Origin of the sequence: Streptomyces sp. HNM0645, assembly GCF_030056615.1 — a bacterium.
GTDB lineage: Bacteria > Actinomycetota > Actinomycetes > Streptomycetales > Streptomycetaceae > Streptomyces > Streptomyces marianii.
In genome coordinates, this window is record NZ_JASHLT010000008.1 from 1 (window position 1) to 115,343 (window position 115,343).

The following is a 115,343-nucleotide window of genomic DNA, read 5'->3' on the forward strand; positions in this document are numbered from 1 at the left end:
GTCAGCGAGCGCATCAGGTGCGTGGGCAGCGTCTTGACCGTTGTCACGAGGGCGTTGCGGACGTGCTCGGCGGTGCGGCCGTCGGGCAGGTGGACAAGCATCACGTAGCGGGTGGCGCGCTCGACCAGGGTTCCGATGGCGGAGCCGTTGTCCTTGCCGATGATCAGGTCGCCTTCCCAGTGGCCGGGGACGGCCCGGTCCTCGGCCTCGGCGGGGCGTTCGCTGATCATGACCATCGGGGTGGAGAAGCGGGGCCGGCGTTGCTGGGCCTGGCGGCGGGGCCGCCGGGTTGCCCGTCCCGAGCGCAGGGCGCGGGCCAGCTCCCGACGCAGTTCACCGCGTCCTTGGACGTAGAGGGCCTGGTAGACGGTCTCGTGGGCCACGTGCATCTCCGGCCGCTCGGGGAACTGTGCCCGTAGAGCCTGGCAGATCTGCTCGGGGCTCCACCGTATGTCCAGGTGATCCTGGATGAAGCTGCGCAGTCGCGGGTTCTGGCTGATCTTCCCCAGCTTCGGGCGGGGCCGGCGGGCGTCGGCTCGGGCCTGGGCGGCGTGTGGCCGGTACCGGCCGTTCTCCGGGTGCCGGTTGCGGCGGATCTCCCGGCTGATCGTGGNGCCCGTAGAGCCTGGCAGATCTGCTCGGGGCTCCACCGTATGTCCAGGTGATCCTGGATGAAGCTGCGCAGTCGCGGGTTCTGGCTGATCTTCCCCAGCTTCGGGCGGGGCCGGCGGGCGTCGGCTCGGGCCTGGGCGGCGTGTGGCCGGTACCGGCCGTTCTCCGGGTGCCGGTTGCGGCGGATCTCCCGGCTGATCGTGGAGGGGCTGCGGCCCAGCTCGGCCGCAATCGCCCGGACCGTGGCCTTCTCTCGCAGCCGGTCAGCGATGTGAATGCGGTCGGACTCACGCAGGTAGCGGGAAGGGCCGGGCGGGGGCGCCACCGTGGTGATCGGTGGCGCCCCGACATGCCCACCGGACGGGGCACGGCCGTTGCGCCACCGCCTGCCGGTCTTCGGGTTGATGCCGACGACCCGGCATGCCTCCGCGTTGCTCACACCATGCTGCATGAGCTGAAGGTAGAGGCGCCGTTCCTCGGACAAGGGACGGCGCCCCTGGATGACGGACCGGTCCCGGATCTTGAAGCCCATTGCATCCCCTGAACTGGGGTGTTGCAACGACGCCTAGAACCCAAGGGGGCCCCGTGCGGGCCCTTCGCCGTGAGGCCGTTGCGTGCGGCTTCCCGGAGGCCGTTGCGTGCGGCTTCCCGCTCGTTCCGCTTGCCGTGGGGCCGTACGGCCGCGTTCGTGCGGCCGTGTGTGTCCTCGTGCGGTGTGGGCTGGCTACGACTTGTCGAGTTCCTTCTCGATGCGGGCGAGTTCCTCGTTCGGGACGGCGCCGCCGAAGCGGCGGTCGCGCTGGGCGTACTCCAGGCAGGCCCGCCACAGGTCGCGGCGGTCGAAGTCGGGCCACAGCACGTCCTGGAAGACCATCTCGGCGTAACTGCTCTGCCAGATCAGGTAGTTGGAGGTGCGCTGCTCGCCGCTGGGGCGCAGGAAGAGGTCGACGTCCGGCATGTCCGGGTAGTACAGGTACTTCTGGAAGGTCTTCTCGTTGACCTTGGCGGGGTCGAGCCGGCCGGCGGCGACGTCCTCGGCGATCTTCTTGGCGGCGTCGGCGATCTCGGCGCGCCCGCCGTAGTTGACGCAGAAGTACAGCGTCATGGCGTCGTTGCCCTTGGTCTGCTCCTGGGCGATCTGGAGTTCCTGGACGACGGACTTCCACATCTTGGGCATCCGGCCGACCCAGCGGATGCGGATGCCGAGTTCGTCCATCTCGTCGCGGCGCCGGCGGATCACGTCCCGGTTGAAGTTCATCAGGAAGCGCACCTCCTCCGGGGAGCGCTTCCAGTTCTCGGTGGAGAAGGCGTAGAGGGAGAGGTTCTTGACGCCCATCTCCAGGCAGCCCTTGAGTACGTCGAGGACCACGCCCTCGCCGACCTTGTGCCCCTCGGTGCGCGGCAGTCCGCGTTCCTTGGCCCAGCGCCCGTTGCCGTCCATGACGACGGCGACGTGGTCCGGCACGAGTTCGCCGGGGATCCTCGGCGGTTGCGCTCCGGACGGGTGCGGCTCGGGGGCCTTGTACTCGCGGCGGGAACGTCCCAGGATTCCGCGTCGTGCCATGGGGGTCACACTCACTTCTTCTCGACGTGCTTCTCTACGTACCGCAGCGAGCGCAGGCCGCGCTCCAGGTGCCAGTGCAGATAGGCGGACACCAGTCCGCTGCCCTCCCTGACGTGGCGTTCCTCGCACGCCTCCGCCGTGGCCCAGTCCCCGGTCAGCAGCGCGCCGAGCAGGCCGATCGCCTCAGCAGAGGGTACGACGCTGCCGGGGACACGGCAGTCGGCGCAGATGACCCCGCCGGCGGCGACGGAGAAGAACCGGTTCGGCCCGGGCATGCCGCATTTCGCGCAGTCGGAGAACGACGGCGCGTAGCCGTTGACGGCGAGGGAGCGCAGCAGGAACGCGTCGAGGACGAGGTGCGGCGGGTGCTCGCCGCGGGCGAGGGTGCGGAGCCCGCCGACGAGCAGCAGGTACTGCTGGACGGACGGTTCGCCCTCGTGGTCGGTGAACCGTTCCGCGGTCTCCAGCATGGCGGTGCCCGAGGTGTAGCGGGCGTAGTCGGTGACGATGCCGCTGCCGTACGGGGCGATCGTCTCGCTCTGGGTGCACAGCGGGAGGCCGCGGCCGACGAGGTCGCCGCCGCGGGCGAAGAACTGCACGTCGACGTGCGAGAACGGTTCGAGGCGGGCGCCGAACTTCGATTTGGTGCGGCGTACTCCGCGGGCGACGGCCCGGACCCGCCCGTGTCCGCGGGTGAGGATCGTGATGATGCGGTCCGCTTCGCCCAGCTTCTGGGTGCGCAGCACGATGCCGTCGTCGCGGAACAAGGTCATGGGGCCATTCTCTCGCACCGGCCGGGCGGCTCCGGGGCGGGTTCGGCTGGTCCGTCCCGTGGGTTGATGCCGGGGGCGGTCCCGGGCCGCCCCGGGGCCGCCTCACACGTCGGCCTGGCGGAGCTCCTCGAGGAGTTCGTTCTGTCCGACGAGGAGTTCGGTGAGGATGCGGCGGGCGGCGCGGAGCAGTTCCGCGACGTCGCCGCCGGCGAGGGCGTAGCTGACGGTGGAGCCGTCGCGTATCGACACGACGATGCCGGAGCGGCGCAGCACGGCCAGTTGCTGGGAGAGGTTGGACGGTTCGATCTCGATCGCGGTGAGCAGGTCGCGCACCGGTACCGGACCGTTCTGCAGGAGCTCCAGCACCCGGATGCGGACGGGGTGCCCGAGCATGCGGAAGAACTCCGCCTTGGCCTGGTACAGCGGTACCTGCATGTGATCGCTCCCGGTGACTCGACGACTACGGTCCGATCCTCCCGTCTCCGGCTGCCCGCCTCCCAGGGGGTTGATCCCATCGGGATCTGGCGAATTGAAGAAATTTTCAATTCGTGGGCAGCCGGAGACGTGGGGACCGTCACGGCTCTACAGCTCGAGATCCGCCTCGATGCGCCGCAGTTGGTGGCGGGCCATGGCCAGGTTGGCATTGCCCTTGTCGAGGACGAGGTAGAGGAAGAGGCCGTTGCCTCCGCGGCCCTTGAGCAGCCGGATCAGGTGGTACTGGGTACCGAGCGTGATCAGGATGTCGTCGATGTCGTCGGTGAGCCCGAGGTGCTCCATGGTGCGGGCCTTGGCGCGGATCACGTCCGTGTTGCCGGCCGCCGCCACCGCCAGGTCGAGGTCCTTGCCGCCGCCCAGGGTGCCCAGAGCCATCCCGCTGGTGTAGTCCACGAGCGCCACCCCCAGCGCCCCCTCTATCGACGTCATGGACTCTTTCAGGGAGGTCTCCACATTGGCCATCGCTGCGCTCACTCCTCATCAGTGCGTGCTGTCGGATGCCGGTCCGGCGCGAACGGACTGATCGCACGGCCGACATGTGACGAGGAGGCTACCCACCGTGAGGGGGTCGTGGAGGAGTAACGACGGAATATGCCAACAGCAGGCCGGAAACGGACCCTTGTCCGTAAGATACGCGCCGCCCGCGGGCGTCCGGGCGCGGCGGAGGGTGATGCCGGAGCCGGGAAGGGCGGTGCCGGACGGGCCGCGACGGGCCTGCGCGGGGGCCGGTACGGGCAGGCGCGGGGCCGTGGGGGCTTTCCCTGCGGGGGTGAGGAACGCCGTTGCGCCCGGGCGCCGTCGGGCGCGCGCGGGCTACGGCACCTCGCCGCGGCTGCGGGCGTTCGCGTAGGCGGTCGCGGCGCTGAGGCGTTCCGCGGGGGTGGCGATGCGCAGGTCGTCGGGGGCGCAGGCCCATTCGCGTCCACAGCCGACCGGTGCGAGGCGGACGTGCGGTCCGGTGGTGTCGAGGATTCGCCCTACGCGGCCGGTGCTGGTGTCGACGGCGTACGCCCCCACGGGCGGCGGTGACGTCATCGGCCCGCCTCCTCCGCCGGCAGCGCGGTCCCGGCACTGCGGTGCCCGGGCCCGACGAGGACACCGCGCTCTTCTCCGGTGCGGGACGGGGGGTCGACGCCGGGCGACGGCCGTGGCACTCCGACGCGGGCGAGCGCGCCCCGCGGTTCCACCGCTGCCGCTTCGGTGTCGCGGGGGCGTTCCCTTTCCGCCATGGTTTCCGCCACGGTGCTCCTTTCCTCCTGCATCCCGGTGCCTTTCCTCTTCCCCGAGTGTCCTCTTTCCCATCCCGAGTGTGAGGACACGGAGCCGGAATCGGCAGACGAACGCGCGCCGTAACTGCACGGAACCACAAAGGAGTTAATCCATGGCCGACGCAGGTATGGGTGGAGGGCCGGAGAACGGCAGGCCGCAAGGGGTTTCTCCGGCCCGGAATCGGGGCTGCGGAATAAAGCTGGCGGGTCGGCTCAGGGGCAGGTACGGGGCGTCGGGAATGTGCGCCCGCGGGCCGGCGAAGGCCAGGCGAACGGGCTGATCGCAGGTCCCGGAAGGACGGCCCGGGCGCGGACCGGCGGAACTCCGCGGACGCCGGTTTTCCCCAGCGGATTCGGCGCGGCCCGAAAAGCGGACCGCTGCACCGGAAAGGTCGGGCGGAGGGCGGTTCGGTCCCGGGCCGGGCGGCCCGGGACCGTGGATCCGGTGCGGGTCAGGCCGCGAGGGCGCCCTTGCCGCTCGCGAGCGGCCATTCGCGGTGGAGGCTGCCCAGCGGGATCCGGTGCTGGAGGATCGGCGTGCCGAAGACCGCCAGCTGGAGCTGGAGGTGTCCGCTCAGGCCGAAGCCGCCGTGGAGCGCCCATGTGCCGGTGACCGACGCGGTGCCGTCCGTGGCGGCGTCGGCGCGGGCCTGGGCCTCGGCGCGCAGGTAGGGGGCGAAGTCGGCGGTGAGGCCGACCATGCCGTACAGGCCGACGGACGCCTCGGCGCCGAGGGTCGCCCTGGCCTGGCCCGCGGCGGTGACGGTAGTGCGGACGGGTGTGCTCCTGACGTCGGAGGCGCTGACCGGGGTCCAGCCGTCGCCGGGGGCGTAGCTGCCTCCGACGCGGAAGTCACCGCGTACGTCCTGCTGCACGTCGAGGGTGATGCGGCCGTCGGCCTCGACCTGGAGGTAGCAGGTGAGGTCGAGGTTGACGACGACGGGAACGGGGCCGACCTGGATCACCGGGTCGGCATGGAGCTTGGCGAACGGGATGCGCTGGGTGGCCTTGGCGGAGGCGCGGCCCTTGACGGCCCACTGGGCGGTCCAGTCGCCGGTCATGCCGAGGAACGCGGAGCCGGGCGCGGGACGTCCGGCCTGGCCGTTGGCGCTGCCGTCGTAGGAGAACTCGACCTGCGGTGAGAGCTGCACGAAGCCGGAGAGGGAGGCGGCGGCGGAGACGGGGGCGTCGTCGGCGGTGGCCAGGGCTGCGCCGACGTCGAGGCGGAGGCTGCCGAGGGGCAGCTTGCTGCCGCTGGGGCCGAAGGTGGCGCCTCCGGTGCGGGCCCAGGAGACCTTGACCCCCTCGACGAGGGGTTCGACGTCGACGGTGGAGGGGTCGACGGGGACCTGTCCGTCCGCCTTGTCGTCGGCGAGGAGGGTGCTGAGGGTGGTGGGCGCGGTGCGGACCTCGGTGCCCTGGTCGGTGGTGCCGAGGACCTCGGTGACCTCGGCGAGGAGGCCGTCGGGGGCGCCGGGGGCCGGGGCGCTGGCGATGACGTCGCCGGTCTTGACGGGGGCGTCCGCGGTGGGGCCGGTGGTGGGGGCCGTCGGACTGCCGGAGCCGGGCGGGTTCGGTTCGGCGGGCGGGGCGGCTATGACGGCGCGCCGGGTGCGCTTGTCGTAGGCGGCGACCTTCAGCGTGCTCTTGGCAGCGGCGGTGGTGCCCTCGGTGGTGCGGCGGGCGACAGCGGTCGGGGCGGCCTCGCCGCGGGGGGCGGCTTCGACGTCGAGCTGTTCGGTTCCGTCCGCCGCCGCGGCGGTCGCGGCGGGGGTGGGCCCGGTCCCGGGCCGGTCGGAGCTGTCGGGGGCGGCCGAGCATCCGCTCGCGGCAAGCGCGAGGGCGGTCAGCGTGGGGACCAGGAGTCTCCTGGCGGCATGGCGCACGGGGGTGTCCTCCGGCGGTGGAACGGTGAGGGGGGTGGTTGCCGCGACCCGCACTTACCAGCGAGTAACAGCGGGGGGAATCATGGCATGCGCACGCGCCGCCCGCACAATCCCGCTGCACCCAACACCTCTGCGGCAAAGGGATGTTGACCCTTGGACGATGCACACGGTGTGACGGGGAAGCAGGCCGGGCGGACCTCCCCTGCCCGGCCTGCTTCCCCGTCGCACCTGCGCGGTGTCCACACGGGCCCCAACCACCGTGCTCAGCCGCCGAGTTTGCGGCGGACCTCGGCCTCGCGAACGTGGTCACCCAGCAATCGGTGGACGGCCGCGGCCCTGCGGTACTGCTCGTCCGCGCCCAACTGGTCCCCCTGTACGAGCAGGTTGTCGCCCACAGCCTCCGCGGCCGCCGCCATCCCCGCGCCGAGGCCCGCGCGTTCGAAGGCGGCCAGCGCGGCGCGGTGCAGCTCCACGCCCTCGCCGTAGGAGCCGCGCCGCTCCTCCAGACGCCCCAGCTCGCACAGGGTCCAACCCTCCTCCGCCGGGAGGCCGTCGCGGCGGTAGAGGGCGAGGGCGGAGCGCAGATGGCGTTCGGCGGGGACGAAACCCCCGGCCTGGGCGTAGGCCGTGCCGAGATGGCGCCGGGCCTCGGCGGGGCCGGCCGGGTCGCCGGTGCGCCGGGCGAGCACGGGCAGCGCCCGCTCCAGGCAGTCGATCGCCTCGTCGGGGCGGCGCCGGTCCAGGTGGAGGACGCCGAGGCCGAGCAGGACCTCCGCCTCGCCCGCGGTGTCGTTCGCCGCCCGGCAGCCCTCCAGCGCGGCGTACAGCTCCCGCAGGGCCTCCTCGTACCGGCCGGCGCCGCGCAGGACGGTGCCCAGCAGCCGTCGGGTGGCGGTCTGTTCGGCGCGGGCGCCGGCATGCCGCTGGAGGGTTGCGGCCATGCCCAGATGGTCCACGGCCCGGTCGAACTGCCCTTGGTGCGCGTACGCGGAGCCGAGACCGCGCATGGCGTGCGCCGTCCAGCCCTGTTCGCCGGAGCGGCGGGCCGCGTCGAGGACGGCGGCCCACATGGCGACGCGCGGGGACTGCCCGGGCCGCCCCTCGAGCCAGGGGTCGGCGGCCAGGGCGAGGGCGTGGGCATGGCGGTGCAGTCCCTCACGTACGGCGGTGCGGACGAGGTGGGGGATGGCGTGCTGTTCCGGGGCGCCCCATGCCCCGCCGCCGTGGGCGGAGGCGTCCTCGGTGTAGGCGGTGAGGATCCGCTCGAGGACCGCCCGACGGTCGGCGGGGGCCGTCTCCTGGTCGAGGCGTTCGGCGGCGAGCAGACGGACCAGGTCGTGCAGCCCGTAGGCGTCGGGGCCCGCGGGCCGGGCGAGTTGGGCGTCGACGAGCCGGTCGAGGCCGCTTCGGGCACCTGCCGGGTCGTCGGCCGCCGCCGCGGCGGCGATCCGTACGGTCACCCGGGCCGCGGGGCAGGCGCCGAGGACGCGCAGCAGCGCACGATCGCCGGCGCCGAGTGCGGCGTAGGCGGCCTCGAAGGCCGCGCGGACCGCGAGGTCCTCCGTGCGCAGATGGTGGAGACGGTCGCGCTCGGCGGCGAGACGGCCCGCGAGAACCGGTATCTGCCCGGTGGGGCGGGAGCGCTGCCCGCCGGCCGCGAGACGGACGGCGAGCGGCAGCAGTCCGCAGGAGTGGACGGCGGACCGCGCGTGGTCGGGCTCGGCCGTGGCGCGGCCGGGCCCGGCGACGGCTGAGAGGAGGGCGAGTGCGTCGGGCTCGGTGAGCGGGCCGAGCGGAACGGGAGCGGCCTCGGGCAGGTCCCGGAGCGCGTCGCGGCTGGTGATCAGGGTCAGGCAGTGCTCGCCGGCCGGCAGCAGCGCGCGGGCCTGGGCGGCGTCCGCCGCGTCGTCGAGGAGCAGCAGGATCCGCCGGCCCGCGGTGCGGCTGCGGAAGCGGGCGGCCAGGGCGGCGCCCGTGCCCGACCGCTCCTCGGCCGGGGCGCCCAGGGCGGCGAGCAGCCCGGCCAGTACCGCGGAGGGGGCGGGAGGTTCGCCGCGGCCGCCGCCGAGGTCGGCGTACAGCCGTCCGTCGGGGAAGAGAGGCCGCAGTTCATGGGCGAGCCGGACGGCGAGCGCGGACTTGCCGGTGCCGGGCGCGCCGGTCACGGCGATGGCGCGGTGGCCGGCGCGGACCATGCGCAGCACCGCGTCCGTCTCGACGGTCCGACCGGTGAAGTGGTCGGCTGCGACGGGCAGTTCCGCCGGGTCCGGCGGCGGGACGGGGGCGGGGGGCGGCGGTACGGCGGGGCTTCGCCGGGTGCGCGCGCGGCGGACCGCGGTGTGCGCGGCGCCCGCCGCCACGGCGGCGGCGAGCGGCCAGAGGAGCGGGGCGAGTACCGGGGGGAGGACCGGGGGAAGGGTGCCGCAGGCCGCGGTGTGCAGGGCGAGGGCGAGCGGCACCGACAGCAGTGCCGATCCCGTGACCAGCACGGCAGTCGCATGAGTGCGCAGCACGGTCCCCCCGTCCCGGTTCCCGGCGCCCTGGTCCGTGCCCACGCCGTACGCGTTCGTCACATTCTGGCCCGCTCCCCTTCCCGATGTGCCCGATCGGGAAGGGGATTTCGAAGAACGGTTGCGAGGGTACGCCGCCCCGGGGAGCTCAGCCGAGCGCGTCGGCGAGCAGTTCGGCGGTCCGGGCGACGAGCCGGTTGTCCGCGGCGTCGTCGGGTTGCTGCCGGGTCGTCAGGACGGCAAGGACGACGGGGGTGCCGTCGGGGGTCCAGGCGACGCCTACGTCGTTGTTGGTGCCGTACTTGCCGCCGCCGGTCTTGTCCGCGAGGGTCCAGTCGTCGGGAAGTCCGGCGCGGAAGCGTTCCTTGCTGGTGGTGTTGTTCAGCAGCCAGCCGGTGAGCCGCTGCCGGTCCGGGCGGGAGAGCGCGTCGCCGAGGACGAGCCGGGTGTAGGTCCGTGCGATGTGGCGCGGGTCGGTGGTGTCCTCCACGCGCCAGGGCTCGGCCGAGTTCAGACGGGGCTCCCAGCGGTCGAGCCGGGTGACGCCGTCGCCGACGGAGCGGCAGAAGCGGGTGACGGCGGTGGGGCCGCCGAGTTCGCGCAGCAGGAGGTTGGCCGCGGCGTTGTCGCTGTAGCGGACGGCGGCGTCGCAGAGCTCGGCCACGGTCATGCCGCGGGCGAGGTTCTCCTCCCGGCCGGTGATGACGGCGTAGCCCGACTCCTCGGTGTCCTTCTCGGTGTAGCGGATGCGCTCGGCGAGGAACTCGCCCTTGCGGTCGAGGTCCCTGAGGACGGCCGCGACGGCGAGGGTCTTGAACACCGAGCACATGGGGAACAGTTCACCTGCGCGGTGGGCGACGGTCCGGCCCGTCCTCATGTTGCGGGCGAAGACGCCGAGCCGGGCGGTGTGCTTCCGCTCGAGCTCGCTCAGGCTGCGGGAGATCGCGTCCGGCCGGGGCGTGCCGCCCGGGCCGTTGCCGGCGGGCGGCTCGCCGCCGCGGCGCGGCGGGGTCGCCGCCGCGCTCGACGGCAGCCCCGCGGCCAGTGCGGCGCCGACGGCCAGCAGTGTGCGACGGGTCCGGTGTGCTCGTGACGATTCCAAGGCCGTGCTTCCCTCTCTCTGGGGCGCCCCGGCCCGGGTAAGGCCGCGGCGCCTTCGCGGTGCGTGTGCGGCGGAGACGCGGCCGCCGGTCCGCGGCGTCCGGGCGGGCCCGACGCCTCCGCCTGCTCCGGGGCCCGATCCGTCCGTCGCTGCGAGCGTGTGCCCGCGCTGTTCCGTGGCTGCGGGAGCGTGCGCGGTCGGTGGTCCCTGCCTGCCGGGCCCGTCCGCGTCCGCGGCGTCCTCTGCCGGGCTTGCCGGTACCCACGCCGCCGTCGCCGACGTGCCCTTCGGAGCCGAGTCCCCCTGACTGTCCCCGGGCGTCTCCGTCCGCCCTCGGTCCGCGGTGTCCCGCCTGCCGTGCCGGTGGTCCTCCCGCCACGGCGATCACTGTTCAGGATGGCGGAACGGCCCGATCGGTTCCGGGCCCGCGCCGGCGCGCGGGTGCCGCCGGGCACCACCGGGCCCGACTCGTGGGCGAGGATGACGAGTCGGGCCCGGCCCCCGGGCGCCGGGCCGCCCCGTGATCCGGCCGACGTGCGTCTTCGCCGCGAGCGGGCTGAGGCCCGGGGTCTCGGCGATCCCGGCGCCGTTGTGACCGCGTGCGACGAGGGCGAGAAACCCGCGGGACAGCGCGGACCGGGGCCCGGCGGCCGGGCGACGGCCGGTGCCGCGGCTTTCGTGGTGAACGGGACCCCGTCTCGGGCCCCTCCGGCGAGGTGGTCTGGACGGATCCGGACTCCCGGCGGGAGGCGGGCGAAACGTCCGGCTGGGGATCGAGCCGGGCGTCACCTCCCGGGTGGGCCCCGTCGGGCGCGGCCGCTCCCCGGGGAGTACGGGGGGAGCCTCGACACGGGGGCCGCCGGGGCGTCGAGGCCGCCCGGCGCGCGTCATGCCCGTCGTACGCGTGAGGCCTGTGATCAGGTGAGGCGCACGCGGGGCGCCGGCGCGGCGGGTGACGCGCACGCCGCCGCACCCGGCGCGCGGCGCGTGCCGTCCTGCCAGGGCGCGTCGTCGCGGGCCGGCCACCGCGTCGGCCGGCCCACCTCGGGGAGCGACGGGCCCCGGGCCGGCTGCGGCATCACGCCGTCCGCGCGGCGCCCGCCCTGCCGCTCCGCCTACGGGGACGGGGTGCGTGCCGCGGCGAGCAGGCGAGCCGTGTCGTCGGCGCACAGTTGCAGCGCGTTACCGACCGTGGTCAGCACGTCGTGTTCCGCGGGGATGTAGGGCCCGTCGGCGAGGGCGATCCCGGCGCCGTGCAGCAGGATCGATTCGCGCCCGGCCGGGGCGAGATGCGGGGTGAGCGGTTCCAGCGCCTCGTGGAGTTCGATGGCGAGGGCGGCTCCGCAGGGTCCGGCGTCGGTGATGAAGCGTCCGGTGTCGGCGGCGAGCGCCTCCACCATGGCCGTCAACTGGTCCTCGGTGCAGTCGCTGATACCGGCGGCGCGGACGGTGGCGACCGCGGTCCGGCGGACCGTGCGGGAGGAGGTGCCGCCGGCGGCGAGGACGGCGAGCGCGACCGTGTGCACGGCGTCGCGGAGCATCGCGGAGAAGCGGCCGGTGGTGGGGTGGTCCAGTGCCTCGGTGCCGAAGTGGCCGTGGCAGGCGGCGCATTCGACGACCGGTCCGGCCTGGCCGCGCGGGAGGACGGGGACGCCGAGGACGGTGAAGCGGCGGCGGCCGGTGCGGCGGCGGTAGTTGCGGTCGCCTCCGCATTCGGGGCAGAAGAACTCGCCGTCGCCGACGGTGCTCCACGACGTGCGCACCCCGAAGACACGAAGACCACGATGACCGTGGATGTGCGGTTTCCGGCCGCTCTGTCCGCGGGCTGGCAGCACGTCGCACCTCCGTGACCCTTCGGCAACATTGCCGCGTTGACGTGATGTTAGCCACATGGCGGATGCCGCGTCAGCACCCGGGCGTCACATCGCCCGGACATGGCCGAACCCCGCCCCTGTACCGGGGCGGGGTCCGTGGCCGCGGGTGACGGCGGGTGTCAGCGGGAGGCGCGGTTGACGGCCGACACGACCGCCTTCAGGGAGGCGCGGGTGGTGTTGGCGTCGATGCCGATGCCCCACAGGACCTTTCCGTCGATGGCGCATTCGATGTAGGAGGCGGCCTGCGCGGACGCGCCCTCGCTCATCGTGTGCTCCTGGTAGTCCAGGACGCGCGCGTCGACGCCGATCCCGTTCAGGGCGTCGACGAACGCGGAGATGGGGCCGTTGCCGCTGCCGGTCAGCACGGCGTCGGCGCCGTCCACGACCGCCTCCACCGTCAGGGTGTCGGTGCCGTCGGTGTCCGAGGTGGACTGGCCGGAACGCAGCTGGACGCGACCCCACGGGTCGACGGGGTTGGGCAGGTACTCGTCCTGGAAGACGGACCAGATCTCCTTCGGCGTGACCTCGCCGCCCTCGGCGTCGGTCTTGGCCTGAATGATGCGGGAGAACTCGATCTGCATCCGGCGCGGCAGGTCCAGCTTGTGGTCGTTCTTCAGGACGTAGGCGATTCCGCCCTTGCCGGACTGCGAGTTGACGCGGATGACCGCCTCGTAGGAGCGGCCCACGTCCTTCGGGTCGATCGGCAGGTACGGGACGGCCCACTCGATGTCGTCGGTCGTCACGCCGCGGGCGGCCGCGTCGGCCTCCATGGCGTCGAAGCCCTTCTTGATGGCGTCCTGGTGGGAGCCGGAGAAGGCGGTGTAGACGAGGTCGCCCGCGTAGGGGTGGCGCGGGTGGATCTGCATCTGGTTGCAGTACTCGCTGGTGCGACGGATCTCGTCGATCTGCGAGAAGTCGATCTGCGGGTCGACGCCCTGGGAGAAGAGGTTCATGCCCAGGGTCACCAGGTCGACGTTGCCGGTGCGCTCGCCCTGGCCGAACAGGCAGCCCTCGATGCGGTCGGCGCCCGCCATGATCGCCAGCTCGGCGGCGGCCACGGCGGTGCCGCGGTCGTTGTGCGGGTGTACCGACAGGCAGACGTGCTCGCGGCGGGTCAGGTGGCGGGACATCCACTCGAAGCGGTCCGCGTGGGTGGAGGGCGTCGAACGCTCCACGGTGGCGGGCAGGTTCAGGATGATCTCGCGGCCGGGGCCGGGCTGCCAGACGTCGCAGACCGCCTCGCAGACCTCCAGGGCGAAGTCCAGTTCGGTGTCGGTGAAGATCTCCGGGCTGTACTGGTAGCCGAAGACGGTCTCGTCGCCCAGCAGCTTCTCGGCGTACTCCATCACCAGCCGGGTGCCGTCGACGGCGATCTGCTTGATCTCGTCCTTGGAACCGCGGAAGACGACGCGGCGGAACGTCGGCGCCGTCGCGTTGTACAGGTGGACGGTGGCGCGCCTGGCGCCGACGATCGACTCGACGGTGCGTTCGATCAGGTCCTCGCGGGCCTGGGTCAGGACGGAGATCGTCACGTCGTCCGGGATCGCGCCCTCTTCGATGATCGAGCGCACGAAGGCGAAGTCGGTCTCGCCGGACGAGGGGAAGCCGACCTCGATCTCCTTGTAGCCGAGGCGGACCAGCAGGTCGAACATCTCGCGCTTGCGGGCCGGCGACATCGGGTCGATCAGCGCCTGGTTGCCGTCCCGCAGATCTGTGGACAGCCAGCGCGGGGCCTTGGTGATCCGCTTCTCGGGCCAGGTGCGGTCCGGGATGTCGACGGCCTCGTACCGGCCGTACTTGTGGATCGGCATGCCGGAGGGCTTCTGGGTGTGCGTGGTGTTGGTGATCGGCGTGGGGCGGCCGCTCCACTGCGACTGTGACATTGCGTCGGGCTCCTCGGGGTCCTGCGGGCTGGGTGTCCTCCCACGCCCTGGGGGCGGTGGGGGAGGCCGACTGTCAACGCAGCACCAGACTCCGCGGGGAGGGGGTCGGCCTACGACTACAGGCCCTCGCCGCGGCGGCTAAGAAGAAGCAGCCCGAAACGCATGATGCGGACGAGCCTAGCCGAGCTTCGGCGCGGGCGCCGGTCCCGTTTCAGTATGCGGGACGACCGATCAGTAACGGGCAAATGTGACAGATCACTCCATTTCACTAATCGTCGTCGCATCCAGTGACAGTCGGATGGCGCAGTGCCACATTGCCAGACATGGACTCCTTCACGCCTGTCTTCTGCGGCATCGTGCCGCCGCACCTCCTCGACAAGCTCGCGCGCGCCGGTGATCCGGCCGTCGCCGCCGCGGCCCGTCGCACCCTCGTCGCGGACGCCGCGCACCGCACGGGGCGCCGGCTGACCACCCTCACCGGCGCCCCGGCCCCGCCCCAGGAGGTCGTCCCCGGCCCGCAGCGCACCCTGTACGACGCCGGGAACGGGACCGCGCTGCCCGGCACGAAGGTGCGCTCCGAGGGCGACGAGCCCGTCCAGGACGCCACCGTCAACCGCGCCTACGCCGGCCTCGGCGCGACGTTCGACCTGCTTCTGACGGCCTACGGGCACGACTCGATCGACGGCGCGGGCCTGCCCCTCGACGCGACCGTCCACTACGACGAGAAGTACGGAAACGCCTTCTGGAACGGCGAGCGGATGGTGTTCGGCGACGGTGACGGCGAGATCTTCCTCGACTTCACCGGTCCGGTCGACGTCATCGCCCACGAACTGGCGCACGGCTTCACCCAGTACTCGGCGAACTTCACCTACTTCGGCCAGCCCGGCGCGCTGAACGAGTCGGTGTCGGACGTCTTCGGCTCCCTGGTGAAGCAGCGCACGCTCGACCAGAGCGCGGACCGGGCCGACTGGCTCATCGGTGCCGGGCTGCTCGCGCCGCAGGTCAGCGGGGTTGCGCTGCGGTCGATGAAGGCGCCGGGCACGGCGTACGACGACGATGTGCTCGGCAAGGACCCCCAGCCGGCGACGATGGCCGACTACGTCCGCACGGGCCGGGACAACGGCGGCGTCCACATCAACTCGGGCATCCCCAACCACGCCTTCTACCTGCTCGCGACCCAGCTGGGCGGCAAGGCGTGGGAGCGGGCGGGGCAGATCTGGTACGACACGATGACCTCGGGGAGGCTGCGGGTCGACGCGTCGTTCGCCGACTTCGCGAGCGAGACCGTCGAGGCCGCCACTGCGCGCTACGGCCGGGGCGAGGAGCGCGAGGCCGTGGTGAAGGCATGGTCCCGGGTCGGTGTGCCTGCCAACTGACCGTGATCCGTACTAGACAGGGACCATGCGCATCCACGTACGACGCACCGGCGGGTTCGCCGGCATCGAGCGGGTCTCCGAGGTCGACACCGCCGGGCGACCCGACGCCCAGGACTGGCACGCCCTGGCCGAGCAGGCGATGGGCGACGGCCGGGACACCCCGCCGGTGGGGGTGCCGGACGGCTTCCAGTACCAGCTCACGGTGGACGGGACCACGGTGTACTGCGCCGACCCCAGGCTGACCGAGGCTCAGCGGAAGCTGATCACCCGGGTGCTGAAGGAAGGTTCCTGAGGCCCCCGGGCCCGCCGGGGAAGGGGCTTCGCCGCGCCCCGGGGGCCGGTGCCGGGCAGGCGTGCTCCTGAGGGCCGGCGCGCGGGACGGTGCGACCGGAGGCGGGTCGGGGCCGGCCGGATCGGCCGGAGCCGTCAGAAGCCCAGCCTGCGCAGCTGCTTCGGGTCCCGCTGCCAGTCCTTCGCGACCTTCACGTGCAGATCGAGGAAGACGGGGGTACCGAGCAGCGCCTCGATGTGTTTGCGGGACTTGGTGCCGACCTCCTTCAGGCGGCTGCCCTTGGGGCCGATGATGATGCCCTTCTGGCTGGGGCGCTCGATGTAGACGTTGGCGTGGATGTCGAGGAGCGGCCGGTCCGCCGGGCGTCCCTCGCGCGGCAGCATCTCCTCGACCACGACCGCGATCGAGTGGGGCAACTCGTCGCGTACGCCTTCCAGCGCCGCCTCCCGGATCAGCTCGGCGACCATGACCTGCTCCGGCTCGTCCGTGAGGTCGCCCTCCGGGTAGAGCGGAGGGCTCTCCGGAAGCAGCGGGACGAGGAGGTCCCCGAGCAGGTTGACCTGCTTGTCGCCGACGGCCGACACCGGGACGATCTCCGCCCACTCGATGCCGAGCTCGCTGCCGAGGCGGTCGACGGCGAGGAGCTGCTCGGCCAGGGTCTTGGAGTCGACCAGGTCGGTCTTGGTCACGATCGCGACCTTGGGGGTCTTCTTGATCCCGGCCAGTTCCTTGGCGATGAAGCGGTCGCCGGGGCCGAGCTTCTGGTCGGCCGGGAGGCAGAAGCCGATCACGTCGACCTCGGCCCAGGTGGTGCGTACGACGTCGTTGAGCCGCTCGCCGAGCAGGGTGCGCGGCTTGTGCAGGCCGGGGGTGTCCACGAGCACGAGCTGGGCGTTCAGGTCGGGGCGGTGGACGATGCCGCGGACGGTGTGACGGGTGGTCTGCGGCCGGTTGGAGGTGATGGCCACCTTCTGGCCCACCAGAGCGTTCGTGAGGGTGGACTTGCCCGCGTTGGGGCGGCCGACGAAGCAGGCGAAGCCGGCGCGGTGCGGGGCCTCGGACCGGGGGGTGTGAACGCTCATGCGGGCCATTCTCCCCGATCCTCGGGGCGGTCACGTACCAGGTGCCGCCGCGGGCGGGCACGGACGCCCGGCGCCGCGTCGGGTCCGGGACCCGGTGTGACGGACCCGTGACCGACCCGCCCTGCGCCGGTCCGGACGTCCCGCGCGTGCGGGGCGTCGCCGTGCGGACGCGCGGCCTCGCCGAGCGGGCGCGCACGGCTCCCGGCACGACGAACAGGTCGGCGTGCCGGGGCCGGCGTCGACATGACGGGCCCGGCGGTTCGCGGCCGGGGCGCTCAGCCTGCGCGTGCCGCCCGGCGTCGTGCCCGGACCCACACCAGCGCCCCGGCACCGGCACCGGCCGCGAACGGTACGGCCACCACCAGCCAGGGGACGGCGAGGAAGGACGCCGCTCCGGATCCGCGGGCGTCGCGCGCGCTCGCCGTGAGGGTCACCTCGCCCCAGTCGAGCTGCGGGGCGCCGGCCCAGCTCGTGGTGAGCCGGATCCGCTGCCGGGGCAGCAGTTCGCCGGGGACGCCGCCCAGGTCCCGGGCCAGCAGGGTGCGGCCGAAGAGACCCTCGGCGCGGAGGGCGACCTTCGGGGCGAGGGTGACGTTGCCTCGGTTGTGCAGGGTGTACGAGACCAGGGCACTGCTGTCGCCGGTGCCCGGCACGAGGGGTTTGTCCGGCGCGTAGCGGACGTCCTCGACGGAGAGCGCGGGCATGGCCGGTCCGTTCACCCGCAGGTAGACGCGGGCGCCGACCGCCCGCTGGACACCGACGGCCACCGCTCCCCCCGACCCGGCGGCGACGCGTTCGTCGAGGGCGACCAGCGCGCCGGGGTGGTCGCCGGGCTCCGCGTCCTCGGGGACGGTGAGGGTGTACGGGACGGTGACGGCGGAGCGGGCGGGCACGGTCACCCGGGCCCGGTCCGGCTTCGCCCAGGCGCCGACGCCGCGCTGCCTCTCCTCGCGGGTGCGCACGGCGAAGCCGCCGTCCCGTTCGGTGTTGTAGGCGTCGGCCCCGTACAGCAGGAACGTCAGCGGGGCGGCGGTCTTGTTGGTCACGGTGACGCTGTCGGTGAGCGTCGTGCCGGGGTCGGCGGAGAGGTAGAAGTACGGTCGGCGGCCGGGGCCTGAGGCCGTGGGCTCCACGGACCACTCGCCGTTGTCGGCGGCGTGCGCGGACGGGACGGCGCACAGCAGTGCCGCCAGCGCGAGGAAGGGGACGAGGAGCGTCGCGAGCGGCGCGGGCAGCGGCGGGAGGGGTGCGGGCGGTCTTCGCACGGGCGCGGATCCCCCGGATCGGGGCGGGCCGACCGGGTGCGCGCCCGGCCCGCCGTGGGTGTCAGGTGAGGGTGAGGGTCAGCACGCCGGAGTAGGCGCCGGGTGCGGTGAACGCCGGCACGTCCAGCGTCACCTTCGCGCCCGCGGTGAACTCACCGCCGGTGAGCGCCCCGTCGGGGGTGGACGCCAGGGTGGCGCCGGCGGTGCCGACGGCGCCCGCGGAACCCGCCGCGCAGCTGCTGGGGCTGCCGGCCTTGGTGGTGCAGGCCGGGGTCCAGCTCAGCCGGCCGGCGTCGATCTTCCCGCCGGGACCGGTGAAGTCGGTGACCTTGCCGGTCAGGGACCAGCCCGCGGGGCCGCCGCGGAAGTCCTTGACGGTCACCGCGTGGAGGTCGCCGGTGGCGGCGCCGCCCTTGCCGAAGTCGACGGAGGTCAGCTGGACCGCGTCACCGGCCTGGGTCATGGACAGGGTGCCGGCCGCGACGGCCGTGGTGAGCTTCTGGCTGTTCGCGGGTACGGGGGTGTCGTCGACGACGGTGTACGCCGCGGGGCCCGCGCCCTTGTCGTCGCTCCACGCGGTGCCCTCGTAGGCGACGACTCCGGTGGTGGCCTTGTCGGCGACCGTGAGCCGGGCGGTGAAGGTGCCCGCCGCGCTCGCCTTCACGGTCACCTTGTCCGCGGTCTCGGCCGCGCCGGCGCGGCCGGCGACGGTGACGTCCGAGAGGGGGGTGAACTTCGCACCGGTGACGGTCACCTGGTCGCCCGGCTTGCCGGAGGCGGTGCCGAGCTGGACGGACCGTTCGTTGGCGCCGGGCTGTTCGGTGGCGACGATCGTCTGCGAGACGGGCGCGGGCGGGTTCGTCACCGTGCAGGGGGTGTCCAGCTCCATGATGTAGCTGGTGTGGATGTTGTAGTCGCCCGGCGAGAGGGTGATCGAGCCGGGCGCGGTGACCGTGAAGGTGCCGGTCATGGAGAACGCCGGGAACGGTGCCTTGCCGGGGACGGGCGGGTTCTTCTTCGGGCCGGCGACGGTGACGCTGCCGGGCTGCGCTCCCCCGAGGGTCACCTTGCCGGTCGGGGTCATGATGTCGGCGGGCAGGGCCAGGTCGACGGGGTTGCCGGCGGCGGGCTCGGTGACCGTGTAGGTGACGGTGACCGTGTCGCCCACCTTGGGTGCGGCGTTGTCGACGGTGATCTCGGCGCTGGTCGTGCCGTCGATGGGCGGGATGCCGGATATCGGCGGTGGTACGCAGTGGGTCGGGAAGTCGACCGCCTGGGCCGCCTTGACCTGCGCCCCGGCGGAGGGCGCGAGGAGCCCGCCGCCGGTGGCCACGAGCGCGCTCACCCCCAGTAGCGCCGCCCAGCGGCGTCTTCGTGGTGTGGATGGCAGGGACGCCATGCGCTTCCCCCTTCACTCGGCTTCACTCGGCTTCACTCGGTGGCCGTCATTGACGGGGTGGGGGAAAGAGAAGTCAATGGAATCGAAATGCACCGACTGATGACCCATCAGTTCGCGTCAAGATCGATGGCGCAGACTCAGGATCGGCTTTTTCGCGGGCAGGGCCACTTCACCGCGCGGGTCGGTCCCGGCCCACCCGGCGACCGGCCGGTACGGCATCCGGCCGGGCCGACGAGGGCGCGGCCGAAGGCGGTCGAACGGGACGGAGCGCGGACGGGCCCCGGCTCACGGGCGGGTCCCTCCGCGGACCGCCCGCGCCCGCCGTCAGGCCGGCGCCGAACCGTTCGCGCGGCGCCGGGCGAGCAGGGCGACCGCGCCGACCACGGCGTAGAGCACGGTGAGGACGCCGAGCGTCAGGTCCAGCCAGTCGACCGGGGCGCCCGACACCAGATCGGCCGCCGCGGGGACGCCGACGGCGAAGCCGACGGTCAGCAGGACGACCGCCGCGGCCAGGCGCAGGGCGCGGCGGCGCGGCCCGGTGCTCAGTTCGGCGCCCGCCGCCGCGGCGAGGAACAGCGGGAAAGCGTCGGACCAGGCCACTCGGCCCGACACGACCCAGTCGACACCGCTGATGACGACGCCGACGAGACCGACCGCCAGGACGACCCGGCCCCAGGTGCGGGACATGTCAGCCCGCCGTCAGGGTCGCTCGGACCACGCCGTCGGGACCGGCGAGCAGCACCGGCGTACCCGGGCCGCCCAGGTCCCGTACCGCGGCGCGGTCGGCGTCGTCGACCGTGTCGGTGTCGGCGACGACGGCCGCGGCCTCCAGGGAGGTGGCGCCGCTGGCCACGGCCATGGCGACGGCCGTCCGAAGGGCGCTCAGCCGCAGCGACTCGAGCGCCACCGTGCCCGCGACGTACGTCCGTCCGGTCTCGTCCCGCACCGCTGCGCCCTCGGGCACCCCGTTGCGCGCACGGGCGCTGCGCGCCAGCGTGATGATCTTGCGGTCTTCGGGATCGAGTCCGGAGCTGTCAGTCATGGGACGAGCATAGTTCGCGGCACGAACCCGCCCGGAGGGCACCGGCCGCGGACTGTCGGGCGGCGTACCCGGCGCGGGCGTACGGGCTCACGGCCGGTCCAGGCGCAGCCGCTCCGCCTTCGGCAGGCCGGCGACGACGAGGTCGTAGGAGTCCTCGACGAGCTCCCGGACCGTACGCGCCGGGAGCTCCGCCACCGTGACCGTGTTCCAGTGCCGCTTGTTGAGGTGGTAGCCGGGGACGATCGCCGGGTACTCGGCGCGCAGCCGGACGGCCTCGTCCGGGTCGCACTTCAACGACACCTTCAGCGGGGTGGCCGCCAGGTCGGAGAGGGCGAACATCTTCCCGGCGACCTTGAAGACCGAGACCTCGGGGCCGAAGGGGAAGTCCTCCACCGCGGCGTTCTGCGCCAGGCAGAACTCCTTCAGCCGGCTGGGCGTCAGCGGGCCGCTCACGTCGGCTCCACGAGCACGGTGACGATCTTGTTCCGTCGGCCTGCGGGGGACTCGGCGGTCAGTCGCAGGGCGCGGCCGTCCGGGAGCTCGACCTGGGCGCTGGCGCCGGCGATCGGGACCCGGCCGAGGGACTTGGCCAGCAGCCCGCCGACGGTCTCCACGTCCTCGTCGTCGTAGGCGTCGAGGCCGAACAACTCACCGAGGTCGCCGATGTCGAGCCGGGCGGTGACCCGGTAACGCGAGTCGCCGAGCTCCTGCACGGGCGGCAGCTCCCGGTCGTACTCGTCGGTGATCTCGCCGACGATCTCCTCCAGGATGTCCTCGATGGTGACGATCCCCGCCGTGCCGCCGTACTCGTCGATGACGACGGCGACGTGGTTGCGCTCCTGCTGCATCTCACGCAGCAGATCGCCCGCGTTCTTGGTGTCGGGCACGAAGGCAGCCGGCCGCATCGCGGTGGAGACCAGCTCGGCCTCCGCCTCCCGGTTGATGTGCGTCTTGCGGACCAGGTCCTTGAGGTACACGATCCCGACGATGTCGTCCTCGTTCTCCCCGGTGACGGGGATACGGGAGAACCCGGAGCGCAGCGCGAGGGTGAGCGCCTGGCGGATGGTCTTGTAGCGCTCGATGGCGACGAGGTCCGTCCGCGGGACCATCACCTCCCGCACCAGGGTGTCGCCGAGCTCGAAGACGGAGTGCACCATCCTGCGCTCCTCGGCCTCGATCAGCGACTCCTGCTCTGCGAGGTCGACCATCGCCCGAAGCTCGGCCTCGCTGGCGAACGGGCCCTTGCGGAAGCCCTTGCCCGGCGTCAGCGCGTTGCCGATGAGGATCAGCAGCTGCGGGATCGGGCCCATGATCCGGGCGAGCGGCAGCAGGACGTACGCGGCGGCGGTCGCCGTGTTGAGCGGGTGCTGGCGGCCGATGGTGCGCGGCGAGACGCCGACGGCGACGTACGAGACGAGGACCATCACGCCGATGGCGACGGCCAGCGCCTGCCAGGTCTCCGTGAACTCCTGCAGACACGCGTAGGTGACGAGCGCCCCGGCCGCCATCTCGCAGGCGACCCGCACGAGCAGGGCGACGTTGAGATAGCGCGTCGGGTCGGACGCGACCTGGACCAGCCGGTCGGCGCCGCGCCGCCCCGAGCGCAGCGCCTCGGCGGCGCGGAAGCCGGAGACCCGGGCGATGCCGGCCTCGGCGCAGGCGGCGAGCCAGGCGACGACGACGAGGGCGACGGCGCCGATGACGAGTTGGGCACTCATGAGACGGTCGGCGCCGGGGAAGGACCGGTCAGGCCCTTCTCCGCCCTCCAGCCGTCGACGATCGCCGCCTGCAGACCGAACATCTCCGCGCGCTCGTCGGCCTCCTCGTGGTCGTACCCGAGCAGGTGCAGCACCCCGTGGACGGTGAGCAGTTGGAGCTCCTCGTCCATGGAGTGCCGGGTCGGCGCTTCCTCGCCCTGCTTCTTCGCCACCTCGGGGCAGAGCACGATGTCGCCGAGGAGCCCCTGCGGGGGCTCCTCGGCGTCCTTGACGGGCGGACGCAGCTCGTCCATGGGAAAGGACATGACATCCGTGGGGCCGGGCAGGTCCATCCACTGGATGTGCAGCTGCTCCATGGCCTCGGCGTCCACAACGATCACCGAGAGCTCGGAGAGCGGGTGGATGCGCATCCGCGCGAGTGCGTAGCGGGCGACGTCGAGGATCGCCTGCTCGTCGACCTCGGTGCCGGACTCGTTGTTGACGTCGATCGACATGGTGCTGACCGGTTTCACTTCCCGTTGCTGCCGTTGCGGCTGTCGTACTTCTCGTAGGCGTCGACGATACGGCCCACGAGCTTGTGCCGGACGACATCCTGCGATGTCAGCATGGAGAAGTGCACGTCCGGGACGCCGTCCAGGATCTCCCGGACCTGGCGCAGACCGCTCTTGGTCCCGCCGGGCAGGTCGACCTGGGTGACGTCGCCGGTGATCACGATCTTCGAGTCGAAGCCGAGACGCGTCAGGAACATCTTCATCTGCTCCGGATTCGTGTTCTGCGCCTCGTCGAGGATGATGAACGCGTCGTTGAGCGTACGGCCGCGCATGTACGCCAGCGGCGCCACCTCGATCGTGCCCGCGGCCATCAGGCGCGGGATCGAGTCCGGGTCGATCATGTCGTGCAGGGCGTCGTACAGCGGCCGCAGATACGGGTCGATCTTCTCGTAGAGCGTGCCGGGCAGGAAGCCCAGACGCTCGCCCGCCTCGACCGCGGGCCGGGTGAGGATGATCCGGTTGACCTGCTTGGACTGCAGGGCCTGCACGGCCTTGGCCATCGCCAGGTACGTCTTGCCGGTACCGGCGGGGCCGATGCCGAAGACGACCGTGTGCTTGTCGATGGCGTCGACGTAGCGCTTCTGGTTGAGCGTCTTGGGGCGGATGGTGCGTCCGCGGCTGGACAGGATGTTCTGGGTGAGGACCTCGGAAGGGGTCTCGGCCGCCGCTCCCCCGCCTTCCTCGCGAAGCATGGCGATCGAGCGTTCCACGGCGTCCTCCGTCATCGGCTGTCCGGTGCGGAGCACCAGCATCATCTCGTCGAAAAGGCGCTGGACCAGTGCGACGTGCCGCTCTTCGCCGACGGCACTGATCACATTGCCGCGGACATGGATGTCCACGGTCGGGAACGCCTGCTCGATCACGCGCAGCAGGGAATCACCAGAACCGAGCACGGTCACCATCGGGTGCTTCGCGGGGACGGTGAAATGGGCTCGTGCCTGCCCCGGCGCGAGGGTCTGGTCTGTGGGTGTCTGAGTCATGGGCCGGCACTCTGGCCTGCGCATACCTCCCGTTGCGGGGTTCTCGCCGCTCGACAACCTCTGGGTTACCAGCGTACGACCCCGCGCGGACGGTCCCGAAGCGGTTTTCCGCACCGCGTGAGACCCCCTCCCGGCCCGCCGCGAGGCCCCGGGCGGGACCGGGGGGTGGCACGGGGCACGGCCACCCGGCACGGGTGACGGGAGGGGCCGGAGCCGGTGGGCGCGGGCCGACGGCAGGGGGTCGCGCGGGGCCGCCGCGCGGGAGGCATCGGGAGGGCTCCGGTCCCGGGGAGCGCGGCAGCGTGTCAGACCGGACGCCGGAAGCCGATCGTGGGCACCGCACGGCGCAGCGGCCAGGGGCGGTCGGGGGCGGGGAGGAGCCGGGCCAGGAAGGCGTAGCGCTCGAGCGCCTCGGGGTCCTGGTCCTCGCAGCCCTGGACGTACTGCCACCAGGCCGCCACCTCGGACCAGCCGGGCGCGGACAGCGAGCCGCCGAACTCCTGGACGGACAGCGCGGCCGTCAGTCCGGCGAAGGCGAGCCGGTCCGCGAGGGGCCAGCCGGCGAGGGTGCCGGTGACGAAGCCCGCCACGAAGACGTCACCGGCACCCGTGGGGTCCAGCGCCTCCACACCGATCGCCGGGACCTCGGCCGTCCCGCCCGTGGCACCGTCCACGGCGTACGCGCCGTCCGCGCCGAGCGTGACGACGGCGAGCGGCACCTCCTCGGCCAGTGCGCGGGCGGCCGCGCGCGGGCAGTCGGTGCGGGTGTAGCGCATCGCCTCCTCGGCGTTGGGCAGGAACGCCTCGCACAGTCCCAGGTCGTGCAGGGCGCGCAGGTCCCAGCGACCGGTCTCGTCCCAGCCGACGTCGGCGAAGATCCGGGCGCCCTGCCCGGCCGCCTCCGCGATCCAGGGCTCGACACGGCCGGGCACGAGGGAGGCCACCGCGGCCCGCGCCCGGGGGGCCGCCGTGGGCGCGGTCTCGGACAGCGGGGCCTCGTGACCGTGGGAGACCATCGTGCGCTCGCCCTCGTACGCCATGGAGACCGTCACCGGGGAGTGCCAGCCGGGCACGGTCCGCGACGGGGACAGATCGATGCCCTCTCCCTGCTCCAGGGCGTCCCAGCAGTAGTCGCCGTAGAAGTCGTCGCCGAACGCCGCGGCGAGGGAGGTGCGCAGACCGAGCCGCGCCAGCGCCGTGGCCATGTTGGCGACGCCGCCCGGGCTCTGGCCCATCCCGCGAGCCCAGGTCTCGGTGCCGCGCACCGGCGCGGCGTCCAGGCCGGTGAAGATGATGTCGAGGAAGACCGTGCCGGTGAGGAACACGTCGCACGCCGGGTCCCCTCCGGTGCGCAGGGCGCCCAACGGGTCGACGTGCGTGCCGTGTTGCTGCTCTCCGTCGGTCGTGATCACGGTGGCTCCCGGATTGCCGTGCAGTGCGGTGCAAAGAGCGGTGCGAATCTGGCCAGTGTGCCTGATCCGGACCCTGGCGCAGGGGCGGCGGACCGGGTCCGGGGCGGGCTCGGAGGGGGGACGGACCGCGGAAAAGACGTTCTGCTACCCGACCGATCACAGAGCAAACCAAATGTGTCCCGCATCACACATTCTCGGCTTCTCCGCCGCCGGGAGCGCTTGATACAAATTGGCGCGCGTTCCCGTGCAGAAGACGCCGGGCGCTCCTCCCTCCTCCTCGCCCCAGGGGCGCGTTGGATCCCCATGCCTTCACCCCATTGCTCCCGGGAACGCCCATGTCCTCGCGCCTGCGCGCCGCGTGGCCGCTCGTCGCCGTCTTCGCGGTCGGCTACCTCGCCTCCTACCTCCTCCCCACCGTCGTCGGCCGGCTCTCCGCCGGACTCGGCCTCGCCCCCACCCAGGCCGGACTCGTCGGCTCCGTCCTGCTGTTGGCGTCCTCCGCCGCCGGCTTCGCGCTCGCGTCGCGCGTCGAGCGGTTCGGGCCGCGCCGGCTCGCCCGCGCCGGACTGCTGCTCGCCTTCACCGGCTACGGCGCGGTCGCGCTGACGTCCGCGGTGCCCGTGGCCGTCACCGGCGTCGCGGTCGGCGGCCTGGGCTCCGGCACGGCGACCGCGGTCGCCGCGGCGGGCATCGCCGCCCAGCGCGACCCCCACCGGGTGACCGCGCTCGGCCTGCTCTCGGTGTCGGCGACCGCGGGCGCCCTGTACCTGACGATCCCGCGGCTCGGCGGCGGCCACGCCCTGCCGTTCGCGGCGCTCGCGCTGGCGGCGCTCGCGGCATGGCCCGCGACGCGTCGGCTGGACTGCCCCGGCGCCCGGGTGAGCGTGCCGGGCGTCCAGGGCCTGCCGGTCCCCCGCCCCTCCCGGAACCCGCTCCCCCACCGCCGCTCCGGGGCGGTCCTCGCGGCGGCCGTGTTCTGCTGGGCGATGGCGCAGAACGCGCTGTGGGGGGTGAGCGGCCGGATAGGCACCACCCAGGCCGGGCTGAGCGAGGTCACCGTCGGCGCGGTCTTCGCCGTGGCGCTGGGCGCGGGACTCACGGGGGTCGTCGTCGCCGGGACCGTGGGCGCGCGGTTCGGGCGGGCGGTTCCGATCGGTGCGGGCACGGCGCTCATCGCCTGCTGCGTCGTGGTCAGTTCGTCCGCGCGCGACCTGGTGGCCTTCGCCGTGGGCGAGATCCTGTGGAACACCGTCTACCCGGTGGTGCTCTCGTACCTGATCGGCCTCGCCGCCTCGCTCGACACCCGGGGGCGGTGGGCCGTCCTCGTCGGCTCCGCGTCGTCGCTGGGCGTGGCGTGCGGCCCGACGGCCGGCAGCCTGCTGTCGGCACACGCCGGCTACCCGGGCATGGGACTCGCCCTCTGCGCGGCCCTGCTGGTCGCGGCGGTACCGATGACCGCGGTCGCCCTGCACACCTCGGGCCGGCGCCTGGTACCCGTGCCGCTGCCGGTGCCCGCCGCGGTCCGGCGCCGCACCGCGGCGGCACCCGCGGTGCTGGCGGAGATCCCGGTCCCGGTGCCGGGGATCTCCCCCGCGGGCACGGCGAAGGTCCTGGCCTCCTGAGGCGGGGCGACGGCGCTTCCTCGGGGGAACGCGCCGTCGCCCGGTGCCCGTGCTTCGGCCGAGGGGCACCGCTCGGGCACGGCGCGCCGCGCGGGTGCGCCGGGATCGGCACCCGGCCCGGCAGCCTGGCGCCGACTCGGTCCGGCCGCCGTGGCGGGCCGGCGCCGGAGCCGGGTGGGACGACCGCCCGTGCCGCCCGGCCGGCCGCGGTCGCGCCTGCCCGGCCCCGCGACGGGTGAGCCCGCCCCGACGCCGGGAGGGGCTCAGGCGCCCGGCGTCCCCGCGTCACTCCCGGTCGAAGTCGTAGCCGGCGACCTCGGCGAGGCAGCGTTCGCGGCGTGCCTCGTCGTGGTCCAGGAAGGCCGCGCGGAAGGAGTTGCGGGCCAGTTCCCGCAGCTGCTCCTGGGTCAGCCCGAGCGCCTCGCGCACCGCGTGGAAGGTGTCGCCGACGTAGCCGCCGAAGTAGGAGGGGTCGTCGGAGTTCACGGTGACGAGCAGACCGGCGTCCATCATGGCCCGCAGCGGATGGTCCTCCAGGGTGTCGACGGCGCGCAGACGGACGTTCGACAGCGGGCAGAGCGTGAGCGGGACCTGCTCGCGGGCCAGCCGCTCGACCAGCTCGGGGTCCTCCACGGACCGCAGGCCGTGGTCGATGCGCTCGACGCCGAGCACGTCGAGCGCCTCGCGCACGTACGCGGGCGGCCCCTCCTCCCCGGCGTGGGCGACCTTCCGCAGGCCGAGTGACTCGGCCGCCGCGTACACCTCGCGGAACTTCGACGGCGGGTGCCCCACCTCGGCCGAGTCGAGACCGACACCGGTGATGTGGTGCAGATAGGGCTTCGCTGCGTCGAGCGTCTGCATCGCGGACTCCGCCGACCGGTCGCGCAGGAAGCACATGATCAGCCGGGTCGAGACGCCGTACCGCTCCTCGGCGTGGTCCAGCGCGTGCGCGAGGCCCTCGATGACCGTGCCGATGGGGATGCCGCGTTCCGTGTGGGCCTGGGGGTCGAAGAAGATCTCGGCGTGCCGCACCCCCTGTGCCGCCGCTCGCGCCAGATACGCGTCGGCGAGTTCCGTGAAGTCGTCCGCGGTGTGCAGGACCGCCATCAGCCCGTAGTACAGGTCCAGGAAGGACTGCAGGTCGCTGAAGAGATAGGCCCTGCGCAGCGCGTCGGTGCCGGCGTACGGCAGGTCGACGCCGTTGCGTTCGGCCAGCGCGAAGGCGAGCTCGGGTTCGAGGGTGCCCTCGATGTGCAGATGCAGTTCGGCCTTGGGGATGAGTGACATCGGTGCTCGCTCGGACGTCGGAGGGTGGATCAGGCCGCGCGTTTGGGGACCGGGACCCGTACGAGGTCCTGGGCCACGGACAGTTCGCCCTCGAAGCCGGCGGCACGGGCCTGCCGCTCGAACTCGTCGGGTTCGCTGTAGCGCTGCGAGAAGTGTGTCAGCACCAGGTGCCGTACGCCCGCATCGCGCGCCACGCGGGCCGCCTGTCCCGCCGTGAGATGACCGTGGTCGCCGGCCAGCGCGACGTCCTCGTCGAGGAACGTCGACTCGATCACCAGCATGTCGCAGCCCTCGGCCAGCTCGTGGGCGCCGTCGCAGAGCCGGGTGTCCATGACGAACGCGAACCGCTGGCCGCGGCGCACCTCGCTGACGTCCTCCAGCGCGACCCCGCCGAGGGCGCCCTCCCGCTGGATACGGCCCACGTCGGGCCCCTTGATGCCGTGCGCGGCAAGGCGCTCGGGCAGCATGCGGCGGCCGTCGGGCTCGGTCAGCCGGTAGCCGAAGGACTCGACGGGATGGTCGAGGCGGCGCGCCTCCAGCGTGTACGAGGGTGTCGCGGCCAGCACTCCGCCGTCGGCGACCGGGGCCTCCGCGAGCGGGACCGTCTCGCGGTAGGCCGTCGCGTGGCGGAGGCGTTCGAAGAAACGCTGCCCGCTCGCCGGGTAGTGGGCCGTGACCGGGTGCGGCACCTGGTCCAGGTTGATGCGCTGGATCACCCCCGCGAGGCCGAGGGAGTGGTCGCCGTGGAAGTGGGTGACGCAGATCCGGTCGATGTCGTGCGCGGCGACCCCGGCCCTCAGCATCTGCCGCTGGGTGCCCTCGCCCGGGTCGAAGAGGATGCCCTCGCCGTCCCAGCGCAGCAGATAGCCGTTGTGGTTGCGGTGCCGGGTGGGGACCTGGCTGGCCGTACCGAGCACGACCAGTTCGCGTACGGACAAGGTGGGCTCCGTGCCTGTCGGTGGCGCCCTACCCGGGCGGCCATTCGAGCCCGCGGCCGCCGAGGACGTGGGCGTGGGTGTGGAAAACGGTCTGGCCGGCACCGGCGCCGGTGTTGAAGACGATGCGGAAGCCGGAGGCGTCGACCTTGTCCATCGCGGCGACCTCGGCGGCCTCGCGCAGTATGTCGGCGGCGATGCCCGGCTCGGCCGCGGCGAGCGTGGCGGCGTCCGGGTAGTGGACCTTGGGGATCACCAGCACGTGCGTCGGCGCTTGCGGGTTGATGTCCCGAAAGGCGACGGTCGTCTCCGTCTCGCGGACGACGGTGGCCGGTACCTCCCCCGCCACGATCTTGCAGAACAGACAGTCGGCTTGCGGTTCTCCCGCCATGGTCCGGGCCCCTTCACGACTCCGACGATCAGTGGAACTGCATCGTATCGGTGCCGGGGTGCGCCTCCGGCGGGGTGCTGCCGTGCGGACCGGCCGCCACCGTGCCCGGCGCGCCGGGCACGGCCCGCGAACGGCAGGTGCGCGGGCCTGACGGGCGAAGCAGCGGCGGAGCCTCACCGGCGGGAGGTGCGGCCGGGCCCCGCACGTTCGAGGAGGTAAGGGCCCTATGGGAGGGGGGTGCGGGTCTCGGTGACGGTGACGGTCACGGTGACCGTGGGGCGCGGTGCACCGCCGTCACCCGGGGCTGGAGGCGGCGCCGGTGTCCTGGCGGGGGTGGGCACGGGGGCGTTGCAGTCGCCGAGGACGTAGGCGCGGAAGACCCGGCGGCCGTCGGACTTCGCCGTGAGGTCGCCGTGCACGCACCGGCCGCCGATCTCCTGGGTGACCGTGCCGCCGATGGTGATCTTCCCGCCGTCGTCGGTCTCGCCCTCGCAGTCGACACCGGCCGCCGCACGGGCCGAAGGGGAGGCGCTCGCACCGCTGTCGAGCCGCGCCGCGCAGCTGAGCCAGCGGACCCGAACGCCCTCGTTCTCCAGGGCCCGCGTTCCCGCGATGTCGGTGGTGTACGACACCGCCATGGCGCTGAGACCGCCGGACGTCCCGGGTTCGCACGCCACGAGGCCGGACGCGGTCCCGACCGCGCAGACGACGGTGGCGAGCACGCGCAGGGGGACGGGGACTCGGAAAGGGGCCGTCATGGGCGGCAGCGTGCCAGGGGCGGGAGGGGCGCGGTAGTCCGTTTGCGGCCAACGGCCCCGTATCGCAGACCGTACGGGTGACGCCCGCAGGGTCCGCGGGCCGGTCGTCGAGGGCACCGTCCGGTTCGGGTCGCTGCGGCATTCGCACCGGGACGGCACGTGCCTCGACGCGCCGTCCCTCAACCGCGAGGGCACCGGCACCCGGCGGCGGATCGTCCTCCGGGCGGACGAGGCCGCCCCCGCGAACCGCCCGTGGCGGGAACCCGGTCCGGGCCGGTGGTGACGGGAACCCGGCTGCGGGCCCGTGGATCCGGATCCCGGTCGGGGGCGTCGCGGCTCAGGACCAGCGGCCCGTACGGCCGAGCAGCAGGGCGGACGCCGCCGTGCCCGCGGTGGAGGTCCGCAGGACGCTCGGGCCCAGCCGGAAGGGCTTGGCGCCCGCCTCGGTGAACGTGGCCAACTCCTCCGGGGAGACTCCCCCTTCGGGCCCCACCACCAGCACGATGTCCCCGGCGGAAGGGAGTTGCGCGGTGGCGAGCGGTTCCGCGCCCTCCTCGTGCAGCACGACCGCGAGGTCCGCTTCGCCGAGCAGCCGTGCGACCTGCTGGGTCGTGGCGGCCCCGGCGACCTCGGGGAAGCGGAGCCGGCGCGACTGCTTGCCCGCCTCACGGGCCGTGGAGCGCCACTTGGCGAGCGACTTGGCGCCGCGCTCGCCCTTCCACTGGGTGATGCAGCGGGCGGCCGCCCACGGCACGATCGCGTCGACGCCGGTCTCGGTCATCGTCTCGACGGCGAGTTCACCGCGGTCACCCTTGGGCAGGGCCTGTACGACCGTGATCCGGGGCTCGGGCTCCGGCTCCTCGCGCACCGCGGTGACGGTGACGTCGAGGCGGTCCTTGCCCTCGACTGAGGCGACGGTGCCGTAACCGCCGGTGCCCCGGCCGTCGGTCAGGACGACCTCCTCGCCCACGCGCAGCCGGCGCACGGAGACGGCGTGCCGGCCTTCGGGCCCGTCCAGGGTGACGGTGCCGGTGCGGACGTCCTCGACCAGGAAGACGGGGGCGGTCATGAGGGGTTCCGGAGCGCGAGGGCGGAGCCCGCCGCGGCCGTCTCGGCGGCGAGGATCCCGACGAGCCGGCCGGCGGGGAGGTCGCGGGCCAGGCGGTGGCCCTGGCCGGCCCACAGGGCCATGGCCTGCGGATCACCGGCCTTGGCGGCGGCCTTGCGGAGGCCCGAGGTGAGGTGGTGCACCTCGGGGTACGCGGCGGGCGCGTACGGCCCGTGCTCGCTCATGAACCGGTTCACGAGGCCGCGGGCGGGGCGGCCCGAGAACGCCCTCGTCAGCTCGGTCCTGTTGAACAGCGGACTGGTCATGGCCTGCTTGTGCAACGCGTTCGCGCCGGACTCGGGGCAGACGAGGAAGGCGGTGCCGAGCTGTGCGGCGTCGGCCCCGGCGGCCAGGACCGCGGCGATCTGGCTGCCGCGCATGATGCCCCCGGCCGCGACGACCGGCAGCGGTACGGCTTCGCGGATCTGCCCGATGAGCGCGAGGAGTCCGATGCCGCCGCAGTCGTTGGCGGGGTCGTCGCGGTGCGTGCCCTGGTGGCCGCCGGCCTCGACGCCCTGGACGCAGATGGCGTCGGCGCCCGCGTCCTGGGCCGCCAGCGCCTCCTCGGGCGTGGTGACGGTGACGACCGTGAGCGTGCCGGCCCGCTTCAGCTGGGCGACGGCGGCGGGGGTGGGACAGCCGAAGGTGAACGACACCAGCGGTACGGGGTCGTCCCGCAGGATGGCCAGCTTGGCCTCGTAGCCGTCGTCCCGGCCCGAGTCGGGGTCCCCGAGCGGTGTGTCGTACCAGTCGGCCTCTCCGGCGAGCTGTTGCCGGTAGACGTCGACGGCCGCCGCGTCGGCGTGGGCGGGCTGCGGCATGAAGAGGTTCACACCGAACGGCCGCCCGGTGAGACCGCGGAGCTGTTTGATCTCCTGGTACATCCCGTCCGCGGTCTTGTACCCGGCGGCGAGGAACCCGAGCCCTCCGGCCTCGGACACGGCGGCGGCGAGTTCCGGACAGGAGGCGCCACCCGCCATGGGGGCCTGCACGATCGGGTAACGGCAGAGATCGGTCAGCGCGGAGGACATGCCCCGCATGGTGCCACGTCCGGCCGCCACGTCCGAATCCCGGCCTCCGCCTCTTCCGCGAGTGCTCCCACGAGCACCCGCGGCGGACCGCCGGGGCGGACGAGCGGGGCCGCGGCCCCGCCCCGGGTGCGGACGGCCCCGCACCAGCCGGACTCCCGGGCATGACGCTGCCCCGCCGGGGCGGGTGCGCGGGGCGCGCCCGGCTCACCTGCCGTTGAACGCGTCCTTGAGGCGGGAGAACAGCCCCTGCTGCCCCGGCTGGAACTGGCCCGTCGGCCGCTCCTCGCCGCGCAGCTTCGCCAGCTCCCGCAGCAGGTGCTCCTGCTCCGGGTCGAGCTTCGAGGGAGTCTGCACCTCGACGTGGACGATCAGGTCGCCGCGTCCGCCGCCGCGCAGATGGGTGACACCGCGGCCGTGCAGCGGGATCGACTGGCCGGACTGGGTGCCCGGGCGGATGTCGACCTCCTCCATGCCGTCGAGCGTCTCCAGCGGCACCTTCGTGCCGAGCGCGCCCGCGGTCATGGGAATGGTCACCGTGCAGTGCAGATCGTCGCCGCGGCGCTGGAAGACCGGGTGCGGCAGTTCGTGGATCTCGACGTACAGATCGCCGGCGGGGCCGCCGCCGGGGCCGACCTCGCCCTCCCCGGCGAGCTGGATGCGGGTGCCGTTGTCGACTCCGGCCGGGATCTTCACCGTCAGGGTGCGGCGCGACCGGACCCTGCCGTCGCCGGCGCACTCCGGGCACGGGGTCGGCACGACGGTCCCGAAGCCCTGGCACTGGGGGCACGGCCGCGAGGTCATGACCTGGCCCAGGAAGGACCGGGTGACCTGCGACACCTCGCCACGGCCGCGGCACATGTCGCACGTCTGCGCCGACGTACCGGGTGCGGCGCCCTCGCCCGAGCAGGTCGTGCAGACGACGGCGGTGTCGACCTGGATGTCCTTCGTGGTGCCGAACGCCGCCTCGTTGAGTTCGACCTCCAGCCGGATCATGGCGTCCTGGCCGCGCCGCGTCCGCGACCGCGGCCCGCGCTGGGAGGCGGTCCCGAAGAACGCGTCCATGATGTCGGAGAAGTTGCCGAAGCCACCGGCACCGAAGCCGCCCGCGCCGCCGCCGCCGGCGCCGGACAGCGGGTCGCCGCCGAGGTCGTAGACCTGCTTCTTCTGCGGGTCCGACAGCACCTCGTAGGCGGCGTTGATCTCCTTGAAGCGCTCCTGCGTCTTCGGGTCCGGGTTCACGTCCGGGTGGAGTTCCCGCGCGAGCCGCCGGAAGGCCTTCTTGATCTCGTCCTGCGATGCGTCGCGGCGTACGCCCAGTACGGCGTAGTAGTCCGTGGCCACTTACGACTCCGCCAGGATCTGTCCGACGTAACGTGCCACTGCGCGTACCGCTCCCATCGTTCCGGGGTAGTCCATGCGGGTCGGTCCGACCACGCCGAGTTTGGCGACTGCCTCGTCGCCCGAACCGTAGCCGACCGCGACGACGGATGTGGAAGTGAGTCCCTCATGGAGGTTCTCGTGCCCGATCCGTACGGTCATGCCCGAGTCCTTGGCCTCACCGAGCAGCTTCAGCAACACGACCTGCTCCTCCAGCGCCTCCAGCACGGGCCGGATGGTGAGGGGGAAGTCGTGCGCGAAGCGCGTCAGATTGGCGGTGCCGCCGATCATCAGCCGTTCCTCGGTGTCCTCGACCAGTGTCTCGAGGAGGGTCGAGAGCACGGTGGAGACCGTGGCGCGGTCCTCCAGGTCGAAGGACTCCGGAAGGTCCTGCACCAGTTGCGGCACATCGGTGAACCGCCGTCCGACGACGCGGCTGTTGAGCCGGGCCCGCAGGTCGGCGAGCGACGTGTCGGAGAACGGCGCGGGGCAGTCGACGTGCCGCTGCTCGACCCGTCCCGTGTCCGTGATCAGCACCAGCATCAGCCGGGCCGGGGCGAGCGCCAGCAGCTCCACGTGTCGCACCGTGGAGCGGGTGAGCGACGGGTACTGGACGACGGCGACCTGCCGGGTCAGCTGCGCCAGCAGCCGCACCGTGCGGGCGACGACGTCGTCGAGGTCGACCGCGCCCTCGAGGAAGTTCTGGATCGCCCGGCGCTCCGGGGACGACAGCGGCTTGACGCCCGCGAGCTTGTCCACGAACAGGCGGTAGCCCTTGTCCGTGGGAATGCGGCCGGCGCTGGTGTGGGGCTGGGCGATGAAACCCTCCTCCTCCAGCACCGCCATGTCGTTGCGCACGGTAGCCGGCGAGACCCCGAGCCTGTGCCGCTCGGTGAGGGCCTTGGAGCCCACGGGCTCCTCGGTGCCCACGTAGTCCTGGACGATGGCGCGCAGCACCTCGAGTCTGCGTTCGCTGAGCATGGCGCACACCTCCAGCTGTGGTTCTTCGGCGGTCCTTCGGTCCTGGTCTGGCACTCGGCGTCGCTGAGTGCCAGTTTTCCCGGGCCCAGTGTACGGCCGGGAGGTACGTCCCTAGCAAGGGCGGCCGGACACCCTACCCCGTCGCGACGAGCCATGACGCCGCTGGTCGCTCCGGGATAGCGTCGCCGTATGGACGTCCGTTGGGAAGACTTCGGCTGGGAACGGCTCGCCGGCGGCGTCGGGCGGCGGCGCCTGCCCGGCTGGGACGCGACGGTGGGTCTGGTGGCCGGCGAGAGTGCGGTGCTCCTGTTCGACACGGGCTCGACGCTCCGCGAGGGGGCGGAGATCCGGACCCAGGCCGAGTCCCTCCTCGGCGGCCGGCGTGTGACGCATATCGCGCTCAGCCACCCTCATTTCGACCACGTGCTCGGCACGGCCGCGTTCCCCGGGGCCGAGGTGTACGGCGCGGTCGGCGTCGACAGCCTCCTGGTCCGGGACCGGGCCGTGCTGCGCGACGACGCGATCCGCCACGGGATGCCGCCGGACGACGCGGCACGGGCCACCGACGCCCTGGTCGTCCCTCGGCACGTCGTCTCCGGCGAGTGGACGCTCGACCTCGGCGGCCGCCAGGTGATGCTGGCGAACGTCGGACCGGGCCACAGCCGTCACGACCTGGTGCTGCTGGTGCCCGGCGACCGCGAGGTCGTCTTCTGCGGCGACCTGGTGGAGGAGTCGGGCGACCCGCAGGCCGGACCGGACGCCATCCCGTCCCGCTGGCCGGCGGCGCTGGACCGGCTGCTCGCGCTGGGCGGGGAGGACGCGGTGTACGTCCCGGGGCACGGGGCGGCGGTGGACGCCGCGTTCGTGCGCGCCCAACGCGATGAGCTGGCCCGGCGGTTCGGGGTGTCGTAGCGGTTCGGGGTGTCGTAGCGTCTGGCGGATGCGCAGCTACAGTCCCGATCTGACGCCCCCGTGGAAGCGGTCCGCTCCCGTGCCGGAGGTCCCCGCCGATCCCGACCTGGTGGTCGAGGAGGTCTCCACGGGCTTCTGCGGTGCGGTGATCCGGTGTGAGGCGGGGACGGTGACGCTGGAGGACCGCTTCGGCAAGCACCGGGTGTTCCCGATGGAGCCGCGGGGCTTCCTGCTGGAGGGCAGGGTGGTCACCCTCGTGCGGCCCTCGCCCGGCGCGCCCGCGCGGCCCACCCGCACGGCCTCCGGTTCGGTCGCGGTGCCCGGCGCCCGCGCCCGGGTCGCCCGTGCCGGCCGCATCTATGTGGAGGGCCGCCACGACGCGGAGCTGGTGGAGAAGGTCTGGGGCGACGACCTGCGCATCGAGGGGGTGGTCGTCGAGTACCTGGAGGGCGTCGACGACCTGCCCGCCGTCGTCGCCGAGTTCGCCCCGGCCGCCGACGCCAGGCTGGGCGTGCTCGTGGACCATCTGGTGCCGGGTTCCAAGGAGTCCCGCATCGCGGAGTCCGTGACGGACCCGCACGTCCTGGTGGTCGGCCACCCGTACATCGACGTGTGGGAGGCCGTGAAACCGTCGTCGCTGGGCATCCCCGCCTGGCCGTCGGTGCCGCGGGGGCAGGACTGGAAGACGGGTGTCTGCCGGGCGCTCGGCTGGCCGCCGAACACGGGAGCGGCCTGGCAGCACGTCCTGTCCCGGGTGAACAGCTACAAGGACCTGGAACCGGAGCTGCTGGGGCGGGTCGAGGAACTGATCGACTTCGTCACCGCCTGAGACCCGGCACGGGGCCGGGCCGGGACGTACGCCGGCCGGGGCCCGTCAGTCCACCAGGTCCCGGACCACCGCGTCCGCCAGCAGCCGGCCACGCAGCGTGAGCACCGCCCGGCCCGCCTCGTACGGCCCGGGCTCCAGCAGCCCGTCCTCCAGGGCCCGGCGGGAGGCCGCGAGGCCCGGCGGCCGGAGCAGGTCCAGCGGGCAGCCCTCGCGCAGCCGCAGTTCGAGGAGCACCCGCTCCACCCGCCGGTCCTCGTCCGGCAGGACCTCGCGCGCGGCGCCGGGCGAACGGCCCTCCGCCAGCGCCGCCGCGTAAGCGCCGGGGTGCTTGACGTTCCACCACCGCACCCCGCCGACGTGGCTGTGGGCGCCCGGGCCGGCGCCCCACCAGTCGGCACCGCGCCAGTACAACTCGTTGTGCAGACAGCGGCCGGCCTCCGAGCGGGCCCAGTTGGAGACCTCGTACCACCCGTATCCGGCGCCGGCCAGGACCTCGTCGGCGATCAGATAGCGGTCGGCGTGGACGTCGTCGTCCGTCATCGGCACCTCGCCCCGCCGGATCCGGCGGGCCAGCTGGGTGCCTTCCTCCACGATCAGGGCGTACGCGCTCACATGGTCGGGGCCTGCGCCGATGGCAGCGTCGAGCGAGGCGCGCCAGTCGTCGTCGCTCTCGCCGGGCGTGCCGTAGATGAGGTCGAGGTTCACGTGCTCGAAGCCCGCCTCCCGGGCCTCCGCGACGCAGGCCTCGGGACGGCCGGGAGTGTGGGTGCGGTCGAGCACCTTCAGCACGTGCCGCCGGGCGCTCTGCATGCCGAAGGACACCCGGTTGAAGCCCCCGGCCCGCAGCTCCGCGAGGTAGGCCGGATCGACGGACTCCGGGTTGGCCTCCGTGGTGATCTCCGCGTCGTCGGCGAGGCCGAACTCCTCGCGGACGGCGCCCAGCATCCGGACGAGGTCGGCGGCGGGCAGCAGCGTGGGGGTCCCGCCGCCCACGAACACGGTCCTGACCTGCCTCGGGTCGTCACCGAGGACCTTGCGGGCGAGCCTGATCTCCTCGACGAGCATGTCCGCGTAGTTGTCGCGCGAGGCCAGGACACCACCGGTGCCGCGCAGCTCGCTCGCCGTGTACGTGTTGAAGTCGCAGTAGCCGCAGCGCGTGGCGCAGTACGGGACGTGCAGATAGAACCCGAGGGGCCGGCCGGCCGCGTCCGCGAGGGCGTGCGGGGGCAGCGCCCCGTCGACGGGCATGGGCTCACCATCAGGCAGTGCGGAAGGCATGCATCCCATTGTCCGGTACGCGCGCGGTGTCCCGGCCGCGGCCGGGAGATCAGCAGTACGGGACATCGGCGGGTCCGGGGGTCGGGGGCCCGGAGATCAGGGGCCCGGGGATCGGCGGGCCTGGAGCACCAGCAGCGCGAGGTCGTCGTCGGGCGGGTTCTCCGCGAACGTGTGCACCGCCCGGCGTATCCGGTCCGCCACTCCCTCGGCGGTGAGACCGGTGCAGCCGGCGAGCGCCCGGGCGAGCCCGTCCGAGTCGTCGAACATCCGCCGTCCGGACCGCCGCTCCGTGACCCCGTCGGTGACGCACAGCAGAGTGTCGCCGGGCATGAGCTCGAAGGTCTGGCTCTCGTACGCGACGTCCTCGACCACGCCGAGGAGGAGCTGCGACGCGGCCGCGGGACGGACGGTGCCGTCGGGGCGCAGCAGCAGGGGAAGAGGGTGGCCGGCGCAGGCGAGGGCACAGCGGACCCCGCCCTCCGGCAACGGTGTCAGCTCGCCGTAGAGCAGCGACAGGAACCGGGACTGGGGGCCCTCGTGGCCGCTCCCGGAACCGGCGCCCGCGGTACCGGCCACGGCCGGCCCGGCCGCCATCAGCGCCGCCGCCTCGGCCGCCTCCAGCGCGTCGTCGAGGAGCAGGCCGTTCAGCCGGTCGAGCACGCCGGCGACCTGGTAGCCCTCGCGGGCGAGCAGCCGCAGCCACGGCCGGGCGAGGCCGGTCACGACGGCGGCCTCCGGCCCGCTGCCCTGGACGTCGCCGAGCATGAAGCACCAGCGCCCGCCGCTGCCCGCCGGGAAGATGTCGTGGAAGTCGCCCCCGGCCAGCCCCTCGTCGCTCGGCTCGTACACCAGGGAGCTGTCGACGCCGGGGATGCGGGCGACCTGGGCGGGCAGGAGGCCGCGCTGCAGGACCCGGCTGATCGTGGCCTGCCGGGTGTACTGGCGGGCCGCCCCGATCGCGAGGCCGACGCGGCGGGCGAAGTCCTCCAGCAGCGCGAGGGCCTCGTCGGGGACGCCCGGTGGTGCCTCGCGGCCGAGCAGCAGGGTGCCGAGCGGTCGTGCGCCGACGGTCAGCCGGAACGCGACCGCGCTGCCCGCGTCGGCGGGCGGCCAGGCGACCCGGACCGGTACGGCGGTCCCTCGCGGTTCGTCCGGTAACCGGGGCGGGTCCCCGGCCAGTGCCTCCCGCAGGCCCTCGATGGCGGACTCGTCCGCGTGCCAGACCCGGGCCGGCCGGGGCGCCGGGCCCGTCTCGCCGTCCAGCCAGACCGCGCACCAGTCGGCGAACCTGGGCACCAGCAGCTGTCCGGCGAGGGCCGCGACCATGTCCTCGTCGAGCTGCCCGGCGAGCAGGTCGGAGGCCTCGGCGAGGAAGGAGAGCGCGCCGCGGCCGACCCACTCGCGGTCGTCGCGGACGCTTCTGCGCGGGGCGGGGGCGAGGATCTCGGCCGCCCTGACCCCGCGCGGCCGGAGGGTCTCGCCGCCCCGGGCCGGGGCCGCGCCGTCGAAGCCGTCGAGCGGCAGGCGCGCCCAGACGGTCTTGAGGCCCGGCCGGTACGTGATGCCCCAGGAAGCGGCGAGCGCGGCGACGAGATGGAGCCCGCGCCCGTGATCCGGTTCGCCCGGGTCGGTGCCCTCCTGCTCGTGGCCGTCGCCGCGCACCGCCCGCGCCGGATGGTGGTCGGAGACCTCGATCACCAGGGCCGCCGGGTCGTCGTCGGTGGCCGGGTCGAGCCGGGCGAGCACCTCGACGCCGGTTCCCGCGTGGACGACGGCGTTGGTGGCGAGTTCGCTGACGACCAGTGCGGCGTCGTCGGCGAACCGGTCCGCACCGCGCCTGGTGACCGTCCCGAGCCGGGTCCAGTCGTCGAGCACGGCCCGGACGAAGCGGCGGGCGGCGGACACGGCGAGGGGGTTCCCGGGCAGGCTGGCACGGGCCGCCGGGCGTACGCCGCCACGCCGCGGGAGCAGCTGCACCGAACGGTGAGCGGTCTCCTGCTGCATCGGAACGGACCCCACGCGGCGACTCCTGTCCGGTTCGGCTGGTCGCTCTGCTTCCCCGCCGTGCCGCCCGCCGGGCAGGGACGACACGGACAGCGTGACAGACCGGGCGGTCCCATGAGCACGGAGTCACCGAAATGGGACTGTTCGGGGGAGCGGGGCGGGGAGCGGTCGCGAGCAGGCGGTGAACGGGAGGAGGCCGGACGCGAGGGCGGACGGTGTGCGGGCCGTGGGGCCGCTCGTAGAGGCCGGGGAACGGCTCGGCGGCCCGTCGCGCGGCGCAGGGCCGGGCGACGGGCCGCCGAACGGTGGTGTCACGCCTCGAGGGCGCCCTCGTACATGCCCTCGATGAGGTCCTTGTACTCGCGCTCGACCACCGGGCGCTTCAGCTTCAGGCTCGGCGTCAGTTCGCCGTGCTCGATGTCGAGGTCGCGCGGCAGCAGGCGGAACTTCTTGATGGTCTGCCAGCGCTGGAGCGTTCCGTTGAGCCGCTGCACGTAGCCGTCGACGAGCCGCTCGGTCTGCGGTGCGGCGACGACCTCCGCGTACGACTTGCCCTCGAGGCCGTTCTCCTCGGCCCAGCCGAGGATGGCGGCCTCGTCGAGCGCGATGAGCGCCGTGCAGTAGTTGCGGTCGGCGCCGTGCACCAGGATGTTCGAGACGAACGGGCACACCGCCTTGAACTGGCCCTCGACCTCGGCCGGCGCGATGTACTTGCCGCCGGACGTCTTGATCAGGTCCTTCTTGCGGTCCGTGATCTTGAGGTAGCCGTCGGGGGAGAGCTCACCGATGTCGCCGGTGTGGAACCAGCCGTCCGACTCCAGGACCTCGGCGGTCTTCTCGGGGAGCCCGTGGTAGCCCTCCATGATGCCGGGACCGCGCAGCAGGATCTCGCCGTCGTCCGCGATGCGCACCTCGCAGCCGGGCAGCGGCTTGCCGACGGTGCCGGTGCGGTACGCCTCGCCGGGGTTCACGAAGGAGGCGGCGCTGGACTCGGTGAGGCCGTAGCCCTCCAGGATGTGGATGCCGGCACCGGCGAAGAAGAAGCCGATCTCGGGCGAGAGAGCGGCGGAGCCGGAGATTGCGGCGCGCAGCCGGCCGCCGAAGGCCTCACGGAGCTTGGAGTAGACGAGCACGTCGGCGACCTTGTGCTTCACGGTGAGGCCGAAGGACGCCGAGGCGCTGCCGGTGCGGCGGTAGTTGTCCTGGGACTCCTTGGCGTAGGCGCGCGCGACACCGGCGGCCCACTGGAAGATCTTGTACTTGGCCGCGCCGCCGGCCCGCGCCTTGGCGGCCACGCCGTTGTAGACCTTCTCGAAGATGCGGGGCACGGCCGCCATGTACGTGGGCTGGACCACCGGAAGGTTCTCGATGATCTTGTCGACCCGGCCGTCGACGGCGGTGACGTGCCCGACCTCGATCTGGCCCGAGGTCAGCACCTTGCCGAAGACGTGGGCGAGCGGGAGCCAGAGGTACTGCACGTCCTCCTGGGTCACCAGGCCCGTCGAGGCGATCGCCTTGGCCATGTAGGACCAGTTGTCGTGCGGCAGCCGGACGCCCTTGGGGCGGCCCGTGGTGCCCGAGGTGTAGATGAGGGTGGCGAGTTGGCCGGAGGTGATCGCCTCCACCCGCTCCTTGACCGCGGCCGGGTTCTTGGCGAGGTGGTCGGCGCCGCGCGCCTCGAGTGCGGAGAGCGAGAGGACCCAGCCGTCGGGGTCGCCCTCGGCCGGCTGGGCGCCCGCCTCGTCGATCACGATCACGTGCTTCAGATGCGGCAGCTCGGCGCGCCGCTCACGGGCCTTGGCCACCTGCGCGGCGTCCTCGGCGATCAGCACCCTGCTCTCGGAGTCGGCCAGGATGTAGGCGGACTCCTCCGCGTTGGTCTGCGGGTACACCGTCGTCGTCGCGGCGCCCGCGCAGAGGATGCCGAGGTCCGCGAGGATCCACTCGACCCGGGTGGAGGAGGCGAGAGCCACCCGCTCCTCGGCGCGCACCCCCAGTTCGACCAGTCCGGCCGCAATGGCGTAGACCCGCTCGGCGGCCTCCTGCCAGCTCAGCGACTTCCAGTCGTCGGGCCCCTGCCCGGAGGCGGCGGGGACGGGGTAGCGGTAGGCCTCCGCGTCGGGAGTGGCCGCCACCCGCTGGACGAAGAGCGTCGCCACGGAGGGCGGTCGGTTCTCGATCAGGTTCTGTGTGTCGCTCACGACATCCTCCGGGCCTGCTGCGGCATTGCTGCATGACTGGCTGATTGCCCGAATGGTCACAGTTGTTTAACTCGCGAGTAACCATCGAGGCCTGATCAGGGTAGAGCGCCGTGCTGCGCCACGTAAGGGGCTGCGGGCTGCCGCTTGATAACGAACAGGCCCGTGCGCCGGAAGCGCACGGGCCTGTGGGGCGCGGCAGGCGAACAGGGACGACTGGTGCTTTCGCGTTACCCGCGGACTACTTCTTCGCCTTGCCACCCGCGGAGTCGTCACTGGACAGCACGGCGATGAACGCCTCCTGCGGCACCTCGACCGAGCCGACCATCTTCATCCGCTTCTTGCCTTCCTTCTGCTTCTCCAGCAGCTTCCGCTTGCGGGAGATGTCACCGCCGTAGCACTTGGCGAGCACGTCCTTGCGGATGGCCCGGATCGTCTCGCGGGCGATCACCCGGGAGCCGATGGCCGCCTGGACGGGCACCTCGAACGCCTGCCGCGGGATGAGCTCCTTGAGCTTGGCGACGAGCCGCACGCCGTACGCGTAGGCCTGGTCCTTGTGCGTGATCGCGGAGAAGGCGTCGACCTTGTCGCCGTGGAGCAGGATGTCGACCTTCACCAGCTGGGCGCCCTGCTCGCCGGTGGGCTCGTAGTCGAGCGAGGCATAGCCGCGGGTCTTGGACTTCAGCTGGTCGAAGAAGTCGAAGACGATCTCGGCGAGGGGGAGGGTGTAACGGATCTCGACCCGGTCCTCGGAGAGGTAGTCCATGCCGAGGAGCACACCGCGGCGGTTCTGGCAGAGCTCCATGATCGAGCCGATGAACTCGCTCGGCGCGAGGATCGTCGCGCGCACGACCGGCTCGTACACCTCGGCGATCTTGCCCTCGGGGAACTCGCTCGGGTTGGTGACGGTGTGCTCGGTGCCGTCCTCCATGACCACCCGGTACACCACGTTCGGGGCGGTTGCGATCAGGTCGAGGCCGAACTCGCGCTCCAGGCGCTCGCGGATCACGTCGAGGTGGAGCAGTCCGAGGAAGCCGACGCGGAAGCCGAAGCCCAGTGCGGCGCTCGTCTCCGGCTCGTAGACCAGCGCGGCGTCGTTGAGCTGGAGCTTGTCGAGCGCGTCGCGCAGCTCGGGGTAGTCCGAGCCGTCGAGGGGGTACAGGCCCGAGAACACCATCGGCTTCGGGTCCTTGTAGCCGCCGAGCGCCTCCGTGGCTCCCTTGGTCTGCTGGGTGATCGTGTCACCCACCTTCGACTGGCGGACGTCCTTCACACCCGTGATGAGGTAGCCGACCTCGCCGACGCCGAGGCCGTCGGCCGCCAGCATCTCCGGGGAGTTGGTGCCGATCTCCAGCAGCTCGTGGGTCGCGCCGGTGGACATCATCCGGATGCGCTCGCGCTTGTTCAGCTGTCCGTCGACGACACGCACGTAGGTCACGACGCCGCGGTAGGAGTCGTAGACCGAGTCGAAGATCATCGCACGGGCGGGGGCGTCCTTGACTCCCACCGGGGCCGGCACGTCCTTCACCACCCGGTCCAGCAGCGCCTCCACACCCAGGCCCGTCTTGGCCGACACCTTCAGGACGTCCGAGGGGTCGCAGCCGATGAGGTTGGCCAGCTCCTCGGAGAACTTCTCGGGCTGCGCGGCCGGCAGGTCGATCTTGTTGAGCACCGGGACGATGGTGAGGTCGTTCTCCATCGCCAGGTAGAGGTTGGCGAGGGTCTGCGCCTCGATGCCCTGGGCCGCGTCCACCAGGAGGATCGTGCCCTCGCACGCGGCGAGCGAACGGGAGACCTCGTAGGTGAAGTCGACGTGGCCCGGAGTGTCGATCATGTTGAGGATGTGGGTCCGGCCCTGCCCCTCACCCGTGGTGGGCGCCCAGGGCAGGCGCACGGCCTGGGACTTGATCGTGATACCGCGCTCACGCTCGATGTCCATGCGGTCGAGGTACTGGGCGCGCATCTGCCGCTGCTCGACCACGCCGGTCAGCTGGAGCATCCGGTCGGCAAGCGTGGACTTGCCGTGGTCGATGTGCGCGATGATGCAGAAGTTGCGGATCAGCGCCGGGTCGGTACGGCTCGGCTCGGGCACATTGGTAGGGGTCGCGGGCACGCAGGGTCCTGATTCTTGAGCGCCGAGCGCTCGTCTCGGGTCGATGTCGGATCGATACGCAGCCTCCATGGTCCCATGGCTGCGGGGCTGCGCTCGGTTTGGGCCGGTCGGAGCGGCGCTGGTAGTCTGGCCAGCTGTGTCTCGTGTGTCCTCTCCGGAGGCACCTCCCGTGTCCGGAAGGGTCATGCGCTCCGAAGAGTCGTGTCCTCGGAAGGGCCGTCCCCCGAAGGTCATGGGTGCGGGACACGCCTTCAAAGATCATCAATCCTGAAAAGGCTCTTTCGTGGCGAACATCAAGTCCCAGATCAAGCGGAACAAGACGAACGAGAAGGCGCGCCTGCGCAACAAGGCCGTCAAGTCCTCGCTCAAGACCGCTATCCGCAAGGCCCGCGAGGCCGTCGCCGCCGGCGACGTCGAGAAGGCCACCGTGGCCGCCCGCGAGGCGTCCCGCAAGCTCGACAAGGCCGTCTCGAAGGGTGTCATCCACAAGAACGCCGCCGCCAACAAGAAGTCGGCGCTGGCGTCCAAGGTTGCCTCCCTCCAGGGCTGAGCTCCCGCTCCGGGGGTGACCCCGGAACCTCCGGCAGCGACCCCCTCGGGGCGACCCGCCGGACGACTTGATCGCCGGACCGGACCAGACGGGCCCTCTCTCATCCGTCCCCGGACCGGCACCCCGGATTCGCACGCGGCCTGCGTTCGCCACGCGGGTGCGAATCCACCGGCTTCCCGGCTCCGGCCGGACCCGAGAACCCCGCTTCCCCGTTCTTCCCCAGTTCGGGAGGGCGGGGTTTTCGGCTTCGGGCGACGGCCCGGGCAGTTCGCCGACCGATCGTCGCTCAGAGGCCCCCGCCGGGACCGCGCCGGGCCCTCGGCGGGGTCGCCACCGGCGATGCGGTCGATGCCGTCGTTGTTGTCGCTGCCGTCGATCCGGCCGTTGCCCTTGCCGTTGCCCTTGCCGTCGATCCGGCCGTTGCCGCGTCGGCCCGGGTGCTCAGGCCCGCCAGGTAGTCGTCCAGGAGCTCGACCTGCCGCTGCGGGGGAAACCCCGCCGGATCGAACAGGGTCTGGACCACCAGACCGAGGACGAAGGACTGGGCGCCGGCCGCGATGTGCGCGGGGTTGCCGGGTGGCAGTTCACCGAGCTCCTGAGCCGCGGCCACCCGCTCGGTCAACCTGTCGCGACCCTGGGCGTACTTGCGGGCGTAGTCGGCGCTCAGGCCGGGGTCGGAGAGCGCGGCATCCCAGGAACAGACCCGGATCCGGTTGCCGTCGACGGCCTCCGGGGTCAGCGGCAGGATGTCCAGCAGCGCGTCCCTGAGGGCTGCCAGCCCCTTGCCCGAGTGACGGCGGGGGCGGAGGAGGGTGCGCTGTTCGAGCAGGTCCAGGGCGTGCTCCACCAAGGCTTGCTTGGTGGAGAAGTAGTGCGTGAGCAGGCCGGTCGTCGCGCCGAGTTCGGCGGCGACGGCGCGCAGCGTGAGGCCGGCGAAGCCACGCGTGGCCATGACCTGCCAGACCGCTGCGGAGACGTCGCGTCGGCGGCCCTCATGATCTCCCTTGGTACGTGGCATGCCGCCACGGTACGTTCCCGTAACGGTTGTTGTGCGAATGGGGTGGCCTCTCGTGTTCTCGCTGCCGCTGTGCGACGGCGTCCGCCTCGGTCCGCTGGAGATCCGGCATGCCGAGGAGTTCGCCGACCATCTGGACCGGGCGCGCGAGCACATTCGTCCGTGGGTCGGGGCGTCGTTCGTCACCGACGACGTGGACGGGGCACGGGCCACGCTCAGGCGGTACGCCGAACGCCAGGCGGACGACGGTGCGCGTCTGTACGGCATCCGGCGGGACGGGGCACTGGTCGGCGGTGTGATGTTCACCGACTTCCACGCCGCCCTCGGCTCCTGCGAGATCGGCTGCTGGCTCGAGCCGTCGGCCGAGGGCCACGGTCTGGTCACCCGAGCGTGCGACGCGTTGCTGGACTGGGCGTTCACGTCCCGGGGGCTGCACCGGGCCGAGTGGCATTGCCGGGCGGACAACGACCGCAGCTCAGCGGTGGCCAGGCGGCTCGGCATGACGCTGGAGGGCGTGCGCCGCAAGGCATGGCCCTACGAGGGCGTGCGCCACGACAAGCAGCTCTGGGCCCTCCTGGCTTCCGAGTGGCGAGCACTGGAGCACTGAGCGGCGACGGGGTCTGGCGGACGGCAGGCCTCGCTCCCCAACCCCGCGCACCGGCAGTCTTCTTCGGCGTCCGGCCCGGGAGCGACGGCGCCGTCCCCGCCCGCCACGTGTCACGCGTCGCCACACGGGCACATCGGCACACCCGGGCCGCCCCTCCGCTGATGTGAGCCGAGCCGGCTGTCCGACCGTGGGGGCCGGGTGGGGTTCCGGTGGGTTTCGGGTGGGGTTCCGGTGCGGGTGAGGGGGAGCAAGAGCCGGGCAGGCGTGGCCGGGAGACCTACGGCGCCGTCAGCGGCGGCGCCGCAGGAGCGGGCGGGGCCGGAGTCGGCGCGGCAAGGTCCGAGCAGCGAGGTTCGCGAGGTCTTCGGCAACCGCACGGGCGGTGGACGGGACTGAAGCGGGGGACAGGGCCGAGGCAGCGGCCGCGCGACGCGGTGGATCAGCGGCGCAGGCGGGCCGCGCGGGCGACCGTGACCACCGCCTTCTCCAGCGCGTACTCCGGGTCGTCGCCACCGCCCTTGACCCCCGCGTCCGCCTCGGCGACGGCGCGCAGGGCGAGGGCGACGCCGTCGGGCGTCCAGCCGCGCATCTGCTGGCGGACCCGGTCGATCTTCCAGGGCGGCATACCCAGCTCGCGCGCGAGATCGGCCGGCCGGCCGCCGCGTGCCGACGAGAGTTTGCCGATCGCCCGCACCCCTTGGGCCAGCGCGCTGGTGATCAGGACCGGTGCGACGCCGGTCGAGAGCGACCAGCGCAGCGCTTCCAGGGCCTCGGCCGCACGGCCCTCGACGGCGCGGTCGGCCACGGTGAAGCTGGAGGCCTCCGCGCGCCCGGTGTAGTAGCGGCCGACGACGGCCTCGTCGATCGTGCCGTCGACATCCGCGACCAGTTGCGAGACCGCGCTCGCCAGCTCCCTGAGATCGCTGCCGATGGCGTCGACGAGGGCCTGGCACGCCTCCGGGGTCGCGGACCGCCCCAGCGTGCGGAACTCGGAGCGCACGAACGTCAGTCGCTCAGCCGGCTTGGTCGTCCTGGGGCACGCCACCTCACGCGCGCCGGCCTTGCGTGCCGCGTCCAGCAGGCCCTTCCCCTTGGCACCGCCCGCATGGAGCAGGACGAGCGTGATCTCCTCGACCGGTGCGGCGAGATAGGCCTTGACGTCCTTGATCGTATCGGCGGAGAGATCCTGCGCGTTCCGCACGACGACGACCTTGCGCTCGGCGAAGAGCGAGGGACTCGTCAGCTCGGCGAGCGTGCCGGGCTGGAGCTGGTCGGGGGCGAGATCGCGGACGTCCGTGTCGGCGTCGGAGGCCCGGGCGGCCGCCACCACCTGCTGCACGGCGCGGTCCAGCAGCAAGTCCTCCTGGCCCACCGCGATCGTGACGGGGGCGAGGGGATCGTCGTTCGTGTTCTTCCTGGTGGCCATCGCGTCCAGCATCCCATGGGCCACCGACACCGCCGTCTGCCCCGCGGTCCGGAGCGACGGGGCGCGGGGGCTCGTGCTCAGGGACCGGCCCGGAGACGCGGAGGGGCCGGAAGGACGGAAGGGCCGGAAGGGCCGGAAGGAATGGAAAGGGCCGAAGATGGCGGAGAAGGCCGGAGGAAGCGCAGGCAAGACAGGGATGGGAGGGGCCGGAAGGACGGAAGGGTCTCAGGGTTCGCCGGGGCTCGAAGGGGTCGGTGGGGTTCAGCGGCTCGGGTGCCGGCTCAGGCACCCACCTGCCTACCTCCCGCGGAGGGGACGCCCGTGCGGCGGCTCAGGGCTCCTCCCGCCAACCGTCCCAGTCGGCCACGAAGTCGTCCAGTTCGACGGGGCTCAGACGGCCTTCCGGGTCCTCGACGACCACCAGCCACTGTGCGTCCTCGGCGTCGTCCTCCCCCGCCAGGGCGTCCCGCACCAACTGGGGTTCGTCGTCCACGCCGAAGTGGTCCCCGATCGCCTCGATGACCTCTTCGGCGGCGTCGCGGTCGGGCAGGACGAGCACATGTCTCACATCACTCACCGCCACATTGTGCCGTGTCCCCCGCACAGTGCTTCCGGACCTCCGGCACCCGGTCCAGCTCCAGCCCGAAGTGCTCCCGGTAGGCCGCCAGGATCTCGGCGTCGTCACCGAGCTGCCGCTCCGTGCGCGCACCGTGCGCCGTCGTGACGAGTCTGCGTCCGGACAGGGTGATCCGGCCTTCGTCCGTGAGCCGGGAGCAGACGAGCTTCTGGGTGAAGTGGGAGGCGGGCGACGTGCGGTGGTACCAGGCACCGGCCTCGAAGTCCTCCAGCTCCCGCGGCCGCGGGTCGAGCCGCAACTGCGGCTCCCCGTCCCGCAGCACGTCCAGGTCGCCGTCCGGCGCCTCGGCGATGCGGAAGGTACCGGCCGGATCGCTCTGGTCGCCCCGTTCGTCGAGCAGGAGCGGGTAGTGGCAGTGATCGCCGAAGCCCACGTCGGCGAGCCACGGACCGCTGCCGTCGACGGTCTCCACACGCAGGGCGAGGTGGTCGTACGGAATGCCGAGCTGCCCGTCGCCCTTGAAGACCCGGGCCTGGAACAGGGTGACGCCGAAGCCGAGGCTGCGCAGCAACGCGGCGAACGCGCCGTTGAGTTCGTAGCAGAACCCGCCCCTGCGCGCCCCGACGACCTTGTCCAGCAGCGGCTTGTCCTCCAGAACCACGTTCTCCCCCAGGTGGATCGAAAGGTTCTCGAACGGCACGGAACGCAGATGCCGCTGCTGCAGTTCGCGCAGGGCATCCCGGTCCGCCCGGTCGGGACGCTCGGCACCGATGCGGCGGAGATAGGCGTCGGCGGTCTCTGTCTGCAGGGGCTGCGATGCAGTGTCCATGCACGCAGTCTGTGCCGAAGGCAGGACGCCCCGCCATGCGCCACGGGTCCTAGGACGCGGGGCCGAGGCAGATCGGTCCGCCGCCCGACGCTCCGAGAGTCGCCCGCCGCGTACCGTTCCGGGACATGACGAACCCCGAGCCGGCACGGAGCCGCGCGCAGCGCAGAGCGGACGCCCTCGATCGGCTGGCCGGCGACCGCGACGCCTGGGTGGCCACGGCATCGGCGGACGGCATGCCCACCCTCGTGCCCCTGTGGTTCCTGTGGGACCGGGGAAGACTGCTGATGTGCACCCGGCGCAGCACCCCTACCGCCCGCAATCTGACTCCGCGCGGCGAGGCGGTCGTCACCGTCGGCCATGCCACGGACGTGGTGCACATCGCCGGCGCCGCCGAGGTCGTGGCGTGCGATGCTCTGGCGCCCGGCTCCGGCGACGCGTTCTCCGCGAAGCTCGGCTGGGACCCGCGCGGCGGGGCCCGGTGGGTGTTCGTGCGGATCACCCCGCACACCGTCAAGGCATGGCGTGAGGGGAACGAGCAGCCCGGCCGCTTGCTGATGCGCGAGGGCCGCTGGCTGGACTGACCGGAGAGCGGCCCCCACCGGACGGACCACCCGAATCGACCGAAGGCCGGACCCGACCGAGGACCGGACCGACCCGACCCGACCCGACCCGCTGGACGCGACCCCAGACCGAACGCACCGCAGGCCGGACCACCAAGGCCCGGAACAACCGGCCCCGTGCCCAGGCCGATCCAGCAGGCCGGACCCCGTCAGGGGCCGGACCACCCGGCCCCGAGGCCGCGCCGAGCCGGCGCCTGGTCGGTGTGGGCCCAATGGCCCGGACGGACCGACCCCGCGGTCGGGACCCGCCGTCGTATCGGCGCACCGGGCTGCGCACCTGTCCGTCCGCGGTGCGGAACTCACGGCGGACGGGCGCCGCGGGCCACGGCACGCAGACGACTGCCGGAGCCCGTGACGGCGATCGAACCCTCCGTGTCGGTGCGCATCACCAGCGCGCCCTGCGACCGCAGTGCGGAGACGGTCCGGAGCGACGGATGCCCGTACGGGTTGTCCCGGCCACAGGAGATCAACGCCAGCCTCGGCCGGGCCGCGGCGAGCAGGGCGGGGTGCTGGTATGCCGAGCCGTGGTGGGCGACCTTGAGGACGTCGACGCGTGGGAGGGCCGGGTGGGCCCGTATCAGCCCTCGCTGCGCCGGGGGTTCGAGATCCCCTAGGAGCAGCAGCGACAGACCGCTGTGCGTGCGCACGAGCAGGGTGACACTCGCGTCGTTCGGCTCCCGCTGATTCGCGCCGAAGCCCGGTGCGGAACCGGGGGCAGGCCACAGCACCTGCCAGGTGAGCCCTCCCGCACGCCGTCGCTCCCCCCGCCCGGGCCGGATCAACCGCACGCCCGCGGCTGTCGCGGTCCGGCGCACGAACTCGGCCTGGTCACGCGGTTCTTCGAGGGACGTGGTCTGGATCGCGCCGATGCTTCTGCCCCGCAGGGCGCCGGGCAGCCCCGCCACATGGTCGGCGTGGAAGTGGGTCAGCAACAGCAGCGGCACGCTCCTGACGCCCAGTTCCTTCAGGCACCGGTCCGTGAGTGCCGGGTCCGGCCCGGCGTCCACGACGACGGCCGACCCCTCGCCCGCGGCCAGCACCGTGGCGTCGCCCTGCCCGACGTCGCACATGGCGAACGACCAGCGCGGCGGCGGCCAGCCGGTGGCGATCCTGGTCAGCGGGGGCGGCCGCAGCACAGCAAGTACGAGCAGCAGGGCGCATCCCACGGCCGGCCAGGGGCGCCGGGCCGACCCGCGAACCAGCAGCGTCCCCACGGCGGTGACCGCGGCCAGCAGCAGCGCGCCCCACCAGCCGCCGGGCCACTCGGCCTGCGCCCCGGGCAGGCCGGCCCCGGCGCGGGCGACTCCGGCGATCCACCCGGCCGGCCAGCCGGCGCAGCGCGCAAGCAGCTCCGCGGCCGTTGCCGAGACGGGTGCTGCGGCGAGCGCCGCGAACCCCAGTACCGTGGCGGGCGCCACGGCCGGCTCGGCGAGGAGATTGCACGGAACCGCCACCAGGCTGATCCGCTCGGCGAACACGACCACGACAGGCGCGCACACTGCCTGCGCCGCCGCGGCCGCGGCGAGGGCCTCCGCGACTCGTCCCGGCACCCCGCGCCGGCGCAGCGCCGTGCTCCAGCGCGGAGCGATGGTGAGCAGGGAGCCCGTCGCCAGCACAGAGAGCAGGAATCCATAGGTGCGGGCCGACCAAGGGTCCCAGAGCACCAGCAGCAACACGGCGGCCGCCAGTGCCGGGAGCAGGGATCTGCGCCGACCGGTGCCGATGGCCAACAGGGTGATCGCCCCGCAGGCCGCGGCACGCAGCACGCTCGGTTCCGGCCGGCACACGACGACGAAGCCCAGCGTGAGCGCGCCGCCGGACAGTGCTGTCGCACGCAGTGAGATGCCCAACCGGGGTGCCAGACCGCCTCGTTCCGCTCTGAGCGCGCGGCCCGGCGGGCCGATGAGCAGGAACAGGACGATCGCCAGATTGCTGCCGGATACGGCCAGCAAATGCGTCAGATCGGTCGCTTTGAACGCCTCGTGCAGTTCGGTGCCGATGCGGGAGGTGTCGCCGACGACAAGCCCCGGAAGCAGTGCACGTGAGTCCGGTGGCAGCCCTTCGGTCGCCAGCCGCAGCCCCGCACGCAGGTCCCCCGCCGTGCGCTGCGCCGGGGTCGGCGGTCCCGTGGTGCGGGGCGGCCCCGGGCCTCGCACCCTCAGTACGGCCGCGAACCGGCCCTCCCCCTCCGCAGGTGGCTCGGCCCTGGCGGTGAGGGTGACCCTGGTCGACGGCAGCAGACTCAGCCACGGACGGGCCGCTTGGCCGGGCCGGACGATCACCAGGACCGGGGCCCTGGTGGTGATGGACTCACCCTCCGGCGTGGTGACCCGGACGACCTGTCCCTCCAGCAGGACAGCCGTCTGTACTGCCCGATCACCCCACACCCGCGGCCGTGTCGTGCGCGGATCGGTGGTGACGGTCAACTCGGCGGTCACCGGGCCGTGCTGCCGCGCCGCCTCTGGTACCGGCCCCCGGTACAGGTCCGCGCCGCGCAGTGCGCCGGCGGCCGTACCGGCGGCGGTGCACAGCAGCACGGCGGCGGCAGCGACCCTGTTGCCGGCCCCCTGCCAGGAACGCCGGCGTGCCGCGCGGACGGCCGGGGACAGCAGGAGCGCGCCCGCCACGGCGACACAGGCGAGCACCGTCACGCGCGGCCAGGGCGGCCGCGTCGTCAGAGCGAGGGCCGCCGCACCCCAGGCGGCCAGGGCGGGCAGCACCAGACGCAGATCGGCCGGGCGTTCTTCACGGGCTTCGGCCGCCTCCGGCCGGAGGTCGGGGGAATCCGCGGGCGCCCGGATCACGGCCGCACCAGCGCTTCCAGGTCGGCGAACCGGCGGTCGCCGATCCCCGTCACCTCTCGGAGTTCGTCGACCGATCGGAAGCCGCCGTGCTCGGTGCGGTAGTCCACGATGTGCTGGGCGAGTACCGGGCCCACGCCCGGCAGGGTGTCGAGCTGCTCCACCGTGGCGGTGTTGAGGCTCAGTGGTCCCGCGCCCGGGGCGGCACCACCCGGCGGCCCCTGCGGGCCGGGAGGCTGCGGGGCACCCACGACCACCTGCTCGCCGTCCATGAGCACCCGCGCCCGGTTGAGGCCGGTGAGGTCGGTGCCCGCCTTCACCCCGCCCGCCGCCCGCAGCGCGTCGGCGACCCGGGCCCCCACGGGGAGGCGGAGGACGCCCGGCCGCCGGACCTTGCCGCTCACATCGACGACGATGTGCCCGGCGGGCTCGCGTGCCGTTGGCGGACCCGGCGAGGGCCCGGGCCGGGTCACCTCCGGCGTGGGAGGGACCTCCCCGACCAGCTGGGGCGCGCGCACCGGCTGCGGCTGCCCGGACCAGAAGTGCTGCACGGCCAGGCCCACCCCCAGGACCAGGACCACCGCGAGAGCGGCCAGTGCCTTCGGCTCCAGCCCACAGCGCAGCCGCACCCACGAAGGCATCCGCTCCGCCAGGGCCAGCCGCGTCCGCTCCGACAGCGAGGGCCCGGCAGCGGTCGCTCGGCCCGCTCCTGAGGGGTCACGCGAGCCCGGCGGCGGCACGGACCGGCCGCGCCCCGGCTCGGGCGCGGCAGCGGCGTCCCGCACGCCTTCGGGGCCGCCCGTCGTTCGGTCCGACGCCGGTGTCCCCGCGGCCGAGGGCGCCCAGGAGCGCGCGGGCGGAGCGGTCGCCGTCCCGGGTGCGCCGGGCGTCCGGAAGAGGGCGTGAGCGCGTAACCGCGCCGCCGACGACGGTGCCGTGTCCGCCGGCGAAGGGGCGGATGGGGCCGACACCGGGTGGCTCCCGGCTCTCATCCGCTGCCGCCGGTGGCGTACGCGGCCGTCCGAGGCAGGCCCACGGCCCGGGCCACTGGTCGCAGAGCGTGATCGGTGACTCATGCCACCCGACGGTAGGCATCTCCGTGCGACCTTGCTGAGCAGCCTCAATTCCGGTGGACAACCGGGCCCTTGTGGAAAACTCGGTCACTCTCCGGAGTGACGAGACGGTCCGGCCAGGCCGGCGACCAGCCCACGGCAGCACCCGCGCCCCGCACCGCCGCACGACACGGACGGGCCCCACCGCGGCGCCGCGTCCTCACCGCTGTGAGACCACCGCCCCCAGCAGTCCGGGCCCGGTGTGCGCCCCGATCACCGCGCCCACCTCGCTGACGTGCAGTTCCCCGAGGTTCGGCACCCGCTCCCGCAACCGCTCCGCCAGCGCGGACGCCCGCTCCGGCGCGGCAAGATGGTGCACCGCGATGTCCACCGGTCCCGTACCGGCGCGCTCGGCGGCGATCTCCTCCAGCCGGGCGATCGCCTTGGAGGCCGTGCGCACCTTCTCCCTGAGCTCGATCCGGCCGCCCTCCAGCTGCAGCAGCGGCTTCACCGCGAGCGCGGACCCGAACAACGCCTGGGCGGTACCGATACGGCCGCCCCGGCGCAGATAGTCGAGGGTGTCGACGTAGAAGAACGCGGACGTGCCCGCGGCGCGCTTCTCGGCCGCTGCCACCGCCTCGTCGAGGGAACCGCCGGCGTCCACCGCCTCGGCCGCGGCGAGGGCGCAGAATCCCAGCGCCATCGCGACCATGCCGGTGTCGACCACACGGACCGGGACGGGCGCCTCCCGGGCCGCCAGGACCGCCGCGTCGTAGGTGCCGGAGAACTCCGAGGACAGATGGAGCGAGACGATGCCCGTCACCCCGGTTTCCGCCGTGGCCCGGTAGGCGGCCGCGAAGGTCTCCGGGCTCGGCCGGGACGTGGTCACGGCACGGCGCTTCTGAAGCGCCTGGGCGAGGGAACGGGCCGAGATCTCGGTGCCCTCCTCGAGGGCCTGGCTCCCCAGCACAACGGTCAGTGGCACCGCTGTGATGCCATGCAACTCCATCGTCTGTGGCGGCAGGTAGGCCGTGGAATCAGTGACGATCGCGACATGGCGGGACATGAGCGGGAGGTTACCCGCAGGGGCCGCCGCACGGGAGCCCGACCCCGCCCCACCACACGCTTCCGTTGGGCGGACGGCCTCCGTCCGGGGCAGCCCGGCCGTCCCCTGGCGCGCTCGAGGCCCACCGGGCCGCGTGGCCCGGTGGGCTCCGAGCGCTGGTTCGGGTCCCGGAACGGCGACCTGGTGTCTAGTTCGAGGTCTCCGGACGGGTGGACTTGTCCCACGAGTACCTCATCGCGAGCCGCGGGTCCCGTGGCGGGATCGCCCGGGGCTCCTGAGCGCCCGTCCCCGGCTCCGATCCGCCCGACGTCTGCTCCGGGCCCGTCGCGGCCGCCGGGGGCCGCGGATCCTGCGCCGAGGAGGTCCGAGGCCCCTGTGCCGACCGCGGGCGCGAGGGCTCCTCGGCCGACTCGGGCCACATCGGCTCGGCGCGCGACCAGTCGCGCAGCGCTCCCGCCTCCACGTCGATCTGGGTGGTCAGCGACTCCAGGTCGTCCTCGGCGAACGACCGCGCCCTGTCCCTCGCCGCCCAGCGCAGCGACTCGGCGGAGTGGGTGATCCGCTCGACCCGCTCACGCAGCTGCGGAAGCCGCTCCGTGGTCCTGCCGCGGTCCGGCTCGCGCTCCAGCCGCCGCAGTTCCTCGTCCAGCTCCCGCCCGTGCACGCTGAGCCGCTCGAAGAGGCCGATCGACTCCCGCAGCGACGCGTCCTCGGCGACCCCCGCGTGCAGGGCTTCCTGCGTGGCCCGCATCGACGTGCGCAGACGGAGCCTGAGCTGCGCCAGCTCGCCGGCCAGACCGACCTGCCCGAAGCTCTTCGCCCGAAGCGCCGTGTCCTCGACGGTGCGCCGTGCCTGGCCGATCGTGCGGTCCACACCCCGCTTGGCCGCACCGACCGCCTTGACGCCCACGTACACCCCGAGCGTCACGAAGGCGACGAAGAGCAGCGCCAGGATCAGGATGACGGCTTCCATGGGCGCCCCTCCGAGTCGTACGCGGTATGTCCTTCCACGGTAAACGGAACGGGCGGGCCGAGGGTTCCAGCGGAACCCCCAACCTGCCCGTAGGGGAAAGACCAGGGCCGGGCCCGGCGGACTGCCGGGCCCGGCCCGTGAGCGGTTCCGGCTAGGCCGGGACGATGTTCACCAGCTTCGGCGCCCGCACGATCACCTTGCGGATGCCCGCGCCCCCCAGGGCCGCCACGACCGCCGGGTCGCCCACGGCCAGCGCCTCCAGCTCCGCGTCAGCGATCGACGGGGAGACCTCCAGGCGGGCCTTGACCTTGCCCTTGACCTGCACGACGCACGTCACGGTCTCGTCCACGACGTACGCGGGGTCGGCCACCGGGAAGGCCTCGTGGACGACCGAGCCTGAGTGGCCCAGCCGGCGCCACAGCTCCTCGCCGATGTGGGGGGCCAGCGGCGCGATCAGCAGCACCAGGCGCTCCGCCACCGAGCGTGCGACCGGGCCGCCGGTCTTGGTCAGGTGGTTGTTCAGCTCGGTGATCTTGGCGATGGCGGTGTTGAAGCGCATCGCCTCCATGTCCTGGCCGACGCCCTCGATGGCCTTGTGCAGGGCGCGCAGGGTCGCCTCGTCCGGCTCCGCGTCCACGACGGTGACCTCACCGGTCGTCTCGTCGACGACGTTGCGCCACAGGCGCTGCAGCAGTCGGTACTGGCCGACGACGGCACGCGTGTCCCAGGGACGGGAGACGTCCAGCGGGCCCATCGCCATCTCGTACAGGCGCAGGGTGTCGGCACCGTACTCGGCGGCGATCTCGTCCGGGGTGACCGCGTTCTTCAGGGACTTGCCCATCTTGCCCAGCTCGCGCCTGACGGACTCGCCGCCGTGGACGAACCTGCCGTCGTGCTCCTCGACCTCGGCGGCGGGCACCGGGAAGCCGCGGGCGTCCCGGTAGACGTACGCCTGGATCATGCCCTGGTTGTACAGCTTGTGGAACGGCTCGGCGGACGAGACGTGCCCCAGGTCGAACAGCACCTTGGACCAGAAGCGGGCGTACAGCAGGTGCAGTACGGCGTGCTCGGCGCCGCCCACGTACAGGTCCACACCGCCGTGCGGCTGCCCCTCACGGGGGCCCATCCAGTACTGCTCGATCGCCGGGTCGACCAGCTTGTCGGCGTTGTGCGGATCCAGGTAGCGCAGCTCGTACCAGCACGAACCGGCCCAGTTCGGCATGGTGTTGGTCTCGCGGCGGTACCGCTTGACCCCGTCGCCCAGGTCCAGCTCGACGTCGACCCACTCCGCGTTGCGCGACAGCGGGGTCTCGGGCTGGGTGTCGGCATCGTCCGGGTCGAAGGTGCGCGGTGAGTAGTCGTCGACCTCCGGCAGCTCCAGCGGCAGCATCGACTCGGGCAGCGCGTGGGCCACCCCGTCCTCGTCGTACACGATCGGGAACGGCTCGCCCCAGTAGCGCTGCCTGCTGAACAGCCAGTCACGCAGGCGGAAGTTGACGGTCGCCTCGCCGATGCCCCTGGCCACCAGCCAGTCGGTGATCTTCGCCTTGGCCTCGGCCACCTCCAGGCCGTCCAGGGAGATCTCGTCGTTCGAGGAGTTGATCGCCGGGCCCTGGCCGGTGAACGCCTCCCCCTCCCAGCCCTCCGGGGGCCGCACGGTACGGACGATGGGCAGGCCGAACGCCTCGGCGAACTCCCAGTCGCGCTCGTCCTGGCCGGGGACGGCCATGATCGCGCCGGTGCCGTAGCCCATCAGCACGTAGTCGGCCACGAAGACCGGGATGCGCATGCCGGTGACCGGGTTCACGGCATAGGCGCCGGTGAAGACACCGGTCTTGTCCTTGTGCTCGGTCTGGCGCTCGACGTCGCTCTTGGTCTGTGCCTGCTTGCGGTACTCGGCCACGGCCTCGGCGGGGGTGGCCGCGCCGCCGGTCCAGGCGTCCTTGCCCCGGGCCTCATCGGGCCATTCGGCGGGCAGGACCGAGTCGATCAGTTCGTGCTCGGGCGCCAGCACCATGTAGGTGGCGCCGAACAGGGTGTCGGGGCGGGTGCTGAAGACCGTGATGCGGGCGTCGTCGTGCCCGTCGACGGTGAAGTCGATGCGCGCGCCCTCGCTGCGGCCGATCCAGTTGCGCTGCTGCAGCTTGATGGCCTCCGGCCAGTCCAGCGCGTCCAGGTCTTCCAGCAGCCGGTCCGCGTAGGCGGTGATGCGCATGTTCCACTGGCGCAGGTTGGCCTTGAAGACCGGGAAGTTGCCGCGCTCGGAGCGGCCCTCGGAGGTGACCTCCTCGTTGGCCAGGACGGTGCCCAGCCCGGGGCACCAGTTGACCGGAGCGTCCGAGGCGTACGCCAGGCGGTAGCCGCCCAGGGCGTCGGCGCGTTCGGCGGCGCTCAGCTCGCTCCAGGGACGCCCTGACGGGGTGGCGCGCTCGCCGCTCTCGAACTGGGCGACCAGGTCGTCGATCGGGCGTGCCCTCCCGGCGTCCTCGTCGTACCAGGAGTTGAAGATCTGCAGGAAGATCCACTGGGTCCACTTGTAGTAGTCCGGTTCGATCGTCGCGAACGACCGGCGCTTGTCGTGCCCCAGACCCAGCCTGCGCAGCTGGATCTTCATGTTCTCGATGTTGGCCTCGGTGGACACGCGCGGGTGCGTGCCCGTCTGGACGGCGTACTGCTCGGCGGGCAGGCCGAACGCGTCGAAGCCCAGGGTGTGCAGCACGTTGTGGCCGGTCATCCGCTGGTGCCGGGCGTAGACGTCGGTGGCGATGTAGCCCAGGGGGTGACCGACGTGCAGGCCCGCACCCGACGGGTACGGGAACATGTCCATGATGAACTTCTTGGGGCGGGCCACGAGGTCGGCGTCCCCGGCCAGGTCACCGCTCGGGTTGGGCGCCTCGTACGTGCCGTCGGCGTCCCAGAAGTCCTGCCAGCGTGCCTCGATGTCGGCCGCCATGGCCGCCGTGTAGCGGTGGGGTGCGGCCGCCTCCGCTGAGGGGGCCCCACCCGTGCCGGAGGCCACGGGGGAGGAATTCGTCTCGCTCATGATCCTTAAAGCTCCATCGATCGTCTCTGCCTGCGATTGCCTGAAACGAAAAATCCCCTCGCACAGGAGGGGACGCCGCGCCGATTCCGACCGGGAGATCACCGGTCGGGACTGATCAGCGCGGCCCGCTAAGCAGGAGGCGTACGGCACGCATGGCGCCAGGGTACAGCAGGCCACCTTGCCGCCGCACAGAGTGTCCGCCCGCCGGGCACGGGACGGAGCCGCGGGGACCGGCGGGAGCACCGCTCCACAGCCCTGTCCGGAACCGGACCCGGGGGCCCCGTATGTGTGGTCTGTCAGGCGTCGTCCGCTCCACCGAACGGCTCCCGGAGGGATGCGGAACCCCACAGGGTGAGTGGAGAGCATCGCCCATATGAGTGAAGAACCGTTTCGGAGGGCTCAAGTTACTCGGCGTATCACCCCTATCCGGGGCAACCCCAGAGTCAGTTGTCGGTCAGGCTGACCACTAAACCTCGAAAACTCGTACCCACTGGTATGACGCCACTTAGAGTGCGACGACGGGACCGCTTTCCCGCACCATTCGGAGCCCCCATGAACCCTCGTCGCAAGATTCGTTCGTCGCCCGGTGAACCGGGCATGAGCCGGCAGGCACAGGGCGGACTGATCGCCGCCGCTGTCGTGCTCATCCCGCTGCTCGCCATCGTTGGCAACGATGCCTTCCGGGCCGCGCTGGACTTCGCCGCCGGCGTACTGTCCCTGGTCTCCCTGACCGCATCGGTCGCCTGGGGCCTCATCGCCACCGACCGCGTGTTCCTCTCCACGCGCCACCGCCTGCTCGCCCAGGCCATCCACAGGAGCACCGCCGTCGCCTCACTCGGCTTCCTGCTGCTGCACGCCACGGTCAAGGTCTCGCTCGACCACGTCGAACTGCTGGGCGCCCTCGTGCCGTTCGGCCTCGGCATCACCGGCACGTCCGGACTCATCGGCTTCGGCTCGCTCGCCGGTCTGCTGATGGTCGTGGCCGGCTCGACCGGCGCCGCGCGCAGCGCACTCGCCGGCAACGGCCGCTTCGCGGGCCGCTGGCGGGCGCTGCACATGCTGGCGTACCCGGCCTGGTGCTTCGCTCTCGTGCACGGCCTCTACGCGGGTCGCCCCGCCGCCGGCTGGGTCACCGCGATGTACAGCCTGGCGCTGCTCGGAGTCGCCGCCGCCGTGTCGCTGCGGCTGCTGCCGCTGCCGGTGAAGCGGCAGATCGTCGAGCGGATCATGAGCCTGACCGGCGCGTCCGGCGATGTTCCCCAAGCCACCGAGCAGAACGTACGGGACATGGCGTCGGCGCCCCTCCCCGGTACGTCCGGCATTCCCTCGCAGCCCCGGGCGCGCTTCGAGCGCGAGTTCCCGCGCGGCGCCGCCGACCTCGGCGACCCGCCGGGCCGGCCGCTGGGCTCACCGCTCGGGTCCCCGCTGGGGCAGCCGCTCGGCGCCTCGCGCGGCGAGGCTCGCCGGCTCGCCGCCCCCTCGCCGCAGCTGTACGAGGCCACCCAGCAGCTCTACGAGACGGCACCGACGCCCTCGTCCGAGTCGGCCACGGGCTCCTTCCCCGGCGCAGGCCAGGCGATGGGTGGGCCGCCATCCGGCGACGGTCCCGGAACGGGGATCTCCGCCGCCTACCGCGCAGTGTCCCGGGCGGGTGACCCCTCCCCCCGCACCGGCGGCCCCACTCCGCCGCAGGGGCGATCCTCGGACGACGTGCCGTTCGCCGAGCGCATCCCCATGACCGAGGAGCTGCCGGTCGTCCCCGACGACTCCTCCCCCCGCTCCGCGAGCTGGCCGACGCCGTCTCCGCCCCCGCCGGCCCAGGCCCTCCCCCAGCCGCCCGTGTCGGCCCCGTACGACACCGGCACGACCTCCCCGTACGGCGAGTCGTACACGGCGTCGTCGGGCGCCGGGTACGAACCCGTCTCCCCGTACGGCACCGCCGGCACGCCCGGCGGCTACGACGGCAGCCCGTCCGCCGAGCCCTTCCCGGGCTCGTTCGACGAGACCCAGCCGCCGCCCGGCCCGCTGTATCCGCCCACGGCCGGGGAACCTTGGAACGCACCCGCAGGAGAACGACCGTGAACGCCCCCCTCCCCGATGTCCCCGAAGTCCGCGTCGTCGGCCTGCCCCAGCTCACCCAGGGATTCGACCTGGTCGAACGTCTCGACCTGTCCATGCACCTGAAGGTGCACGGCCCGCTCGAACCCATGAGCGGCGAGCGGCTGGCCCAGCTGGCCGAGAACATATCCCTGCGCGGACGCGGCGGCGCGGGCTTCCCGTTCGCCCAGAAGCTGCGGGCCGTCGCCAAGGCCGCCATCCGAAGGGGTGTGCGGCCCGTCGTGGTGATCAACGCCAGTGAGGACGAACCGGCCTGCCGCAAGGACACGGTGATGGTCAACCGTGCACCCCACCTGATCCTGGACGGCGCACTGCTCGCCGCAGAGGCACTGGGCGCCCGCACCCTGATCGTCGCGGTGACCCGCAACTCCACGGAGATCTCCATACGCGCGGCGCTGGCCGAGCGAGGCCTGTCCGACCGGCGCGGACAGCAGCTGCGCGCTCGGGTGCAGCGCAACCCCGAGCGGATGGTCTCCGGTGAGGCCTCGGCGATCATCCGGGCCATCAACGGCGGCCCCGCGCTGCCTCCCGGCCGCCGGGAGCGCGCCGCCGAGTCCGGTGTGGCCGGGGCGCCGACCCTGCTGTCCAACGCGGAGACGTTCGCGCAGCTCGCCGTGGCCGCCCGGATCGGGGCCCGCAGGTACGGCCACACGGGCCTGGAGAACGAACCGGGGACGGTGATGCTGACGGTCTCCGGAGCGGTCGCGCGCCCCATGGTGATCGAGGTGCCGACGGGTGTGCCGATGCGGTACGTGCTGCAGCTCGCGGGCGCCCCGCCGGTGCCCCAGGGCGTGCTGACCGGCGGCTACCACGGCAACTGGATCGACGCCGCCGCGACCCACGAGGCCGTGATCTCGCGGGAGTCGCTGTCCAACGTGGGCGGGGCGCTCGGCGCCGGAGCGATCCTCCCGATCGGCCCGGAGACGTGCCCGCTCGGCGAGGCGCAGCGCGTGGCCAACTGGCTGGCGGCCGAGACGGCGGGCCAGTGCGGCCCGTGCAAGCTCGGTCTGCCCGCGGCGGCCGGCGGCCTGTCGGACGTGATCAACGGCGGCGGACCGGCCGCCCTGGAGGCGCTGCGCGAGGTCACGCAGGCCGTCAAGGGCCGGGGGGCGTGCAAGCACCCGGACGGTTCCGCCCGGTTCTTCGCCTCGACACTGTCGGCGTTCACGGACGACCTGGCCGCGCACGTCCTGCACGGCGGCTGCGGCCGGGAGACCGTCGGTGTGCTGCCGCTGCCCGGGCCCAGCGGCCAGGAAGCGCAGGAGTCCATTCCGAGCGGCGAGAAGCTCGCGGTGGACTGGACGCTGTGCCAGGGTCACGGCATCTGCGCGGAGATCGTGCCGGAGCTGATCCGTATGGGTGCCGACGGCTACCCCTCCGTGGCGGAGGCAGCGGTTCCGATGCATCTGCGGGGGCGCGCACAACGTGGCGTGCGCCGCTGTCCCGCGCTGGCGCTGCGCATCGAGCAGGCGCCGGCCCCGCGGGGCAGCAAGCCGGCCCTGCCGCCCGGCGGTGACCGTAAGGCGCTTGGCAGCGGCCAGGGTTGACACACGGAAGAGGGCCATCCGATCGGATGGCCCTCTTCCCTGTGCTCTGACGAGCTTCTGTGGAGCTAAGGAGAATTGAACTCCTGACCTCTTGCATGCCATGCAAGCGCTCTACCAACTGAGCTATAGCCCCTTGCTGTCAACCGCTTCACTTCCCGGGTCTCCCCCGCGGCGACACAGAGAACATTACACGGTCCCCCCGGTGGTCCACCAAATCGTTTCCGGTCCGCACCGGTACGGGCGATGACGTCCGCTTTCACGACCGTGATCGTGTTGGCACCGACACCGTCCGGAGGCTCGGCACACGCGACCTCGGCGCCACATGCGCCTGCCTCCGCCTTCTCGCGGTGTCCCGAAGGGCGCGCTGCGCAGCCGAAGTGTCCCCGAACGACCTGTTCGTCCGAGGAGATCGCGAACCGGTCGCCGCGCGCGGCGCCGGGACGGTCTTCCGCTCGTACGCGCCGTCGCGGGTGCGCCACGACTCCGGCGACCCGAACCGGCCCTGAAAATAGGCGATATGAGCGTTTCGGCCCGTTCCGCGGCCGTCGCCGTGCCGACGGGGCTCGACGGTATGGGGCGGACACCCGGGGGCGTCAGGCCGTCGCAAAGGAGTAGAAGCGCTTGAGCGTGCAGTGCTCGTCGAGCAGCCGCCCGTAGATCGGCTCCCCCTCGAGCTCACGGTAGGTCTCGATGGGGTCGCCTTTTATGATCAGTGCCCGCGCGCACTCCTCGCACCAGTACTGGTACTCGGGGTTGACCGGGTCCATGTCCCGGACGATCGGCGTGCCGCTGCCGCACCAGTCGCACTTCCTCCGGTGTGCACCCATCATTCAGCTCCAGCTGTGGCCGCAGGCGGTGCACACGTACGAGATACCTCCGTTGTCGCCGAGCACTTGGGCAACGTGGGACGAGCCGCATGAGGGGCAGCTGAGGCCGGCACGGGCGATCGCAGCGAGGAGCTGGTCGTCGTTCTCCTCGTTGCAGCCTCCGGGCATCGCCTCTCCCTCCCGTCCAGGCCTTCGTCCCCCTTCAGCCGTCCCGATTCTGCCATGGCGGGGCGAGGGGGTCATCGGCGTCGGTGAACCGGTGCGTCATCGTTCCGGAGATCATCACGACCGTGGGGTCGAGGGGTGCGCAACGGCGCACGGAAAGACGAAATCCCGCCCCCTACGGGGGACGGGATCCGGATGATGATGCCTGTGGAGCTAAGGAGAATTGAACTCCTGACCTCTTGCATGCCATGCAAGCGCTCTACCAACTGAGCTATAGCCCCTTGCGTTCTTCGCGCTCCGCGCTGCGAACAAGAAGAACCTTAGCCTGTGACCAGCCGGAAAGTGAAATCCGGCCGGTCCCGGGCCGTCCGCCGGGCCCGGGACGGGTCCGTGGCGGGCCGCACGACGTCGGCGAGCGGGCCGGTGAGCAGCCGCACGGCGTCCCTCGGCACCTCGGAAGCTGCCCTGGGGGCCCACAGAGGGCTTCCGGACGGACGCGACGGAGCGGTCCACAAGCCTCCGCCGTACGGCCGGCTCAGTCGTCGTCGCCGAGGACCGGCTCGGGGAGGGTGCCCGCGTTGTGCTCCAGCAGGCGCCAGCCCCTGGCGCCCTCGCCGAGGACCGACCAGGAGCAGTTGGAGAGACCGCCCAGGCCCTCCCAGTGGTGGGCCTCCAGGCCCAGGAGCCGGCCGATCGTCGTGCGGATGGTGCCGCCGTGACTGACCACGACGAGCGTGCCCCCGTCGGGCAGCTTGTCCGCATGGCGCACCACGACCGGCGAGGCCCGGTCGGCGACCTCGGTCTCCAGCTCGCCGCCGCCGCGGCGCACGGGCTCGCCACGCTTCCAGGCGGCGTACTCCTCGCCGTGCCGCTCGACGATCTCCTCATGGGTCAGGCCCTGCCAGACGCCCGCGTAGGTCTCGCGCAGTGCGGAGTCGTGGGTGACCTCGTGGCCGGTGATCGAGGCGAGCTGGTCCGCCGTCCTCGCCGCCCGCCTCAGGTCCGAACTGATGATCGCGTCCGGCTTCAGTGACGCCAGGAGCCGCGCGGACCGGCGTGCCTGGTTGACGCCGGTCTCGGTCAGCTCGATGTCCGTGGAACCCTGGAACCGACGCTCGAGGTTCCAGGCCGTCTGTCCGTGCCGCCACAGGACGATGCGGCGGCCACGGCCCTTGCCGGTGTCGCTGCGGCTCAGCTGAGCTCACCGTCCGATCCGCTGCCGTCCCCGCTGAGCCTGGCGTGCTCCTCCGCCTTGCCGCGCGTCTTCAGTGCGTCCTCGGGCAGCGGGAGCTCAGGGCAGTCCTTCCACAGCCGCTCGAGGGCGTAGAAGACCCGCTCCTCGCTGTGCTGCACGTGGACCACGACGTCGACGTAGTCGAGCAGGATCCAGCGCGCGTCGCGGTCGCCCTCACGGCGCACCGGCTTGGCGCCGAGCTCCTTGAGCAGCTTCTCCTCGATCTCGTCCACGATCGACTTGACCTGGCGGTCACTCGGGGCGGAGGCGAGGAGGAATGCGTCCGTGATCGACAGCACATCGCTGACGTCGTAGGCGATGATGTCGTGCGCGAGCTTGTCCGCGGCCGCCTGTGCGGCGACGTTGATGAGCTCGAGGGAACGGTCCGTAGCGGTCACAAGCAGGCTTTCGTCGGCGGTCGGGACCCCTCCAGGGTCTCACGGACCGCCGACAACCCACGCGGCCGTTCACCGCGGCAGCGCTCCGAACCCCGCGGGGCCCCCGGAGGCGCGCGCCCGGATCACCCGGGCCCGCGGCGCCCTCCGTCCCGCTGCTCGCTACGCCGGGGGATCACCTGGGTTCGTAGTCCTGGCCGAGGACGACCAGCACGTCGGCGTTCGAGGCGGCCCTGCCCTTCTCGACCGCGCTCTCGTCCAGGCCCAGCGTCTTGGCGACCTCGACGGCGTTCTGCTTCTGCGCCGCGTCACCGTAGACGACCTGCGTCGACGACTCCGGCTCCGCCTTGCCGGCGTCCACGAACGCGTAGCCGCCGTTCACCAGGACGATCCTGGTGCTCTCGGTCGCGTCGCCGTCGCCGCTGGCGTTGCGGACGCCCACGCGGACCGCCGCGCCCTGCTCCGGTGCGCTCACACGGCCGCCGAGGACGTCCTTGACCACGCTGTCGCTCGCCTCCTGGCTGAGTCTGCCGTCGTCCTGGACGGGCAGCACGGCGGTCTTGTAGTCGCCGCCCTTGGCGTGCTCGGCGAGCTTCGCGAGCGACGCCCCGAGATCCTTCTCGGGCAGCGACGGGTCCAGGATCTGGGCCAGCGTCTCGACGGTCACCGTGGCGGCCTTGGCGTCGCTCGGCATCTTCCGCAGCACGCCGTACATGACCTGGCCGAACCTCTGGAGCTGCTCGGCCTCGGCCTCTCCGGGCGCGCGGTACGTGGCGTAGCCGACGGCCATGCGGCCGTTGAGCGTCTGGTTCTCGCCCTTCTTCACCAACGGTGCCTCGCCCTTCTTCGCGCCGGGCACGGCGGTGTCGGTGGTGATGTCGATGCCGCCGACCAGCTCGACGAGGTTCTCCAGGAAGGGGGTGTCGAGGCGCCAGGTGCCGCTGATACGGGTGCCGAGGAGGTTGCCGATGGACTCGCGCGTGCCGGTGGTGCCGTCCTCGTCGACGGACTTGCCGAGGGTGGTGGTGACCCCCTCGTCGTCGGCGACGGAGAGCGAGTTCGGGAGCAGGACGGTGGTGCCCTGCTTGGTGGTGGCGTTGTCCACGAGGAGGGCGGTCGAGGTGCCCTTCTTCTTGGTGTTGTGGAGGTGCAGGACGATCACGTCGCGCTTCTGCGGGCCGGTTGCGGTGGTCTGCGCGCCCCCGGGGTCGGAGGTGCCGGGCAGCTTGCCCGCGTACCAGAGGTAGCCGACTCCGCCGACGAGCACGAGGGCCAGGACGACGGCGAGCACCACGGTCCGGTTGCGCCCTCGCCGCTTCGCCTCCTCACGGCGCTCGGAACGGCTTTCGGTGAACTTCAGCCAGTCGATGACGTCCTCGGAGTCCTCGTCCGGCTCCTCGACGAAGGAGAACTGCTCGGTGCGGTAGTCCCCGTCGCCGCCGCCCGCGGGGCGGCGCTGTCCGGGTACGGCGGGGGCGCCCCGGTCCGGCCCGGGCGGAGCCGGACGGTGCCGCTCGTCGGTCCCGGGCGGGGCGGTGGGCTGCTGTTGGGGCGGGACGCTCCACTGCCGGGTGGTGTCGACGGGGGCCTGCCGGCCCGTGTCGTACCCGTGGCCGTCGTAGCCGTCGTAGCCGTAGCCCTCCCGAGGCTGCTGGGACTGCGGGTGCGGACCGGGCTGCTGCCGGCCGTACGGGTCGTACGACTGGGGGTGCTGCGACTGGGGGTGCTGCTGAGGCTGCGCGTAGGGGTCGTAGCCGTATCCCTGGGACGCCGGGGGCGCCGGCTGCTGGTACTGCGACTGGTGCCGGTCCTGGGACTGCCGGCCGTACGCGTCGTAACCGTGGGACTGCGGGTCGTGCTGGGGCTGCTGGAAGACCGGCTGCCCGTACTCGTCGTAGCCGATGATCTGCGGTTGCTGCGAGTAGTACGGGTCGTACGGGTTCTGCTGGTCGTTCACCGGTGCCCCTCTCCGTGGCTCACTCGCCGCGGTACAACTGGCGCTTGTCGATGTAGCGCACCACACCGTCCGGCACCAGATACCAGACCGGATCGCCCTGCGCGACCCTCTGCCTGCAGTCGGTGGACGAGATCGCCAGCGCGGGCACCTCCACGAGGGAGACGCCGCCCTTCGGGAGCCCGTCGTCGGTCAGGTCGTGACCCGGCCGGGTGACGCCGATGAAGTGCGCGAGTGAGAACAGTTCCTCGGCGTCCCGCCAGGTGAGGATCTGGGAGAGCGCGTCGGCCCCGGTGATGAAGAAGAGGTCCGAGTCGGTGTTGAGCGCCCGCAGGTCCCGCAGGGTGTCGATCGTGTACGTCGGTCCGCCGCGGTCGATGTCGATGCGGCTGACGGAGAACTGCGGGTTGGAAGCCGTGGCGATGACCGTCATCAGATAGCGGTCCTCCGCCGGCGACACCGCCTTGTGGCTCTTCTGCCACGGCTGTCCGGTCGGTACGAACACCACCTCGTCGAGGTGGAACAGGGCCGCCACCTCGCTGGCGGCCACCAGGTGTCCGTGGTGGATCGGGTCGAACGTCCCGCCCATCACGCCGAGTCGGCGTTTCCCGCGGCCGGTCGTAGGCGCTTCCTGCTGTCCCATGCGTGCAGAGCCTACTGGCACGGCCGTTCGGTTCCGTCTCAGCGGTCGCGGTTGAAGCGGGTGGTGATCCACAGCAGCAGGAGCAGCGCGCCCAGCGCGCCGAAACCGGTGAGGTAGGGGCTGAGGCTTTGGTGGCTGCCACCGTGCTCGGCTCCCTCGGCGAGAGTGACCAGGGTGGCGGCGGTGCTGGCGAGACTCATCTTCTGCAGGCCCTATCGATCGGAGTCGGAGCGGAGACTTCGGGCACATCGTATGCGTGCGCTCCGGGCACGCTCACGCCGACTCAGTCGTTGTCGGTTTCGCCGTCCCGGTTCCACGGGCGCGCGCGGTGTCCGCCGGGCGGGCGCCGCCCTGTGGAAACCGGGCCCGGCGGAGTTGTCCACAGCCCCCGCCGCATCGCAACCCCAGCGCCTAGTGTGGGGTCTGTCAGGGGGACGGGTCACGACCCGCGACGCCGGCAGGACGTGTGAAGAACCAGGGGGCACCATGACCGACAGCAGTTCCGAGAACGTACCGGGCAGGCACCGCACACGCTTCCCGGGGATCTCCTCGCGGGCGTACGAGCACCCGGCGGACCGTTCGGCGCTGGTCGCCCTGCGCAAGCTGAGCGGGTTCGACACCGTGTTCAAGGCGCTGAGCGGGTTGCTGCCGGAGCGCAGTCTGCGGCTTCTCTTCCTCTCCGACTCGGTGCGGGTGAGCGACGCCCAGTTCGCGCACCTCCACACGATGCTGCGCGACGCCTGCTACATCCTGGACCTGGAGAAGGTCCCGCAGATGTACGTCACCCAGGACCCGAAGCCCAATGCCATGTGCATCGGCCTGGACGAGCCGATCATCATGGTCACCACCGGTCTGGTGGAGCTGCTGGACGAGGAGGAGATGCGGGCGGTCGTGGGCCACGAGGTGGGGCACGCCCTCTCCGGCCACTCCGTCTACCGCACGATCCTGCTGTTCCTCACCAACCTCGCGGTGAAGGTGGCCTGGATCCCGCTGGGCAATGTGGCGGTCATGGCGATCGTGACCGCACTGCGGGAGTGGTTCCGCAAGTCGGAGCTGTCCGCGGACCGGGCAGGGCTGCTGGTGGGCCAGGATTTGCAGGCCTCGATGCGCGGTCTGATGAAGATCGCGGGCGGCAACCACCTCCACGAGATGAACGTGGACGCCTTCCTGGAGCAGGCCGAGGAGTACGAGGCTGCGGGCGATCTTCGGGACTCCGTGCTGAAGATCCTCAACATGCTGCCGAGGACGCATCCGTTCACCACCGTGCGCGCCGCCGAGCTGAAGAAGTGGGCGGAGAGCCGCGACTACCAGCGGATCATGGACGGCCACTACCCGCGGCGCACGGAGGACAAGGACACCTCCGTCACCGACTCGTTCCGCGAGTCCGCCTCGCACTACGCGGACTCGGTGCGCAGCAGCAAGGATCCGCTGATGAAGCTGGTCGGCGACATAGCCGGCGGCGCGGGCGACCTGGGCGGCCGACTGCGCGACAGGTTCACCGGCCCGTCGGCCGGCGGGCACCGTGGTGGCGGCAACGGGAACTCGCCGAAGGACGGCGGTTCGGGGACGACGGGTCAGCCCGAGGGCTGAGTACCGGTCGTGAGGGTCCCGCAAACCGCGGCGGCCTCGCGGCGCGTGTCGTACGGGTCGGTGCCGGCCGGTCCCCTGCCGGTCGCCCGCTGGCCCGCCAGCAGGGGCTCCATCAGGGCTGCGGCGTCGGCCGAGCAGGACATGGGGCCGGCCTGCACATGGCTGAGCAGCAGTTCTGCCCGGTGAGTGCGAAGGTCGTCGCGGTCGAAGCGGAAGTGCAGCTGGCGCCGGACGGTGAAGAGGGAGGCTGTGTCCACGGCTCGCCCGTCCGCGGCGGTGGGCGTGCCGGTCTCCTTCCCCGCGGGCCGCACCGTGTAGGCGAAGGTGTGGTCCGAGGTCACCTCCAGCGTGTCGGGACCGGCTTCGGCGAAGGCCAGCGTGCCCTGGACCCGTACCTCCGGGGCGGCCAGGGCGATCCGGTCCGGGTCGAAGCGGACGAGCCAGCCGGTCGCCGCGTGGCGCCCGTCGTCCTCGGGAGCGTTCATCGACCGGTCGAACTGGTTCAGCTGGTCCGGGTCGAGCAGTACCCGCACCGGCCGCACGGCTCCCTCGGTGAGCACCGCGGGGTCGAGGGAGGACGCCACCAGGTAGTCCGTGGCGATGGTCAGCGCGGTCATCACCTGGTCGTCCGAGAAATTCTTGGTGTGCCGTACGGCCGGAAGGGTGATGCCGGCCGCTCCGACACGGAAATCGGCCGCGGGGCTGCGGGCGTACAGTCCGGCCGGGTCGCCCCCGGGCACGGTCCCCTCGGGGGCGAGCGGGACGACCATGCTCCGCAGCGCTTGGACGGGCTGGGTCTCGGGCGGCCGGTAGGGGTGGCGCACACCCATGTAGAGGGCGGTGCCGAAGGCCATCGCGATCAGCAGCATCAGCACCAGGAAGTGCCTGGGCCCGTTGCGCAGAACCCGTCCGGGGCGGCTGCGGACGGCTTTGGCGTGGTCCCCCATCCGCTCCTGCGCGGAGAACTCCTGGAGGCGGGCAGCGCGAACGAACGATTCGTCGAAGACGACGGACCGGTACTCGTCGTCGTTCCCGCCGGGGAGCCCCTCGGGTGTCCCCTCAGGTGGGTCTCCACGCCCTGCCATATCTTCAGAGTAGGTCTGCGGGAGGCCGCGTAAACGCGCTGCCGCGGGCCGGGTTGCGGCGCGAGGGGACCCCGCCGGGCGCCGCGACCCGGTGGGACGGGACTCCCGGGTCAGGGCGTGCGGGGGGCCGCGGAGACGGGAGGCGCGGAGTACTGGGCCGAGGCGGAGGGGCCCGTGACCCGGTCGGGGACGGCGCCCTTGGCGGGCGCGTCGACACCGGTGGTGGTGGCGGGTGTCGGGACGCGGTCCTGACGGTTGGCGGCCGCCCCCCGGTACACGGCCGTGAAGGCCAGGGCGACCATGCCGACGCCCATCACCACGGCGAGGACCCAGGCGACAGGCCGGTGCCAGCGGGCCGAGCCCCGGTAGGGCCGCAGCGCCCCGCCGTGCGGTCCGTAGGGGTCCGCGTAGCGGTCGAGGCCGTCGGGACCGAGGTCCCCGTAGGGGTGCTCCCGGCCGTGTTCGCCCGCGGGGCCGTAACCGTCGTCGTAGAGGTCGTCGTCGGCGGGGATGGCCCCGGAGCGGGCACGGGCCGCCTCGGCCTCGGCACGTGCCTGTGCGGCCGCGAGCAGCCGCTCCACGGCGCTCGGTTCATGGATCTCGGCCGCCCGTACGAAGTCCTCGTCGAACACCACGGAGGCGAAGTCCTGGTCCGCGCCTCCGCGGTCGTCGTCGGGCTCCCAGCCGTCCGGGAACGGCCTGCCCCCCACGTCGTCCGGCACGACTTCAGGGTAGACCTGGCCGTGGGTTTTCGGCAGGGAGTGCGGGCAACTGACCACGTTCCTCCGTTACCGGGTGTGACCGTCCCCCGTCACGATGTACTTGGTCGAGGTCAGCTCGGGCAGCCCCATCGGGCCCCGGGCGTGCAGCTTCTGCGTGGAGATCCCGATCTCGGCGCCGAAACCGAACTGGCCGCCGTCGGTGAAGCGGGTGGACGCGTTCACGGCCACCGTCGTCGAATCCACCAGCCGGGTGAAACGGCGGGCCGCCGCCTGGGAGGTGGTGACGATGGCCTCGGTGTGCCCGGAGGACCACAGGCGGATGTGCTCGACGGCCTTGTCGAGGGATTCCACCACGGCCGCGGCGATGTCGTAGGACAGGTACTCCGTCTCCCAGTCCTCGGCCGTGGCGGGCACGACCGTGGCCTTGGAGCCCTCGGCGAGGGCGAGGGTGCGCTCGTCGGCGTGGACCGTGACGCCGGCATCCGCGAGGGCGTCCAGGGCCCGGGGCAGGAACGTCCCCGCGATGTCCTGGTGCACGAGGAGGGTCTCGGCGGCGTTGCAGACGCTGGGCCGCTGGGCCTTGGAGTTGATCAGGATCTCGACGGCCATGTCGAGGTCGGCCTCGGCGTCGACGTAGACGTGGCAGTTTCCGGTGCCGGTCTCGATGACCGGGACGGTGGACTCCTCGACCACGGTCCGGATCAGGGAGGCCCCGCCCCGCGGGATGAGGACGTCGACGAGACCGCGGGCGCGCATCAGCTCCCGTACGGAGTCGCGGCTCTCACCCGGGACGAGTTGCACGGCGTCCGCCGGCAGCCCGGAGCCTCCGACGGCGTCCCTCAGGACCCTCACGAGGGCGGTGTTGGAGGAGTAGGCGGAGGAGGAGCCGCGCAGCAGCACGGCGTTTCCGGACTTCAGGCAGAGCGCGGCGGCGTCCACCGTCACGTTCGGCCGGGCCTCGTAGATGATGCCGACCACGCCGAGGGGGACGCGGACCTGGCGGAGGTCGATCCCGTTGGGGAGGGTCGAGCCGCGGACGACCTCGCCGACCGGGTCGGGCAGCGCGGCGACGTGCCGCACGTCGGCGGCGATGGCCCGGACCCGCTCCGGGGTGAGGGTGAGCCTGTCGATGATCGCCTCGCTCGTGCCGGCTTCCCGGGCACGGGCGATGTCCTCGGCGTTGGCCTCGACGATCTCGCTCGTCCGGACCTCGAGGGCGTCGGCGATCGCCAGCAGGGCGTCGTCCTTGACCGCGCGCGGAAGTGGCGCGATGTCGGCGGCCGCGGCGCGGGCCCGGTAGGCGGCCCGGGTGACCGGGGTCAGGTTGTCGTACGGCGAAAGCGAGGTCATGCCCGCAGGGTAATGCGCGCTCCGCGGGCACCCCTCACGTATCCCGCACTGCGAGACGTGACGGACCGGGCGCTGGTACCGGACGGGGCCTGGCGCGACACCGGGCACCGGTACCGGACGGCACGCCCCCGGCGGCGGGGACCGGCCGGTCACGGGTGCCGGTTCCGGGGTCCGTCGTCTGACTCCACCGCACCGCCCTGAAAGACCGCCGCCGTCAGAACGGGTGAACGCCGACGGGTGTGGCCGGGGGCGGCCCGTACCCTTCGGCGATGCGCTGGTGGTAGGTCTCGCGGTCGATGACCTCCAGGCCCACGATCTCCCACGGCGGGAGCTTCGCCGTGGAGCGGTGCTCGCCCCACAGGCGCAGGGCCACCGCCGCGGCGTCGTGCAGGTCCCGGGCCTCTTCCCAGTAGCGGATCTCGGCGTGGTCACCGGCGTACCGGCTGGTGAGCAGGAAGGGGTGGTCGTGGGCGAGCTGCTCCAGTCCGCGCCTGACCTCCTTCAGCGGCGTCTCGGCGCCCGAGACGCAGAGGGTGATGTGCCACAGCCGGGAGACGGCCCGCTCCTCGCCGTGCGGTGCGGTGTCCTCGCCGGCCTCGCGCTCACCCCGGAGGGACCCGTCGGCGGGGGCGAGGCCGTCCTGTGAGCCGAGGTCCGCGGGCCGCTCGAAGTCGGCGCCCGCGTCCACACTGCTCAGGGCCCGCTGCTCCCCCACGGACCTGCGGGCGTGGGTCGTTGCCCGTGTCCCACGGGGCGCCGCCCCTGGGCGCGCTCGTCTCACCGGCGGCCTCCTGTTGATGCGTCGTGGTCCCGAACCCCGCCTTGCCCCCTGACAAAGTTGACCAGTCCGGGGCCGGGCGCGGGGCGGTTTTGATGAAGGTCCCTGTCGGAGGGCCGGACTTTCAGCCGTTTCAGGGGTGACGTCAGGGGTTCAGGACAACGAGATCGTCCCTGTGTACGACCTCTCGCTCGTAGGCGGGGCCGAGTTCCCTGGCGAGGTCGCGCGTGGAGCGGCCGAGCAGGAGCGGGAGTTCCTTGGAGTCGAAGTTGACCAGTCCGCGGGCCACCGCCCTGCCGTCGGTGTCGCGCAGCTCCACCGGGTCCCCGGCGGTGAACTCGCCGTCCACGGCGGCGATTCCGGCGGGCAGCAGTGACTTCCTGCGCTCGACGACGGCCTGGACCGCTCCGTCGTCGAGGGTGAGCGCGCCCTGCGGGGTCGAGGCGTGGGCGAGCCAGAGCAGCCGGTCGGCGGAACGCCGCCCGGTGTGGCGGAAGTAGGTGCCGGTGTCGCGCCCGGCCAGGGCGTCGGCGGCGCGGGATGCGGAGGTGAGGACGACCGGGACGCCGGCCGCGGCCGCGATCCGTGCCGCCTCGACCTTGGTGACCATGCCGCCGGTGCCGACGCCGGCCCTGCCCGCCGAGCCGATCTCCACGCCCGCCAGATCGGCGGGGCCTCGGACCTCCTCGATCCGGGACGTGCCGGGCTTGCCGGGGTCGCCGTCGTAGAGGCCGTCCACGTCGGACAGCAGGACCAGCAGATCGGCGCGGACGAGGTGCGCGACGAGGGCCGCGAGCCGGTCGTTGTCACCGAAGCGGATCTCGTCGGTGGCGACCGTGTCGTTCTCGTTGACGACCGGAACGGCTCCCATGGCGAGCAGCTGGTCGAGGGTGCGGTAGGCGTTGCGGTAGTGGGCGCGGCGGCTGGTGTCGTCGGTGGTGAGGAGCACCTGCCCGACGCGGACGCCGTAGCGGGCGAAGGAGGCGGTGTAGCGGGCTACGAGCAGGCCCTGGCCGACGCTCGCGGCGGCCTGCTGCCGGGCCAGGTCCTTGGGGCGGCGGGCCAGCCCGAGGGGGGCGAGTCCGGCGGCGATGGCGCCGCTGGAGACCAGCACTATCTCCTTCTCGCCGCCGCTGCGGACCTTGGCCAGCACGTCCACGAGGGCGTCCACCCGGTCGGCGTCGAGTCCCCCGGAGGCCGTGGTGAGTGAGGACGAACCCACCTTGACGACGACCCTGCGTGCTTCCGTCACATACTGCCTTGCCACTGTCACGTGGCGAATCTATGTCAGTCCCGGCTGTCGGCGCGCCTCCGTTTCGCCGGCTGGACAGGCTCTCGGACAGGGCGGGGCCGGGCGCGCCGGGCCGTTCGCCATCGGGTCCCGCGACGCGGACCGGCCCGTGAACACACCCCTCGCGGGGCCGCTCACGGGCCGGTGGACGGTGCTTGGCCGCCGGGTCAGGGGGCGGCGGTGGCCGTCGCCTCCGCGCCGTTGGTCTCGGCGACGCCGTTGCCCTCGGCTTCGGTGCTCCGCCCACCCGCGTCGGACTCGCGGTCGAGCTCACCGATCGCCTGCTCGCCGATGCGCTGCTGCACCCCGGCGTTACGGGTCTCGGCCTTGACCGCGAGGGCTCGCACGGCGGCGTCGAACTGCTCGATCGACGTGGGCTCGTCGGGCCCGAGGAGGTACTTCCTCAGCTCGGCGCGCGCGCCGGCGAGGCTGTCGGCCGCCGGATCGGCGACGGCCGCCAGCAGACCGTCCAGCTCTTCGGCGCCGTTGGACAGGACGACCGCCGCGCGGACCGCGGTGTTCTGGCGCCTGAACTCCTCCGCGCCGAGTCCCGCGGAGTCCGTCACCGCGTACGGCTTGCCGCTGGCGATGAAGTCCGAGACGACGCTGGAGATGTCGGAGACCATGGCGTCGGACTCGTTGAAGCAGTCGTAGAGGGTGGGCTGGGCACCCGTCACGATCGTGTGCTCCCACCAGCCGAAGGAGCGCCAGTAGGCGGCGTTCCACTCGGTCCGCAGGCTCTTGATCTCGGCGAGACGCACAGGGTCGGCGAGGGAGACGCGGGACTCCTCGGCCTGGTCGCCGCCCGAGCGGCCGGGCTTGGTGAGCTCGGCGAGCCGGGCCTCGATCCGGATCAGCCCGGCGCGCGCGGCGGCACGTTCGGCCTGTCCTGCGGCGGTCTCGTCGGCCCAGCGGGGGTCGGCGGCACGCTCGGCGGCCGCCTTCCGCACCATCGCCGTGATCCGCTCGTGGGCGGCGAGCGCCTTCTTGCTGCGGATGCCGGTGAAGGGGTGCGGCTTGTAGATCAGACGTACCGGGCGCTCCGCCTCCAGCAGCCGCCGGACGATGTTCTCGCCGGCGAGCAGCAGGGAGGTGTTGCCGGGGTTGTTGTCCCAGCCCTCCCAGGTGGGGGCGTAGAGGACGGTGGGGACGGGGTTCTTCGGAGTGCCCGTCCAGGACTCGATGGGGGCCAGCTGCGGCCGGCCGACCTCGACGATGTCCTCGTCGCGGACGCCGACGTCGGCGAGCGCGTACCGGTCACGGCCGGCCCGCCCCGCGGTCCACACCTCGTCGTACACCTTGGAGAAGGGGTTGACGCTGGCGAGCTTGTCGCTGTCGCCGTGGCCGATGAAGACGTGCTTCATGGTCGGGACGCGCAGCATGTGGATGTTCTTTCCGACATTGGCCGGGTAGAGCGTGACGCGGACCGAGTCGAACTTCATCGCCATCAGGTGCTGGCCGCCGGGGATGCACAGCACGGGAACGGAGGTCTCGTTGAGCTTCGCGACGAGGCCCCGCTCCCGCATGATGACGATCGGCCGGCCGTCGAGCTGCTCCATGGTCCCGAGCCACATGTTGACCTGGTAGGCGGAGTCCTCGGAGCCGGAGAAGTACAGCGCGACGGTGGGCTGGTACTCGCCGAGCCACTTCTGGACGGCCTTGAGGACGGCCGGCCCGGAGGGCACCCGGCGCCTGCGGCGCAGATAGGGCACGAGCGCCACGGTGTAGAGGAGACCGAGGGCGACGGTGGCGGCGGTACCGGCATAGCCGACGACGTCGTACCCGGTGGCCGCCGCGACGACGACGCCCGCCATCGCGGGGATGTCGAGGTGCAGCATCTTCTCGCTGGAGCGGCGCAGCAGGGCGCGCGGCGGGGCGTCCGGGATGCGCACGGCGTGGAGGTCGACGTTGCGGGTGACGACCGGCATGGTCCGGCGCAGCCGGATCAGGGTGGTGAGCGCGCCGTGCGGCGCCTGGAGGCCGTAGAAGAGCAGGAAGCAGGCGACCGCCGCGTAGAACAGCGGTCCCTCGGCGAGACCGGCGCGGGCGAGCAGCAGGATCAGCAGAAGCTCACGGAGCAGGAAGCGGATCGGCAGACCGGCCCGGACCTTGTTGAGGCGGTTGACCAGGTAGCTGCCGCGCTGGTGCAGATACCAGTCGGCGACATAGGTCACGGCCGCGGCCGCCGCGAACATCCAGATGTCCGGGATCAGCGCGGCGATCATCACGCATGGATAGCTCAGCCCCATGAGGACCGCGGCGGCCAGCTCTGACCGGCTGCCCACACGTGCCAGGCGAATGGCGGTCGAAATCACGTAGAACCTGCTCCAAAGGTGCCGGTTGATTCACATTGGAGGGAATTGTGAGGGCGGGGTCCTCACTAACTCGGGCCTCTGCATCGCGGAAGCGATCTCAGAGGCCCGAATAAGATCTTTGATGGAGAAGTATTACACATCCTCCTGGCGGTCCAGCACGGACGCCAGAGCCTGCTCGAACCCGGAGGCCTCGCTCGCCCCGCGGGTCGGGTCCTGCTGACGTACGTCGATGACATGGCCGGTCAACTCGGAGAGCAGCACATCCAGCGAGGTCCGGGCAACGGCCTCGGAGGACAGCAGCGAGCCGGCCGGCTCCTGGCCGAACGCCTTGGTGCGCATCGGCGTGGCCGTGCGCTCGGGATTGACGCAATTCACCCGAATTCCCTCGGCCGCCCATTCGTCGGAGAGAGCCTGGGTGAGATTCACCATAGCCGCCTTGGTCGACGAGTAAAGGCTGTATTCGGCGCGACCCCGGGTGTAGCTGGAAGAGGTGTAGAGGAGCAACTGCCCCTTGGACTCCGCCAAATACTTGTAAGAGGCGCGGGCAATCTGGACGGGTGCCAGGTAATTGACGTTCAGCGCTTCCTGAATGGTCGCGTTGTCGGTCTCGGCGAGCTTGCCGATGCGCAGCACTCCCGCGGTGTTGATGACGTAGTCGACGCGCCCGGTCTCCGCGTACGCCTTGGAGAGGGCGTCGTCCACGTGCTGCGGGTTCTCCACGTGGGTGCCGGTGGTGGAGCGCCCCAGCGCGTAGACCTTCGCGCCGTACTCCTCGGCGAGGGCGGCGATGTCCGCGCCGATGCCGTAAGAACCGCCGAAGACGACCAGGGTCCTGCCGGCCAGCAGTTCGCGGTACGCGGCCTCGTCGGCCTGGCGCGGCGCGGCGGTGGAGGCGAGCTGGAACAGCTTGTCGGCGATGAAGACGTCGACCGGCTGCGTCACCTTCATGTTGTACTCGTCACCCGCGACGACGTAGATCGGCACGTCCGGGAGGTACCTGAGCACGACGCTGCAGTCGTCGGTCGCCTGGAAGTTCGGGTCACCCGCGGCGATCTCGTACGCCCGGCGGATCGTGGAGAGCTTGAACGCCTGCGGGGTCTGGCCGCGGCGCAGCCGCGAGCGGTCCGGCACGTCGGTGATGAACTCGCCGTCCTCGCCGTGGGTGCGGGTCACGATGATGGTGTCGGCGGAGGGGATGGCGACGTCGACGGCCTGGTAGCGGTCGAGGGCGCTGACGCAGTCCGCGATCACCCGCTGTGACAGAAGCGGACGCACTGCGTCATGGAAGAGGACGTTGGCGTCCTCGCCCTCCGCGAGGCCTTCGCTGAGGGCCTCGATCGCGCGCTCGGTGGTCTCGTTCCGGGTGGCGCCGCCCTCGATCACCCGGCGGACCTTGGTCAGCCCCGCCTTCGCGATGATCCTCTCCACGTCGGGCACGAAACCCGGCGCCATCAGCACGATCACATCGTCGATCGCCTCGGCCTGCTCGAAGATCGACAGCGTGTGCTCGATGACGGCCTTGCCGGCGATCTTCAGCAACTGCTTGGGGATCGCGAGCCCCACACGCTGGCCGGTACCACCGGCGAGCACGACTGCTGTGGTGCGGGGCTTGGCTTCGTGCGGCACGGACACAGACGGACCTCTACCTTGCGATGACTGGGGGACGGTGTGATGGTCGCACTCTGCGTGACCGTCCCGCAAGGCAGTCCTCAAGGTGTCCACACCGCCCGGAAACCCCCTGTTCACCCTGCGGTCAGAGGGGTTTGAGGGGGCGAACCGGAAGAAGAGGTGACAGATACCACAGGCCAAGGCTGTGGCCCAGCGCTACTTCATCGTTTTGTCGACGACATTGAGCACGAGTTCATTGCCCGCGCTGAAGAACATCTTCACCGTGACCTGTGCCCGAGCCCGGGAAAGCAGCCCGTCCACGGCCGCGCGCACCCGTGCGAGCGGCCGCTTCCTGAGCACGTCGACGGAGGGGTAAGGGAAGACGCTGCCCTTCTCCGCCACGTCGTCGAGCACCCGGCCGATCCGGACCGGCGCGGCCCCGGGCGCGGGGAGCAGCCAGAGGTCCCAGACGTCGTGGGCCGAGGCATGCACGGCGACCGGCGCGGAGAGCGGGATCACACAGCGGAACCCGTCGGCCCCGATCCGGGTACCGGGGAACTCCAGCTCGCGGGCGTCCGCTCCGCGGCGGCGCAGCAGGAGCACCGGCTCCCCGACCGGCCGGACCTGGCCGAGCAGCCGGCCGGACACGGTGATCCGGCGGGAGCCGACGGTGATCTCGCCGGACTCGGCGTGGGCCGGGCGCACCCAGGAGCGCAGGGCGAGGCCGCCGTGCCGCACGTAGGGGACCAGGGTGTGCACGGGCTCTCCCGGCCGGACCCGGTCGGCGGCCCGCATCGCTCCGCGCTGGTCGACGGCCCGGGGGACGAGCCGGGGACGGCCCGAGGCGTCCTCCTGCACCGTGCCGGCCGCCGGCGGGTCGATGTGGCACGTCCAGACGCCCTCGGCGAGGCCGGCGTCGGCGGGGATCACAGCACGGCCGGACGCGTCGAAGGGGAAGACCCGGTCGGGGACGGCGGCATCGGGATGGACGCAGACGAGGTCCGACCGCCCGGCGCGTTCGCCGAGCAGAGTCGCCGTCACATCGCCGTTCTCCTCGGCCGCACAGTCCACGAGCGGGCAGGCGGCCGTCCGGTCGCCCCCCGGTACGGCGGGTGCGGGCCCCCCGGTGTGCGCACGGGTGCCCGCGCCGAGGTCCGCGAACAGTTCCTCGTACTGCTTCGCGACCGGGCCCGGGTCGAAGCGGCGGGCGTGGGACCGGGCCGCTGAGCCCATGCGGCGACGCAGCGGCTCGTCGTCGATGAGACGGAGAAGGGCGTCGGCGACGGCCCCGCGGTCGCCGACGGGGACGAGCAGGCCGTCGACGCCGTCCGCGACGATCTCGCGCGGGCCGTAGTCGCAGTCGGTACTGACGACGGGCAGTCCGCACCGCATCGCCTCCACGAGCGTCATGCCGAAGGACTCGTGGCGCGACGTGGAAACGGCGATGGCGCCCTTCACCCACTCCGGCTCGATGGGCGAGCGAGGCCCCATCAGATGGACGCTGTTGTAAAGGCCGAGCTCGTCGATGCGCCTGCGGAGACGTTCCTTCTGCTTGCCCCAGCCGCAGATGCGCAGGGTCCACTCCGGACGCACGGCCACGACCTGGGCGAAGGCCTCGATCAGGACGTCGTACTGCTTCTCCGCGGCGAGACGGCCGGCCGCGACGACGGTCGTCCCGCCGAGGTCGGAGACGGGCACCACGGGCTCGGGGACGCTGTTCGGTATGGACAGCACCCGGGTGTCCGGCAGCGGCATCCGCTCACGCCACACGGCGGCGTCGCCCTCGGAGACGGTCACGAACGCGTCGAGTGCGGCGAGGTGCCGGCGCATCTCGGCGCGCAGCTCGGGCTTGTGGTGATGGTGCGTCATGTGCTCCTGCCCGATGAGCACGGCGCCTGCGGGCGCGAACTGGGCGACGTAAGCGACGAGTCCGGGGCGGGTGCCGATGACCACGTCCGCGTCGGAGACGGCGTAGTGCTCGCGCACACGCTGGTCGGTGAGCCTGCTGTACTCCTTGAACCGCGCCTCGTGTGCGGGAATGCACTCGGCGGGCTCCAGCGCGAGGGGGTGCTTCGTCTCGTTGCCGGGGGACGAGGGGCGGGTGTCCACCAGTGGGACGACGGTGATCCGCGGGTCGATCGCGAAGAGCGGCTCGTCCCGGTGCCGGAAGACGGAGACGATCTCCACCTCGTGGCGTCCGGCGAGCTCCTCCGCGAGATTGAGCGTGGTGCGGATGGTGCCGCCGATGCCGTAGATGGTGTGGATGAGGAAGGAGACCTTCATCAACGCTCCGTTCGACCGTGCTGGGGCACCTTGCTGCCCCACCCCCGCGAACAAGACGGTGATATCGGGGAGGAGGTTGCGCCACCGCACGGATCCGAACGGAGGGGACATCTCCCCTGCCACCGGGCATGTCGGCACGGCGCCACGGACCGGCTGGGGAGGCGGGCCCGGGAAGGACGCTCGCCAGGGTGCGCTACGGGTGCCGGCTCCGGACGCGCTGGGATCCGCCCGTGCCCGTCGGAGAGGACCCCGGTGGCTGGATCCCCGCGCAGGCGGATCGGCCCAAGCCCGAAAACGGGCCGGGGCCGGGGGCTGCTGCCCCCGGCCCCGGCCGACACCACGCGCCGTCGGATCAGAACGGCGCCGGAACGGAACGGCTCGGATCAGAACGGCTCGAAGTCGTCGTACTCGCGTGTGGCCTCGTCGCGCTCCGCCTGCCGGTCCTTGCGGCGCTGCGCCGCGGGGCGCGGGGCCTCGAAGCGGTGGTCCTCGCCGCGGCGGCCGAGCATTTCCGCGCCCGCCATCATCGTGGGCTCCCAGTCGAAGACGACGGCGTCGTCCTCGGGGCCGATCGCCACGCCGTCACCGGCACGGGCGCCGGCCTTCATCAGCTCTTCCTCGACGCCGAGGCGGCTCAGCCGGTCCGCGAGGTAACCCACGGCCTCGTCGTTGTTGAAGTCGGTCTGGCGGACCCAGCGTTCGGGCTTGTCGCCGCGCACGCGGAAGAGGCCGTCCTCCTCCTGCGTGACGGTGAAGCCGGTGTCGTCGACCGCCTTCGGACGGATGACGATGCGGGTAGCCTCCTCCTTCGGCTTGGCCGCGCGCGCCTTCGCGACGATGTCGGCCAGCGCGAAGGACAGCTCCTTCAGCCCGGTGCGGGCGACCGCGGACACCTCGAGAACCCGGTAGCCGCGCTCCTCGAGGTCGGGCCGGATCATCTCCGCGAGATCCTTGCCGTCGGGGATGTCGACCTTGTTCAGCACGACGATCCGCGGACGGTCGTCCAGGCCGCCGTAGTGCCGCAGCTCCTCCTCGATGACGTCGAGGTCGGAGACCGGGTCGCGGTCGGACTCCAGTGTCGCCGTGTCCAGCACGTGCACCAGCACCGAGCAGCGCTCGACGTGACGCAGGAACTCCAGGCCCAGGCCGCGGCCCTGGCTGGCGCCGGGGATCAGGCCCGGCACGTCCGCGATGGTGTAGACGGTCGAGCCGGCGGTGACGACGCCGAGGTTCGGCACGAGCGTGGTGAAGGGGTAGTCCGCGATCTTCGGCTTGGCGGCGGACAGCACCGAGATCAGCGAGGACTTTCCGGCGCTCGGGTAGCCGACGAGCGCCACGTCCGCGACCGTCTTGAGCTCCAGGACGATGTCGCCGGACCGGCCGGGCTCGCCGAGCAGGGCGAAGCCGGGCGCCTTGCGGCGGGCCGAGGCCAGCGCCGCGTTGCCGAGACCGCCGCGACCGCCCTCGGCGGCCACGTACGTCGTGCCGTGCCCGATCAGGTCGGCCAGCACGTTCCCCCGCTTGTCCAGGACGACGGTGCCGTCGGGCACGGTCAGGACGAGGTCCTGGCCGTCCTTGCCGGAGCGGTTGCCGCCCTCGCCGGGCTTGCCGTTGGTCGCCTTGCGGTGCGGCGAGTGGTGGTACTCGAGCAGGGTCGTGACGGACTGGTCGACGGTCAGGATGACGTCACCGCCGCGGCCGCCGTTGCCGCCGTCCGGCCCGCCGAGGGGCTTGAACTTCTCACGGTGTACGGAGGCGCAGCCGTGGCCTCCGTTACCCGCGGCGATGTGCAGCTCGACGCGGTCCACGAAGGTGGTCATGGTCCTGTGCCTCCATTACGAAAGTGGCGAAGTGCGGAGCACGGCGATCCGTGCGGGTATGTCTGTCCGTCAACAAGCGAAAGGCGGACCCGCTTCCCGCCCGGGGAAGTGGTCCGCCCTCGCAAGAACTCCGGTCAGGCGACCGGAACGACGTTCACGACCTTGCGGCCGCGGAAGGTGCCGAACTCCACGGCACCGGCCTGCAGCGCGAACAGCGTGTCGTCGCCGCCGCGGCCGACGCCCGCGCCCGGGTGGAAGTGCGTGCCGCGCTGACGGACCAGGATCTCACCGGCGTTGACGACCTGACCGCCGAAGCGCTTCACGCCGAGCCGCTGAGCGTTGGAGTCGCGACCGTTCCGGGTGGACGATGCGCCCTTCTTGTGTGCCATCTCTCCTCAGTCCCTTACTTCGCAGCCGTGGGGATCGCCGTGACCTTGATCGCCGTGTACTGCTGGCGGTGGCCCTGACGACGGCGGTAGCCGGTCTTGTTCTTGTAGCGCAGGATGTCGATCTTGGCGCCCTTGTGGTGGTCCACGACCTCGGCCTGAACCTTGATCCCGGCCAGCACCCACGGGTCGCTGGTCACGGCGTCGCCGTCGACAACGAGCAGGGTCGAGAGCTCGACCGTGTCGCCGACCTTGGCAGTGGAAATCTTGTCAACCTCAACGATGTCGCCGACAGCAACCTTGTGCTGGCGACCACCGCTGCGCACGATGGCGTACACGCGGATCTCTCTCTCGCTCGTCACGGAAACCCCTGATGCCAGCCGCCCGCACGGGCCGGGGCCCGGACAGTCCGCAAGGGATGGACGGCCTCTCCGGATCGCGGACCCGGAGGGAGGTGCTCAGAAGCTGGCGTACGGAAACACGCCGACGGTCAAGGTTACGGGCAGGGCCGCAGGGGGTCAAACCAGCCCCCGGGAGGCCACGGAACCACGGAAACCAGCCACGCGCGCCGCCACGCGCCGCACGGCGGGCTCTGTGACGGGCTGTGCCGTGAGCCATGCGCCGGCCGGCAACGCGGCGTTCCCCCGTGCCGTCCCGGACACCGCCTCGGCACTCCCCCGGAACGCCGTCTCCCGCATACCCCCTGCCTGGCCGCCCGTTCCCCGGCGCCCCGGCCCGGCGGCCCCTGGCCGCCCGGGCCGGTGTGGTTGTTGAATGTGCGCTCGTGCCCCTGCGCTCCTTCCTCACCATGCCCCGGCTGCTCCGGCACGGCCCCGCCGTCGGCGCCGACCTGCCGCCCGACGAGGCGGTGCTCCTCGACGCGCGGCCCGCGCCGCTGCGCGACGCCGTGTCCGCCGCGGCTGCGGGGGACCACGGACCGGCCCGCGAACTGCTGGCCGCGACCCGGCTCGGCGCCGAGTGGGAACGGCGCAGCCATTACGTCGGCGAGCTCGCCGACGCCGCCGTCCACAGCCCCGGCTGGCTGGACGGCTGGCTCGGCGAGACGCCGGAGGACCCGGACGCGACGCTGGTCAGGGCCGACCTCTCCCTGCGCAGGGCGTGGTCGGTCCGCGCCGGCGACCGGGCCCGGCAGGTGTCGCCCGACCGGCTCCGGGCGTTCTTCGCGCTACTGGAGGACGCGGTCCCGGTGCTGAGCGCGGCGGCCGAGCTCAATCCCGACGACCCGGTCCCGTGGCGGATCGCCCTCACCCACGCCACGGGCATCCAGGCACCGCGCGAGGTCTTCGACGCCTACTGGGCGGAGGCCACCGCGCGCGCCCCGCACCACCACGGCTGCCACGCCGCCGCGCTGCAGTACCTGTGCGCGAGGTGGCACGGCTCGCACGAGGAGATGTTCGACTTCGCCGAGCGCGCCGCCGCCCCTGCCCTGCCGGGGTCGAAGCTCCACGCCCTGCCGCTGGCCGCCGCGATCGAGTACGACGTCGTCGCCGGAGCAGGCGGCCGGGGGCCGGTCGACCGCTCCCGGATCGACGCGGCCGTGGACCGGGCGCTCGGCCTCTCCTCCTTCTACGGGCCCGGTGACCCCGAGGCGGCCGGTTTCCGCAACGAACTGGCGCTGATGCTGATCCTGTCCCAGCGCTTCGACGAGGCACTCGACGTGTTCCGGGCGATCGGCGAGCAGGCCCGCTCGCACCCCTGGAGGCACTTCGGGGAGCCGAGGCGGGAGTTCCTGGAGTTCCGCACCGGGGTGCGCATGCGTATCGCGGGATCCACGCCCTTCTTCTCCCGGCCCCCGGAGTCGGCGTCCCGGAGCCGCGGAAGGACCCCCGGAGGTTCCGCCGTCCATCTGCTGGCGATAGCCGCGGCCCCGCCCGCGCGGGTCGCGACGGCCGCGCTGATGTGCGGGGTGCCGCTGCGGATCGCCCCGGCGGGTGGCTCGGCGAGCTATGTGGCGCCGGCGCCGGACGAGCCGGGCGGGCGGCGGGCGGCCCTGATCGGCGGGGAGGACCGCCTCACCGGCGCCGCCGGCGCCTTCACCAGCGGTGAGAAGTGGCCGACGCTCGTGCTGCGGCGGACCGGGGACCTGGCCGGCTTCACACTGCTGCACCGGGGCAGGAAGGCGGCGTCCCACGCCTGGGACCCGTCCGCCCCGGTCACCGACCACGCGTCCGCGTCCGCCACGGCCGAGGCGCTCGCCCGGATGTACGGACTGCCCGATCCCCGGCCGCTCACCGGGCTGCTGCGTTCCTCGACCGCTCCGGCGCGCCGCCAGGCGGACCTCGTCTCCGCCCTGGGCCTCCCCCCGCTGCCGGCCGGCTTCGGCCGGCTCGCCGACCCACTCGCGGGTGTGCCCGGGACCGGGCTGCTGAAGCGCCGCGGTCTCCTCGCCGGGATGCGCGACACCCTCGCGAACGACCCGGAACGCCTGCTGGTCCGGTCTCCGGGCGCAGGCCCGCCGCCCCGTCCGAAGCGTTGGTGGCTGCCGCGTCTGCTCGCCCTGGCCCTGTTCGCCCCGGCCGCGGCCTGGGCCTGGTGGTCCCCCGGCGTCGGCCCGCTGCGCTCCGTCCTGTTGTCCCTGCTGGCGCTGATCTTCGGGGCGCAGATCGTGGCGGCGGCGAGGAATACGGCTCGCGCCGCAACCCCCGCGGAAGCCCCTATTCCGCCAACCTGATTCCGATATGGACAAGTCCTCGCTTCACGGCATAAAACGGAATATCTAGAGGCGTGCCGAGGTCGGACGCAGACGGTTCATCCGGCTCGCGGGCGGCAGTGCAGCGGGCGTCGCCGTAGCGGGCGGCGGGGCGTTCACCGCCATGGCCACCGGGGTCTTGGACGGAAAGCCGGACCCGTTCGCGAACATGCCGCGTTCGCTCGCACTGAGCCTGCCGCAGACGCAGGGCGGTGGCTTCCCCGTGCCGCCACTGCCGGACCCGAACAACGGGGGCACCGGCTCGGCGCCCGACCCGTCGACGCGCATCCCGCACGCGCGGAAGGCGCCGGACGCACGGGCCGTCGAGCAGGACGTCCCGACCGCGCTGCCGTTCGAGTTCAAGCGGAACGGCTTCACGATGGTGCAGGACCTGCCCGAGGCACTGCGCCCGTGGCGGAACAGGCCGATCAGCTGGGAGAACAGGACCCCCACGGGCCTGTACCGGCTGAACGCCCAGGGCGCCTACCTGTACCACCCGAACAACGGGAGCGTCGGCTACGATCACCCGGTCGGCCAGGTCCAGTTCGGCCTCGGCTGCATCACCAGCTATCGCGTCGAGACCGACCCGGCCCGCAAGGCGGTCTTCCTCCGGCGTGCCAAGGCCCAGGCCGACCGCCTGATCGAGAAGCGCGTCGAGGCCCGCGGCGCCTGGTACTTCCCGTACGGGTTCGACTTCAAGCACGAGGTGCACAGCGGAGTCGACTACAAGGCACCGTGGTACTCGGGCATGGCCCAGGGCGAGGCGATCAGCCTCTTCGTTCAGCTCGCTCAACTCGACGGGGTCACCGAGGCCGAGCGCACCCTCTACATGACCGCCGCCCACGGCGCCTTCTCCTCACTGCTCCGGGGCGACAACGGCGTGCCGTGGTGCGTGAACAAGGACCGCGCGGGCTACCTGTGGATCCAGGAGTACCCCTTCAAGGCCGCCGGCACGGGTGACCACACCTACAACGGCATGGTCTTCGCGATGTTCGGGCTCTGGGACTACTACCAGGCGACCGGCAACGAGCTCGCCGCCCAGCTGTACGACGGCGCGTGCACCACCATGGCGCGGTACTTCCCGCTGCTGCGCAACACCCGCGGGATCTCCTACTACTGCCAGACCCACCGGATCACGACGGACTCGTACCACCCGCACCACATCGTCCTGTGGCGCCAGCTCCACTGGCAGACGAACAGCGTCGTCTTCGCCAACCAGATGGACCTGCTGATCGACGACTTCCCCCCGTACGTCCTGCCCGCCGGCGCGGCGATCGCCATCGCCAAGGGCACGCACACGCTCTACAAGATCGCCGCCAAGCCGGACGGGTCCTACGACAAGAACCTGGCCGCGCCGGACAAGATCCTCTCCACGAAGAAGGTCACCTTCGCCAAGGCCACCGGCGCCCCGGTGAGCATGCGGCGACGGATCAAGGGCGCGGGCATCTGGTACCAGATCAGCGCCGGAGCGTACAAGGGCTACTGGATCGGCGAGGCGTTCCCGAAGGTCTTCCTGCGCGGTGAGTACCTCCCGACCGACTACCGGGTGCAGCGCACGCTCACGTTCCGCACGAACACGGACATCGTGGCGTACAGGTTCGGCAGCAACGGCGCCGTGGGCACGACACGGAACCTGAAGTACGCGACGGCGACCACCGCGACTTTCGACCGGAGGTCGATCGTGAACGGCCGGGCGATGTGCCGCATCTCCGCGGGCGAGCTCGCCGGCTACTGGGTGCCCGCGAACCAGGTGATCGCCGACGGCGCCTGACACCGCTCCGGAGGGCGCCTTCACCTGCCGTCGCGGATCGCGTGAGCGGCCGCGACGGGCCGCCCGTCTCGGCCGCACGTCCGGGGCGGGCGGCCCGTATGCTCGGCCGGAGGCCAGACACCGGAAGGCAGAGAAGTGAACTACAGGGTCCAGCCCAGCGCCCAGGTCGACGAGGCCGCCGAGATCGGCGCCGGCAGCAGTGTGTGGGATCTCGCGCAGATCCGCGAGGGCGCCCGCCTCGGCGAGGGCTGTGTGATCGGCCGGGGCGCGTACGTCGGCACGGGCGTGCGCATGGGCGACAACTGCAAGCTGCAGAACTACGCGCTGGTGTACGAGCCGGCAGAGCTCGGTGACGGCGTCTTCATCGGTCCCGCCGTGGTGCTCACCAATGACCACAACCCGCGTTCCGTAGACCCCGAGGGCAAGCAGAAGCGCGGCGGCGACTGGGAGGCCGTCGGTGTGAAGATCGCCGACGGCGCCTCGATCGGCGCGCGTTCCGTGTGTGTCGCTCCCGTCCGCATCGGCCGCTGGTCGATGGTCGCCGCCGGCGCCGTGGTGACGAAGGACGTACCGGACTTCGCCCTGGTCGTCGGGGTGCCGGCGCGGCAGATCGGCTGGGTCGGCCGGGCCGGTGTCCGGCTGGCCGAGCGCGAGGGCGAGCCGGGCGTGTGGGAGTGCCCGCAGACCGGCGCCCTGTACGAGGAGAAGGACGGCGTGCTCACCGAGCGCTGATCGCAACCCGCCCGGGGCCACTCCGCCGGGCGGACGCCCCGCGGGCCGGGGCAGCGCGACGCTGCGCTCGCCAGCCGCGTGACGGCCCGGAGACCGGCTCGGCCATCCGATCGAGTCGGCCTCCGGGCTTTCGCGTGTCTGTCACGACTTACGCCCGGAATGTCCCCATAGGATCCGCAGCCATCGCCGATCCTCCCCGGGGGGCTTCAAGCATGGCCGAGAGCGGCAACACCCGACGGGACCGTTCCACACCGGAAGGTTCCACACTGGACCGCAGGCGGTTCATCCGGCTCACCGGCGGCACCGCGTTCGGCGCCGCCCTCACCGGAGCCGGCACCTGGGCGGACGCGGCGCAGGCCGCCCCGGGCGCGTTGGCCCCGGCTCAGCCGTTCCCCAAGGCGACGCTCCCGCCGCTCCCGCCCCTGCCCGACCAGCTCTCGGGAGGAAAGGTGACTCCCCCCGCGCCCTCCGTCCGCGCCCCTCGTGCGGGCGGCCCGCCCGCCCCGGCGGCCGTACGCGCCCCGATCCCCGACGCCCTCCCGTTCACCTTCCACGGCAGCGGCTACACCGCGGTGGATCTGCCGGAGCGGCTGCGGCCCTGGCGCGACCGGCCGACGCCCTGGTCGGGTGTCACGCCGGACACCGCACACACCTATCTCGACCGCGACGGGGTCATCATGTACCGCCCGCGCAGGTCGGCCCCGGGGTACGACCAGCCCGTCACCCAGATCCAGTTCGGTCTCGGCTGCGCCGCCGCGTACCGCACCACCCAGGACCCGGCACGCCGGGCGCTGTACCTCAGGCGCGCCAAGGCCCAGGCGAAGCGCCTGATCGACACCCGGGTCGAGGCGAGGGGAGCGTGGTACTTCCCGTACCCGTTCGACTTCACGCACGGCACCCACAGCGGCATCTCCTACCGGGCCCCCTGGTACTCGGGGATGGCACAGGGCGAGGCGATCAGCCTCTTCGTGCAGCTGTCCCTGCTCGACGGGGTCACGCCGGAGGAGCGCGCGCTGTACCGGACGGCCGCCGACAGGGCGTTCGCGTCGCTGCTGCGCGGGGACGACGGCGACCCGTGGGTGGTGAACAGGGACGCCGCGGGCTATCTGTGGATCCAGGAGTACCCGGTCGACGCGCCCGGCACGTCGGACCGCACGTACAACGGCATGATCTTCGCCATGTTCGGGCTGTGGGACTACGCCCGGATGACGGGGAACACTCTGGCGGCCCGCCTGTACGACGGGGCGTGCACCACGGTCGACCACTACTTCCCCACCCTGCGCAACCGGCGCTGGGCCTCGTACTACTGCCTGACCCACCGGATCCCGACGCCCTCGTACCACCAGCACCACATCAATCTGTACCGGCAACTGCACTGGCAGACCGGCAGTCCGCGCTTCGCCCACATGAGCGATCTGCTCACGGACGACCACCCCTCGGGCTTCCTGCCGGAGGGCTCGCCCGTCGTCCTCGCCGCCGGCACGCACACGCTGTACCGCTACGACACCGACCCGGACGGTGACTTCGTTGCGTCGAAGGGGGACACCGAACTCGCGCGCAGGACCGTCAGCCTGCCCCGCACCGGCCGGGCCACCGCGAACCGCCGCCGCCGGATCAAGGGCCGCGGGGTGGCCTACCGGATCGACTCGGGCCCCTACGCCGGCTGGTGGGCCGGTGAGTCCCACCCCAGGTGCTACCTGCTCGGGGAGTTCCTCCCCACCGAGTACCGGCCCGGCCGAACGCTGTCCTTCCCCGCGGGCGGCAAGGTGACCTGCCACCGCTACGGCCGGGACCACGGCGTCGCCGCCACCCGCACCGTGACGTTCGACAGACCGTCCGGAGCGCCCTTCGACCGGCGGTCGGTCGTGAACGGACGGCCGATGTGCCGTATCTCCGCCGGAGCCCTCGAGGGCTACTGGGTGTACGCCGGGGACGTCACCACCGACGGACGCTGAGCACCGCTCCGCCCGGTCGCCCGCGACCACCAGGGTCCACCACGGACCGCCCGCCCGCGCGGACGGTCCCGGGTGACCGGTTTTCGCCTGAATTACGCACACGGTTCACGAAATCGTTACGCGGTCGCGCCGTTGATCGCCTGGGGCGTTCTGACCTTTGCATGCACACGACCTCCGCCCGGTGCGGCCCCATGGCCCTGGGCCTGGTCAGTGCGCTGATTGCCTACCATTACGAGCAGTGTGAGACCGTGACACGCCTGCCCACGCCCGGACCGAGAAGAAGAGTGCTCAGTGAAAGTCATCAGCATCGTCGGCGCCCGTCCTCAATTGGTGAAGCTCGCCCCCATCGCGGCGGCGTTCGCGGAGACCGCGCACGAGCACTTCATCGTGCACACCGGGCAGCACTACGACGCCGACCTCTCCGACGTCTTCTTCGACGGTCTGGGCATCCCGGACCCCGACGTGCACCTCGGCGTGGGCTCCGGCAGCCACGGTGTGCAGACGGGCTCCGTGCTCTCCGCCCTGGACCCGGTCCTGGAGCGCGAGAAGCCGGACTGGGTCCTCGTGTACGGCGACACCAACAGCACGATCGCCGGCGCGCTCTCGGCCGTGAAGATGCACCTCCCGGTGGCGCACCTCGAGGCTGGCCTGCGCTCCTTCAACCGGCGGATGCCGGAGGAGCACAACCGCGTCCTCACCGACCACTGCGCCGACCTGCTGCTCGCCCCGACCGAGGAGGCCATGCGCCATCTCGCGAGCGAGGGCCTCGCCGACCGGGCCCGGCTCGCCGGCGACGTCATGGTCGACATCTGCCTGCGGATTCGGGACGCCGTGCGGGCCGGTGAGCACCCCGCTCCGGCGCTGCCCGAGGGTATCGACCCGTCGCAGCCGTTCCTGCTGTCGACGCTGCACCGCCCGGACAACACGGACGACCCCGAGCGGCTCTCCGCCATCCTGGAGTCGATGGCGAAGCTGCCGGTCCCCGTGGCGCTGCTCGCCCACCCGCGTCTGGTCGCCCGCGCCGAAGCGCACGGCATCAACCTGGCCCAGGGCAGTGTGCACGTCGGCCGGCCGCTGCCGTACGCGGGTCTGGTCGCCGCCGTGCTCGCCTCCACCGGCGTGGTCACGGACTCCGGCGGTCTGCAGAAGGAGGCGTTCCTGCTGGAGCGCATCTGCACCACGGTCCGCCCCGAGACCGAGTGGGTGGAAACCGTCGAGACCGGTTGGAACGTCCTTGTTCCCGACCCGCACGCCCTCTCCCCCGAGGAGTGGGCCGCGACGGTGACCCGCGCCGTGCCGACCGACGACCCCGGCACCCCGTACGGCGACGGCCGGGCCGCCCAGAACGTTGTCAGGATCATGGAAGAGTGGAAGGGGGGCAGCCGGCACGCGTGACGGAGCAGTGGCCCCGCGCCGCGCGCCCGCGACGGGCGACGCGGCGACCAGGTGGCCCGAATCCGTACATGTCACCGTGCTAGCGTCACCGACTATGTCAGCGTCTCCCGGATCCGGGCTGCCCGCCGAAGGCAAGCGGCCTCATGTGATCTACCTCGCCATCGGGTTCCCGCCGGCCGCCAAGAGCTCGGCCTACCGCATGCGCGAGACAGCGAACCAGTTCATCAACGTGGGCTGGGACGTGACCGTCGTCAACGTCGCCCAGGAGTCCTGGGAGCGGGACTCCGGCGTCGACCTCACCCTGCTGGACCAGGTCGACCCCAAGGTCAAGATCGTCGAACTGCCCCTGGCGCGCGAGGATCTCGAGACGGACATCCGCCTCTACGACGAGGCCCGTGCGCTCAACCCCAACGGCTGGGTCGCCAAGCTGCGCCGCCGTCAGATGAAGCCGTTCCCCGAGCCCAACTTCGGGGAGTGGCGCACCGACCTGGAGCAGGCGGTCCTGCGCATCCACGAGGAGCACCCGGCCGATCTGCTGCTCGCCAGCTGTGTGCCGTACGTGAACCTCGCCGCGGCCTGGAAGCTGTGGGAGGAGAAGCGGGTCCCGTACGCCGTGGACTTCCGCGACGGCTGGTCCATCGACGTCATCGAGGGCGTCGAGGCCTTCGGGCCCGACTCCGAGGAGGGCCGCTGGGAGCGGAAGATCCTCGACGAGGCCCTCTCCCTGTGGGTGGTCAACGACCCCATCGCCGACCACTACCGCAGGCGCTACCCGGACTTCGCCGACCGCGTCCACGTCGTGCGCAACGGCTACGACGCCGACAGCTCCCCGGGCCGCGCCCACGCCCCGGACCCCGAGTCCGGGCTGGTCTTCGGCTACCTCGGCACGGTCAACTTCACCCCGCAGCACCTGGAGACGGTGCTGAACGCCTGGAAGGCGGCGCGGGAGAAGGAGCCGCTGCTGGCCAACGCGCGCTTCGAGGTGCGCGGCCACATCGGCAACGGTGCCGGCCGGGAGGCCAACCGGCACACGGAGATCCTCAAGCAGGCCGAGGCCGACGGCGTCCACTTCGGCGGCCCCGCCGCCAAGGCCGAGGTCGCGTCGATCTACTCCGGCTGGGACGCGATGGTGCTGATCCTGATCGGCGGCCGCTACGTCACCTCCGGCAAGGTGTACGAGTACATGGCCACGGGTCTGCCGATCGTGTCGGCACACGTCGTCGAGCACGACGCGTCGAACGTGCTGAGCGGGCACCCGCTGTGGACGGGCGCCGTCGGCGTCGACGAGGAGGGCCTGACCGAGTCGTTCGTCCGGGCCGCCCACATGGCGGTGGAGACCAGCGACGAGGTGCACGCCGAAGCCATGGCCCACGCGGACCAGTTCACCCGTGAGGCGCTGATGACCGTGGCCGTGAAGAACCTCGTCGAGGAGTTCACGGCGAAGTACGCCGCACCGGGCGCGCGGGGCGTCGGGCCCGGCGGCACCCCGGCCGCCGCGCCGGGCACCGGGGACGTGGCACCCCTCGCCGAGAAGTCGACCGTCGCCGGAGGACCCACCCCGTGACCGAAGTCCTGTTCGTCGCCGCTGCCAAGCCGCAGTTCGGCGTGCTCGCCGACTCGGTGCGCAAGTTCAACGCCCTGGGCGCGCGGGTGCACCTCGCGGCCACGTTCCACCTGGAGTCCTCCGCCGAGGAGGTCGCCGCGCTGGAGCTGACCGGGCTGCACCAACTGCCGCAGAGCGTCGCGCACCGCAGCCAGGCACTGCGGCGCAAGGCGCGCATGTCCCCGCTGGGCATGCGGGTGTGGATGCAGTCCAAGAGCGACTCGTGGCTGCGCGAGCGCGCCCGCAAGGCCGACGTCATGGTCGCGCTCGACCCGGGCGCCGTGTACACCGTGTGGCGGCTGGCCCAGTACAACCGCAGTGCCGCCGCCATGTTCGGGATCGCGCCCGGCCTGAAGGCCGTCGAGGGCCTGACGTCCCAGGGCGGCAGCGTGCAGCGCCGTTCGGTCATCCCGCCACTGGACGCCGTCGCCCGCGACGTCCGCCGCTCCGTGGACGGGCTGCCGGCCGCGGTGATGCGCACCGCGACGGCTCGTCCGGTGATGCGCTCCACCGTCGGCGCCCGGCTGTGGCGCACCGCCGTCACCGCCCCCGGTGTGCCGACCAGGGTGCGCGCCGCGACCTCCCGCTACGTCGCCGAGGGCATGCAGTGGGCGGGCCGTACGAGCGGCGCCGCCATAGCGCTCGCCGATGCCGCGTCGAAGATCCCGGACCTCGGGCTCAAGGCGCAGCTCCTCGACGAGGGCGTGATGAAGGAGATCGCCAAGGGCCTCAGCCCGCGTCATCTCGACAAGGCGGTGGCGGCCCAGCTCGCCCTCGCGGACCGGGAGTTCGCCGCCGGCCGCACGGAGAAGGCGGCCACGGCGCTGGACCGTGCGCTGTTCCTGGACTTCCACCGGGTGCTGCACATCGACCAGCTGTCCTCGCCGCTGGCGAAGGACGCGGAGGGATTCGTCGCCCCGCTGTACCGCTCCAAGGCGATGCAGGCGCTGAGCCGTCCGCAGGGCCGGAGGACGCCGTACAAGAAGGCGCCCGCGGACCGTCCGCTGCGGCTGCTGGTCACCACCAGCGCCAACGACAACTTCCTGCACCACATCCTGGACCACTTCGGCGACCACCCCGGCGTCGAGCTGCGGTTCCTGGACCTGGCCGCGTCGAAGCACCTGAAGCGGATCGCCTGGGCGGGCCGGCGGATGCTGGAGGACCGGCTGTCCGGCGGCACCAGCGACTACCAGGAAGAGGTGGAGCGGCTGCTCCGTCCGTACCTCGACTGGGCCGACACGGTCTTCCTGGACTGGTCGGTGGGCCCCGCGGGGATGCTCACGACGATCGACCCGGGCGACACCCGGATCGTGGTCCGGCTGCACAGCTACGAGGCGTTCACGCGCTGGCCGCACATGACGGACTTCTCGCGGATCGACGACCTCGTCTTCGTCGCCCCGCACGTGAAGGACCTGGCCGTGTCGCTGGTCCCGCAGCTGCGCGGCGACCGGGCACCCCGCTTCCACATCGTCGACAACGCGATGGACCTGTCCGGCTTCGCCCGGCCGAAGCCCGCCGAGGCCCGGTTCAACCTGGGCCTGATCGGGATAAGCCAGGTCGCCAAGGACCCGAAGTGGGCCGTGGACGTCCTGGAGCGGGTGCGCCGCCACGACGAGCGCTACCGGCTGATCCTGGTCGGCGGCGACATGGACCCGAAGACGAGCCGCGCGACGCGCGAGTACCGCCGCGAGTTCGAGAAGGAGCTGGCTCCCCTGGAGGAGTCGGGCGCCGTGGTCCGGCTGGGCCCGACGGACGACGTTCCGTCGAAGCTCCAGGAGATCGGCACCATCATCAGTTCCTCGGTCCGCGAGGGCTGCCACGTGGGCCTGATGGAGGGCGCGGCGAGCGCCGCCGTCCCGGTCGCCCGCGACTGGCCCTTCTACGCGGGCAAGCCGAACAGCGCCAGGACCCTCTACCCCGAGGGCTGGGTCGTCGGCTCCCCCGAGGAGGCCGCGAAACGGATCCTGGAGGCCACGGCCACCGAGGAGGCGTGGCGGAACGCGGGCAAGCTCGCGGCCGAGCACGCGCTGTCCGTGTGGGACTGGCCCGTGGTGCGGAAGGACTTCGAGAAGCTGTTCCTCGAGGAGCGTTAGAGAGCGGTACGAGGAAGGGCCCCGGGACGAGTCCCGGGGCCCTTCCCTTCGGCCCTCTTGTCCTCGTGCTCTTCGCCGACGTGCCGGCCGGGTGCCTTCGGAGCCGTCTACCCGTCCGCCGCACGGCGGACGGGCGGGCTGGCGGCTACGGGTGGCGCAGCCGCCAGCCCGCCCACGCCGACTCGACCATCTCCCGCACCTCGTGGCGCGCGCTCCAGCCCAGCTCCGCGCGGATACGGCCGGCCGAGGCGACGACCCGGGCGGGGTCGCCCGGCCGGCGGTCCGTGACCTCGGGCTTGACGCCCTCGTGACCGGTGACGTCCTGGATGATCCCGACCATGTCGGCGACCGAGACGCCCTCGCCGCGGCCGATGTTGAGGACCAGCCGGGCGTCCGGGTCGGCGGCGAGCCGACGTGCCGCCGCGACATGGGCGGAGGCGATGTCCTCGACGTGGATGTAGTCGCGGATGCAGGTGCCGTCCGGCGTCGGGTAGTCGTCACCGAAGATCCGCGGCGCCTCGCCGGACGTGAGCCGCTCGAACACCATCGGGACGAGGTTGAAGACGCCTTCGTCGCCGAGCTCGGGCGTGGCCGCACCGGCGACGTTGAAGTAGCGCAGCGAGGCGGTGGCGACGGGGTGGACCCTGCCGACGGCCGTGACCAGCCACTCACCGGCGAGCTTCGTCTCGCCGTAGGGGTTGATGGGTGCGCACGGCGTCTCCTCGGTGACGAGGTCGACGTCGGGCATGCCGTACACGGCCGCGGAGGACGAGAACAGGAAGCGGCTCACCCCGGCGGCGACCGCCGCGTCGAGGAGGACCCGCAGACCCTCCACGTTCTCCCGGTAGTAGTGGAGCGGCTCCGCGACCGACTCGGCCACCTGCTTCTTGCCCGCGATGTGCACGATGCCGGTGACGGCGTGGTCGCGCAGGACGCGGTCGACGGCGTCACGGTCGAGGACGGTGCCGATCTCCAGCGGCACCCCGGTGGGCAGCCGCTCGGCGCGGCCCGTGCTCAGGTCGTCGAGGACGACGACGCGCTCGCCGCCCTCCGTCATCGCCTTCACCACGTGCGATCCGATGAAGCCGGCGCCACCGGTGATCAACCAGGTCATGGGAACCTTCCTGCAATCGGGCCCTGCCCCGGGGATCCGCGGGGCAGGGCCGGATGTCGTCGCGTACGGAGCGGGCCGTCCGTCAGCCGCCGATGACGACTCGTCGGACGCCGGACCAGCGGGCCGGGTCGGTGGTGCGGCGGCCGTCGACCAGGACGGTGACGTCCGGCAGGTCGGAGGCGGCCAGCTCCCGGTACTCGGCGTGGTCGGCCTGGAGGACCGCGGCGGTGACCTTCTCTCCCTGGTGGGGGGTGAGTCCGTGCGCGGACAGTTCCTCCGCGGTGTACATCGGGTCGGAGACGAACGGCACCGCGCCCCGGGCCTTGAGGGCCTCCACGGTGCCGAAGACGCCGGAGAAGGCGGTCTCCTTGACGCCACCGCGGTAGGCGGCGCCGAGCACGAGCACGTTGACGTCGGTCAGGTCGCCGTAGGCGGCGGCCAGCAGGTCGACGGCGTACTCCGGCATGGCGGCGTTGGCCTCACGGGCCGAGCGCACGACGGTCGCCTCCGGGTCGTTCCACAGGTACATCCGCGGGTAGATCGGGATGCAGTGGCCGCCGACGGCGATGCCCGGCTGGTGGATGTGGCTGTAGGGCTGCGAGTTGCAGGCCTCGATGACCTTCTTGACGTCGATGCCGTTCTTGTCGGCGAACCGGGCGAACTGGTTGGCCAGACCGATGTTGACGTCGCGGTAGGTGGTCTCGGCGAGCTTCGCGAGCTCGGAGGCCTCGGCGGTGCCCAGGTCCCACACGCCGTTCGGCTGCGGAAGGTCGTCGCGCTCGTCGAAGTCCAGGACCTGCTCGTAGAACTCCACACCGCGCCCGGTGGAAGCCTCGTCGATACCGCCGACGAGCTTGGGGTAGCGGCGCAGGTCGGCGAAGACCCGTCCGGTGAGCACGCGCTCCGGCGAGAACACCAGGTGGAAGTCCTTGCCAGCGGTGAGGCCCGAGCCCTGCTCCAGCATCGGCGCCCAGCGGGTGCGGGTGGTGCCGACCGGCAGGGTCGTCTCGTACGAGACGAGGGTGCCGGGCTTGAGGCCCTTCGCGATGGCCTGGGTGGCGGCGTCCATCCAGCCGAAGTCCGGGGTGCCCTCGGCGTCCACGAACAGCGGGACGACGACCACGACGGCCTCGGACTGTGCGACGGCCGCGGCGGTGTCGGTGGTGGCGGACAGCAGACCGGCGTCGACGGCCTGCTTCAGCTTGACGTCCAGGTCGTGCTCGCCGGGGAAGGGCTCGATGCCGGCGTTGACCAGCTCGACGACCTTCTCGTTGACGTCGGCGCCGATGACCTTGTGGCCCTTGGCGGCGAACTGCACGGCGAGCGGAAGCCCGATCTTGCCGAGCGCGACTACACAGATATTCATCGGGTCAGTTTCCTCTTCACACGGGACATCAGGTGACGCAGCCGGCTGCGCTCGCCGGACGACGAGGACTCCCACAGCGGGGCCGTGGTGATGACGAGCCGTCCCTTGGCGTTGGCGTTCGCGGAGACACGGTACGGGGCCTTCTCGCGCCAGCGCCGTGCCAGGGGCAGCGGCCGGTCCAGGGTCCTCACCGGGACCTCGTACGTGGAGCCTGCCACGTCCAGATAGGCGCGGACGCCGAGCTTGGCCCTGACGGGCCTGATCGGGATGCGGGCGGTGAGCAGCGTCCCCGTGCCGTCGTCGGTGGTGGTGCGGCTCAGCTCCCCCGCCGGGGCGGGCAGTTCGGTGCCGACGGGCAGCCTGCGGGCGCCCGGTTTGTCGGCGCTCTTCGGCATCGCCTTGTTCGCGAGGCGGATGACGGCGTGGTCCGTCTCACCCGTCACGGGGACGCGGACCGAGAGGGCCACGGCCAGCTCCTGGCCCTGCTGCTCCCACCACGCCGAGACCAGCCCGGTGCCGACGGCGAGTTGCCTGGGCACGGACTCGCCGATGACCTCGTACAGCCGGTCGGGCAGGCCCAGGGCCGGGTCGCGGAACCCGGGGTAGCGCAGATACGCCCGGCCGTCCTCCAGCAGCAGCGGAGGCGCTCCCCCGACGACCTGCGGACGTGGGGGCACCCCCGCGGCGGCCTCCTCCTCGATGGCACGGATCAGCTCGGTGACGGCCCCGCGCTGGGCCAGCGCGATCCGCACCCGCCGCTTGACGTCCATCGAGTCGCGGAGCGGCTCGGTGAAGTAGTCGTCGGCGAGGGTGGCGATTCCGGCGCAGACCTGGATCTGCGTCTCCCGGTCGAGCGCCGGGAAGTCGTCCTGGACCAGCTTGGCGAGCTCCCAGGTGAAGTGGCGCTTGAACACCGCGTCACGCCGGGGGCCCGCCTCGATGAGCCCGGCCGTGAACTTCATGATCTCGGCGGTGCAGCGCAGCCTCGCCAGGTGGTTCGCGCGGTACGTGATGTTGCTGGCGTCCCCGCGCTTGACCGCGTAGTAGTAGGTGTAGTCGGCGAGGACGGAGATCTTCCGCGCCCGGACGCACGCCTCGATCGTGAACGGCTGGTCGCTGCCGACCGGCAGGTCCTCGGGGAAGCGCAGCTTGTGCTGCTCGACCAGGTCGCGCCGGAACAGCTTGGTGTTGGCCAGTGTGAACGGCAGCGCCGAGTCGTACAGGCTGACGTCCGGGTCGCTCTTCTTGTACAGCGCCTGGTGGACGTAACGGCCGTTCGTGCCGACCATCTTGCCGACGACGACGTCGGAACCGTGCTCGTCGGCACAGGCCACCATGCGCTTCAGCGCGTCCCTGCCGAGGTAGTCGTCGGAGCCGATGAAGTACACGTACCGGCCGGTGGCCACCTCCAGGGCCCGGTTGCTGGGTGCGGCCGGGCCACCGGAGTTGGCCTGGTGGATCACCTTGACGGTGCCGGGGTATCGCTCCGCGAAACGGTCGAGCTCCCGGCCGCTGTCATCGGTCGAACCGTCGTCGACGGCCACGACCTCCAGCCGGTCCACTCCGATGCTCTGGTTCACCAGCGACTCGAGGCACTCGGTGAGGTACGGCATCGTGTTGTAGACGGCCACGACGACGGTGACATCAGGGGTGGTCAACTGGCCACGCCCTCCGGGTTCAGCTGCACGGTGGTACCGCTCTTGGCGGAGTCGATGACAGCGGCGGCGACCTCGACGGTCCGCAGGCCCTGGCGCAGCGTGCAGATGTCCCGGGACTTGCCGAGCACCGCGTCCCGGAAGAGCTCGTGTTCGACGAGGAGCGGCTCGCGCTTCGGGATCGCGTAGCGGATCATGTCGCCCTCGGAGACACCGCGGAAAGCCTGCAGGGCCTCCCACTCGGTGGCCACGGCGGCGTTCGAGTAGAACGTCAGGTCCGCGGTGAGGGTGTCGGCGATGAAGCAGCCGCGGTCGCCGGTGACCGAGGTGAAGCGCTCCTTGAGCGGGCTCAGCCAGTTGACGAGGTGGCTGACCATCGTCCCGTCGGAGAGCTTGCCGACGGCCGAGACCATGTCCTCGTGCGGGCGGCCCGACTTGGAGACGGTGTGCGCCGCGATCGACGTGTACTGCTGGCCGGTGACCCAGGCCGTCAGGTCGATGTCGTGGGTGGCGAGGTCCTTGACCACGCCGACGTCCGCGATGCGGTGCGGGAAGGGGCCCTGGCGGCGGGTGACGACCTGGAAGACGTCACCGAGCTCGCCGGCCTCCAGTCGGGATCGCAGGCTGCGCAGCGCCGGGTTGCAGCGCTCGATGTGGCCCACACCGGCGATCAGGCCGCGCGACTCGAAGGCCTCGACCAGCCGGCGGGCACCCTCGACGGTGTCCGCGACCGGCTTCTCGATCAGCGCGCCGACTCCGGCCCCGGCCAGCTTCAGGCCGACTTCCTCGTGCAGCGCGGTCGGGCAGGCCACGACGGCGTAGTCGATGCCGAGCGCGATCAGCTCGTCGACGGTGGACAGCACGGGGGCACCCTGGGCCCAGCCGTTCTTGTCCCCCATGGGGTCGACGACGGCGACGAGTTCGACGCCGTCGAGCGCGGCCAGTACGCGGGCGTGGTGGCGTCCCATGGAACCCAGGCCGATCAGGCCGGCCCGCAGTGCAGCGGCAGTCACAGGTTCTCTCCCAGCGCGTTCACAGCGGTGACGATGCGCTCGAGGTCGCCCTCGGTGAGCGAGGGGTGGACGGGCAGCGAGACGACCTCTGCGGCCGCCCGCTCGGTCTCGGGCAGGTCCCAGTCACGGCCGGCCTTCTGGTCCGGCTCCCAGTACGGCTTCAGCCGGTGGATGGGCGTCGGGTAGTAGACGGCGTTGCCGACGCCGGCCTCGGTGAGCTTCGCCATGGCGGCGTCGCGGTCACCGCGGACCCGGACCGTGAACTGGTGGTAGATGTGGCGCGCGCCCTCGGCGACGACCGGGGTCACCACGTTCGAGGCGGTGATGTGCTCGGAGAGGTACGCGGCGTTGGCGATGCGCTGCTCGGTCCAGCCAGGCAGCTTGGCGAGCTGGACGCGGCCGATGGCTGCGGAGACGTCGGTCATGCGCATGTTGGCGCCGACGATCTCGTTCGCGTAGCGCTGTTCCATGCCCTGGTTGCGCAGCAGGCGCAGGGTGCGGGCGACCTCGGCGTCGCCCGTGGAGATCATGCCGCCCTCGAGGCTGTGCATGTTCTTGGTCGGGTAGAAGCTGAACGTGCCGCCGGAGCCGAAGGCACCGACCGGGGTGCCGTTCAGCGCGGCCGCGTGCGCCTGGCAGGCGTCCTCGACGACTGCCAGCTTGTGCTTGTCGGCGACGGCCATGATCTGGTCCATCGCGGCCGGGTGGCCGTACAGGTGCACCGGCATGATCGCGGCGGTCCGCGGGGTGATCGCGGCCTCGACGGCGGCCGGGGAGAGGCAGTACGTGTCCGGGTCGATGTCGGCGAAGACGACGTCGGCGCCGACCAGGCGGACCGAGTTCGCCGAGGCGGCGAACGAGAACGACGGGACGATCACCTCGTCACCCGGGCCGATGCCGAGAGCCATCAGAAGGAGGTGCAGCGCGGAGGTGCCGGAGTTGACGGCGACGCAGTGGCGGCCCGCCACGAGCTCCGAGAAGCCCTCCTCGAACGCGGCCACCTCGGGGCCCTGGACCACCCGGCCGCTGCGCAGTACGCGTACGGCTGCTTCGATCTCCTCTTCACCGATGACCGGGCGGGCAGCGGGGATGGGCTGCGCGTTGCTGCTCGGCATTGGACGTCCTCCTTGAACACCGCGAGAGCTCTTTGTGGCAGAGGTCCGGGGTCTGCGGGGCGTCTTCGGGCCGCGCGAACCCCTCCGGCGTGATGGCCGACGCCCTACCGAGGAATGCTGGGACCGGTCTGTCCCTTAACCGGGCCGGTTACCGACCGTAGTCTCCGGGTGGGTCCTCGGCACGGCAGCGACCGCCGTCACATTATCAGGGATTTCTCAGGCAATTTCTGGGCCGTTAACAGGCCCAGGCATCAATTGCGAAACAAATGGCTTGTCCCGCCCCCGAGTCCGCAGGGGCGGGACACGAACGTTCAACCACCGGCCATGGATTGTTCAGCTTTCCGCCGACGCCGTCACGGTCGGCAGGCTCTGCTGCTCCGCGGCGGCGGTCTTCTTGGCGGCCGACTTGGTCGTCTTCTTGGCGGTCGTCTTCTTGGCGGTCGTCTTCTTCGCCGCGGTGGTCTTCTTCGCCGCCGTCTTCTTCGTGGCGGCCTTCTTCGCCGTGGCTTTCTTGGCGGTCTTGCGGGCCGCCTTCTTTGCCGGGACCTCCGCGGGTGCCGGGACGGCCTCCGCCTCGGGCTCCGGGGCAGCGACCACCACGACCGCGGAGTCGTCCGCGCCGGACGGCGATCCGGCCGGTGCGGTGACCTTGCGGGTCACCCGGCGACGGGCACGCGGCGGAGCGGCAACGGGGACCTCCTCGGCCGGCACCTCCGCGGCCGGGGCGGCAGGCGCCTCTGCGGGGGCAGGGGCCTCTGCGGCCTCGGTCACGATCTCGGCGGCCTCGCTGCCCTTCGGGGAACCGGCCGGAGCCGACGCCTTGCGGGTGGCCCTGCGGCGGGTGCGGCCCGCGGGGGCGGGCTCCTCCACCGCGGCGGGCGCGGCCTCGGGCTCGCCCGCCGGGGCGGGGGCCGTCTCGGCGGTCTCCTCGTCCCGGACCGGCTCGGCCCGCTTCACCTCGGCCTCGACCGGCTCGGCCCGCTTCGGCGCGCCGGCCGGGGCGGTCGCCTTGCGGGACGCCCGGCGACGGCCGCGGCGGGACGCGGCGGCCTCGGCCTCGGCGGCGCTGCCGTACAGCTCCTCGTCCGGGGCGAAGGCGGGCTCGGGCAGGGCCGACGGCGCCGCGGCCTCGGCCGCGACCTCCGCCTCGGTCTCGGCTTCCTCGACCTCGCTCGGCGGGGCCTCGGCGCCCGGCGCCTCGACGACCACCTCGTGCTCGTGGACGTGCTCGGCGCCACCGCGGCCGCGCTTCTTCCGCTTGCCGCCACCGCCGCCGACGGCCGACGGCTGCTCCATGTGCACGACCACACCGCGGCCGTTGCAGTGCACGCAGGTCTCGGAGAACGACTCCAGGAGCCCCTGGCCCACCCGCTTGCGGGTCATCTGCACCAGGCCCAGCGAGGTCACCTCGGCCACCTGGTGCTTCGTGCGGTCCCGGCCCAGGCACTCCAGCAGGCGCCGCAGCACCAGGTCGCGGTTGGACTCCAGCACCATGTCGATGAAGTCGATGACGACGATGCCGCCGAGGTCCCGCAGCCGCAGCTGACGCACGATCTCCTCGGCCGCCTCCAGGTTGTTCCTGGTGACGGTCTCCTCGAGGTTGCCGCCCTGGCCGGTGAACTTGCCGGTGTTGACGTCGACCACGACCATCGCCTCGGTCTTGTCGATCACCAGCGAGCCACCGGACGGCAGCCAGACCTTCCGGTCCAGCGCCTTCATCAGCTGCTCGTCGATCCGGTGCACCGCGAAGACGTCGGTCTCGCTGGTCCAGCGCTGCAGACGGTCCGCCAGGTCGGGCGCCACGTGCGACACATAGCCGTGGATGGTCTCCCACGCCTCGTCACCGCTCACGACGACCTTGGAGAAGTCCTCGTTGAAGATGTCGCGGACGACCCGGACGGTCATGTCCGGCTCGCCGTAGAGAAGGGTCGGGGCGTTGCCGCTCTTCGCCTTCTTCCGGATCTCCTCCCACTGGGCCTGCAGCCGCTCGACGTCACGGCGCAGCTCGTCCTCGCTGGCACCCTCCGCGGCGGTGCGCACGATGACGCCCGCGTCCTCGGGGACGATCTTCTTGAGGATGGTCTTCAGCCGGGCCCGCTCGGTGTCGGGGAGCTTGCGGCTGATGCCCGTCATCGATCCCTCGGGCACGTACACCAAGTACCGGCCGGGGAGGGAGACCTGGCTCGTGAGCCGGGCGCCCTTGTGGCCGATCGGGTCCTTGGTGACCTGCACCAGGACCGACTGGCCCGACTTCAGCGCGGTCTCGATACGGCGCGGGCCGTTCGCGAGGCCGAGCGCCTCGAAGTTCACCTCGCCCGCGTACAGGACCGCGTTGCGGCCCTTGCCGATGTCGACGAAGGCGGCCTCCATCGACGGCAGGACGTTCTGCACCTTGCCCAGGTAGACGTTGCCGACGTACGACGTCGACTGCTCCTTGTTGACGTAGTGCTCGACGAGCACGTTGTCCTCGAGGACGCCGATCTGGGTACGGTCCCCGAACTGCCGGACGACCATCACGCGTTCGACGGCCTCACGGCGCGCCAGGAACTCCGCCTCGGTGATGATCGGCACCCGGCGGCGGCCCTGCTCGCGGCCCTCACGGCGGCGCTGCTTCTTCGCCTCCAGCCGGGTGGAGCCCTTGATCGACTGCACCTCGTCGGCCGGCTCCGCCTTGGGACGCGGCTCACGGATCTTCACGACCGTGCGCTCCGGCTCGTCGGTGCCGGGCTCGGCCTCGGCGGTATCACCGCTGCGACGGCGGCGGCGACGACGGCGGCGGCTGCTGCTGGTGCCCGCGGCGGACGGGGTGGCGGCGTCCTGCTCCTGCTCCTCCTCGTCGCCCTCGGCCTCCGACTCCTCGTCGCCCTCGGCCTCCGACTCCTCGTCGGTCCCGGACTCGGCGGCCTCGGCGGACTCGCCACGGCGACGGCGGCGACCGCCACGGCGGCGACGGCGGGAGGGACGGCCCTCGTAGTCGTCGGACTCCTCGGTGTCCTCGGTGTCCTCTGCTGCCGGCTCCTCGGCCTCGACCTCGGCCTCGTCGGCGGGCTCGGTCTCCGTGGTCTCGACCGCGAGCGGGGACTCGGCGCGACGGCGACGGCGACGGCGCGGGGCAGTCTCGGCGGCCGGGGCCTCAGTGGTCTCCTGCTCGTCCTCGTCCTCGTCGGAGGCGGCGGCCTCGGCGGCAGCCGCGGCGGCGGCCGTCTCCGGGGTCTGGAACACCGGCTCGGTGAAGACCGGGGCCTGGAACACCGGCACGGCGGGCCTGCCGGACCGGCGCCCGCGGGCGGGCGGCTCGGTCTTCTCCTCGCGCTCGCCCTTCGCGGGCTCGTCCTTCGTGGGCTCGGCGGCGGACTGCGCGGCGGTGGCCCGGCGGCGTCCCCGGCCCCGGGAAGCGGCCTTCTCGGCGGCCTCCAGCTCGGACTCGTCGGCGGTGATGCGCGCGACGGCGTCCTCGGGCAGGCCCTCGCCCGCCACGGACGCGTCCTCCGCGGTGGTCTCGGCCTCCGGCGCACCGGCCGGAGCGGTCGCCCGGCGCGTCGCACGACGACGCGTACGAGCCCGCGGCGCCTCCTCCGCGCTCTCCTCGGCAGCCGGCGCCTCGACGGCGGCAGCGGCGGCCTCACCGGACTCGGCAGCGGCCTCGGCCTCCGGCGCACCGGCCGGAGCGGTCGCCCGGCGCGTCGCACGACGACGCGTACGAGCCCGCGGCGCCTCCTCCGCGCTCTCCTCGGCAGCCGGCGCCTCGACGGCGGCAGCGGCGGCCTCACCGGACTCGGCAGCGGCCTCGGCCTCCGGCGCACCGGCCGGAGCGGTCGCCCGGCGCGTCGCACGACGACGCGTACGAGCCCGCGGCGCCTCCTCCGCGCTCTCCTCGGCAGCCGGCGCCTCGACGGCGGCAGCGGCGGCCTCACCGGACTCGGCAGCGGCCTCGGCCTCCGGCGCACCGGCCGGAGCGGTCGCCCGGCGCGTCGCACGACGACGCGTACGAGCCCGCGGCGCCTCCTCCGCGCTCTCCTCGGCAGCCGGCGCCTCGACGGCGGCAGCGGCGGCCTCACTGGTCCCGGCGGCGGCCTCGCCCTGCTGCGGCGCGCCCGCGGGGGCGGTGGCCCGGCGGCGGGTACGGCGCGCGGGCGCCTCGGCGGGCCCGGTTTCCGCGGCGGTCTCGCTCACGGCACCTTCCTCAATGTCTTCGTCGGCGGCGACGGCCTCGGCCGTGTGCGCCGGAGCAGGCGAGGTCGCGGCCGCCTCGGCGGAGGCGGGCTCTGCGACGACCTCGGCGGGGGCCGGCGAACCGGCGGGCGCGGTGGCCTTGCGCGTCGCCCGGCGGCGGGTACGCGGCGCGGGCGCCTCCACGGCGGCCTCGGCGGCCGGTGCGGCCTCGGGGGCAGCGGAGGGCTCCTCGGCCCGGTCGGCCGGTTCCGCGACGGAAGCGGCGGCCTCGGCGGCCGGCGAACCGGCGGGCGCGGTGGCCTTGCGCGTCGCCCGGCGGCGGGTACGCGGCGCGGGCGCCTCCACGGCGGCCTCGGCGGCCGGTGCGGCCTCGGGGGCAGCGGAGGGCTCCTCGGCCCGGTCGGCCGGTTCCGCGACGGAAGCGGCGGCCTCGGCGGCCGGCGAACCGGCGGGCGCGGTGGCCTTGCGCGTCGCCCGGCGGCGGGTACGCGGCGCGGGCGCCTCCACGGCGGCCTCGGCGGCCCCGTCCTGCGCGGACGGTATGGCGTCCGAAAGGGACGCGGTCACATCGGCGACGGTCTCCACCTGTGCGGAACCCACGGGCGGGCCCGCCGGCCGCGACGCGGCACGACGGCGGCGCGGGGGCAGCGTGTCGCTGGGGGTGGAGCTGTCGTTCTCTTCGGTGTCCCCGGCCATACCGGGGTCCTTCGGTTCGAGCATGCGGGCGGTTCTCCCGTCACGCCCCCGGGCGCCGAGCCTCGATCCGGTCCGGTGGCACGTCCCGCGTGATGAGTGCGGGGCCTCCGTCCGGGGCGCGGGCGCCGCACGGGAGCTGTATGTCTGGCTCGCCGGTTCCGTACGCGATGTACGCACGGCCTGGCGAAAGTCTTCTGGTCACTGCGCTGCCCGACCCAGGTGGCTCCCGAGTACGAGGGCGGCGCTACAACGACCGCCCCTACGCGGAACCGGTACCAGCGGGCGCCGTCGCGGCGGCTCCGGCGACCCCTGAGCGATCGGCTGGGGCGGCCGTGACTGCCTCGCGGTCGGGCGCGAGCGGGTCGGTCACCGTGCCGGACTCCTCGTCGAAGAGCCCCTGCGCCAGCCTGGTCACCGCTGCGGGGACCGGCGGCGCCAGGTCGGCCACAGCTCGGAGACCGGACAGGACGTCGTCGGGTCGCACGGCAGGTGTCACGTGCCGAACAACCAGCCGCAGTATCGCACAGGGCCCGTCCGCGGGCCTATCAGGCTGTGGACAACTCGCCTGCAGGTCGGCCACCGCACCACGGGCGTCGAAGGTCCGAATCCCGTTCTTCGTCTTGCGGCGGACCTCGACGACGTCCGCCGCGAGGAACGCGGCGACCGCCTTCTCGGCCTCCTCCACCGCGACACCGTCGAGCCGCAGCTCCCACACGGACGCCGTCAGCCGGTCGGCCAGCCCGGACGTACGGGCCTCGACGGCGTCGACGATGTCGAGCCCGGTGGGCAGCGACTCGTCGAGGAGCTCGCGCAGCTTCGCCGGATCACGATGATCGGTCAGCGCGATCTCGAGGTACTCGGCCTCGGACCCCGTACCCGTCGGGGCGGCGTTGGCGTACGACACCTTCGGGTGCGGGGTGAAGCCCGCCGAGTACGCCATCGGCACCTCGGCGCGGCGCAGCGCACGCTCGAAGGCGCGCTGGAAATCGCGGTGGCTGGTGAACCGGAGGCGGCCGCGCTTGGTGTAGCGCAGTCGGATGCGCTGCACCGCGGGTGCGGGCGGCGGGCCTTCGGGCTGTCGCTTGCCCAGTGGTTCTTCTCCTCGGTGCGGGGCGGACGCCTTCCTGCGCCGCCCTTTGTGGCCTTCGGACCCCTGGAGGGCGGCCCGCCCGGTTCACCCCCGCTCGCGCAAGGAGATCTCGGGCCCGGGCGCCACGCCGGGGACAGTCGGTATGTGTTGCGCACCACCCAGGTTACGCGCCCGGACGGGTGCGGGCTCCACGGCCCCGGGCCGCAGGGGGCCCACCCGCACCGGGATCCTGATCGCCACGGCCGGACGGCCCTCGGGCTCGACGTGCTGCTCGCGCTTCTCCGGCTCCATGGCCGAGGAGACGCGACGGCCCGGCCCGGGGTTCTCCCCGGGCCGGGCTGTCACAGCAGTGTTACTCGACCACGGTCAGCGGCAGCAGCTTCTTGCCGGTGGGACCGACCTGAATGGCCGTGTCCGTCTGCGGCGACGAGGACGCAGAGCCCATCCAGCAGAGCCAATCCATCGGACGGCGTCCGGCGACTTGACGGCGAGCGATCCGCCCGTCACGTCGGCAGGCAGAGGGTGAAGACGGTGCCGCCGCCGGGGGTGCTGGCCACTGACACGGTCCCGCCGTGGGCCTCCACGAGCTTGCGGACGATGGACAACCCCAGTCCGCTGCCGCCGGTCTGCCGGCTGCGGGACTTCTCGGCTCGCCAGAACCGCTCGAAGACGTGGGGCAGGTCGACCGGGCTGATCCCGGTACCGGTGTCGGATACCTCGATCAGGAGGCCGTGTTCACCGCGCCGGGCTCGCAGGGTGATCCGGTCGCCCGGTGAGGTGTGGCGTAAGGCGTTGGAGACCAGGTTGCCCACCGCCTGGCGCAGCCGTAGCGGGTCCGCGGACAACTCCGTGCCGCCTTCGACGTGTACGTCGAGGGCGATTCCGGCCGCTTCGGCGTGGGCGCGGTGGCCGGCGGCCACCTGGTGCAGGAGGTCCTCCGCGTGGATCGGTTCGGGATACAAGCGCATGGTGCCCGCGTCGGCGGCGGCGAGGTCCTGGAGGTCGTCGATGATGTGCTGGAGCAGCAGGGTCTCCTCCAGCAGGGAGGCGTTCAGCCGCTCGTCGGCGGGGATGACTCCGTCCTGGGCCGCTTCGAGCGTGCCGCGGATGGTGCTGAGCGGCGTGCGCAGCTCGTGGGCGATGTCGCTGACCATGACCTTGCGCTGTTCCTCGGCCAGTGCGCGGTGCTCGGAGAGGTCGTTGAAGGCCGCGGTGAGGAGGCCGATCTCGTCCCGGGTGGTGACCGGGACCCGGATGTCGGGCAGCGCGGGGTGGCGGGCGGCGCGGGTGAGCGCCCGCAGCGGGCGCACGAGGCGCAGCCCCACCAGGACGGTGACCCCGACGGTGACCAGCAGGACCAGGGCGGTCACGGTGACGATGCGGCCGGCGTTCGCGGAGGACAGATCGAAGCCGGGTACCGCACCGTCGGACTCGGCGCTGACGTACAGCAGCGCCGCCGGAGCCACCGAGGAGGCGAGCTGCTCCCGCCGACTCGTGTCCACGCAGTTGCGCGTCGCAGCATCCGCGTCGCCCTCCCGTCGGGGCGGCCGGAAGTCGAGGCCGATCTCCACGGGCGGCAGGTGCAGACGTTCCAGACACGCGGCGACCAGTGCGTTCAGGCCGGCCAGCGCGCTGCGTTCGCCGGCGGTGGGCGCGTCGAGGTCCGCCAGTGCGCAGGGCTCGCCGGTGAAGGTGCCGGACGGGGCCTGGTCTCCGTCTTCGTTCCGCAGCTTCTTCGCGAGCTGCTCCGACGGTCCCGTGACCTCGATACGGGTACGGCCCGCGGGGGTGACGGAGGCGCGGTGGTCCCAGCCGAACTGGGTGAGGCATTCGGCGGCCTTCCCGGCGGCGCCGGCCAGTCGGCTCCGGTCTGCCTCGGACAGACGGTAGGGGCCCACGGCCTGGGGATCGATGCGGTCGGCGCCGGAGGAGGGTTCGAGGGCGGGGTCCACCCACAGCGGGTCGATGACCGCGAACGCCTGGTGCGGGAGGGATTCGGCGTGCGGCGCGGAGTCCGCGAGGGTGCGGCGCTCGCGGTCCTGCGTGATGAGGGTGATGCGCCGCCCGGTGCGCTCGGAGAGGTCCCGTACGGTCTGACCGACGCTCTCCCAGCCCGGATGCGTGGCCGCGTACGTCATCAGCGTGCGGTAGACCGCGGTGTCGTCGGCGAGCACCTGTCCCTGCTGTTGCCGGATGGCGACGGCCGTCGTCCGTACGGCCAGCCAGGCGGTTGCCGTGACCGCGCAGACGGCGACGAGCAGGGCCGCGGCGAGCAGCCGGAACATCAGACTCCGGCGCAGCGGAAGCCGGGCCCGGGCAGGGTCAGCGTGCACGGCCGTCCTCCCCGGCGCCGTCGGCGAGCTTGTAGCCGACCCCGTACACCGTCAACAGGTGCACCGGGCGCCGCGGATCCGGTTCGATCTTCTTGCGCAGGTTCAGCACGTGGACGTCGACGGTGCGCTCGGTGATGTAGTGGTGGGTCCCGCGAGTGACCCCAAGCAACTGCTTCCGGGTGAAGACCCGTTCCGGCTCGGCGGCCATCACGGCGAGGATCTCGAACTCGCCGGCCGTGCAGTCCACGGGCCGTCCGTCCACGAGCACGGTGCGGCGCAGCGGGTGCACGGTGAGGCGGCCCGCGCGCAGGACCGGCGACTCCTTGGCCGGGGAGGAGCGCTCCGCCCGCCTGAGCAGACTGCGTATCCGGGCCATCAGCTCGCGCGGGCTGTAGGGCTTGGTCATGTAGTCGTCGGCACCCAGGTCGAGCCCCCGCAGCAAGTCCTCCTCGGTGGAGCGGGCGGTCAGCATGAGGACAGGCAGGTCCGACTCCCGGCGCAGGATCCGGCACACATCGAGGCCGTCGACTACGGGCATCATCACGTCGAGCACCAGCAGGTCGGGAGGTCGCCGGCGGGCCTCTTCGAGGGCCGCCGGCCCGTCGTGGACCAGCCGTGGGACGTGCCCCTCGTGTTCGAGGTAGCGGCCGATGATCGCGGCCTGTTTGATGTCGTCCTCGGCCACCAGGACATATGCGCACATGCGGGGAGCCTATTCACGTCCCGCGCACGCCGAACAGGTCCCTGATACCGGTCTGACAAGACCTTCATATCCTTCGGTCAGGGTGGGCGCCATGCCGAACCACACTCCCCCCGCGCGCCCCTTCACGCGCCACCGCCGGCCGGTCGCCGCCGCCCTGGCCACCGCGGCGTCCCTCCTCCTCACCGCATGCGGCGGCGAGGACAGGAGTGAGGAAGCCGATGTCGCCTCGATCAGCGACACGGCCCCCACGGCCGCGACCGGCGCCGGGGGTTCCGGCGCGTCCGCCGCCGCCTCCTCCGACTCCCAGCGCCCCCAGCTGCGTCTGGACTCCTCCAAGGAGGAGGTGGCCCGCCTGTACAACGCCTGGGCGGCGTGCCTGGAGCAGCACGGGTTCCACAACTTCCAGGACGTCAGCAAAGACGGGCAGCGCATACCCGTGCACAGCGATCCCGCCCTTCCCGCCGCCCGCGCACAGTGCGAGTCCAAAGTGCCACTCGGCCCGCCGGAGCTGGACAGGAACCGCAACCCCCGCTACGCGGACGACTGGCGCGAGTGGATCGCCTGTATGCACCGGCGCAACTACAAGGTGATCCCGCTGCCCAACGAGGAGGGCTACGACGTCCCGGACGGCCCGATCCCGCCCGACTCGATCCAGATCGAGAACGAGTGCCGGCTGGAGGCGTTCGGTGCCGGGAAGAAGTAACCGCCGGCGCCGCGTGGTCGTGGCGGCCGCAGTCGTGACGGCCCTGGCCGCGGGAGGCGTCGCGGTCCGCCTCGCCTCCCCCGGGGACGGGACCCGCGCGGCGGCGAACGACCCGGCCGACGTGCGCACCGCGTCCGTGACGGAGACGGACCTCTCCACCGCCGTGACCAAGAGCGGCACCCTGGGCTACGGCAGGCCGTGGACGCTGAAGGGCCCCGCCGACGGGCGGGTCACCCTGCTGCCGGCGGCCGGTGCCGTGATCAGGCGCGGACAGCAGCTCTACCGCGTCAACGACCGTCCGGCCATGGTCTTCTACGGCGCCACCCCGCTGTTCAGGCGGCTGGACGCCGCGGGCACCGTCGGCCGCGACGTGCGGGTGCTCGCCGACAACCTCCGGTCCCTCGGCCACGACATCGGCTCCCAGCCCGCCGTCGGCACCCTGGTCACCCCGTCGCCCGGCGCCCCCACCGACACCGCGAGCCCCTCTCCCGGCGTTCCCGCCTCGAGCCCCTCGCCCGCGGCCCCTACCGGCGCGGCGGACCCCAAGGGCGGCAAGGCCGGGAGCGGACAGCAGGATCCGGCGCCGCCTGCCGCGCCCCAGGGCCCGACCCGGGTCCGCGAGGGCGACGCGGTGCTGACGCCCTCGCTGATCGCGGCCCTCAAACGCTGGCAGCAGAGTGCGGGGATGGCCGCCACCGGCGTACTCGACGCGGGCGACGTGGTCGTGACGCCCGGGCCCGTACGCGTCAGCGACGTCAGGGCGCAGCCCGGGGACGACGCGGCGGGCGAACTGCTGTCGCTCACCGGCACCGAGAAGATGGTGACCGTCCCCGTGACCGCGCAGGACTCCGCGTCCTTCCAGAAGGGGCAGGCGGTCACCGTGACCCTGCCGGACGGCGCCACGGCGACCGGCAGGATCAGCGCGGTCAGCACCGTCGTCCAGAGCGCTGACGCGGCGGAAGGCGCGGACGCGGCACCGAAGCGCACGGTGACGGTCCGGGTGGACGACGCGGGGAAGCTCGACCGCATCGACGCCGCACCCGTGCAGGTGCAGTTCACAGGCCAGACCAGGCAGGGGGTGCTCGCCGTGCCCGTGGGCGCCCTCGTCGCGCTCAGCGAGGGCGGCTACGCCGTCCAGCCCTCCGACGGCCGGCTCATCAAGGTCACCACCGGGATGTTCGCCAAGGGCCTGGTGGAGGTCAGCGGCAGCGGGCTCAGCGCCGGCCTGAAGGTGGTGACCACCTCGTGACGGGCGGCCCCGATACGCCGGTGCTCGCCGTCGAGCGCGCGAGCATGGTCTACAGCGGCGGGGTCAAGGCTCTGGACGAGGTCTCGGTCACCATCCGCCCGGGGGAACTCCTGGCCATCGTCGGCCCCTCCGGCTCCGGCAAGTCCACCCTGCTCAACGTCATGGGCACCCTCGACCGACCCACCAGCGGCACCGTGCACTGCGGCGGCCAGGACGTCGCCACCCTCTCCGACCGCCGCCTGTCGGCCCTCCGCGGACGCTGGCTGGGCTTCGTCTTCCAGCAGTTCCACCTCACCGAGGGGCTCACCGCCGCCGAGAACGTGGCCACCGGCCTGCTCTACGCGGGAGTGCCCCGCGCCCGCCGCCGGCCCCTGGCCCTGGAGGCACTGCAACGCGTCGGGCTGGCCCGCCGCAGCGGCCACCTGCCGCACCAGCTCTCCGGCGGCGAACGCCAACGGGTCGCCATCGCCCGCGCCCTGGTCCACCGCCCCGCCCTGGTCCTCGCCGACGAGCCCACCGGCGCACTCGACACCGCCAACGGCCGGGCCGTGCTCGACCTCCTCACCGAACTCAACGACGACGGGACCACCATCGCCGTCATCACCCACGACCGCGACATCGCCAGGACGTTGCCCCGGCGCATCGAGATCCTCGACGGCAGGCTGGTCTCCGACACCTGCGGAGCGGACCCCACATGACCCACAGCAGCACACCGCCGGACACCAGGCCCGTGCGCCTGTCGCCGCTCGACGTCCTGGCCCTGGGGATGCTGGGCATCCGTACCCGCAGGATCCGGGCGGCCCTGTCCGCCCTCGGTATCTCCCTCGGCATCGCCACCATGATCGTGGTGACCGCCGTCCCGGCGTCCAGCCAGAAGGCCCTGCTCGCACGGCTGACCGCGCTGGGCACCAACATGCTCGAAGCCAGACCCGTACCGGACCAGAAGCCGCCGGTCCTGCTACCCCAGGAGTCGGTGGCCATGGTCCGCCGCATCGGCCCGGTCACCGCGGTCAGCGCCGTCGCCAACACCCATGCGGTGGTCCACCGCTCCGACCACGTCGACGCCGCCGACTACGCCGGCCTCAGCGTCCTGGCCGCCAAGGACGACCTGCTGCCCGTCATCAACGCCAAGGTCCGGGCCGGAGCCTTCTTCGGCCAGGCGACCCGATCATTCCCGACCGCGGTCCTCGGTTCGGTCGCCGCGACCCGGCTCGGCGTCCCGGACCTGCCGCCGGGCGGCCCGGCGCCGCAGATCTTCGTCGACGACCGCTGGTTCACCGTCATCGGCATCCTCGCCGCCACCCCGCTCTCTCCCGACATCGACCGCTCGGTGCTGGTCTCCTGGGACGCCGCCCGTACCGAACTGCGCTTTGACGGGCACCCCACCGTCATCTACGTCAAGGCGCGCGAGCCCGCCATGGAAGCCGTCCGGTCGGTGCTCGCCGCCACCGTCCATCCGGAGCTCCCCGGCATGGTCCAGATCAGCCGTCCCTCGGACGCCCTGGCCGCCAAACGCGCCACCCAGACCACCTTCTCGGCGCTCTTCCTGGGCCTGGCCGCGGTCGCCCTCCTGGTCGGCGGCATCGGCGTGGCCAACACCATGGTCATCTCCGTACTCGAACGCAGGCGCGAGATCGGGCTGCGCCGGGCGCTGGGGGCGAACCGCGGCCAGATCCGCGCGCAGTTCCTCACCGAATCCGTCGCCCTGTCCGGGCTCGGCGGTCTGAGCGGCACGCTGATCGGCGGACTGGCCACGCTCGGTTACACCACGTACCAGGGCTGGCCGCCGGTCATCCCCTGGCTCTCGGTGGCCGCCGGCATCGGGGGCGCGATCGCGGTGGGCATGGCGGCGGGGGTCTACCCGTCGATCAGGGCCTCCCGCCTCACCCCCACCGAGGCCCTGGCCACGGTGTGACGGCCATGGGCCGACGCTGCCCCGGGACAGGGCCGCCGCGAAGCAGCAGCCGTCGGCCACGCTACGCACGCCGACGAGCCCGCGTGCGCGACGATGCCCCGTACGATCGCCGGCCCGAGGCCCGCGCTCCCCGGAGGCGTGGTGCCCCGGTGCCGCGACGACCCCGGTGGGCACGACCCCTGCGCCTCCCGTGCCGAGGAGCAGGGAGCGGCGTTCGCCGCACCGCGCGGGGCGCCCGCTCGCGCTCTTTCGCCCCAAGCCCCCGAAGGCACGCTCCACCTCGATCGTGCCGGCGAGCGCCTCAGTCACCTCTGGATGGCATCGCCGCTGGTCACGGCTACTTCTTGACCGTGAGCGGGAGCAGCTTCTTGCCGGTGGGACCGATTTGAATGGCCGTGTCCATCTGCGGACACACCCCGCAGTCGAAGCACGGAGTCCAGCGGCAGTCCTCGACCTCCGTCTCATCCAGGGCGTCCTGCCAGTCCTCCCAGAGCCAGTCCTTGTCGAGACCGGAGTCCAGGTGGTCCCAGGGCAGGACCTCCTCGTAGGTGCGCTCGCGGGTCGTGTACCAGTCGACGTCCACGCCGAACTCCGGCAGCGTCTTCCCCGCACACTCCATCCAACGGTCGTAGGAGAAGTGCTCGCGCCAGCCGTCGAAGCGGCCGCCGTCCTCGTAGACGGCGCGGATCACGGCGCCGACGCGCCGGTCGCCGCGGGAGAGGAGGCCCTCGACGATGCCGGGCTTGCCGTCGTGGTAGCGGAAGCCGATGGAGCGGCCGTACTTCTTGTCACCGCGGATCTTGTCGCGGAGCTTCTCCAGGCGGGCGTCGGTCTCCTCGGCGGAGAGCTGAGGGGCCCACTGGAAGGGCGTGTGCGGCTTGGGCACGAAACCGCCGATGGACACCGTGCAGCGAATGTCGTTGGAGCCGGAGACCTCGCGGCCCTTGGCGATGACGTTGACCGCCATGTCGCCGATCTGCAGCACGTCCTCGTCGGTCTCGGTGGGCAGGCCGCACATGAAGTACAGCTTCACCTGGCGCCAGCCGTTGCCGTAGGCGGTGGCGACGGTGCGGATCAGGTCCTCCTCCGACACCATCTTGTTGATGACCTTGCGCATGCGCTCGGAGCCGCCCTCGGGGGCGAACGTCAGACCGGAGCGGCGGCCGTTGCGGGTCAGCTCGTTGGCAAGGTCGACGTTGAACGCGTCGACGCGGGTCGAGGGGAGGGACAGACCGATCTTGTCCTCCTCGTACCGGTCCGCGAGGCCCTTGGCGATGTCGCCGATCTCGCTGTGGTCGGCGGAGGACAGCGACAGCAGGCCGACCTCCTCGAAGCCGGTCGCCTTGAGGCCCTTGTCGACCATCTCGCCGATGCCGGTGAT

At 72.5% G+C, this 115,343-nt stretch carries 91 protein-coding genes, 2 tRNA genes and 3 pseudogenes (1 of these 96 running past the window's edge); 22 read left to right on the forward strand and 74 right to left on the reverse strand.

The window, feature by feature from the left end:
* The 13 genes and pseudogenes from QMZ92_RS06890 to leuA form a co-directional block, all read right to left on the reverse strand.
* Positions 1–626: pseudogene (locus QMZ92_RS06890) on the reverse strand (IS30 family transposase); the annotation flags it as partial.
* Between the two features lie 188 nt (positions 627–814).
* A pseudogene (locus QMZ92_RS06895) lies at positions 815–1,144 on the reverse strand (helix-turn-helix domain-containing protein); the annotation flags it as partial.
* Positions 1,145–1,336: 192 nt separating this feature from the next.
* Complete coding sequence (locus tag QMZ92_RS06900; protein ID WP_283296328.1) at positions 1,337–2,176, reverse strand: isoprenyl transferase; 840 nt, start codon at positions 2,174–2,176, stop codon at positions 1,337–1,339.
* 11 nt (positions 2,177–2,187) lie between these two features.
* On the reverse strand, positions 2,188–2,949 hold the full coding sequence (recO, locus tag QMZ92_RS06905; RefSeq protein ID WP_283296329.1) for a DNA repair protein RecO: 762 nt from the start codon (positions 2,947–2,949) through the stop codon (positions 2,188–2,190).
* Between the two features lie 102 nt (positions 2,950–3,051).
* A complete protein-coding gene (locus QMZ92_RS06910) occupies positions 3,052–3,384 on the reverse strand; it encodes an ArsR/SmtB family transcription factor (RefSeq protein WP_093656858.1) in 333 nt (110 codons plus the stop codon).
* Between the two features lie 147 nt (positions 3,385–3,531).
* Positions 3,532–3,906 (reverse strand): hypothetical protein, encoded by a 375-nt coding sequence (locus QMZ92_RS06915; protein WP_283296330.1) that lies wholly within the window; start codon positions 3,904–3,906, stop codon positions 3,532–3,534.
* Between the two features lie 351 nt (positions 3,907–4,257).
* Complete coding sequence (locus tag QMZ92_RS06920; protein ID WP_283296331.1) at positions 4,258–4,479, reverse strand: hypothetical protein; 222 nt, start codon at positions 4,477–4,479, stop codon at positions 4,258–4,260.
* Positions 4,476–4,685, reverse strand: coding sequence for a hypothetical protein (locus QMZ92_RS06925; RefSeq protein ID WP_283296332.1), 210 nt, complete (start codon positions 4,683–4,685; stop codon positions 4,476–4,478). The genes QMZ92_RS06920 and QMZ92_RS06925 overlap by 4 nt, the downstream gene beginning before the upstream one ends.
* A gap of 479 nt (positions 4,686–5,164) precedes the next feature.
* Entirely contained in the window at positions 5,165–6,598 is a 1,434-nt protein-coding gene (locus QMZ92_RS06930) for a hypothetical protein (protein ID WP_283296333.1), read from the reverse strand.
* Between the two features lie 263 nt (positions 6,599–6,861).
* On the reverse strand, positions 6,862–9,171 hold the full coding sequence (locus tag QMZ92_RS06935; protein WP_283296334.1) for a tetratricopeptide repeat protein: 2,310 nt from the start codon (positions 9,169–9,171) through the stop codon (positions 6,862–6,864).
* Positions 9,172–9,256: 85 nt separating this feature from the next.
* Complete coding sequence (gene bla / locus QMZ92_RS06940; RefSeq protein WP_283296335.1) at positions 9,257–10,210, reverse strand: class A beta-lactamase; 954 nt, start codon at positions 10,208–10,210, stop codon at positions 9,257–9,259.
* 1,115 nt (positions 10,211–11,325) lie between these two features.
* Complete coding sequence (locus QMZ92_RS06945; protein ID WP_283296336.1) at positions 11,326–12,045, reverse strand: TerB family tellurite resistance protein; 720 nt, start codon at positions 12,043–12,045, stop codon at positions 11,326–11,328.
* Positions 12,046–12,203: 158 nt separating this feature from the next.
* Positions 12,204–13,967, reverse strand: coding sequence for a 2-isopropylmalate synthase (leuA, locus tag QMZ92_RS06950; protein ID WP_283296337.1), 1,764 nt, complete (start codon positions 13,965–13,967; stop codon positions 12,204–12,206).
* Positions 13,968–14,290: 323 nt separating this feature from the next.
* Between leuA and QMZ92_RS06955 the strand changes: the two genes are divergently transcribed.
* Both QMZ92_RS06955 and QMZ92_RS06960 read left to right on the forward strand, forming a co-directional pair.
* A complete protein-coding gene (locus QMZ92_RS06955; RefSeq protein WP_283296338.1) occupies positions 14,291–15,343 on the forward strand; it encodes a M4 family metallopeptidase in 1,053 nt (350 codons plus the stop codon).
* 25 nt (positions 15,344–15,368) lie between these two features.
* Entirely contained in the window at positions 15,369–15,635 is a 267-nt protein-coding gene (locus QMZ92_RS06960) for a protealysin inhibitor emfourin (RefSeq protein ID WP_283296339.1), read from the forward strand.
* A gap of 134 nt (positions 15,636–15,769) precedes the next feature.
* On the opposite strand, the gene era is transcribed toward QMZ92_RS06960, so the two are convergent.
* The 10 genes from era to QMZ92_RS07010 form a co-directional block, all read right to left on the reverse strand.
* Complete coding sequence (gene era, locus QMZ92_RS06965; protein ID WP_283296340.1) at positions 15,770–16,717, reverse strand: GTPase Era; 948 nt, start codon at positions 16,715–16,717, stop codon at positions 15,770–15,772.
* A gap of 275 nt (positions 16,718–16,992) precedes the next feature.
* The gene (locus tag QMZ92_RS06970) at positions 16,993–17,982 is read right to left on the reverse strand and encodes a WxL protein peptidoglycan domain-containing protein (RefSeq protein WP_283296341.1); all 990 of its coding nucleotides are present in this window, start codon (positions 17,980–17,982) and stop codon (positions 16,993–16,995) included.
* 61 nt (positions 17,983–18,043) lie between these two features.
* The gene (locus QMZ92_RS06975) at positions 18,044–19,381 is read right to left on the reverse strand and encodes a WxL domain-containing protein (RefSeq protein ID WP_283296342.1); all 1,338 of its coding nucleotides are present in this window, start codon (positions 19,379–19,381) and stop codon (positions 18,044–18,046) included.
* A gap of 324 nt (positions 19,382–19,705) precedes the next feature.
* The gene (locus QMZ92_RS06980) at positions 19,706–20,068 is read right to left on the reverse strand and encodes a hypothetical protein (RefSeq protein ID WP_283296343.1); all 363 of its coding nucleotides are present in this window, start codon (positions 20,066–20,068) and stop codon (positions 19,706–19,708) included.
* A gap of 1 nt (position 20,069) precedes the next feature.
* Positions 20,070–20,423, reverse strand: coding sequence for a cytidine deaminase-like protein (locus tag QMZ92_RS06985; RefSeq protein WP_283296344.1), 354 nt, complete (start codon positions 20,421–20,423; stop codon positions 20,070–20,072).
* 87 nt (positions 20,424–20,510) lie between these two features.
* Positions 20,511–20,864: an MmcQ/YjbR family DNA-binding protein gene (locus QMZ92_RS06990; protein WP_283296443.1), complete on the reverse strand. Its 354-nt coding sequence runs from the start codon at positions 20,862–20,864 to the stop codon at positions 20,511–20,513.
* Between the two features lie 8 nt (positions 20,865–20,872).
* Positions 20,873–22,141, reverse strand: a complete 1,269-nt coding sequence (locus tag QMZ92_RS06995) for a hemolysin family protein (protein WP_283296345.1) — start codon at positions 22,139–22,141, stop codon at positions 20,873–20,875.
* Positions 22,138–22,635: an rRNA maturation RNase YbeY gene (ybeY, locus tag QMZ92_RS07000; RefSeq protein WP_283296444.1), complete on the reverse strand. Its 498-nt coding sequence runs from the start codon at positions 22,633–22,635 to the stop codon at positions 22,138–22,140. The genes QMZ92_RS06995 and ybeY overlap by 4 nt, the downstream gene beginning before the upstream one ends.
* A 14-nt stretch (positions 22,636–22,649) precedes the next feature.
* Positions 22,650–23,672, reverse strand: coding sequence for a PhoH family protein (locus tag QMZ92_RS07005; RefSeq protein WP_283296346.1), 1,023 nt, complete (start codon positions 23,670–23,672; stop codon positions 22,650–22,652).
* Positions 23,673–23,977: 305 nt separating this feature from the next.
* On the reverse strand, positions 23,978–25,084 hold the full coding sequence (locus QMZ92_RS07010; protein WP_283296347.1) for a PfkB family carbohydrate kinase: 1,107 nt from the start codon (positions 25,082–25,084) through the stop codon (positions 23,978–23,980).
* 335 nt (positions 25,085–25,419) lie between these two features.
* Here QMZ92_RS07010 and QMZ92_RS07015 point away from each other — a divergent pair, with 335 nt between their 5' ends.
* Complete coding sequence (locus QMZ92_RS07015) at positions 25,420–26,706, forward strand: MFS transporter (protein ID WP_283296348.1); 1,287 nt, start codon at positions 25,420–25,422, stop codon at positions 26,704–26,706.
* 285 nt (positions 26,707–26,991) lie between these two features.
* Here the strand turns inward: QMZ92_RS07015 and QMZ92_RS07020 are convergent, their stop codons facing one another.
* The 8 genes from QMZ92_RS07020 to hrcA all read right to left on the reverse strand — a co-directional run bounded on the left by QMZ92_RS07020 (position 26,992) and on the right by hrcA (position 34,574).
* Complete coding sequence (locus QMZ92_RS07020; RefSeq protein ID WP_283296349.1) at positions 26,992–27,993, reverse strand: adenosine deaminase; 1,002 nt, start codon at positions 27,991–27,993, stop codon at positions 26,992–26,994.
* Between the two features lie 29 nt (positions 27,994–28,022).
* Positions 28,023–28,931: a ribonuclease Z gene (locus QMZ92_RS07025; RefSeq protein ID WP_283296350.1), complete on the reverse strand. Its 909-nt coding sequence runs from the start codon at positions 28,929–28,931 to the stop codon at positions 28,023–28,025.
* 28 nt (positions 28,932–28,959) lie between these two features.
* Positions 28,960–29,319, reverse strand: a complete 360-nt coding sequence (locus tag QMZ92_RS07030) for a histidine triad nucleotide-binding protein (protein ID WP_283296351.1) — start codon at positions 29,317–29,319, stop codon at positions 28,960–28,962.
* A 224-nt stretch (positions 29,320–29,543) separates the two neighbouring features.
* Positions 29,544–30,077 (reverse strand): hypothetical protein, encoded by a 534-nt coding sequence (locus QMZ92_RS07035; protein ID WP_283296352.1) that lies wholly within the window; start codon positions 30,075–30,077, stop codon positions 29,544–29,546.
* Positions 30,078–30,414: 337 nt separating this feature from the next.
* Positions 30,415–31,146 carry a 16S rRNA (uracil(1498)-N(3))-methyltransferase gene (locus QMZ92_RS07040; protein WP_283296353.1) on the reverse strand — a complete coding sequence of 244 codons (732 nt, stop codon included), beginning with the start codon at positions 31,144–31,146 and terminating at the stop codon, positions 30,415–30,417.
* The gene (locus tag QMZ92_RS07045; protein ID WP_283296354.1) at positions 31,143–32,216 is read right to left on the reverse strand and encodes a nitronate monooxygenase; all 1,074 of its coding nucleotides are present in this window, start codon (positions 32,214–32,216) and stop codon (positions 31,143–31,145) included. The genes QMZ92_RS07040 and QMZ92_RS07045 overlap by 4 nt, the downstream gene beginning before the upstream one ends.
* Positions 32,217–32,420: 204 nt before the next feature.
* The gene (dnaJ, locus tag QMZ92_RS07050) at positions 32,421–33,557 is read right to left on the reverse strand and encodes a molecular chaperone DnaJ (protein ID WP_269730439.1); all 1,137 of its coding nucleotides are present in this window, start codon (positions 33,555–33,557) and stop codon (positions 32,421–32,423) included.
* Positions 33,558–34,574 (reverse strand): heat-inducible transcriptional repressor HrcA, encoded by a 1,017-nt coding sequence (hrcA, locus tag QMZ92_RS07055; protein ID WP_283296356.1) that lies wholly within the window; start codon positions 34,572–34,574, stop codon positions 33,558–33,560. It lies immediately after the preceding gene.
* A 189-nt stretch (positions 34,575–34,763) separates the two neighbouring features.
* Between hrcA and QMZ92_RS07060 the strand changes: the two genes are divergently transcribed.
* Together QMZ92_RS07060 and QMZ92_RS07065 are read left to right on the forward strand one after the other, a co-directional pair.
* The gene (locus QMZ92_RS07060) at positions 34,764–35,486 is read left to right on the forward strand and encodes an MBL fold metallo-hydrolase (protein ID WP_283296357.1); all 723 of its coding nucleotides are present in this window, start codon (positions 34,764–34,766) and stop codon (positions 35,484–35,486) included.
* A gap of 28 nt (positions 35,487–35,514) precedes the next feature.
* On the forward strand, positions 35,515–36,315 hold the full coding sequence (locus tag QMZ92_RS07065) for a DUF3097 domain-containing protein (RefSeq protein WP_283296358.1): 801 nt from the start codon (positions 35,515–35,517) through the stop codon (positions 36,313–36,315).
* Positions 36,316–36,360: 45 nt separating this feature from the next.
* Here QMZ92_RS07065 and hemW read toward each other — a convergent pair whose 3' ends face one another.
* The 4 genes from hemW to lepA all read right to left on the reverse strand — a co-directional run bounded on the left by hemW (position 36,361) and on the right by lepA (position 43,908).
* Complete coding sequence (hemW, locus tag QMZ92_RS07070; RefSeq protein WP_283296359.1) at positions 36,361–37,593, reverse strand: radical SAM family heme chaperone HemW; 1,233 nt, start codon at positions 37,591–37,593, stop codon at positions 36,361–36,363.
* A gap of 96 nt (positions 37,594–37,689) precedes the next feature.
* On the reverse strand, positions 37,690–39,597 hold the full coding sequence (locus QMZ92_RS07075) for a SpoIIE family protein phosphatase (RefSeq protein ID WP_283296445.1): 1,908 nt from the start codon (positions 39,595–39,597) through the stop codon (positions 37,690–37,692).
* Between the two features lie 311 nt (positions 39,598–39,908).
* A complete protein-coding gene (locus tag QMZ92_RS07080; protein ID WP_283296360.1) occupies positions 39,909–41,798 on the reverse strand; it encodes an AMP-dependent synthetase/ligase in 1,890 nt (629 codons plus the stop codon).
* A gap of 238 nt (positions 41,799–42,036) precedes the next feature.
* Complete coding sequence (lepA, locus tag QMZ92_RS07085; RefSeq protein ID WP_283296361.1) at positions 42,037–43,908, reverse strand: translation elongation factor 4; 1,872 nt, start codon at positions 43,906–43,908, stop codon at positions 42,037–42,039.
* 283 nt (positions 43,909–44,191) lie between these two features.
* Here lepA and rpsT point away from each other — a divergent pair, with 283 nt between their 5' ends.
* Positions 44,192–44,458 (forward strand): 30S ribosomal protein S20, encoded by a 267-nt coding sequence (gene rpsT / locus QMZ92_RS07090; RefSeq protein ID WP_017944951.1) that lies wholly within the window; start codon positions 44,192–44,194, stop codon positions 44,456–44,458.
* A gap of 430 nt (positions 44,459–44,888) precedes the next feature.
* Here the strand turns inward: rpsT and QMZ92_RS07095 are convergent.
* Positions 44,889–45,476 (reverse strand): annotated as a pseudogene (locus QMZ92_RS07095) (TetR/AcrR family transcriptional regulator); the annotation flags it as partial.
* 37 nt (positions 45,477–45,513) lie between these two features.
* Here QMZ92_RS07095 and QMZ92_RS07100 point away from each other — a divergent pair.
* Entirely contained in the window at positions 45,514–46,080 is a 567-nt protein-coding gene (locus tag QMZ92_RS07100) for a GNAT family N-acetyltransferase (protein WP_502962008.1), read from the forward strand.
* 439 nt (positions 46,081–46,519) lie between these two features.
* Here QMZ92_RS07100 and holA read toward each other — a convergent pair whose 3' ends face one another.
* The 3 genes from holA to QMZ92_RS07115 form a co-directional block, all read right to left on the reverse strand.
* A complete protein-coding gene (gene holA, locus QMZ92_RS07105; RefSeq protein WP_283296362.1) occupies positions 46,520–47,506 on the reverse strand; it encodes a DNA polymerase III subunit delta in 987 nt (328 codons plus the stop codon).
* A 331-nt stretch (positions 47,507–47,837) separates the two neighbouring features.
* Positions 47,838–48,083, reverse strand: coding sequence for a hypothetical protein (locus QMZ92_RS07110; protein ID WP_283296363.1), 246 nt, complete (start codon positions 48,081–48,083; stop codon positions 47,838–47,840).
* Positions 48,076–48,912: an arylamine N-acetyltransferase family protein gene (locus QMZ92_RS07115; RefSeq protein ID WP_283296364.1), complete on the reverse strand. Its 837-nt coding sequence runs from the start codon at positions 48,910–48,912 to the stop codon at positions 48,076–48,078. Before QMZ92_RS07115 ends, QMZ92_RS07110 begins: the two co-directional genes overlap by 8 nt.
* Before the next feature lie 125 nt (positions 48,913–49,037).
* Between QMZ92_RS07115 and QMZ92_RS07120 the strand changes: the two genes are divergently transcribed.
* Positions 49,038–49,493, forward strand: a complete 456-nt coding sequence (locus tag QMZ92_RS07120; RefSeq protein ID WP_283296365.1) for a pyridoxamine 5'-phosphate oxidase family protein — start codon at positions 49,038–49,040, stop codon at positions 49,491–49,493.
* Between the two features lie 338 nt (positions 49,494–49,831).
* Here the strand turns inward: QMZ92_RS07120 and QMZ92_RS07125 are convergent, their stop codons facing one another.
* The 5 genes from QMZ92_RS07125 to leuS all read right to left on the reverse strand — a co-directional run bounded on the left by QMZ92_RS07125 (position 49,832) and on the right by leuS (position 58,467).
* A complete protein-coding gene (locus QMZ92_RS07125; RefSeq protein ID WP_283296367.1) occupies positions 49,832–52,336 on the reverse strand; it encodes a ComEC/Rec2 family competence protein in 2,505 nt (834 codons plus the stop codon).
* Entirely contained in the window at positions 52,333–52,974 is a 642-nt protein-coding gene (locus QMZ92_RS35990; protein WP_349307710.1) for a ComEA family DNA-binding protein, read from the reverse strand. Before QMZ92_RS35990 ends, QMZ92_RS07125 begins: the two co-directional genes overlap by 4 nt.
* A gap of 631 nt (positions 52,975–53,605) precedes the next feature.
* On the reverse strand, positions 53,606–54,451 hold the full coding sequence (locus QMZ92_RS07135) for a DegV family protein (RefSeq protein WP_283296369.1): 846 nt from the start codon (positions 54,449–54,451) through the stop codon (positions 53,606–53,608).
* Between the two features lie 187 nt (positions 54,452–54,638).
* The gene (locus tag QMZ92_RS07140; RefSeq protein WP_283296370.1) at positions 54,639–55,424 is read right to left on the reverse strand and encodes a hypothetical protein; all 786 of its coding nucleotides are present in this window, start codon (positions 55,422–55,424) and stop codon (positions 54,639–54,641) included.
* 151 nt (positions 55,425–55,575) lie between these two features.
* Entirely contained in the window at positions 55,576–58,467 is a 2,892-nt protein-coding gene (leuS, locus tag QMZ92_RS07145) for a leucine--tRNA ligase (protein ID WP_283296371.1), read from the reverse strand.
* Positions 58,468–59,064: 597 nt separating this feature from the next.
* Here leuS and QMZ92_RS07150 point away from each other — a divergent pair.
* The gene (locus QMZ92_RS07150) at positions 59,065–60,549 is read left to right on the forward strand and encodes a ferric reductase-like transmembrane domain-containing protein (protein ID WP_283296372.1); all 1,485 of its coding nucleotides are present in this window, start codon (positions 59,065–59,067) and stop codon (positions 60,547–60,549) included.
* Positions 60,546–62,132 carry an NADH-quinone oxidoreductase subunit NuoF family protein gene (locus QMZ92_RS07155; RefSeq protein ID WP_283296373.1) on the forward strand — a complete coding sequence of 529 codons (1,587 nt, stop codon included), beginning with the start codon at positions 60,546–60,548 and terminating at the stop codon, positions 62,130–62,132. Before QMZ92_RS07150 ends, QMZ92_RS07155 begins: the two co-directional genes overlap by 4 nt.
* A gap of 60 nt (positions 62,133–62,192) precedes the next feature.
* Here QMZ92_RS07155 and QMZ92_RS07160 read toward each other — a convergent pair.
* From QMZ92_RS07160 to QMZ92_RS07200, 9 genes are all read right to left on the reverse strand, one after another.
* Positions 62,193–62,265, reverse strand: a tRNA-Ala gene (locus tag QMZ92_RS07160).
* Positions 62,266–62,725: 460 nt separating this feature from the next.
* Entirely contained in the window at positions 62,726–62,959 is a 234-nt protein-coding gene (locus tag QMZ92_RS07165) for a hypothetical protein (RefSeq protein WP_026277450.1), read from the reverse strand.
* Positions 62,960–62,962: 3 nt separating this feature from the next.
* Entirely contained in the window at positions 62,963–63,127 is a 165-nt protein-coding gene (locus QMZ92_RS07170) for a hypothetical protein (protein WP_283296374.1), read from the reverse strand.
* 205 nt (positions 63,128–63,332) lie between these two features.
* Positions 63,333–63,405, reverse strand: a tRNA-Ala gene (locus QMZ92_RS07175).
* Between the two features lie 254 nt (positions 63,406–63,659).
* Positions 63,660–64,319 (reverse strand): histidine phosphatase family protein, encoded by a 660-nt coding sequence (locus QMZ92_RS07180; RefSeq protein ID WP_283296447.1) that lies wholly within the window; start codon positions 64,317–64,319, stop codon positions 63,660–63,662.
* Positions 64,316–64,756 carry a ribosome silencing factor gene (gene rsfS / locus QMZ92_RS07185; protein ID WP_138055274.1) on the reverse strand — a complete coding sequence of 147 codons (441 nt, stop codon included), beginning with the start codon at positions 64,754–64,756 and terminating at the stop codon, positions 64,316–64,318. Before rsfS ends, QMZ92_RS07180 begins: the two co-directional genes overlap by 4 nt.
* 172 nt (positions 64,757–64,928) lie before the next feature.
* The gene (locus QMZ92_RS07190) at positions 64,929–66,710 is read right to left on the reverse strand and encodes a LytR C-terminal domain-containing protein (protein ID WP_283296375.1); all 1,782 of its coding nucleotides are present in this window, start codon (positions 66,708–66,710) and stop codon (positions 64,929–64,931) included.
* A 19-nt stretch (positions 66,711–66,729) separates the two neighbouring features.
* Positions 66,730–67,350 carry a nicotinate-nucleotide adenylyltransferase gene (nadD, locus tag QMZ92_RS07195; RefSeq protein ID WP_283296376.1) on the reverse strand — a complete coding sequence of 207 codons (621 nt, stop codon included), beginning with the start codon at positions 67,348–67,350 and terminating at the stop codon, positions 66,730–66,732.
* Between the two features lie 38 nt (positions 67,351–67,388).
* On the reverse strand, positions 67,389–67,550 hold the full coding sequence (locus QMZ92_RS07200) for a hypothetical protein (RefSeq protein ID WP_171053089.1): 162 nt from the start codon (positions 67,548–67,550) through the stop codon (positions 67,389–67,391).
* Positions 67,551–67,836: 286 nt separating this feature from the next.
* Here QMZ92_RS07200 and QMZ92_RS07205 point away from each other — a divergent pair, with 286 nt between their 5' ends.
* Positions 67,837–68,940 (forward strand): M48 family metallopeptidase, encoded by a 1,104-nt coding sequence (locus QMZ92_RS07205; protein ID WP_283296377.1) that lies wholly within the window; start codon positions 67,837–67,839, stop codon positions 68,938–68,940.
* Here QMZ92_RS07205 and QMZ92_RS07210 read toward each other — a convergent pair.
* The 11 genes from QMZ92_RS07210 to rplU all read right to left on the reverse strand — a co-directional run bounded on the left by QMZ92_RS07210 (position 68,925) and on the right by rplU (position 82,916).
* Positions 68,925–70,025, reverse strand: coding sequence for an SCO2583 family membrane protein (locus QMZ92_RS07210; RefSeq protein ID WP_283296378.1), 1,101 nt, complete (start codon positions 70,023–70,025; stop codon positions 68,925–68,927). The genes QMZ92_RS07205 and QMZ92_RS07210 overlap by 16 nt on opposite strands.
* A gap of 110 nt (positions 70,026–70,135) precedes the next feature.
* A complete protein-coding gene (locus QMZ92_RS07215) occupies positions 70,136–70,747 on the reverse strand; it encodes an SCO2584 family spore wall biosynthesis protein (RefSeq protein WP_283296380.1) in 612 nt (203 codons plus the stop codon).
* Between the two features lie 66 nt (positions 70,748–70,813).
* Positions 70,814–72,097 (reverse strand): glutamate-5-semialdehyde dehydrogenase, encoded by a 1,284-nt coding sequence (locus QMZ92_RS07220; RefSeq protein ID WP_283296381.1) that lies wholly within the window; start codon positions 72,095–72,097, stop codon positions 70,814–70,816.
* A 214-nt stretch (positions 72,098–72,311) separates the two neighbouring features.
* Positions 72,312–72,878 carry a DUF8830 family protein gene (locus tag QMZ92_RS07225; RefSeq protein ID WP_283296382.1) on the reverse strand — a complete coding sequence of 189 codons (567 nt, stop codon included), beginning with the start codon at positions 72,876–72,878 and terminating at the stop codon, positions 72,312–72,314.
* 142 nt (positions 72,879–73,020) lie between these two features.
* The gene (gene proB / locus QMZ92_RS07230) at positions 73,021–74,148 is read right to left on the reverse strand and encodes a glutamate 5-kinase (protein ID WP_283296383.1); all 1,128 of its coding nucleotides are present in this window, start codon (positions 74,146–74,148) and stop codon (positions 73,021–73,023) included.
* Between the two features lie 185 nt (positions 74,149–74,333).
* On the reverse strand, positions 74,334–76,481 hold the full coding sequence (locus QMZ92_RS07235; RefSeq protein ID WP_283296384.1) for a hypothetical protein: 2,148 nt from the start codon (positions 76,479–76,481) through the stop codon (positions 74,334–74,336).
* Between the two features lie 132 nt (positions 76,482–76,613).
* Entirely contained in the window at positions 76,614–78,113 is a 1,500-nt protein-coding gene (locus tag QMZ92_RS07240) for a bifunctional cytidylyltransferase/SDR family oxidoreductase (protein ID WP_283296385.1), read from the reverse strand.
* A gap of 192 nt (positions 78,114–78,305) precedes the next feature.
* The gene (locus QMZ92_RS07245) at positions 78,306–80,372 is read right to left on the reverse strand and encodes a glycosyltransferase family 4 protein (protein ID WP_283296386.1); all 2,067 of its coding nucleotides are present in this window, start codon (positions 80,370–80,372) and stop codon (positions 78,306–78,308) included.
* 383 nt (positions 80,373–80,755) lie between these two features.
* Positions 80,756–82,192 (reverse strand): GTPase ObgE, encoded by a 1,437-nt coding sequence (obgE, locus tag QMZ92_RS07250; RefSeq protein WP_283296387.1) that lies wholly within the window; start codon positions 82,190–82,192, stop codon positions 80,756–80,758.
* 134 nt (positions 82,193–82,326) lie between these two features.
* Entirely contained in the window at positions 82,327–82,581 is a 255-nt protein-coding gene (gene rpmA, locus QMZ92_RS07255; protein WP_093653962.1) for a 50S ribosomal protein L27, read from the reverse strand.
* Between the two features lie 14 nt (positions 82,582–82,595).
* Complete coding sequence (rplU, locus tag QMZ92_RS07260; RefSeq protein WP_017944922.1) at positions 82,596–82,916, reverse strand: 50S ribosomal protein L21; 321 nt, start codon at positions 82,914–82,916, stop codon at positions 82,596–82,598.
* 446 nt (positions 82,917–83,362) lie between these two features.
* Between rplU and QMZ92_RS07265 the strand changes: the two genes are divergently transcribed.
* From QMZ92_RS07265 to QMZ92_RS07295, 7 genes are all read left to right on the forward strand, one after another.
* Positions 83,363–85,270 (forward strand): hypothetical protein, encoded by a 1,908-nt coding sequence (locus tag QMZ92_RS07265; protein ID WP_283296388.1) that lies wholly within the window; start codon positions 83,363–83,365, stop codon positions 85,268–85,270.
* Positions 85,271–85,412: 142 nt separating this feature from the next.
* A complete protein-coding gene (locus QMZ92_RS07270) occupies positions 85,413–87,059 on the forward strand; it encodes a D-glucuronyl C5-epimerase family protein (protein WP_283296389.1) in 1,647 nt (548 codons plus the stop codon).
* A gap of 135 nt (positions 87,060–87,194) precedes the next feature.
* Positions 87,195–87,791 carry an acyltransferase gene (locus QMZ92_RS07275; protein ID WP_283296390.1) on the forward strand — a complete coding sequence of 199 codons (597 nt, stop codon included), beginning with the start codon at positions 87,195–87,197 and terminating at the stop codon, positions 87,789–87,791.
* A gap of 212 nt (positions 87,792–88,003) precedes the next feature.
* Positions 88,004–89,746, forward strand: a complete 1,743-nt coding sequence (locus tag QMZ92_RS07280; RefSeq protein WP_283296391.1) for a D-glucuronyl C5-epimerase family protein — start codon at positions 88,004–88,006, stop codon at positions 89,744–89,746.
* 291 nt (positions 89,747–90,037) lie between these two features.
* A complete protein-coding gene (gene wecB / locus QMZ92_RS07285; protein WP_283296392.1) occupies positions 90,038–91,141 on the forward strand; it encodes a non-hydrolyzing UDP-N-acetylglucosamine 2-epimerase in 1,104 nt (367 codons plus the stop codon).
* A 145-nt stretch (positions 91,142–91,286) separates the two neighbouring features.
* Positions 91,287–92,705: a glycosyltransferase gene (locus QMZ92_RS07290; RefSeq protein ID WP_283296448.1), complete on the forward strand. Its 1,419-nt coding sequence runs from the start codon at positions 91,287–91,289 to the stop codon at positions 92,703–92,705.
* The gene (locus tag QMZ92_RS07295) at positions 92,702–94,837 is read left to right on the forward strand and encodes a glycosyltransferase family protein (protein ID WP_283296393.1); all 2,136 of its coding nucleotides are present in this window, start codon (positions 92,702–92,704) and stop codon (positions 94,835–94,837) included. The genes QMZ92_RS07290 and QMZ92_RS07295 overlap by 4 nt, the downstream gene beginning before the upstream one ends.
* Before the next feature lie 145 nt (positions 94,838–94,982).
* On the opposite strand, the gene galE is transcribed toward QMZ92_RS07295, so the two are convergent.
* The 9 genes from galE to QMZ92_RS07340 all read right to left on the reverse strand — a co-directional run bounded on the left by galE (position 94,983) and on the right by QMZ92_RS07340 (position 110,095).
* Complete coding sequence (gene galE, locus QMZ92_RS07300) at positions 94,983–95,951, reverse strand: UDP-glucose 4-epimerase GalE (protein WP_283296394.1); 969 nt, start codon at positions 95,949–95,951, stop codon at positions 94,983–94,985.
* 82 nt (positions 95,952–96,033) lie between these two features.
* Positions 96,034–97,317 (reverse strand): nucleotide sugar dehydrogenase, encoded by a 1,284-nt coding sequence (locus tag QMZ92_RS07305; RefSeq protein WP_283296395.1) that lies wholly within the window; start codon positions 97,315–97,317, stop codon positions 96,034–96,036.
* Entirely contained in the window at positions 97,314–98,975 is a 1,662-nt protein-coding gene (locus QMZ92_RS07310; protein ID WP_283296396.1) for a glycosyltransferase family 2 protein, read from the reverse strand. The genes QMZ92_RS07305 and QMZ92_RS07310 overlap by 4 nt, the downstream gene beginning before the upstream one ends.
* Complete coding sequence (locus QMZ92_RS07315; protein ID WP_283296397.1) at positions 98,972–99,985, reverse strand: Gfo/Idh/MocA family protein; 1,014 nt, start codon at positions 99,983–99,985, stop codon at positions 98,972–98,974. Before QMZ92_RS07315 ends, QMZ92_RS07310 begins: the two co-directional genes overlap by 4 nt.
* Positions 99,982–101,100, reverse strand: coding sequence for a DegT/DnrJ/EryC1/StrS family aminotransferase (locus tag QMZ92_RS07320; RefSeq protein WP_283296398.1), 1,119 nt, complete (start codon positions 101,098–101,100; stop codon positions 99,982–99,984). The genes QMZ92_RS07315 and QMZ92_RS07320 overlap by 4 nt, the downstream gene beginning before the upstream one ends.
* Before the next feature lie 333 nt (positions 101,101–101,433).
* Positions 101,434–105,993: an Rne/Rng family ribonuclease gene (locus tag QMZ92_RS07325; RefSeq protein ID WP_283296399.1), complete on the reverse strand. Its 4,560-nt coding sequence runs from the start codon at positions 105,991–105,993 to the stop codon at positions 101,434–101,436.
* Between the two features lie 235 nt (positions 105,994–106,228).
* Positions 106,229–107,017, reverse strand: coding sequence for a TIGR03936 family radical SAM-associated protein (locus QMZ92_RS07330; protein WP_283296400.1), 789 nt, complete (start codon positions 107,015–107,017; stop codon positions 106,229–106,231).
* A 545-nt stretch (positions 107,018–107,562) separates the two neighbouring features.
* Positions 107,563–109,392, reverse strand: coding sequence for a sensor histidine kinase (locus QMZ92_RS07335; RefSeq protein ID WP_349307711.1), 1,830 nt, complete (start codon positions 109,390–109,392; stop codon positions 107,563–107,565).
* A complete protein-coding gene (locus tag QMZ92_RS07340) occupies positions 109,382–110,095 on the reverse strand; it encodes a response regulator transcription factor (protein ID WP_283296401.1) in 714 nt (237 codons plus the stop codon). The genes QMZ92_RS07335 and QMZ92_RS07340 overlap by 11 nt, the downstream gene beginning before the upstream one ends.
* A gap of 91 nt (positions 110,096–110,186) precedes the next feature.
* On the opposite strand from QMZ92_RS07340, the gene QMZ92_RS07345 reads away from it, so the two are divergent.
* The 4 genes from QMZ92_RS07345 to QMZ92_RS07360 are packed head-to-tail and all read left to right on the forward strand — an operon-like array spanning position 110,187 to position 113,962.
* Positions 110,187–110,798 (forward strand): hypothetical protein, encoded by a 612-nt coding sequence (locus tag QMZ92_RS07345; RefSeq protein ID WP_283296402.1) that lies wholly within the window; start codon positions 110,187–110,189, stop codon positions 110,796–110,798.
* Complete coding sequence (locus QMZ92_RS07350) at positions 110,782–112,047, forward strand: efflux RND transporter periplasmic adaptor subunit (RefSeq protein ID WP_283296403.1); 1,266 nt, start codon at positions 110,782–110,784, stop codon at positions 112,045–112,047. The genes QMZ92_RS07345 and QMZ92_RS07350 overlap by 17 nt, the downstream gene beginning before the upstream one ends.
* Before the next feature lie 44 nt (positions 112,048–112,091).
* Positions 112,092–112,745: an ABC transporter ATP-binding protein gene (locus QMZ92_RS07355; RefSeq protein ID WP_283296450.1), complete on the forward strand. Its 654-nt coding sequence runs from the start codon at positions 112,092–112,094 to the stop codon at positions 112,743–112,745.
* A complete protein-coding gene (locus QMZ92_RS07360; protein ID WP_283296404.1) occupies positions 112,742–113,962 on the forward strand; it encodes an ABC transporter permease in 1,221 nt (406 codons plus the stop codon). The genes QMZ92_RS07355 and QMZ92_RS07360 overlap by 4 nt, the downstream gene beginning before the upstream one ends.
* Before the next feature lie 337 nt (positions 113,963–114,299).
* Here QMZ92_RS07360 and QMZ92_RS07365 read toward each other — a convergent pair whose 3' ends face one another.
* Positions 114,300–115,343 carry the 3' portion of a TIGR03960 family B12-binding radical SAM protein gene (locus QMZ92_RS07365; protein WP_283296405.1) on the reverse strand. Its footprint extends 882 nt past the window's final position, so the window shows 1,044 of its 1,926 coding nt (coding positions 883–1,926); its start codon lies beyond the right edge, outside the window; the stop codon is at positions 114,300–114,302.

Coding starts and splice junctions, on each gene's coding strand:
- QMZ92_RS06900 (WP_283296328.1), bottom strand. CDS start 2,176: ATGGCACGACGCGGAATCCTGGGACGTTCCCGCCGCGAGTACAAGGCC.
- recO (WP_283296329.1), bottom strand. CDS start 2,949: ATGACCTTGTTCCGCGACGACGGCATCGTGCTGCGCACCCAGAAGCTG.
- QMZ92_RS06910 (WP_093656858.1), bottom strand. CDS start 3,384: ATGCAGGTACCGCTGTACCAGGCCAAGGCGGAGTTCTTCCGCATGCTC.
- QMZ92_RS06915 (WP_283296330.1), bottom strand. CDS start 3,906: ATGGCCAATGTGGAGACCTCCCTGAAAGAGTCCATGACGTCGATAGAG.
- QMZ92_RS06920 (WP_283296331.1), bottom strand. CDS start 4,479: ATGACGTCACCGCCGCCCGTGGGGGCGTACGCCGTCGACACCAGCACC.
- leuA (WP_283296337.1), bottom strand. CDS start 13,967: ATGTCACAGTCGCAGTGGAGCGGCCGCCCCACGCCGATCACCAACACC.
- QMZ92_RS06955 (WP_283296338.1), top strand. CDS start 14,291: ATGGACTCCTTCACGCCTGTCTTCTGCGGCATCGTGCCGCCGCACCTC.
- QMZ92_RS06960 (WP_283296339.1), top strand. CDS start 15,369: ATGCGCATCCACGTACGACGCACCGGCGGGTTCGCCGGCATCGAGCGG.
- era (WP_283296340.1), bottom strand. CDS start 16,717: ATGAGCGTTCACACCCCCCGGTCCGAGGCCCCGCACCGCGCCGGCTTC.
- QMZ92_RS06975 (WP_283296342.1), bottom strand. CDS start 19,381: ATGGCGTCCCTGCCATCCACACCACGAAGACGCCGCTGGGCGGCGCTA.
- QMZ92_RS06980 (WP_283296343.1), bottom strand. CDS start 20,068: ATGTCCCGCACCTGGGGCCGGGTCGTCCTGGCGGTCGGTCTCGTCGGC.
- QMZ92_RS06985 (WP_283296344.1), bottom strand. CDS start 20,423: ATGACTGACAGCTCCGGACTCGATCCCGAAGACCGCAAGATCATCACG.
- QMZ92_RS06995 (WP_283296345.1), bottom strand. CDS start 22,141: ATGAGTGCCCAACTCGTCATCGGCGCCGTCGCCCTCGTCGTCGTCGCC.
- ybeY (WP_283296444.1), bottom strand. CDS start 22,635: ATGTCGATCGACGTCAACAACGAGTCCGGCACCGAGGTCGACGAGCAG.
- QMZ92_RS07005 (WP_283296346.1), bottom strand. CDS start 23,672: ATGACTCAGACACCCACAGACCAGACCCTCGCGCCGGGGCAGGCACGA.
- QMZ92_RS07015 (WP_283296348.1), top strand. CDS start 25,420: ATGTCCTCGCGCCTGCGCGCCGCGTGGCCGCTCGTCGCCGTCTTCGCG.
- QMZ92_RS07020 (WP_283296349.1), bottom strand. CDS start 27,993: ATGTCACTCATCCCCAAGGCCGAACTGCATCTGCACATCGAGGGCACC.
- QMZ92_RS07030 (WP_283296351.1), bottom strand. CDS start 29,319: ATGGCGGGAGAACCGCAAGCCGACTGTCTGTTCTGCAAGATCGTGGCG.
- QMZ92_RS07035 (WP_283296352.1), bottom strand. CDS start 30,077: ATGACGGCCCCTTTCCGAGTCCCCGTCCCCCTGCGCGTGCTCGCCACC.
- QMZ92_RS07040 (WP_283296353.1), bottom strand. CDS start 31,146: ATGACCGCCCCCGTCTTCCTGGTCGAGGACGTCCGCACCGGCACCGTC.
- QMZ92_RS07045 (WP_283296354.1), bottom strand. CDS start 32,216: ATGTCCTCCGCGCTGACCGATCTCTGCCGTTACCCGATCGTGCAGGCC.
- hrcA (WP_283296356.1), bottom strand. CDS start 34,574: ATGCTCAGCGAACGCAGACTCGAGGTGCTGCGCGCCATCGTCCAGGAC.
- QMZ92_RS07060 (WP_283296357.1), top strand. CDS start 34,764: ATGGACGTCCGTTGGGAAGACTTCGGCTGGGAACGGCTCGCCGGCGGC.
- QMZ92_RS07065 (WP_283296358.1), top strand. CDS start 35,515: ATGCGCAGCTACAGTCCCGATCTGACGCCCCCGTGGAAGCGGTCCGCT.
- hemW (WP_283296359.1), bottom strand. CDS start 37,593: ATGCCTTCCGCACTGCCTGATGGTGAGCCCATGCCCGTCGACGGGGCG.
- QMZ92_RS07075 (WP_283296445.1), bottom strand. CDS start 39,597: ATGCAGCAGGAGACCGCTCACCGTTCGGTGCAGCTGCTCCCGCGGCGT.
- QMZ92_RS07100 (WP_502962008.1), top strand. CDS start 45,514: ATGGGGTGGCCTCTCGTGTTCTCGCTGCCGCTGTGCGACGGCGTCCGC.
- holA (WP_283296362.1), bottom strand. CDS start 47,506: ATGGCCACCAGGAAGAACACGAACGACGATCCCCTCGCCCCCGTCACG.
- QMZ92_RS07115 (WP_283296364.1), bottom strand. CDS start 48,912: ATGGACACTGCATCGCAGCCCCTGCAGACAGAGACCGCCGACGCCTAT.
- QMZ92_RS07120 (WP_283296365.1), top strand. CDS start 49,038: ATGACGAACCCCGAGCCGGCACGGAGCCGCGCGCAGCGCAGAGCGGAC.
- QMZ92_RS35990 (WP_349307710.1), bottom strand. CDS start 52,974: ATGCCTTCGTGGGTGCGGCTGCGCTGTGGGCTGGAGCCGAAGGCACTG.
- QMZ92_RS07135 (WP_283296369.1), bottom strand. CDS start 54,451: ATGTCCCGCCATGTCGCGATCGTCACTGATTCCACGGCCTACCTGCCG.
- QMZ92_RS07140 (WP_283296370.1), bottom strand. CDS start 55,424: ATGGAAGCCGTCATCCTGATCCTGGCGCTGCTCTTCGTCGCCTTCGTG.
- leuS (WP_283296371.1), bottom strand. CDS start 58,467: ATGAGCGAGACGAATTCCTCCCCCGTGGCCTCCGGCACGGGTGGGGCC.
- QMZ92_RS07150 (WP_283296372.1), top strand. CDS start 59,065: ATGAGCCGGCAGGCACAGGGCGGACTGATCGCCGCCGCTGTCGTGCTC.
- QMZ92_RS07165 (WP_026277450.1), bottom strand. CDS start 62,959: ATGGGTGCACACCGGAGGAAGTGCGACTGGTGCGGCAGCGGCACGCCG.
- QMZ92_RS07170 (WP_283296374.1), bottom strand. CDS start 63,127: ATGCCCGGAGGCTGCAACGAGGAGAACGACGACCAGCTCCTCGCTGCG.
- nadD (WP_283296376.1), bottom strand. CDS start 67,350: ATGGGACAGCAGGAAGCGCCTACGACCGGCCGCGGGAAACGCCGACTC.
- QMZ92_RS07200 (WP_171053089.1), bottom strand. CDS start 67,550: ATGAGTCTCGCCAGCACCGCCGCCACCCTGGTCACTCTCGCCGAGGGA.
- QMZ92_RS07205 (WP_283296377.1), top strand. CDS start 67,837: ATGACCGACAGCAGTTCCGAGAACGTACCGGGCAGGCACCGCACACGC.
- QMZ92_RS07210 (WP_283296378.1), bottom strand. CDS start 70,025: ATGGCAGGGCGTGGAGACCCACCTGAGGGGACACCCGAGGGGCTCCCC.
- QMZ92_RS07220 (WP_283296381.1), bottom strand. CDS start 72,097: ATGACCTCGCTTTCGCCGTACGACAACCTGACCCCGGTCACCCGGGCC.
- QMZ92_RS07245 (WP_283296386.1), bottom strand. CDS start 80,372: ATGAAGGTCTCCTTCCTCATCCACACCATCTACGGCATCGGCGGCACC.
- obgE (WP_283296387.1), bottom strand. CDS start 82,192: ATGACCACCTTCGTGGACCGCGTCGAGCTGCACATCGCCGCGGGTAAC.
- rpmA (WP_093653962.1), bottom strand. CDS start 82,581: ATGGCACACAAGAAGGGCGCATCGTCCACCCGGAACGGTCGCGACTCC.
- QMZ92_RS07270 (WP_283296389.1), top strand. CDS start 85,413: ATGGCCACCGGGGTCTTGGACGGAAAGCCGGACCCGTTCGCGAACATG.
- QMZ92_RS07280 (WP_283296391.1), top strand. CDS start 88,004: ATGGCCGAGAGCGGCAACACCCGACGGGACCGTTCCACACCGGAAGGT.
- galE (WP_283296394.1), bottom strand. CDS start 95,951: ATGACCTGGTTGATCACCGGTGGCGCCGGCTTCATCGGATCGCACGTG.
- QMZ92_RS07305 (WP_283296395.1), bottom strand. CDS start 97,317: ATGAATATCTGTGTAGTCGCGCTCGGCAAGATCGGGCTTCCGCTCGCC.
- QMZ92_RS07320 (WP_283296398.1), bottom strand. CDS start 101,100: ATGCCGAGCAGCAACGCGCAGCCCATCCCCGCTGCCCGCCCGGTCATC.
- QMZ92_RS07325 (WP_283296399.1), bottom strand. CDS start 105,993: ATGCTCGAACCGAAGGACCCCGGTATGGCCGGGGACACCGAAGAGAAC.
- QMZ92_RS07340 (WP_283296401.1), bottom strand. CDS start 110,095: ATGTGCGCATATGTCCTGGTGGCCGAGGACGACATCAAACAGGCCGCG.
- QMZ92_RS07345 (WP_283296402.1), top strand. CDS start 110,187: ATGCCGAACCACACTCCCCCCGCGCGCCCCTTCACGCGCCACCGCCGG.
- QMZ92_RS07355 (WP_283296450.1), top strand. CDS start 112,092: ATGGTCTACAGCGGCGGGGTCAAGGCTCTGGACGAGGTCTCGGTCACC.
- QMZ92_RS07360 (WP_283296404.1), top strand. CDS start 112,742: ATGACCCACAGCAGCACACCGCCGGACACCAGGCCCGTGCGCCTGTCG.